The organism is Rhodococcus sp. NBC_00294, from assembly GCF_036163995.1.
Classification (GTDB): domain Bacteria; phylum Actinomycetota; class Actinomycetes; order Mycobacteriales; family Mycobacteriaceae; genus Rhodococcoides.
The window spans coordinates 1,096,571-1,210,272 of sequence record NZ_CP108043.1; the positions used below are offsets into that span (position 1 = coordinate 1,096,571).

Genomic DNA, 113,702 nt, shown 5'->3' on the forward strand with positions numbered 1-113,702 from the left:
GTTGACGATCAGATGCACGGGCACGGTGACGTAGCGACGCCGCGGAGAGGTGAAGCGCGGCAGAAGATTTGCTCGATAGATGCGCAGGCCGTTCCACGCGTCGTCGAGAAGTGTCGGTGACTCCTCCACCATCGCGGCGGGGACGTCGGAGAACTCGCCGATGAACTGGGTCCAGCCCTTGCGCTTCATGCGGTACATCCGCACCCGAGCCAACGGCGGGACGTGGAAGGTGACCGTGTACCAGGACGCTCGCGTCTGGGCGAACACCTGTGCCAGGTTGCGCGGTGTGGGCCTACGGAGCCGCGAGCGGGCCCACAGTGCGAGGTGGTCGAGGTTGGGTCCCGACACGGACGTGTAGGACGAGATGCGGAGCGGCGCATCGGCTTCGGCGACGAGCTCCCAGGCCTCCACCGCGCCCCAGTCGTGACCGAGCACGTGGACCGGGGCGTCGGGACTGACCGCGTCGATCACCGCTCGCAGATCGGAGGCCATCGCGTCGAGTCGGTACCCGCGGGTCCGTGCGGGGACCGTGGAGTCACCGGCGCCGCGTGAGTCGTAGGTGACGACGCGGTAGCGGTCGGCGAGCAGTCCGACGACGTGGTTCCAGAGGGCGTGATTGTCCGGCCACCCGTGCACCAGCACGAGAGTGGGGCCCTCGGACACGCCGGCGGTGTACACGGCGAGCTCGACGTCACCGTTCCGCACGGTGGAACGCTCGGACTCGAACGGGCGGGTGACGGTCATGGACGCTCCGGAATCGGTGGACGTGGAGTGTGCGGGGGACATCAGACGTCGAGCGTGAGGTGGTCGGAGTCTGCCCGAGACACGCACGGCAGCATGTGTTCCTGCTGCTCGGTGGGACTCAGTCGAGTCTCGCGGTGCTCGGGCGTCCCCGCGAGAACACGCACCTTGCAGGTGCCGCAGAAGCCTTGGCGACAGGAGTACGCGACTGTCGGGTCCTCGTCCACGATGACGGACAGTGCAGACCTGTCGGCGGGAACTGTCAGCGTGCGCCCGCTTCTCGCGAGAGTGACCGTGAACGGCCGACCGCCCACCACGGGTGGGGCCCCGAAACGTTCGAAGTGCAGAGCAGACGCGCCGCAGCCCGCGAACGACGTGCGCACGGTGTTCAGCATCGGCGTCGGTCCGCAGCAGTACACCGCGCCGCCACGGGCGGCCGGACTCAGAAGGTCCGTGGCAGTGGGCAGTCCGTCCTCGACGTCGGTGCGGACGGCGACACGCGGCGAATCCCAGCTCTCGATCTCGTCGAGAAAGGGCATGCTCTCGCGGGAGCGTCCGCAGTAGACGAAGGTCCAGTCCAGGCCGAGATCGCGAGCGGCGCGGACCATCGGCAGGATCGGGGTGATGCCGATGCCGCCGGCGACGAAGTGCACCGAGCGTTCCTGCGCGAACAGGAAGGCGTTGCGGGGACCGCGCACCGTCACCGTGTCGCCGGGGCGCAGGGCGTGCATCCGCTCCGAGACGGTGCCGATGCGTCGGACGGCGATGCGGTACCGCGTCGTGTCGGCGGGGTCGCCGCACAGCGAGTACTGCCGCCGGAGCGGTCCCGACGTCGCGTCGCCCTCCAGGTGCACGTCGATGTGGCAGCCCGGCTGCCAGCCCGGCAGTGACGATCCGCCCGCATCGACGAGATCGATCTGCGCGACATCGCCGTCGCTGGTCACCGGCGTGACACTCGCGACCGTCAGTGTGGCCGCGGTGTCCGGGGGACGCAGGGCCACCCGAGGGTCGTAGGGGACACGCGACATCGCACCGAGGTAGTTGCCGACGACCAGGCCGATCAGGCCGAGGGCCCGGTCGCCCCGAGGTCGTCCGCGGAGGTCGCGTGGTGCGTCGATCATCGCGACGCTGCCCGCGCCGCGGGCGAGGAGGCCAGATAGGCGACGGCCTGCGCCGTCGAGCCCTCCTGACTGGGGTGGTAGCTGCGACGGAAGTAGCGCGAGAGCCGCAGGCCGAGATCGACAGGCCCCGGCACGGTGCCCTTCTTCGCCGCGCGGCGCCAGGCGAGTGGCGTGGGACGGCGCCGGGACGCCGGTCCGTCGGCGAGAAGCGGATCGTTCTGCATGAGGAAGCGGGTTCCGCGGATCCACAGGTAGACCAGCAGCGGTGCCGCGAGTGCCTGGGTGCGAAGGCGTCGGACCTCGCGGCGATCGAAGTAGCGCATCGTCTCGTAGGCGACAGAGCGGTGCTCGACCTCCTCGGACCCGTGCCATCGCAGCAGGTCGAGCATGGTCGGGTGGATGTTGGCGCGGTCGAGCCCCTCGGCGTTCAGCACCCAGTCGCCGAGAAACGCGGTGATGTGCTCGATGGCCGCGATGATCGCCAGGCGCTCGACGAGGTAGTTCTTCTCGCGGCTGCTGGTGATGGGACGAGGGCCGATGACCTTGCCGAAGACCCAGTTCATCTGGTCGGTGAACGGCGTCGGATCGAGTCCGCTGCGCTGCAGGTGCTCGAGGACGCCGGAGTGCGCCGACGAGTGCATGGCCTCCTGGCCGATGAACCCGATGACGTCCTCGCGGAGCTTCTCGTCCTCGATGAACGGGAGCGCCTGGCGGAACGTCTCGACGAACCATTCCTCCCCGGCGGGGAGGAGCAGGTGCAGCACGTTGAGCGCGTGTGTGGAGAACGGCTCACCCGGGATCCAGTGCATCGGCAGGTCGTCCCAGTCGAAGTGCACGTCGCGCGCCTGCAGCACGAGATTGTCGGCATCGGCGGTCATGTCGGGTCCTTCCGGTGTGGCTTCGTTCACACAAATCTTAGTATGACAACTGGTAACAGTAAAGCACCTCGGGTAAGCGAGAACACATGTGACGTGACGCGAACGACCTTGCCGAGGTCACACGCTGCGCGGACGCTGGACAGAAGGTCGGACACGCAGGACACCCGCCGCCGTCACGGCGCACGGGGTCCGTGACGCAGGCAGGACACGAGACGATGGCGGACAATTCCAAGAGGGCGGAGCGCGGGACCGACGACACTCGGCGGCCCGTGGCGCGCACACCGCGCAACCCGCTCGTTCGAGGCGTCGACCGCGCGGAGGCTCGACTGCACCGTCTTCTCGTGACGCTGTTCCTGCTCGCCGTCCCGTTCGTCGCCGTGATGGGCGTCAGCCTCTACCACGATCAGCAGACCATGGCGGCCGACGCCGTGACGTCGTCCTCGTCGGTGCTCGCCACGACCACCGCGGACGCCGTGGCGCCGGTGGCGTCGGACGAATTCGCGGCGGTCACTCCCACCGTGTTGGCTCCCGCGACCTGGTCCTCCGACGGCGTGAAGCACGTCGGGTCGGTTCCTGTTGCGGCGCAGAGTCCGTCGGGTACCGAGGTGACCATCACCGTCGACGCGGACGGTCGTCGCATCGCACCCCCGCCCACCGGGGTCGACGTCGTGGTGGTCAGCATCTTCGGCGCGGCAGCACTTCTCGCGCTCGTGGCGATCGTGCTCGTGATCGTGCGCAGCGTCTTCGCCCGCGTCTACGACCGTCGTCGGGACCGGGAGTGGGACGACGCGATCGCGCGATTCCTGTCCTGACGGACGTGTGCAGACGGCTGTCGCTACCTCGTCAGAGCGTCGTGAATCGCGACGCCGAGTTCTGCTCTCGGTGAGTCCGGGAACGTGTGATGGGTGGCGCCGTCGAGGATTCGGGTACTGATCGACGGCCAGTTCTTCTGGATGCGATCTCGCACCGCAGCACTGTCGTGAATCCGGCTGGACCCGGCGAGAACGACCGTCGTGGTCGCCTGGAGCGAGTGCAGCGCCGAAGAACTCGGCCGCCTCGGAACGATGGGTCGACGACGAGGGTGATGGGCTGTTCCGAGTTCGGACAGTCGGGACAGGTCGGCGTCGAGAACTGCGTCGCCCGTCTCCCACGCCGTGAATCGTCTCTGTCGCTCTTCCGACGGTCGCAGCAGGAGCGGTAACGCATGAGCCAGGTAGGCGGCGCGCATGCCGGCGAAGCACGAATTCGGATCGAGCAGGACGAGGCGGTCGACGTCGGCCGGCCGACGGAGAGCGAACGCCAGAGCGATCATCGCGCCGTACGAGTGAGCGAGAATCGACGGTCGCCGCAGTGCCGACCCGGCGAACACATCGTCCAACCACAGCATGAGGTCGTCGACGTTCCTCGCGGGTTCACCCGCCGGAACCGATCGCCCCACGTCACCGAGAATGTCCACCGCGACCACTCGGTGGCGACGACTCAGTTCGGTCGCCTGGCCGGTCCAGGCCATCGAGGTCGCCCCGGATCCGGGGAGCAGTACGACAGGGCGACCGTCGGTGGGACCGGCCGAGGTGACATGGGTGTCGCCGAATCGTGTCGGCACCATCGTCGTGGTCGTTTCCGCCGGCCACGTCCCGAGTACGCGGTCGTAGGCCGCAGCGAACTCCCGCCCCTCGGGCGATCGATGGAACGTCTGCATCGCGTCTGTCATGCGGCACCCCGTTGTCTCGATGGTCGAGTAATACGATAGGTGACATACTGATGCCGTGGACGAAGTCGATGCAACCCCTTCGGTGGACACGGACGTCATGGACCTGGTGCACGGCCTGCGTGCGCTCGTCGTCGAGCTCGATCTGCTGGGTGCGGGATTCGCCGAGAAGCACCGCATGCACAGCACCGACGTGCGGGCATTGATCGTTCTTCTCGATGCTGCTCGTGCCGGTCGAACGGCTACTCCGTCCTGGCTGCGGACGCAGCTGGGAATCACCTCGGCGACCGCGACGGCACTCGTCGACAGGCTCGAACTCGCCGGCCACGTCGAACGGCAGTCGGTCGTCGGTGACCGCCGCAAGGTGGCCCTGAGGGTCACCGACAAGGCACAGCGACTGGGCACAGAGTTCTTCGGCCCGCTGATCCTCAGGGCGGCCACGCAACTCTCCGAGTTGTCGGACGACGACCGAGCAACCATCCGTCGGTATCAGTCCGCGATGCTGGCCGCCATCAGATCGACTGCGCCGGGCTCGTGAGAGCCGTGTGATCGCCGACTACTGGTTCTGCATCCGATTAGCCGCAGCGACAAGGGCTTTGGCGGTCGACTCTGTCGGATCCGAGCCCGTCCCCATGGCCCACGTAGTGCGGTGATCCTGCTGTCCGCGGATGTAGGTGACGTATCCCGTCTCGGTGATCTGCTGGTGGAACGACAAGATCTCGAGGTTGACGCCGGCGTCGTAGAGCATCGACGTCATGGCCTCGGCGGGCCCGTGGCAGACGATCGACGAACTGCGGATGGTGTCGCCGATGGCGAGGGTGGCCGTGAACTCGAACCTGCCCGCACCCTTCGGCGCACACTCTGCAGAACCGAGCCGGATGGGGCCCGAGGTGGGCGAGTAGGTGTGGACGAACTCCGCGAAGGACATGCCGTCAGCCTCCGCGCGCAACCCGTGCGGCAGAGCTGACGAGGCGTGAATGGCAGCGGAACTGTGCGAGAAGTGTTCGGTGAGGGAATGTGCGCTGGTGCTCATGTCGCTGGGGTCTTTCCGGTGAGAGGAAGGACCGACGGGCGCTCGTTCGACCCGCAGCGGGGGGTCGGTCCGAGATCAGACCCCGCTGCGGTGAACTACGAGAATGCGCGACATGGCCCCAGAGTAGCTGCGTCGCGGCGTCACAGGCAAGGGTCCGGTTCTCGATTGCTCTCTGTTCGGTTCTAGGACACGCGCTAGAGAAGGGCAGAGAACGCTACCGACGTTGCTACCGTCACGCCATGGACCCCGTTCGCAATCCGTACGCACCCGGCGCCGGCCAGCGGCCACCCGAGCTCGCCGGCAGGTCCAAGCAACTCGACGCGTTCGACGTGGTGCTCGAGCGCATCGCGCGCGGTCGGCCCGAACGCAGTGTCGTGCTCACCGGGTTGCGCGGCGTCGGCAAGACGGTGCTGCTGAACCACCTGCGATCAGCGGCGATCTCGCGGAAGTGGGGAACCGGGAAGATCGAGGCCCGCCCCGACCAGGACCTGCGGCGACCGCTGTCGTCGGCGCTGCACATGGCAGTGCGGGAGATCGCGGTGGCGCATCGCGATCCCGAACGCGTGGACCAGTTCCTCGGTGTGCTGAAGTCCTTCGCTCTTCGTGCGTCCGCAGACAAGGGCATGCGGGACAAGTGGCAGCCCGGCATCGACGCGCCCGCTCTCAAGGGGCGCGCGGACACCGGTGACATCGAGATCGACCTGGTCGAACTGCTGCTCGACGCCGCGTCGCTGGCTCGGGACGTCGGCGTCGGTATCGCCATCTTCATCGACGAGATGCAGGATCTCGCGGCGGAGGACATCTCCGCGATCTGCGGCGCGTGCCACGAACTGAGCCAGGACGCGGCGCCGCTGATCGTCGTCGGCGCCGGTCTTCCCCACCTGCCTGCGGTGCTGTCCGCGTCGAAGAGCTACTCCGAGCGACTGTTCAGCTACCACCGCATCGACCGCCTGGACCGCGCTTCGGCGGACCGCGCCCTCATCGCACCGGCCGAGCGGGAGGACGTCGAGTACACGAGCGAGGCACTCGACGCGCTGTACGAGGCCGCGGACGGGTACCCCTACTTCGTTCAGGCGTACGGCAAGGCGACGTGGGATCTGGCCGCGGACAGCCCGATCACGGTCCACGACGTGCGGGTCGCAGCACCGACGGCCGAGGACGAGCTGGCCGTCGGGTTCTTCGGATCCCGTTACGAGAGAGCAACTCCCGCCGAACGCGAGTACATGCGAGCGATGGCCGACCTGTCCGGCGACGACGGTCCCGTCTCCACGTCGAAGATCGCCGTGGAACTCGGCCGGAAACCGGCGTCGCTGTCCCCCGCACGCGACGGGTTGATCAAGAAGGGACTGATCTACTCCGCCGAGCGCGGGTCGATCGGCTTCACCGTCCCCCACTTCGGGCGCTACCTGCGGGCGCAGGCCGACTAGCGCGCCGACCTGCACGCTTTCGGTGTGTCGACACCCCTTGCAGCAGGCCGCTCGGGGTGTGGGTGGCTGGAAAGTGTGCGCCGCTCGAGCCGGAGCCCGCACACCCCTCCCCGCCGCGGCACGGGCCGCGCGCGGCGGGAGGGGGTGTGGAACCGGCTACTCGGCTGCGGGAACCCGCAGGATGAGGGCGTCGCCCTGTCCGCCGCCGCCGCACAGTGCTGCGGCGCCGACTCCGCCGCCGCGTCGCTGCAGCTCCAGTGCGAGGTGCAGGGCGATGCGGGCGCCGGACGCGCCGAGGGGGTGACCGATGGCGATGGCGCCGCCGTTGACGTTGACCTTCTCGGGGTCGATGCCCAGTTCGCGGGTGGAGACGATGCCGACGGCGGCGAACGCCTCGTTGATCTCGACGAGGTCGAGGTCGGTCGGGGCGATGCCCTCCTTGGCGCAGGCGGTGGTGATGGCGTTGGCGGGCTGGGACTGGAGCGAGGAGTCGGGTCCGGCGACGACGCCGTGGGCGCCGATCTCGGCGAGCCAGGTCAGTCCGAGTTCCTCGGCCTTGGCGCGGCTCATGACGACGACGGCGGCGGCGCCGTCGGAGATCTGCGAGGCGGAGCCGGCCGTGATGGTGCCGTTCCTGTCGAACGACGGGCGGAGCTTGGCGAGGCTCTCGCTGGTGGTGTCGGCGCGGATGCCCTCGTCGCTGGTGACGACGACGGGGTCACCCTTGCGCTGCGGGATGCTGACGGGAACGACCTCGTCGTCGAAGACGCCGTTCTTCCAGGCTGCGGCGGCGCGCTGGTGCGACGCGGCGGCGAAGGCGTCCTGCTCCTCGCGGGTGACGAAGCGGGTGTCGGCGTTGCGGTCCTCGGTGAGGGCGCCCATGGCCTGGTCGGTGAAGATGTCGTACAGGCCGTCGTAGGCCATGTGGTCCTTCATCGTGACGTCGCCGTACTTGAATCCGCTGCGGCTCTTCTCGAGCATGTGCGGGGCGAGGGACATCGATTCCTGGCCGCCGGCGACGACGATGTCGAACTCTCCGGCGCGGATGAGCTGGTCGGCGAGGGCGATGGCGTCGACACCGGACAGGCACACCTTGTTGATGGTCAGGGCAGGAACGCTGAGGGGGATGCCGCCGGCGTGGGCGGCCTGGCGTGCGGGAATCTGGCCTGCGCCGGCCGTGAGGACCTGGCCCATGATGACGTACTGGACCTGGTCACCGCTGATACCGGCCTTCTCGAGGGCGCCGGCGATGGCGACGCCGCCGAGGTCCGAGCCGGAGAGGGTCGACAGCGATCCGAGCAGACGGCCGATGGGAGTGCGGGCACCGGCCACGATGACGGACGTGGTGCCGGAAGGTGCGGTCATGCTGTTTCCTCACTGGTGGGGGCAGATGTGATGGTGGTTGCGGCGGGGTCGATCCCCAGAGCGGTCAGAGCCATGGTGGACAAACGGTGTCGGAGCAGCGACGCGGGCACGCGGCCCATCGACTGCGGAGTGGAGTTGAGCAGACCGAACGCCGCGTGAGCCTGGACGCGAGCGTCGTCCTCGGAGCAGTCCGAGTCCAGTTCCCGCAGGGTGCGGACCCAGATCTCGACGTAGCGGCGCTGCAGCGAGCGCACCGAACGCTGGGCGTCGGTCGGCAGGTTCGCGAGATCGCGGAACTGGATCTCGATGAGGCGCGGCGAGGTCATGGCGAAGTCGAGGTGGAACGCGACCAGTTCGTGCAGCGTCGGCAGCGGTGCCGACCGTCGCGCCAGGACCTCTTCCCCACCGGCGTGGAGGTACTCGGAGATTCCCACCAGCAGTTCGACGAGGACGGCTTCCTTGTTCGGAAAGTGGCGATACACGGCGGGACCGCTGATCCCCACCGCGGCGCCGAGGTCCTCGAGTCGTAGACCGTGGTACCCGCGCTCCGCGACGAGGACGGCGGCGGCGTCGACCAGTGCGCTGCGGCGCTCGGCCTTCATCCGTGAACGTTCGGTGGACGCGGAGCCCGCCGCGATACGGTTCACCACCCGGGCCTCCCACCTGTCGTCGGTCGCGAGCAGCCAGTTTACCGTATTCGGTTAGTGACCATTCACTTGGTGACCGCGCTCTCTTCGCGGGATTTCCGCGATGCGCGCCCGTCGGCGGCGGTACATTCATTCCGTCCATGTCGGTCGGGGTCACGAGAGAGGCAGCATGGTCTCGATGTCCTCGCCGACCCGTTTTCTCGTGGTAGGTGCGCTCGCGATCGCCGTGTACGCGACGCTTCCGCCCGGCGTGGTGTCCAGCGTGCTGTACTGCGTCATCGCCGTGGGTGCGGTGGCGTCCATTCCTGTCGGCATCCGCGCACACCGCAAGGTGAGCACCCATTCGTGGTGGATCGTCGCGTCGGCGCTGTCGTTCTGGGTCGTCGGCGACATCGCGATCGCGGTGATGGAGAACTCGGGCGGCGGCGTACCTCTCCCGTCGGTGGCGGACGCCGCCTACGTCCTGGGGTACCTCCTCATCGTCGTGGCCCTGCTGTCGGTCCGCAGTTCGGGGACCCCGATGCTGAGTCCGGCGGACGGACTCGAAGCCGCGATCATGACCGCGGGGGTGGGTCTCGCGTCCTGGGTCGTGGTGTCCGGTCCCCGAGGCGAGCGCGTGCCCGACGCCGGAACGTGGCTCGGCATCTTCTACACCGAGATCGACGTCTTCCTGCTGGTACTGCTCGTCTTCGTCGTGCTGAAGCGACGCGCGGGCTCCACCACCCACTGGCTGCTGGGTGCGGCCACGGCACTGATGGTGGTCGCCGACTACACCTCGTACGTGGTGGTCGCGGACGGTCCCGCCGAGAGCACGATCCTCAACGTCTGCTGGCTCGCGTCCTACGTGCTCTTCGGTGCGGCGGCGTTGCGACACGACGAGCGTCCGCGTGTCAGCACCATCAGTCGTGCGCAGACGGGGATGGCTCGACTGATCCTGCTGACCTCGGCCGTGGCGATGACGCCGGTCGTCATGAGCATCGAACTGATGCGCGGCACTCCGGTCACTCGCTGGGGGCCCGCGGTGGTGATCGCCGCCTCGATCATCGTCGTCCTCGGCGCCGTGCGGATGACCTCGTTCCTGACACTGCTGCAACGACAGTCGCGGGCACTGCGCCTTGCGGCCGACACCGATTCCGTCACGGGACTGGCGAACCGCGGCCGGCTCGGGCGCCGGCTGCACGAGATCCTCGGTCCGGAGGGCCGCGACGGAGTGGCCCTGGTGCTGGTGGATCTCAACCGGTTCTCCGACATCAACCAGACCTTCGGCTACGCGGTGGGAGATCAGGTGCTCACCGAGATCGGTCGCCGACTCGTCGACACGGTGGACTCGTCGGCGACGGTGGGACGTCTCGGGGGTGACGAGTTCGCCCTCGTCCTGCCGGGCCCCGTCGACAGGCACGACGCCGTGGCGGTCGCGATCGCGGCGCAACGCGCGGTCGGGGCCCCGCTCGAGGTGCGGGACATGAAGCTGACGCTGGAAAGCAGTGTGGCCGTGGCACTGTCGACCGACACGCCGCACCCACGATCCGAGGAGCTGGTGCAGCGGGCGTACGCCGCCGTGGTGGCCGCGAAGTCCCGGCAACCGCGACTGGCCGTCTACGACCACACGATGGACATCGACAGGATCGATCAGCTCCGGAGGATGGGCGAGTTGGAGGACGCCATCACGGGAGGTGAGCTCGAGGTGTTCTTCCAGCCCCGCCTCGACCTGCGCACCGGAGCCGTGTCGGGAATGGAAGCCCTTCTGCGGTGGCGACATCCGCGCGAGGGGTTGCTGCTGCCGGCCGCGTTCCTGCCGAGTGCGGAGCAGACCGGCATGCTCCCGGCCGTCACCTCGTTCGTCATCGACACGGCGATGGCCGCGTGCCGACGCTGGCGGCTGGCGGGACTGGACATCGACGTGGCCGTCAATCTCTCCGTCCGGGATCTCGTGGACTCCTCCCTGGCGTCCCGAGTGCGAACGGCTCTGGACGACCACGGCCTTCCCGGGCACGCCGTCGTCTTCGAGGTCACCGAGTCGTCCGCGATGACCGATCCCGAACGATCCATCGACACGCTCGAAGCGCTTCGCGCGCAGGGAGTCTCACTCTCCATCGACGACTTCGGCACGGGGTACAGCTCCTTGACGTACCTGGCGTCGCTTCCGGTGCAGCAGCTGAAGATGGACCGGTCCTTCGTCACCTCGCTCGCGTCGGACTCCGCCAACCTCGCGATCGTCCGATCCACCATCGCTCTCGCGCACAGCATGGGTCTGCACATCGTGGCCGAGGGCGTCGAGGACGAACACACCCTCGACGTGCTGCGCGGACTCGGATGCGACGCGGTGCAGGGCTTCCACATCGCGCGGCCGGTCCCCGCGGGCGACGTCGTGCGCACGGTGAAGGCCGTGAACTCTGCAGTGGGCGCCGCTCGTACTGCTGTGTGACCCAGCGCACCGGCGACGGCGGGTTCTTTGTAACCTGGGGCCCGAGTCGACTCGCACCACCCCTCGACCGTCGACCGGCGAAAGGACAGTCCGTGCGCGCAGTGCAGGTGACCACCCTCGAAGGCCCCGAAGCCCTCACCCTCACCGATCTCGACGAGCCCACCGGCGACGGCGTGGTGATCGACGTGCGTGCGGCCGGCGTGGCCTTCCCCGACGCACTGCTCAGTCGTGGTCTCTACCAGTACAAGCCGGACCTGCCGTTCGTGCCCGGAAGCGAGGTCGCCGGTGTCGTGCGGTCCGCGCCCGAGGGCTCGGGATTCGCGCCCGGTGACCGAGTGGCGGCGCTGACCGGATTCGGCGGCGGTATGGCCGAGGTGGCGGTGGCGACCCCCGACCTCGTCTTCGCGCTGCCCGACGCCGTCTCGTTCGAGGCCGGTGCGGGACTGCTCTTCAACGATCTGACGGTGCACTTCGCCCTCCGCGAGCGCGGACGTCTGGCCGAGGGCGAGACCGTCCTGGTCCACGGCGCCGGTGGCGGCATCGGGACATCGACGCTGCGACTCGCCCCGGTACTGGGAGCGTCACGCACCATCGCGGTGGTGAGCAGCGAGGCCAAGGCCGAGGTCGCTCGCGCCGCGGGCGCCACCGATGTGGTGATGCTGCAGGGCCCGAACGGCGAGGGCTGGAAGGACACGGTCAAGGAACTCACCGGTGGCCGCGGAGTCGACATCGTCATCGACCCCGTCGGCGGGGATCGCTTCACCGACAGCATCCGATCGCTGGCGCCTGCGGGTCGACTCGTGGTCATCGGCTTCACCGGTGGCGACATCCCGACGGTCAAGGTCAACCGACTGCTGCTGAGCAACGTCGAGGTCGTCGGCGCCGGATGGGGTGCGTGGTGGATGAGCCGGCCCGGTTACACGACGACGCAGTGGGCCGAGCTCGAGCCGCTGTTCGCCTCGGGCGCGCTGGTGGCGCCGGAGCCGGTGGTGTACCCGCTCGACAAGGCCGGCGAGGCCATCGCATCTCTCGAGAACCGGACCGCCACAGGCAAAGTCGTGGTGACGCTGCAGTGAGTGATGCCTATCGGGACGGTCTCGCGGTCCGCCGCGAGGTGATGGGCGATACCTACGTCGCGGCCGCCCTCGAGAACAGCACGGGCACCGACTCGGAAGCGTTGCAACGCCACGTCACCGAGCACGTGTGGGACGCCGTGTGGAACAGGCCGGGCCTCGACCGACGGAGTCGGAGCCTGCTGAACATCGGCATGCTGATCGCCCTCCGGGCCGAGCAGGAGCTCGGCGGGCACATCCGGGGCGCACTCACCAACGGTCTGACCCGCGAGGAGATCGTGGAGTCCGTGGTCCACGCCAGTGGCTACTGCGGCGCGCCGGCGGCGCTCGCAGCGATGCGGGTGGTGCAGCGAGTACTCGACGAGGAGCTGGGTCCGCTCGAGTAAGGTCGGGACATGCGTATCGGTGCACACGTCCGCAACTCGGAGAACCCGCTCGGCGAGGCCGAGGATCTCGACGTCGACCTGGTGCAACTGTTTCTCACGGACCCGCAGAAGTGGAACAAGCCCGTTGTCGGTTCGGGGTTGGAGGCGGTCCGGGACAGTGCGGTCGACATCGTCGTCCACTCGTCCTACGTCATCAACGTCGCGAGCCTGAACAACCGCATCCGCATCCCGTCCCGCAAGGCCGTCGCGCAGCAGGCCGACGTGGCCGCAGAGATCGGTGCCCTCGGGTTGGTGGTCCACGGTGGACACGTTCGCGACGGGGAGGATCCCGCCGAGGGAGTGGCCAACTGGCGCAAGCTGTTCGAACGGCAGGCCGAGTCCGGTGGATTCGCGGTTCCGATCTGGATCGAGAACACCGCCGGCGGCGACTTCGCGATGGCGCGGCGCTTCGACGCCATCGCTCGCCTCTGGGACGCCGTCGGGGAGTTCGGAGCAGGGTTCTGCCTCGACACGTGCCACGCCTGGGCCGGCGGCGAGGACCTCATGGACGCCGTGGAGCGCGTCAAGGCAATCACCGGACGCATCGACCTGGTGCACCTGAACAACTCTCGCGACGAGTTCGATTCGGCTCGCGACCGTCACGCCAATCTCGAGAGCGGCGAGATCGAGGCCGAGGTGCTGGCCGCCGTCGCCGCCGCGGCGGACGCTCCGGTGATGCTGGAGACGCCCGCCGACGGCATGAAGGACGACGTCGCGTACCTCCGCTCGCTCTGAGTCAGACCGCGTCGGCGGGTACCGGCTTCTCGGACCGGACGCTCGCGAGAGCGAGCAGCGCGATGGTCGCGCCACCGGTCATCGCGATGGCCATGGCCGGGCCGTCGTTGCCGAGGACGCCCACCAGGGGCGCGATGAGCGCACCGATGCCGAATTGCGCGGCACCCAGCAGAGCGGCGGCGGTGCCGGCGGCCTCACCGTGGCGTGACAGGGCGAGCGCCGGGGAGTTGGGCATGACGAAACCTGCCGACGCCAGCACGAACAGCACGGGCACCATGAATCCGACGATGCCGCCGAATCCGGTGGTCGTGGTGACGATGAGGGCGGCGCCGGACGCGGCCATCGCGACCAGTGCCACGGTGACGATCCGCTGTGGGGTGAAGCGCTGCAGCGCCAGGACGTTGAGTTGCGACGCGCTGATCAGTGCGACGGCGCCGATGCCGAACACCAGGGCGAACTGCTGCTCGCCGAGTCCGTAGCCGTCCTGCAGCACGAACGAGCTGCCGGAGATGTAGGCGAACAGCGCGGACATTCCGAGGCCGGCCACGAGAACGAGAACCACGAACCGTCGGTCGCCGAGCAACGATCCGTAGGTGCGCAGGACGGGCAGGAACTCGTTGGGTCGACGACGCTCCTCGGGGAGCGTCTCCTTCAGCAGGAACATCGCCACGAGCATGAGGGCGGCACCCACGACCGCGAGCCCGGCGAACACGCCGCGCCACGACCCGTGGATGAGGACGAGGCTGCCGAGGCTGGGTGCCACGATCGGCGCGACGCCCATCACCAGGACCAGACGCGACATCACGGTGGCGGCGGCCCTGCCGTCGAACAGGTCGCGGACGATGGCGATCGCGATGACCATGGCGGCGGCGGCACCGAAGCCCTGCAGGGCTCGGGTCACACCCAGGACGCCGACGGTCGGAGCGATCATGCACAGGAGCGACGCGACGATGTGGATCATCGTTCCGGCGATGAGGGGCCGTCGACGTCCCAGGGAGTCCGAGAGCGGCCCGATCACCAGCTGTCCCACGGCCAGTCCGATGAGGGTGCCGGTGAGGGTGAACTGCACCGCGGCATCCGTGGACCCGAGGTCCTCGGTGATCGCGGGCAGCGCCGGGAGGTAGACGTCGATCGTGAGCGGCCCCAGCGCGACGAGGGCGCCGAGAACCAGGATGGTGCGAAGCCTGGAGGGTGCGGCCGGCTGGTCGGAGGTACCGACGGCCGTGCCGGGAGTCGCCGAGGTGGTGCGGGAGTCTGTCGTCACCCGGGGTGCAGCACCGTGCGGCCGCGATGTGTTCCCGATCCGTGTGACGGTCAGGTGAACTGTCGGCGATGCGTGAGGTGCGGGACTGTCGGAACGGGGGACTCCCCGCGGTCCAGCGCAGCCACCAGAAGGTCGGCCCACCGCATCAGGCCCGCGATGTCGATGTCGTGGGGTGCGTCGGCGTACGTCCCGATGCGATCACGTCCCTGCGTCAACAGCGAGGTGGCTCCCACGCGATTCCCCCGCAGCAGGTGGGTGAGACCGACGGCGAGCTGGGCCAGGCCCTGCCACAGTGCACGTTCCCCTGGCGTACTGATCTTCCACGTGCCTTCGAGGATCTCGTGCGCGTGGAAGGGCATGCCGTTGTCGAGGAGTTGCTGGGCACGGACCAGGGACTCGACCGGCGGGAGCTGGACGTCGTCCGGAATGCGCTCGACGCCCTCGGCTCCGCGGGGCAGGGGACGTCCGAGCCCGTCGCGGGGCCGGCCGTTCTGCGGCCGGCCCTCGGGGTTGCGCTCTCGTCTCGGCGTGACCACCGAGACGACGCTACTCGCCGACCTTGTCCGACAATGCGGTCAGACGGTCGAGCTCGTCGGCGGTCAGCGACAACGTCGAGGCGTCCGTCAGGGACGCGAGCTGTTCGAGACGGCTCGCGCTGGCGATGGGTGCCACGATGCCGTTGCGGGAGAGCAGCCACGCCAGTGCCACGGTGGGGATCGCGGAGCCGTGAGCGTCCGCGATGTCGGCGAGCGCACCGACGACCTCGAGGCCGGCGTCACTGAAGTAGCCGGACGTCATCGCTGCACGGGGTGTGCCCTCGATGTCCTCGCGCGTGCGGTACTTGCCCGTCAGGAAGCCCGAGGCGAGCGCGAAGTACGGGAAGACGCCCAACAGATTCTTCTCGGCGACCTCCATCAGCTCCGGCTCGTAGCTGCGGCGATGCACCAGGTTGTAGTGCGGCTGCAGCGCCACGGGTGCGTCGAACCCCTCGCGCTGTGCGATGTCGATCCACTGCCGCGCGCGCTCCGCCGTGTAGTTGGAGATGCCGACATACCGCACCTTGCCGGCCTTCACGAGTGCGTCGAAGGCGGCCACCGTCTCCTCGAGCGGGGTGTCCGCGTCATCGAAGTGTGCGTAGTAGAGGTCGATGCGATCGGTCTGCAGGCGCTGCAACGACGCGTCGGCCGCGGCAGCGACCGTGCCCGCGGCCAGACCCTTGAACTGCGGGTGCTGGCTCACCTTGGTGGCCAGGACGACGTCGTCGCGCCGGCCCGTCGAGGTGAACCAGTTCCCGATCACCGTCTCCGACTCGCCGCCCGAGTTACCGGGGGCGAAGGCGGAGTACGAGTCCGCGGTGTCGATCAGCGAACCACCGGCTCCGAGGAAGGCCTCGATGATGCGGTGCGAGTCCGGCTCGTCGCTCGTCCATCCGAAGGTGTTGGCACCGAGTGCGAGCGGGAAGACGTCCAGGTCCGAGGTTCCGATACGAGTCATGTTCGGTGCAACACCTGTGAGCCGTCGCTATTTCCGCCCGGCACCGGGTGAGAGGCGTCCGTCAGGACAGCGCCGCCGTGCTGACGCCGATGCCGCCCGTGGTGTCGGCGCCGTAACGAGCGATCTCCGCGTCGAGGTCCAGCGGAGCGATGCTGGAACGACCGTGGAGGACGGCGTCGTCGATGCGGTCCGCGGGCACGAGCCAGGCGATCTCGAACTCGATGCCGTCGGGATCCTGGCCGTAGAGACTCTTGGACGTCGAGTGATCGGATGCGCCGACCAGTGCGCCCGCGGTGGCCAGCTTCTCCCGCAGGTCGACGAGATCGGACAGCGTCTGCACCTCCCAGGCCAGGTGGTAGAGCCCGACGGTGCTGCGGCCGGCCGGGGACGCGCCCGCTCCGTCGCCGACGGAGAACAGGCCGAGGTCGTGGTCGTTCGTGCTGTCCGGCGCCTGCACGAACACGGCGCGATCGCCCATGGACATGACGACGCGGAAACCGAGCACGTCCGAGTAGAAGCGTGCGCTGCGCTGGGCGTCGCGCACGTAGAGCACGGCGTGGTTCAGACGGGAGATGGCCATGAGAGGTCCCTTCGGATCGAGGCGTTGTCACTAGCTTGAAGCTTCAACTTAAACTGTACCCCGGTTGTTCCCGCAGCCGCGTGGACACAGCCTGCGTGAACCGAACACCCGCTCCTGCGTGCGGGAGATCGTGTGGGCTCACCAGTACCTGTGTGCACACACCTCGCAGCGTCCGTCAGGCCGGGAACTGTCCCTGCGAGCTGTGTGAACACAGCCTGCGTGAACCGAACACCCGCTTCTGCGTGCGGGAGATGGTGTGCGCTCACGGGTACCTGTGTGCACACACCTTGCAGCGCCCGTCAGTGGTGGCGGTGGTCGGTGACCACGGTGCGCGGACCGAACTTCGGGCGCACGGCGGTTCCGCTGACCTCGAGCAGACGTACCGCGCGATAGCGGTGCGGCCGGATCGGCGCCAGGTACTCGAGCATCTCGTCGTCCGTCATCGGTGCCCCCGTCAACGTCCATCCGATCACCGACGCCAGGTGGTAGTCGCCGACGGACAGAGCGTCCGCATCTCCCAGCGCCCGTTGCATCACCTCGGCCGCGGTCCACACGCCGATTCCGGGAACGTGGCGCAACCGGCGCTCGGCATCCTCCCTCGTCATGGACACGATCGGTTCGAGCTTGTCGGCCAGGGCGGCGCTCCGCACGATCGTCTTGGAGCGCTTCGGATCCACGTTCGCCCGGTGGAACTCCCAGGACGGCACCCGCCGCCAGACCTCGGCGGGCGGCGGTACCCGCATTCCCGCGGGCGCCGGTCCCGGTGCCGGCTCGCCGAACTTCGAGAGCAGGTAGCGCCATGCCGCGAAGGCGGCGACCCCGTGCACCTTCTGCTCCAGAACGGCCGGGACCAGCGCCTCCATGACCTGCCCGGTGCGGCCGATGCGCAGATGGGGAAATCGACGATGCGCCTCGGCGAGGATGCGGTGCTCGGGCGCGAATCCGTCGGCGTCGTCCTCCATGCCCACGAGCCCCGGAAGAGAGTCGAGGAACTCCGCGGAGCCGGCGCCCCAGGCCTCGCAGGTCACCTCGAACCGGTCCACCTGGCGCAGGCGATACGTCACCGGCCCCGTGTGAAACCGTGAGGTGCGCCAGATGGATCCGTCGGACTCCACCCGATGGGCGGGATCGCCCGCTCCGCGGCGGTGTGGCGACAACGAATACCGCAGGGCGAGTGGGCGATCCGAGGTGAGCGTGATCTCCACCGCGCCACCGCGGGAAGTGTGTCCGGGGTCGAGCACGGGAAACGAGCTAGCCGACACGGACGAGGGTGCGACCGATGGTGGCCCCGTCGCGCAGGGAGTCGAGCACTCCCGCCACCTCGTCGAGAGTCACCTCGGTGGTGACCTCGGCGAGCCGACTCGGGCGCAGGGAACCGGCCAGGTCGTTCCACAGGGTGCGTCGGGCCTCGATGGGCAACTGCACCGAGTCGATGCCCAGCAGGGCCACTCCCCGGAGAATGAAGGGCAACACCGTGGTCGAGAGCCCGGCTCCCCCGGTGAGCCCGCTGGCGGCGACCGCGCCGCCGTACCTCGTGGTGCTGAGTACGTGCGCGAGGGTCTTGCCGCCGACACAATCGACCGCGGCGGCCCACTGCGCCTTCCCGAGGGGACGCGGCGCCGCGTCGGGGTCCTCGGGGAGGCGGCCGATGATCGAGGACGCGCCGAGTGTGGTCAGCAGGTCGTGTGCCGACTCCTTGCCGGTGGAGGCGACCACCTCGAACCCGGCCTGCGACAACAGGTCCACGCTGACACTGCCGACCCCGCCGCTCGCTCCGGTGACCAGTACCGGACCGTCGGACGGGGTGAGGCCACGCGCCAGCAGGGCCTGCACGCTGAGTGCGGCGGTGAAGCCCGCGGTGCCGATGGTGGCGGCGTCGGCCGTCGACAGTCCGTCCGCGAGTGGCACGACCCACTCGGCCGGAACGCGCGCGTACTCGGCGTAGCCGCCGTGACGTCCGGTGCCGATCTCGTAGCCGTGTGCCACGACGCGGTCACCGACCGACACCCCGTCGGACGTCGAGGAGACCACCACACCGGCGAGGTCGATGCCGGGGACGATGGGGTACTCCCGCACCACTCCGCCCTTCGGGGTGACGGCCAGGGCGTCCTTGTAGTTGGCGCCCGAGTACTCGACGCGGACGACCACCTCGCCCTCCGGCAGGAACGACAGGTCGACCGTCTCGGACGTCAGATCCACACCGTCGTCGGTCTGCCGGGCGACCAGGGCGCGAAAGTTCTCCGGGATCTCGGTGGCGGATCGATCGTCGGTCGGCGAGGTCACGTGGCGTCTCCCTGTGTCGGTCCCAATCGAGGTCTGGGCTGATGGTTCACGTTCGAGAGTAGGCCGAGCCGTGGACAGGGTGTGCGCTCGGCGCGGGACCACGGAATTGTCGGTCCTCGGCCGTACTGTCTCGAGGGTGATCATCGTGAGTACCGACGGTTCGTGCCTGAAGAACCCCGGCGGGGCCGTCGGCTGGGCCTGGGTCGACCACACCGGCCCGTCCGCCTCCGGCGGAGAAGCGTCCGGCACGAATCAGATCGCCGAGCTCAGGGCGTTGTACGAGGCCGTGGCCGCGCATCCGGGTCCGGAGCCGATGCTCATCGAGTCGGACAGTCAGTACGCCATCAAGTGTGCGTCGGAGTGGCTCGCCGGATGGAAGCGCAAGGGCTGGCGCACGTCGACGGGTGGGCCCGTGCGCAATCTGGAACTGGTCCGCGCGATCGACCGTGCCATCACCGAGCGAGAGGGTCCGGTGCGGTTCCGCTGGGTCCGCGGACACGTGGGCAACCAGTTCAACGAGATGGCGGACGAGCTGGCAGGAATCGCTGCGCGAGCGATCCGAGACGGTTCGCTGACGCCGTGCGAGCCGGTCGGCGCACAGGAACCCGTCACGCTCTTCTAGAGCAGAGGCTCATTCCTGGCGAGCGGTCTGCTTGTCGTCCTTGTCGCCGGCGGTCACGTCGCGCGGACTCGGGGCGGGCAGATCCTTGCCCGCGTCCACGGCGGCCTCACTCCGATCGAGGGTCGGCGCCGGCTCGGCCTCGGCATGGTTGTCGAACTCGCGCACGGCCTCGTCGCGCTCGTCCGGACTCTGTGCAGTGTCCGCACCCGTGCCCTTGGACTCCTCGCGCGGGTCGATGGATGCGGTGTCGACGGGCTCGTTCACGGAATCACTCATGAGCACCGGTGTGCCCGATCCACCGCGCGGTCAACCCTTCCGCACCTGTCACGGCGTCGGAGCGGGCGTCAGGGTCACCGAGAACTGGTTCTCCAGATTGTCGGTGAACTGCTGCTGGCACTGCTCGACCCGTGTCGCGTCGCCACCGGCGTCGCTGAGGCAGGTCGCGAGGTCGCCGACTCCCACCTCGTTGAACACCCACACGGTCAGGGCGATGAACACCGCGCCACCGATGATGCCGAGGACTCCCAGCACCAGTCCCGTCGTGGCGACGCCGCCGTTCGTGGCTTCGCGGCGCTTGACTCGGCCGCGGCCGAGCACGCCGAGCACCACGGCGATGATGCCCAGGAAGATGCCGAATCCGAAGGTCCAGAAGGCCAGGATCGACAGGATGCCGAGAATCAGCGCCGCGATTCCCACGCCGTTCTTCGGGCTGACCGGGGGCTGGCCGTAGCCGCCGTCGTAGCCGCCGGGTGGTGGGTATTGCCCGCCCGAACCGGGCTGCTGACCGTACTGAGGCTGCTGACCGTACTGAGGCTGCTGGCCGTACGGCGGTTGCCCGCCGTACTCGGGCTGCTGGCCGTACTCGGGCGTGGGACCGCTCACTGGTCTCTCCTGACGGGCGACTCGGCTGGTGTCTCGCACTGTAGCGCCGGACGGCACCTTCGGCGTGGGTGCGTGATCGCACCGTTACCGCAGGTGTCCGGTGGGGTATCTCAGCAGGATGAGTACGTGGACCGTCAGCGACGGCACAGTCCTGCACTACACCGATCAGGGAACGGGGCGGCCGCTCGTGATGCTGCACGGGTGGGGATTCAGCGGCCGATTCTTCGACGGCAGTGTCGATCGACTCGCCGAGCACGCCCGAGTGATCACCGTCGACATGCGCGCACACGGTGATTCGGAGGACCCGGGCCACGGTTACCGGGTGTCGAGGTTGGCCAAGGACCTCCGCGATCTGCTCGTGGGCCTGGAGCTGACGGACGTCACCGTTCTGGGGTGGTCGCTGGGCTGTCCGGTGATCTGGAGTTACCAGGAACTGTTCGGCAACGACCTGTTGGCGCAGGCGATCTACGTCGCGCAGACTCCGCGGCAGTACCGGACGCCCGAGTGGACTCTGGCGCACACCAGCATCTTCGACGACGCGTCGCTGGCCGCGGTGCAGGGCCGTGTGACGTACGACCGCGAGAACTTCGACCGCGAACAGCTCGACGAGATCACCGCCACCGACCTCCCCGCCGAGCGTGTCGAGGTCCTCCTCGCGGAGATGACGAAGATGCCCTCGGACGCGCGCAACGCGGTGATGGCGGACCACACCCATCACGACTGGCGCGATCTGCTGCCGACACTCGATCTGCCGTCGCTGGTCATGGTGGGCAAGCACGACAAGGCGTTCCCGTGGGAAGCGGCACAGTACGTGGGTGACACGATTCCCGGCGCGCGCACCGTCGTGTTCGAGAACAGCAGTCACGCACTGTTTCTCGACGAGCCGCGCAAGTTCGAGGACGAGGTGCTCGGCTTTCTCGCCGAGCACTCGTGACCTCGGTGGTTTGCGGACAGCGGTTCGCGGACACCCGGCAGGCATGAGTCAAGACCTGTACACCGCCACTGTCACCGCCACCGACGGATCGATCTCCTCGAGCGACGACGTGCTCTCCCTCGATGTCCACGAGCCCTCCGACCTCGGGGGTCCGGGTGGGGCGACCAACCCCGAACAGTTGATGGCCGCTGCGCTGAGCTCGTGCCTGCTCGAGTCGCTGCGCATCGCAGTCGGTACCGCGGGTGGATCCCTCGAGGGTGCATCGGTGGAGGGACAGGTGACGCTGTCCTCCGCGGACGGCGCGGGCTACGACGCGGCCTACCGCCTCGGCGTGACACTGCCGGGCGTCGACAACCCGGGCGACGTGCTCGAGCAGGCACGGTCGATCTGCCCGTTCCTCAAGACCGTCACCGGCGTGGACGTGACGCTCAGCGAGTGAGCGCCGCCGGCTGACCGTTCCCGCGGGTGTTCCGCCTCGCCGTAGTGGTTGCAGCCGCTGCGGGAGCATGGAATGCCTGCGGGAACCACTCTCGGGCCCGCCATGTCCGCCTCCAGCGAACGCCCTCATCTGCGGGAACACCGGGGCCCACCGCCAAGTTGAGCTGATCACGCTGAACTTTGGAGGACCCCATGAGCGAATCGACTCGCTTGCCCGTTCTGTTCCTGACCGACCCCGTCGTCCTGCCCGGCATGGTCGTGCCGGTCGAACTGGACGACGCTGCCCGCGCTGCGGTCGACGCCGCGCGGACCAGCGCCGACGGCACTCTGCTGATCGCCCCACGACTGGACGACCGCTACCCCGCCTACGGTGTCGTGGCGACGATCGTGCAGGTCGGCCGTCTCGCGACCGGTGAGCCGGCTGCGGTGCTGAAGGCGGAGAAGCGTGCGCACATCGGGTCCGGCGTGAGCGGCCCCGGCGCCGCTCTGTGGGTGGAGGCCGAGCCGGTGGCCGAGCCGGAGCCGACGGACGCCGTACGGACTCTCGCCGCGGAGTACAAGAAGCTCGTTCTGGCCATGTTGCAGCGCCGCGAGGCATGGCAGGTCATCGACTCGGTGAACAAGCTCTCGGACCCGTCCGCGCTGGCCGACACCGCCGGCTACGCGTCGTGGCTCACCGATGTCCAGAAGCGGCAGTTGCTCGAGACCCCGGACGTGGCAGCACGATTGACGGTGCTGACCGAGTGGACCACCGACCACCTCGCCGAGGTAGAGGTGACGGACAAGATCGCCGGCGACGTCCGCGACGGCATGGAGAAGACGCAGAAGGAATTCCTGCTGCGCCAGCAACTCGCCGCCATCCGCAAGGAGCTGGGCGAGGGCGAACCCGACGGTGCCGACGACTACCGCGGACGCGTCGAATCCGCAGACCTGCCCGACTCGGTTCGTGAGGCGGCGCTGCGCGAGGTGGGCCGGCTGGAGCGCTCGAGCGATCAGAGTCCCGAGAGTGGTTGGATCCGAACGTGGTTGGACACGGTCCTGGAATTGCCGTGGACGGTGACGACCGACGACAGCACGGACATCGTGGCAGCGCGCGCCGTTCTCGATGCCGACCACCACGGACTCGACGACGTGAAGGACCGCATCACCGAGTACCTGGCCGTCCGGTCGAGGCGCGCTTCTCGCGGTCTGACGGTGGTGGGCGGACGCGGATCCGGTGCCGTCATGGTGCTGGCGGGTCCCCCCGGCGTGGGCAAGACCTCGCTGGGTGAGTCGGTGGCGAAGGCGTTGGGCCGCAAGTTCGTTCGCGTCGCCCTCGGTGGCGTGCGCGACGAGGCCGAGATCCGCGGACACCGGCGTACGTACGTCGGAGCCCTGCCGGGCCGGATCGTGCGTGCGATCGCCGAGGCAGGCTCGATGAATCCCGTCGTCCTGCTGGACGAGATCGACAAGATCGGCTCGGACTTCCGCGGTGACCCCGCGGCGGCGCTGCTCGAGGTCCTCGATCCAGCTCAGAATCACACGTTCCGGGACCATTACCTGGACCTCGATCTCGACCTGTCGGACGTGGTGTTCCTGGCGACCGCCAACGTGATCGACCAGATTCCGACAGCGCTGCTGGACCGTATGGAACTGGTGACCATCGACGGCTACACCGAGGACGACAAGGTCGTCATCGCACGGAACCACCTGCTCCCGCGGCAGGTCGACCGCGCTGCACTGACCGATGCCGAGGTGACCGTCACGGACGCTGCACTCCGCACGATCGCCGCCGACTACACCCGTGAGCCCGGTGTCCGTCAGTTCGAGCGACTGCTGGCGAAGGCGTTGCGCAAGGTTGCGACCGTGCTGGCGCAAGACGAGCGGCCCATCACCGTGGACGAGCCCGATCTGGTCACCTACCTCGGACGGCCCCGCTTCACCCCCGAGGCACACGAACGCACCGAGGTCCCCGGTGTCGCGACGGGCCTGGCCGTGACCGGTCTGGGCGGCGACGTCCTGTTCATCGAGGCGAGCTCGACGGGTGACACCGCCGGCCTCACCCTCACCGGTCAGCTCGGCGATGTCATGAAGGAGTCGGCGCAGATCGCGCTCTCCTACGTGCGGTCGCACGCGGCGGAACTCGGGGTGGACCCCACGGCGCTGGACAAGGCGATCCACATCCACGTGCCGGCAGGCGCCGTACCGAAGGACGGCCCGTCCGCGGGCGTCACGATGGTCACCGCGCTGGTGTCGATGGCGACGGGCCGTCCCGTGCGGTCCGACGTCGGCATGACGGGCGAGGTCTCCCTGAACGGTCGGGTACTCCCGATCGGTGGGGTGAAGCAGAAATTGCTCGCCGCTCAGCGCGCCGGACTCACCACCGTGTTCGTTCCCGCGCGGAACGAGCCCGATCTCGACGACGTGCCGGCCGAGGTACGGGCTGCCGTCGACGTCCGGCCCATGTCGGACGTCGCCGATATCGTCGCCCAAGCCCTCGAACCTGCGCGGGAGCAGGTCGCCGCGGCCTGACCACGGAATGAGCGGGGCAGCGCGGGGGTTGCCCTCAGTGCAGGCGAACGGGCCGCGCCGTGGGTGTGCAGAGATCGTGACGAGTAACAGGAGGTTCCACATGAGTATGGAAATGACCGCGTGGAACCAGATGTATCGATCGATGCACACCAACGGCGACGATCACCGACCGTTCTCCCGGGTGACCGTGCGGCGGATCATGGTGTTCGCGCGACCCCTGCGCTCCCTGCTCGTCGGGTTCCTGATCCTCAGCGTCGTCGCGGCGGTCCTGGCCGTCGCGACGCCCGTGCTGGCCGGCCGTGTCGTGGACGCGATCGTGCAGGGCAGCGCGTACGGGACGGTCCTCGTACTGGCCGTCATCATCGCGGTCGTGGCGTTGCTCGATGCCGGTACGGGGCTGGTGAACCGGTGGCTCTCGGCGCGAATCGGCGAGAACCTCATCCTCGACCTCCGTACTCGCGTGTTCGACCACGTGCAGAAGATGCCCATCGCCTTCTTCACACGCACGCGCACCGGTGCCCTGGTCTCGCGGCTGAACAACGACGTCATCGGGGCGCAGCGCGCCTTCAGCGGCACGCTGTCGGGTGTCGTCAGCAACCTCGTGACGTTGCTGCTCACCCTCGTCGTCATGCTCGGGATCTCCTGGCAGATCACCCTGCTGGCACTGTTGCTGTTGCCTATCTTCGTGCTCCCGGCCCGCAGGATGGGCACTCGGCTCGCCCGCCTGCAGCGTGAGGCCGCCGCGCACAACGCGGCCATGTCGACGCAGATGACGGAGCGTTTCTCCGCTCCCGGCGCGACACTGATCAAGCTGTTCGGACGCCCGGACCACGAGTCGGCCGAGTTCGCGCTGCGGGCGGGCCGCGTCCGCGACATCGGCGTGCGGTCGGCCATGGTCCAGACCGTCTTCGTGACGGCGCTGACCCTCGTGTCCGCGCTGGCACTCGCGCTCGTCTACGGCCTCGGTGGCTTCTACGCGCTGCGGGGGCAGCTCGACGCAGGGTCGGTCGTGACTCTCGCGCTGCTTCTGACCAGGCTGTACGCGCCGCTCACCGCACTGGCGAGCGCCCGCGTCGACATCATGAGCGCCGTGGTGAGCTTCGAGCGGGTCTTCGAGATCCTCGACCTCGATCCGCTCATCACCGACAAACCCGATGCCCGGGCGGTTCCGGAGGGCCCGGTCACCGTCGAGTTCGACGACGTCCGCTTCGCCTATCCGTCGGCCGACAAGGTGTCACTGGCGTCTCTGGAGGACGTGTCCGTCCTGGATGCTCGCGGCGGCGAGGAGGTGCTCCACGGGGTGTCCTTCCGCGCCGAGCCCGGACACATGGTGGCCCTGGTCGGCTCGTCCGGTGCAGGAAAGTCGACCATCGCGCAGCTCGTCTCGCGGCTGTACGACGTGGATTCCGGTGCCGTGCGCATCGGCGACGTCGACGTGCGGGATCTGACGGCCGAATCGATCCGGCGCACCGTCGGCATGGTGACGCAGGACGGCCACCTGTTCCACGAGACGTTGCGCTCCAATCTCACCCTGGCGCGCCCGGATGCGACGGAGGAGGAGATCTGGTCCGCGCTGCGGCGTGCGCGTCTCGAGGAGTTGGTGCTGTCGCTGCCGGACGGCCTGGACACCGTGGTCGGCGAGCGCGGCTATCGCTTCTCCGGTGGTGAGCGTCAACGCGTCACCATCGCCCGCCTGCTGCTGGCGCGTCCCACCGTCGTCGTGTTGGACGAGGCCACCGCGTCACTGGACTCCACTTCCGAGGCCGCGGTGCAGGAGGCACTCGCCGAGGCACTGGAGGGACGGACGTCCATCGTCATCGCGCACCGGCTCTCCACCATCCGGGCGGCCGATCTCATCCTGGTCATCGAGAACGGCCGCGTCGTCGAGCGCGGTACGCACACCGAACTGCTGGCGAACTCGGGTCGTTACTCCGAGCTCTACCGCACGCAGTTCGACGAACCGGTCCGCGCCTGACCCTCCGCGATCAGCAGGTGCTGGGTGCAGGCAGGCCGGCGAAGCGATCGTTCAGCCACTGCAGTGCGGACGGCAGCCCGAGCAACGCGCCACTGAGGTGGTCGGGTGTCGGGGTGAGCAGCGTCTGCACTCGCGCGCCGGCGCTGCAGTACCGGGCGGTGGTGCTGTCGATGGCGTCGACGGGGATGAGCCCGTCGGTCGGGCTGTGCCACTCGAAGATCGGTGCGCGCGGAACGCCGGGGTAGAGCTCGACACTGTTCTCTTCCACGACAGCACGGCCCTGCGGATCTGCGAACACCGACTTGTTCGCGGTGATCTCCGCGGCGCTGTGGTTGGCGCCCACGGCCAGGATGTCGTTGGTGCAGGAGTCGGCGATCTGATTCATCATCGACGTGCCCTGGGGAGTCAGGTTCTGCGACACGGGCATCCGGTCCGGGTACTCGCGACCGAGACCGATCGCCGCGGCCAGTGCCAGCCCGAACACGGGGTGCGGTGTGTTCTCGCCGAGCATGTAGGCCATCTTCAACAGGTTCATCGGAACGCCACCCTGGGCGCTGCCCACGATGTTCAACTCGGGTGCGTACGAGGGTGCCAACGCGGCTGCCCAGGCGGTGGCCATGCCGCCGCCGGAGTAGCCGCCCATGCCGACGGGGCTGTTGCGCAGCTGCAGCGGATCGAAGTTCTTGGCAGCGCGGATGCCGTCCAGCGTGATCTGACCGCCCAGCTTGGCGGCACCGTAGGCACTGTTGGGGCCGAGGTGGTCCGGCATCGAGACCGACCAGCCGCGGGTGAACACCGCGTTCAAGGCGGCGGCGTCGCGGATGACGACGTTCGGGTCGGTCGACCACAACGCCTGCGAGGGCGCGCACTTCAGGCCGAGAGCATTGACGATCTGCTGGTAGGAGAGCAGCGGGCCGTCGGGCGCCTTCCCCAACGGGACGAAGACGGTGGTGACACCGACGATGGGGTTGCCCTCGCTGCCGGTGCTGCGGAACGCCAGTTGCCACGTCGACACGCCGATGAAGTTGGGCGGGTTGGGCATCGGACGGCTGGCGAGGATCGTGCCCGGTGCGAGCCCGGAGATGTCGCCCGGCGCGGAGTAGAACGGGTCGGCATTGGGGGTCGGGTACTGGGCGTCTGCGGCGGCGGTCCCCGGAAGGGCGGCAGCGACGACGGCTGCGGTGACCGCGGCGAGCACGAGGCGACGAATGGATCTCACTGGAACACTCCTACGAACCGACTGTGCGGTTATCGAACGACAGCCACATTGAACACTGCCCGAGCGCACGGTTCCACTCGGGAAACGGCGCCCCGGCCCCGTGATCGAACCGTAAGCAAGCGACACGACGGCGACAACCGTATTCGAGGGTTCTTGTGTAAGGTCCAAACTTTGCCCACTCGAGTGGGAGCGCTCAGTCCTCGCGGTGAACGTCCTCGACGGTCTTGTCCTCACGCAGGCCCCGCCAGCTCGGATGGCGCAACGAGCCGCCGTCCGTCCACTCGAAGAACCGCACCTCGCCGACGACGGTGGGGGCCACCCACGTCGCATCGCGGCGGTCGGCGGTGGGGAGAGGTTCGTCGAACGGTGACTCGTCGACGACGCTGGGGCGCAGCAGTGTCAGCAGGTCCGCGCGCTGGCGCTCGGTGAACCCGGTGCCGACGCGCCCGACGTAGTGCAGTCCGTTCTCCGACGGGATGCCGAGCAGGAGCGACCCGATGCTCCCGGTGCGGGAACCCTTGCCGGCGCGCCATCCGCCGATGACCACCTCCTGCGTCCGCCAGTTCTTCACCTTGATCCACGAGGTGCTGCGTCGGCCCACCTCGTAGGTCGAGTCCCGCCGCTTCGCGACGATGCCCTCCCACCCGCGGCGTTCGCTCTCGGACAGTGCTCCCGCCGCTGTGCCGGGCAGGAGCGGCGAGACGGTCGCCGTCTCGAGGCCGGTCAGGAGCAGTTCGAGGATCTTGCGCCGGTCGGTGAACTTCTTGCCCGTCAGATCCGTGCCGTCGAGGTGGAGGATGTCGAAGCAGATGAACTGCACGTCGTCGGGATGCGCGTCCTGCAGTGCCTGGAAGCTGGTGACTCCGTCCGCGCGGTAGACCACGGCCTCACCGTCCAGTACGACCGCATGGTCGGACAGATCCGCGGCGAGCGCCGTGATCCCCGCGTAGCGGCGCGTGAGGTCCTGTCCGGTCCGACTCTCGAGCACGACGTCCCCGTGGTCGAGGGTCGCGACGATGCGGACGCCGTCCCACTTCCCCTCGAACGACCACTCGTCGGCTTCGAGTCCGGACAGCGTTCCGGCGGACGCCAGCATCGGCCGCAGGTGCTGGGGCAGTTCCGTGCGTGTCGGCTGGGGGCGCGATGTCATCCGGTGCACGAGCCACTGGTCCCGGTCGGTCCGGATCAGTGCGTACCGGCCCGCGACGCGCTCACCCGCGAGTTCGACGATGACCTCGTCGTCCCGCCACTTCTCGGTGATGAAGGTGCCGTGATCCCAGACGCTGACCTCGCCGCCGCCGTACTCGCCCTGCGGGATGGTCCCCTCGAAGGATGCGTAGTCCATCGGATGGTCCTCGGTGTGCACGGCGAAATGGTTCTTCTTCTCGTCCGTCGGCAGATTCTTCGGGACCGCCCACGAGACCAGCACGCCGTCGCGCTCGAGTCGGAAGTCGTAGTGGAGGCGACGTGCGTGGTGTTCCTGGATGACGAAGATCGGGTCCGCGGATTCCCGAGTCGTCGATGCCGTCGGGACGGGTTCCGGTGTGCGCGAGGCAGTCCGCTTGCCGCGGTACGGACCGAGGCTGTCGGTGGTCGTTGACGCCTCCGGCTCCGGATCGAGGCCGGCGAGCAGATCGCCGTCCCGGTGGAAGCGAGCGAGCACCTCCTCGAAGCTCAGTTGGGCGAGACCGCCGCCGGAGAGCTCGTCCCACGTCCGCGGAGCCGCGACGGTCGGGCGGTCGCGTCCGCGCAGCGAGTACGGCGCGATGGTGGTCTTCTTGCCGTTGTTCTGACTCCAGTCCAGGAAGATCTTCCCGGGCCGCAGAGCCTTCGACATCGATGCGGTGACCAGATCGGGCATCTTCTCCTCGAGAAGCGTCGCAACGCGTTTCGCGACGGTCGAGGCACCGGACGACGAGACCGGCTTCTCCAGCGGGACGTACAGGTGTATGCCTTTGCTACCACTGGTGAGGGGGTGGGCGGTGAGCCCGATGTCGGTGATCATCGCTCGTACCTCACAGGCCACGGTCGCGCAGGTGTCGAGGTCGACGCCCTCGCCCGGATCGAGATCGAAGACGATGCGGGTGGCTTTGCCCTGCTCGTCGCCGTCGAAAGTCCATTGCGGCACATGGGCTTCCAGCGCAGCCTGCTGTCCCAGCCACGCGAGATCGGCGGCGGTGTGGAAGACGGGGTAGACCACGACGCGGTCCGAGTGGTGCAGACGTCGTCGATCGAGCCAGTCCGGAGCCGACGCGGCGAGGTTCTTCTCGAAGAACGAGCCTGCCTGGACCCCGTTCGGCCATCGCTTCCGCGTGACCGGGCGTCCGAGAAGGTGGGGGAGCATCGCGGGCGCGATGTCGACGTAGTAGTCGATCACCTCGCCCTTGGTGGTGCCCGTCTCCGGCCACAGCACCTTGTCGACGTTGGTCAGGGCGATCTGTCGCCCCGCGACCTCCAGCGATGCCATGGGTTCAGGATAGATTGCGTGCTTCGCGAGCTGGGTATGTTCGAGAGCGGTGCCACGCTCGGTGGCAGGACCCGCGCGCGGGACCGACGAGGCAGGAAGCGAGGGCCGCGTGGCCGGAGTGAACGTGACGGTGGATTCGACGATGACACCGGACGAGGCGTGGGCCAGGGCGTCCGATCTGTCCAGCTTCCAGGAGTGGATGACCATCTTCGGTGGATGGCGCAGTCCCGTGCCGGACACGTTGAAGGAAGGCGTCACCATCGATTCGCTGATCAAGGTCAAGGGTTTCCGCAACGTGATCACCTGGACGATCACCGAGTACGACAAGCCCTACGAGATCGCGCTGCTCGGCAAAGGTAAGGGCGGCATCAAGATCGATCTGAAGATGTCCGTCGCGCCGAAGGGCGCCGGATCTGAGTTCACCCTCGACGCGAACTTCCGCGGCGGGTTGCTGTCCGGCCCGATCGGCGGGGTCGTCGCGAAGGTGCTGGAGTCGGACGTGCGCACGAGTGTGACCAACCTGGCGAAGCTGGGGTAGTTCGTGGAACCTGCTCCGGTGCTGTCACTTCTCGTCGGGGTGGTTCTCCTCGGGTCCCTGTCGCTCGTGATGCGGACGCCGGGCACGAACGTGGACGTGAATTCGGCCGTGGGATTGCGCACGAAGGCGACGACGGCGTCCCGCGATGCCTGGCGAGCCGGTCATCGAGCTGCCGCGGCGCACTTTCTCGCCGTCGGTGTCATCGCTGTCGTGGTCGTCGTTCTGACGAGCACGCTCTGGCTGATCGCGTCGATCACCGAGGCCGACATCGGGCCCGCGGTGGTTTCGGTTCCCGCCGCAGGTCTCGCGGTGCAAGCTGTGATCCTGGTGGCCGCCACCGTGCGTGCGGATCGGGTGGCCAGACGTCACGCGTGATTCCGTACCCACTGCGAGGAGGCTCGTTCGTGTGGCCGCAGCGTGGACGAATCAGCCCTTCCCCGCCCTACCGGTGTCCGTCCGGCGCAGCCACCACAGCGCCGCGATCGGCAGGATCACCGGGATGAACAGGTAGCCCGATCCGAAGTGCGACCATACCGTGGGCTCCGGGAACTCCTGCGGCACGGCGTAACTGGCGATCGAGACGGCGAGCACACCGACTATCTCGACGACGCAGGAGATGGTCGCGATGCGGCGCGACACCACGGAGGCTCGTGCGAGACACACGGTGCCGACGATGTAGACCAGGGCGGCGAACGCGGACAGCAGGTACGCGACAGGTGCGTCGTCGAACCGGGTCCCGATCTGCACCGCCGAGCGCGACGCGGCGGCGACGGAGAACAGGGCGTAGAGGGCGATGAGGACGCGCCCGATGCCGGACCGGGTGGCCGTCTGCAGGTCCGTGCGTGCGGTGTCAGGCATGGCCGGCCCAGATCTGGTTCAGACGCAGCACCATCACCGCGAGGGTGAGGGTGACGACGATCAGGACGGCGGTGCCGCCGCGACTGCGGTCCCCGAGAGACCACCACACACCGATGGGCAGCAGCAGTGCGAGACCGATGAGGTACGCGCCGAAGGTGACGGTGTGCACATCGCGGTCGGTGGTGGCCAGGGCGACGAAACCGACCACGGCCTGCGCGAGCACGAGCAGCTCGATGCCGACGAGGAACCGGAAGAACACGCGGTCTCCGCGGTTCGCGAGGAGCAGCGCCTGATTGCGGATCAGCTTCACCAGTGCCCAGACCGCGGCGACGAGTGGCAGCACGTAGAGGGCGACCGTGATGGGTGTGAGCATGGTGAGCCCAGTTTATCCCCGTCCGATTCGTCCCTCGGCAGGTGAGGTTGCGGCCCCCGGACGGTCGGACCAGTCGTGTCCGAAGCGCGCGACGCAGTGCCAGAGCTGTTTGACGTGCTGATCGTCGTGCTCACCGGTGTTCGCGGCCTGACCGACGATGTACGCGGTGAGACGCCCGTCTCTCGCCACGGACCGTGCGAGGTCGGCGATGTGTGGTCCGCGGTAGTCGGCGCAGTGATCGAACCGACTCGATGTCAGCTCGAACCCGTGGTGCCACCGCACCGGAACGGGTGCCCGGCGTGCGATCGCGTCCAGCTCGGTCCCGCGGAACGACGGGTCGAGAACGAGTGCCTCGACATCGGTGTCGAGTCGTAGCGGTCCGTGGACATGGGCCTCGATGTAGTCGTCGAGCACGTCGACGTCGTGGTGGGAGAGTGCCGTCTCGACGAGTGGCATGCGCTCACCAGTGCCGAAGGCTGTCGGCTCGTGGACGGAATCGGGGTAGCAGAAGGTCGTCCCGGGGAGCACGTCTCCGCGGAGCACCAGGTGGGAGGAGCCGAAGCGCACCGATCCGCCCGCGGGCTCCAGGCGGTGATTCAGCGAGCCGTAGATCGGGCGCTCCGATGCCGGGCCGTGGTCGTACGCCCCACCGAACATCCGGGACTCCCATGCGTGGCGACGACCGCCGGGCGCAGGATCGAACCCGCCGTTGCTCGTGCCGGTGACGAACTGCGATCGGTACAGGTTCTCCTCGATCAGCACCTCGAGCAATGGTCGGCCGGCCACGAGCCGATCGGGATGGAAGTGCACGGTCACTCTCGTCGCCGGCGGCACGGGTGGGCCTGCCTCGACTCGCGACGCGACGTGCGCGAGTGCGAGGAGGCGCCGGGCACCCGAGGCGTCGACCACACTCCGACGGTAACGCGGCGGTGTGTCGCCGGGGTTACGCGAGTGAGCAGGACGAAACAGGGCGTTGTTCCGCGGGTGACCATCCGGACATCGAGCGGGCCTGTACTGGTGTCAGCGGGACGGACGTCTCCGCACCCGAGTACTCGCTCACTCATCTTCCGGAGGTTCCCGTGGCCGCGTTCGATCAGACCATCCTCGACAACATGTCCGCCTCACTCGCCGAGATCCCGCACCCGTCACTCCCCAAGGGCAGCAACATCTACGGCGGAACCAAGATCTTCCCGGACTACAAGGCGGAGGACGGCGAGTCGTACTTCACCCTCGTGCACGGCATCGCCCACGAGTCGTCGGTGAGCTTCGTCGCCGTGCTGCAGGCGACGCGCGCTCTGCGCAAGGGCTACGAGTCGGCGATGTACTTCTACGGTCCCGGTGCCATCAACTGCCTGGCGACCCGCGGCTTCCCCACCACCGGAGACTCCGGTTTCCCCGGCGAGCAGAACATCAACGACGCTCTCGCGACGTTCATCTCGGAGGGCGGCACCGTGTTCTGTTGCCGATTCGGGCTCGCGCTGCACGGCGGCCGCGAGGAAGACCTCATCGAGGGCGTCGTGCCCGCGCACCCGCTGGACGTGCAGGACGCGTTGATCCACTACGCCCGCAAGGGCGCGATCATCAACTCCACGTACATGGTCTGAGGTGAGACGGCGATGTCCGACGTTCGACTGAAGACCAGGAACCACCGGGTCGATCTGGCCCTGCTCGGCATCCGTGGGACCCCACCGGTGCGCCGCACCGCGGGTGCGGGACCGAGCGACGACGGCCACGTGAGCATCGACGGACTCGGTGCAGCGCTGCCCCGCAATCCGTCGAGCCCCTACGTCCTGGACGGCGATCGGGTGCTGTTCGACGGGGACGACATCGGACTGGACATCGCCGCCATCGCCCGGCCGGCCTTCTACGACCTCACCACCGACGACGGTGTGCCCTACGAGAAGCTCGCCAAGCTCCACGGCAAGGGGGTGCTGGCCACGACCGTGGTCCAGACCTGCATTCGCTACGACGAGTCGCAACGGTGTCGGTTCTGCTCCATCGAGGAGTCGTTGCGCAGCGGCGCCACCGTGGCGGTGAAGAAGCCCGCCGATCTCGCCGCCGTGGCCGAGGCGGCGGTGCGACTCGACGGCATCACCCAGATGGTCATGACGACCGGGACCTCGGCGGGCCGAGATCGCGGGGCGTTGCACCTGGCACGCTGCGTCCGCGCGGTGCGCGCCGTGCTCCCCGACCTGCCGATCCAGGTGCAGTGCGAACCGCCCGGTGATCTCGCGACCCTCACCGAGTTGTACGACGCCGGCGCACGGTCCATCGGTATCCACGTCGAGTCCCTGGACGAGGACGTGCGGCGCCGCTGGATGCCGGGCAAGGCGTCGGTCTCGCTCGACGAGTACCGCGCGGCATGGGCGGAGGCGGTGCGTGTCTTCGGACGCAACCAGGTGTCGACGTATCTGCTGGTCGGGCTCGGCGAGGACCCGGACGAGGTGGTTCGCGGCGCCACCGAGCTGATCGCGATGGGGGTCTATCCCTTCGTCGTCCCGTTCCGGCCACACCCGGGGACCCTCGCGGTGGACGTCGACGGGGCCGGGGCGCCGTCCGCCGAGCTGTTGACGGACGTGAGCACTCGGGTGGCCGCGGCACTGGTGGACGCGGAGATGCTGGGGACCGACCAGAAGGCCGGGTGCGCAGCGTGTGGTGCGTGCAGCGTCCTGCAGACGATGGGTGGCTGACATGAGCACCGAACTGTCGATCCTCACCGGGGCACCCACCGTCGGCGCTGCCCCGTTCCTCGTCCGGCCGGCCGAGTCGGCGGCCGATCTCGCCGCCTATCACCGTCTTCGACGCGAGTCGTTCGTCGTCGAGCAGGGCTTGTTCTCGGGTACCGACCGGGACGGCGTCGACGACGATCCGCGCGCGGTCGTCCTTCTCGCGACCGCCCCCGACGGCACCGTCCTCGGCGGGGTCCGGGTGGCTCCCTGCACGGACGTCGACCTGGGATGGTGGTCGGGCAGCCGCCTCGTCGTCGCGCGGGAGAAGCGTAGTCGCGCAGTGGGACCCGCTCTGATCCGAGCCGCCTGCGCTCATGTGGAGACGGCCGGGGTGGTGCGGTTCGACGCCACCGTGCAGTCTCGCCACGTCCCGATGTTCACGGCGCTCGGGTGGACCGCCACCGGCCCCACCGTGCTGGCCGGCGCCCCGCACGAGACGATGCGCTGGACCATCGACACGGTGGCACGTCTCGTCCGGTCGACCAAGGCCGTGCTCGCAACTGTGCTGGCGCCCCTGGCCACTGCGCCAATGGGTTTGGGGGCGAGTGGTTTCCGAGGCGACGACGGAGTGCCGGTGCCCGGCTCCGACATCATCGCCGCGTGCGACGCCATCGTGCCGTCCATGGTCGAGCGCGACCCGGAGTGGGCCGGATGGTGTGCCGCCCTGGTGAATCTGAACGATCTGTCCGCCATGGGTGCGACCCCGGTGGGCATGCTGGACGCCGTCGGCGCTCCGACGACGTCGCTCCTCACCCGCGTGATCCGGGGCCTCGCCCGCGCCGGTGACGCGTGGGGGGTTCCCGTGCTCGGCGGCCACACCCAGGTGGGTGTGCCGGCGGCGCTGTCGGTCACGGCACTCGGACGGACGTCGTCGCCGGTGCGTGCGGGCGGCGGTGAGGTCGGTGACGAGCTGAGTCTCACCGCCGACCTCGGGGGCGGCTGGCGACCCGGTTACCACGGCCTGCAGTGGGATTCGACCTCCGCACGCTCCGGGTCGGACCTCCGCGAGATGGGCTCGTTCGTGGCCCGGGCAGCTCCTCGTGCGGCGAAGGACGTCAGCATGGCGGGGCTCGCGGGCACCGTCGGCATGCTGGCCGAGGCATCAGGTACGGGCGCCGAGATCGACGTCGCCCGCATACCCCGACCCGGCGGTGCCGACCTCGGCCGATGGATCACGTGCTTCCCCGGGTTCGCGATGATCACCGCGGACCGCCCCGGACGTCGGCTCCCGCCGGCCGGTCCGGCGACATCGGCCGCTTGCGGCCGCCTCACCTCGGAGCCGGGAGTCACCTTGCGGTGGCCCGACGGCGCCACCACCTCGGCGGTCTCCGCCGCAGTCACAGGATTGGGACCAGCATGAACGACGTAACTCTCTCGGTGGCGTCCGAGCGCTTCGGCCGCGACATGGACGAGTCGTACGCCACCATCGAGCGCACCATCGCGGAAGCACGGCGACGCGGCAGCGCGCTGCTGGTCCTGCCGGAGGCGTGCCTCGGGGGCTACCTCCCGAGTCTGGGAGGCGGAGACGAGTCGGAGGAGAAGCGCCGCACCCGGCTGCAGAACCTGCCGCCGGCCCTCGAGCTGGACGGTCCGGAGATCGCGCGAGTGTCGGCGATGGCCGGGGACATGGTGGTGACCTTCGGGTTCTGTGAGGCGGACGGTCTCACGCGGTACAACGCCGCGGTGACGGTGCACGGTGACGGGGTGCTGGGCTCGTACCGCAAGGTGCACCAGCCGCTGGGCGAGAACCTCTGCTACTCGGCGGGTTCCGAGTACCGCGCCTTCGACACCCCGGTCGGCCGGATGGGCATGCAGATCTGTTACGACAAGGCGTTCCCCGAGGCGGCGCGGGAGATCGCACTCGACGGCGCCGAGATCATCACCTCGCTGTCGGCATGGCCGACCTCGCGAACGGGTCGTGCTCCGAACATGGCCGACGATAGATGGAAGCTGCGCTTCGACATCTACGACCAGGCGCGAGCACTGGAGAACCAGGTCGTGTGGATCGCGTCCAATCAGGCGGGGTCCTTCGGGTCGCTGGACTTCGTGTGCAGCGCCAAGATCGTCGGTCCGGGAGGGGAGATCCTCGCCGGCACGGGCGTCGAACCCGGCCTGGCGACAGCGACTCTCGATGTGCAGAAGGCGATCGCGGCGGCTCGCGGAGGTGGCATGTACAACCTGCGGGACCGCCGTCCGTCCGTGTACGGGACCCTCGTCGACGGCGACAGCATGTCACGGGTGGACCGGGTGATGAGCCGTGCCTGAGATGACCTTCACCGTCCAGTGGCCCAACGGGTGCCGCCAACAGTGCTACTCACCGTCACTCGTCGTCCGTGACCATCTCACGGTCGGGACGCGCTACGAGATCGCCGACTTCGTGCAGCGCAGTCGACTCGCGCTCACCGAGGCCAGTGACCGGGTGCGGGCCAAGTACGGCTTCGCGTGTACCTCGGCAGCGGCGACTCTGCGCGAGATCGAGACCACCGCAGCGGCGTTCGACCGCGGCACCGTGCACGTGCTCGACCTGGGAGGAGCGCGATGACCGAGCATCACACCGTGATCGTGATCGGCGCGGGCCAGGCGGGGCTGTCCATGAGCTGGCACCTGACCCGACGCGGTGTCGACCATGTCGTCCTCGAACGGGACACCATCGCCCACGAGTGGCTGGACGGGCGGTGGGACAACTTCACCCTGGTGACACCGAACTGGCAGTGCGTCCTGCCCGGGTACGCCTACGACGGCGACGATCCCGACGGATTCATGACCCGAGACCTGGTGTACGACTTCGTGCGGCGCTACGCCGACTCGTTCGGCGCTCCGGTCCGCGAACACGTCGCGGTGCTGTCGGTGCAGCAGGCACCCGGCGGCGGCCACGTCGTGTCGACCTCCGCCGGGTCGATGACCGCGGATCAGGTCGTGGTGGCCGTCGGTGGCTACCACGTCCCGTCGATTCCACGCCTCGCCGAGCGAGTGCCGGAGACGATCACGCAGATCCACTCGTCGGGGTACCGCAGCGCGGCGGCGCTTCCTCCGGGTGGGGTCCTGGTGGTCGGTACCGGGCAGTCCGGCGCGCAGATCGCCGAGGATCTGCACCTCGAGGGCAGGCAGGTGCACCTCGTCGCGGGGTCCGCGCCTCGTGTCGCCCGCTTCTACCGCGGACGGGACTGCGTCGCGTGGCTGCAGGACATGGGGGTGTACGACGTGTCGATCTCCGAACACGCCGGCGGACTCTCCAAGCGGGAGAGCACGAACCACTACGTGACCGGGCGGGACGGCGGACGCGACATCGACCTGCGTGCCTTCGCGCTGGACGGGATGCGGCTGTACGGGCGGTTGACCGACGTCGGTTCGGACGGTGTCCTGCGTTTCGCGCCGACTCTCGAGCAGTCACTCGACGCGGCGGACGCGGTGTCGGAGGGCATCAAGAACGACATCGACGCCTACATCACCAGGGCGGGACTCGACGCTCCCGTCGAGGAGCGATACACACCGGTCTGGCGGCCCGAGTCGGAACCCACCGAGCTCGATCTCGAGGCGGCGGGCGTCACGTCCGTCGTGTGGGCCGTCGGCTTCCGCCGGGACTACCGCTGGCTGAAGGTCGGGGTGTTCGACGGTGAGGGCCACCCGGCTCACACCCGCGGTGTGACCGCGGCGGAGGGCCTGTACTTCCTGGGTCTGCCATGGCAGAACACCTGGGGCTCGGGCCGATTCGCGGCGGTGGCACGGGATGCGGAGTACCTCGCGGAGCAGATGTCCCCGGCGGTCGGCGCCCGCGTGCCCGCGGCGGTCTGACCGCGAGATGGCGCCGATCCGGGCGGCGGCGCTCGCGGGACACTTCGGCCGTGACGTCGAGCGGTCCGTCGAGAAGATCGTGGGCATCATCGAGCAGGGCCATCAGCGGGGCATCGACCTGTTGGTCCTGCCCGACGCCTGCCTCGGCGGTTACCTCGGTGATCTCGCGCGGCCCGATCTCGAGGAGCTGCCGCCGGCGCTCGACGAGGACGGACCCGAGCTCGCGGTGATCGCTGCTGCGGCCGGTGCGATGACCGTGTGCGTGGGCTACACCGAGAGGGCGGCCCTGGTCCGTTACAACGCCGCCGTGTGCCTCACGGGCGACGGTGTGTTGGGTCGTCATCGAAAGGTGCACCAACCGGCGGGGGAGTCGTTGGCCTATGCGGCGGGAGATCGGTTCTCGGCGTTCGACACGCCGGTGGGCAGGATGGGCATGCTGATCGATTACGACAAGACATTCCCCGAGGCGGCGCGCACCTTGGCTCTGGACGGTGCGCGCATCATCGCTGCGCTGTCGGCGTGGCCGGCCAGTGTGACGGACAGGGCGTCGAAGTTGGCCAACGACAGACAGTCTCGCCTGTTCGACCTCTACGACGCCGCCCGGGCAGCCGAGAATCAGGTGGTGCTGCTGTCGTCCAATCACACGGGGGTGACGGGATCTCTGCGCTTCCTCGGGCAGGCGAAGATCGTCGGTCCCGGCGGCGAGGTCCTGTGCCGGACGCGAGACAAGGGTGGCCTGGCGTGCTGCGACATCGACGTGGACGCGGAGGTGGACCGGGCCCGTCGGGTGCTGCGTCACCTCGACGAACGACGACCGGACACCTACCACTCACAGGCATCGAAGGAGACCACGTGCGTGTCGCCCTCCTGACCTACTCGACGAAACCGCGAGGGGGAGTGGTCCACACCGTCGAACTGGCGGAAGCACTGGCGCGCGCGGGAGCGGACGTGACGGTGTGGTCCCTGGCGCGCGGCGGCGACGAGGGCTTCTACCGTGCGATCGATCCCGCGGTGACGGTTCGTCTCGTTCCGTTCCCGGCGCGCGAGGACGAGTCGGTGGGGGATCGCATCCTGCGGTCGATAGCACTGATGCGCAGTGCATTCGACCCGGGTGACGCCGACGTCGTGCATGCCCAGGACTGCATCACCGCGAACGCCGTCGGACGCTGTGTCCGCACGATCCACCACCTCGAGGAGTTCACGACACCGGAACTCGCCGCCTGCCACGAGCGCGCGGTCGTCGAGCCCCTCGCCCGCATCTGTGTCTCGCGCGCCGTGGCCGACGAGGTGCGTGCGGGATGGGGGCTGTCGCCGACGGTCATCCCCAACGGGGTCGACCATGCTCGGTTCGCGGCGGCACGCGGCGACGAGTGGCGCACCCGTCTCGGCCGATACGTCCTCGCGGTCGGTGGCATCGAGCCGCGCAAGGGGAGCATCGACCTGCTCGAGGCCCACGCCGCGCTTCGAGAGCGGTGTCCGGACGTGGGTCTGGTGTTCGCCGGCGGTGAGACGTTGTTCGACTACCGGGGGTACCGGGCGGAGTTCGACACCCGACTCGCGGAACTGGCGGGCAGGCCGGAGGCCGGTCGGTCGACAGGCGACGAGGGGCCCGTACCGCGGGTGCTCGGCACCGTCGACCACGACGTGCTCCCGTCTCTCGTCGCGGGCGCGTCGGCATTCGCGTTCCTCTCCACCAAGGAAGGCTTCGGGCTGGCCGCGATGGAGGCTCTCGCCGCCTCGGTTCCCGTCGTGGTGCGGGATCTCCCCGTGTTCCGCGAGGTGTTCGGGGACGCGGTGCGCTACGGCGGCGACGCGGAGGGGACGGCTGCCGCACTCGAGGACGCTCTGACGTCGGACGACCGTGCCGCTGCCGGGCGCGCACTGGCTGCCCGCACGAGTTGGGACGACGCCGCGGCCGCTCATCTCGCGTTCTACGCAGGGCTCGCGCATCGCTGATCAGCGCAGGGGCGATGTGCCCGCGTCGTCGGGTCCGTCGTCGGGGAGGTGTCCCGGCGACGTGGTGTCGACCGTCGCGTCGAAGAACAACTGGACGAACGACAACGGAGCCGCGCGTTGCTCGCTGTCCCGCTCGGGCTCGTCGGACATGGTGGCACTCCCTTCTCGACGTGGATCGCCGGACCAATCATCTCAGATTCTGAATAGTTGAACAACTGAGAGATATACCGGTGTCGAGGGGAAAATGATGTGATCCACTTCTCAGGGCGTGGAAACTATGTTAAGACATACAGACATGGTTCGAACGTCGCTGGGCGGCTCGGACCCGCCACGCCGACGATGGGATGTCATGTCTTCGCAAGTCAGCACCACGGGAAGTGCACTACCGCCGGACGCACCCGGTCCCCACTCGCGTCGCCTCGGCGTCATCGCCGTGGTGGCGACCTTCGGTGGCCTGCTGTTCGGATACGACACGGGCGTCATCAACGGTGCGCTGGAGCCGCTGAAGGAGGACCTGTCGCTCACGGCCTTCACCGAGGGCTTCGTCGTCAGCATCCTCATCTTCGGGGCGGCCATCGGCGCACTGGTCGGGGGTCGACTGTCGGACAAGTACGGCCGTCGGCACAACATCCTGATGCTGGCCGGCATCTTCGTCCTCGGCACTCTGGGCTGCGTTCTCGCCCCGTCGTGGGAGGTGCTGGCGGTGTTCCGCTTCATCCTCGGCCTCGCGGTCGGCGGAGCGTCCGCGACCGTGCCGGTGTACCTCTCGGAGGTCTCACCGTTCGAGCGCCGCGGTTCCCTGGTGACGCGCAACGAGGTCATGATCGTCAGCGGCCAGTTCGCGGCCTTCGTGATCAACGCCCTCATCTTCAACATCTGGGGCGAGCACGACTCCGTCTGGCGCTACATGCTGCTGGTCGCCGTGTTGCCCGCGTTCGCACTGTTCTTCGGCATGCTGCGGATGCCCGAGAGTCCGCGCTGGCTCGTCTCGCAGGGCCGGGACGACGACGCCCTGGCGGTGCTGAAGCAGGTGCGGTCCCCCGAACGTGCGGAGGCCGAGATGGCCGAGGTGCACGCGCTGGCCGAGGAGGAGAAGCTCTCGCAGACCGGCGGCGCGGCCGACCTGTCGGTGCGGTGGATCCGACGGGTGATCTACATCGGTGTGGGACTCGGTGTGTTCCAACAGTTCACGGGCATCAACTCGGTGATGTACTACGGCACCCAGCTCCTCGGCGACGCCGGATTCTCGAGCAGCTCCGCCATCATCGCGAACACGCTCAACGGCCTCTTCAGCGTCCTCGGCATCACGGTCGGCCTGCTCATCATGAATCGGATCGATCGCCGAACGATGCTGATCGCGGGCTTCTCACTGACGACGCTCTTCCATCTCCTGGTCGGACTGTCCGCACTGCTGCTGCCGGACGGCACCGCCAAGGCATACTTCATCCTCGTCTTCGTCGTGCTCTTCGTCTTCTGCATGCAGGGCACGATCGGGCCGCTGGTCTGGCTGATGCTCGCAGAGATCTTCCCGCTCAAGATTCGCAGCTTCGCCATCGGTGTCTGCGTGTTCATGCTGTGGATCGCCAATGCTGCCGTCGCACTGGCCTTCCCGCCGGTGGTCGACGCGCTCGGCATCGCGCCGACGTTCTTCATCTTCGTCGGACTGGGCATACTGGCCCTGGTCTTCATCATCACGCAGGTGCCGGAGACCCGCGGTCAGAGCCTGGAGGAACTCGAGGCCCGGTTCCGCCGCGAGTACTCCTGACACGATCACCCCACTTCGAGAAGGACGGCGAGACATCATGGCAGTACTGGTGGCAGTGACCGACAGCGACGAGGGCCGACACGCACTGTCGGAGGCGGTGTCGGAGGCGCGCATGCTCGAGACCGACGTGATCGCGGTGAACCTGACCCTCGGCGCGCTCGACACGAGCGACGTGGGCGGTGACGTGGCGGTGCGAGTGATCGACCGGGCGGGGCGCGAGGACCGCGACCCGGTGATCGCGGTGATCGACGAGATCGAGGCGCACCCGGAGGTGACGCGACTCGTGATCGGGATCAAGAAGCGCAGTCGGGTGGGAAAGGCATTGCTGGGCAGCGTCAGTCAGCGTCTGCTGATGACGTCACCGGTGCCGGTGCTCACCGTTCGACCCAGCTGAGCCGAACGGTGAGCGGTGGCAGAGGTCAGACGGTGCAGAGCGGGCGGATCTCGTTGCTGCCCTGAGTGGTCGGCGACGTCAACAGCAGGCAGGCGTTGTAGCCGCGGCTCTCCACGACGCTCCGGATCTGCTTCCACTGATCGGCACTCACCTGCGGCGACCGCGACAGGACGAAGCCGGACGTGCGGAACGGGTCGCCCACCAGCGCCCACGAGTAGTCGTCGGCGATGTAGGTGACGATGTAGTTGGTGGGTCCCTCGGGATTGTCCTGGGTGGGCACACCGGGGAAGCTCACGTGCAGCTGCGCCTGCGTGAACGGATCGTTCACCCGGGCGTTGCCGATGATCTCGTTGGCTCCGCCGTCCCAGCGGGTGCAGTTGTTCTGCACGCGCACGTTGCTGGGGTCGAGCACCTGGTAGTTGGCCCGGGTGTCCCTGGCGCAGTTCAGGTTGAACGGCTGCGGGACGGCCGCGATCTGCCACCAGTCACCCGCGTAGCGCTGGACGTCCAGCTGAGCGATGGGCTGCAGCGGCTCGAACAGGGGCTGCGCGGACGCGGCGCTGCCGCCGGCGAGCAGAGCTCCGGTGACCAACGCTCCGGCGACTGCCGTGCGGATGATGCTGCGGATCATGAGATGACTCCTTCTTTCGTGGCGTTCGGACTGTCTTCGGAGTGCGGGTCGAGTTCGGTCGGCCACCAGATGCGGGGACCGATCAGGGTGAACAGGGCCGGAATCACGATCGTGCGGACCACGAAGGTGTCGAGCAGGATGCCGAGGCCCACGACGATCCCGAGCTGCGTGAGCAGAATGAGGGGCAGGACGCCCAGCACGGTGAACACCGCGGCGAGCACGATGCCCGCACTGGTGATGACCGCGCCCGTCGACGCGACGGCGCGCACGATGCCCGTCCGCGTCCCGTACGACGGTGTCTCCTCGCGTGCCCGGGTGACGAGGAAGATCGTGTAGTCCACACCCAGGGCCACGAGGAACAGGAACCCGAACAGCGGCACGTTGTCGCCGAGGGCGGGGAAGCCGAAGATGTTCTCGCTGGCCCAGCTGCCGATGCCCAGAGCCGCCAGCGTGCTGAGCACCGTCGTGGCCACGAGCACCAGGGGTGCGAGGGCCGACCGGAGCAGAACGAACAGCACCAGCAGAACCACCAGCAGGATCACCGGGATGATCACCAGGCGGTCGCGAGCTGCGGCATCGGACGTGTCCAGTGCCTGCGCATCGCTGCCGCCCACCAGAGCGTCGGCACCCGTGATCGGAGCGACAGATGCACGCAGGTTCTCGACCGCGGCGAACGCGCCGTCGGAGGACGGTTCCGCGTCGAGCACGACGGACCACTCGGTGAGACCGGTGTCGGAGGTGCCGGGCCGGGAGTCCGCAGTTCGGGACACCGACACCACGCCGTCGGTGTCCTGCAGCGCTGCCTCGACCTCCGAGGCCGCCGCGGTCCGGGCGACGACGACGGTCGGATCTGACTGCCCCGCCGGGAAGTGCTCGGCGAGCGTGTCGATGCCGGTGACGGATTCGGCGGTGACGCGGAACTGCTCGGTCTGCGACAGGCCCACGTTCGTTCCGACGAGGCCGAGAATGCAGACGGCCAGCGCGACCAGCGACACCGCCGCGGCGCGGCCGGGTCGACGACCGACGGCGTTGGCGACGCGGAAGAACACGCCCTTGTCCGTCGGCTCGGGATCGCCCACGCGAGGAACGAACGGCCAGAACAGCTTCCGGCCGAACAGTGAGAGCAGTGGCGGAAGAACGAAGAGCACGAAGACGGCGGCGACCACGAGACCGGCCGCGGCCAGACCGCCCAGGCTGCGCGTACTCGGCAGAGTGCCCAGCAGCAGCGTCAGGAGCGCGAGCACCACCGTCGCGTTGCTCGCCACGATGGCCGGGCCGGCGCGTCGCACGGCATGGTGGAGGGCGACCCGGTGGTCGCTCTCGCGGCGCAGTTCCTCGCGGTACCGGGAGATGAGCAGCAGCGCGTAGTTGGTCCCGGCGCCGAACACCAGGACGCTGGTGATGCCCGAGGTGCTGCCGTCGAACGAGAGCCCGGTGAGCCCGGACACGGCGGTGCCGACCGTCGAGGCGACCCGGTCACCGAAGCCCACGACGGCGAGCGGCACGAGCCAGAGAACCGGTGATCGGTACGTGGCGATCAGCAGCAGGGCCACCACCAGCGCGGTGACGCCGAGTAGCGTGACATTGGCCCCGGAGAAGGAGTCGGCGATGTCGGCGGCGAACGCGGGACCGCCCGTGACCTGCGCCGTCAACCCGTCGGGGAGGCCGTCGGTGGCAGCGGTGCGCAGCTCGGTGACCAGATCGGCCAGTCCCGTTCCGGACTCCGACGTCGACACCTGGACGGGGGCGATGGCCGCCTCGCCGTCGGGTGCGGGAACGACCGGGGAGTCGGGCGCACCCGCGTCCACCCCGCGCTCGACACCGTTCATCCGCATCCTCGCGGCAGCGACGTCGGCGAGGTCCTGTTCGGACAGGGCGCCGCCGTCGGCGCGCGTCACCACGAGGATCACCGGCGAGAGGTCGGAGTCGGGGAATTCCTCGAGCAGGGCGTCGACCCGTGCCGATTCCGCGTCCGAGGGGAGCGATGTCGGTGAACTCTCGGCGGCGGAGTTGCTCCCGACGCCGCCGATGAGCGCGCCGGCGGCAAGGACGACGAGCAGGGCGACGATCCAGGACCGAGGCCCTGAGACGAGGCCGGCCACGCGGTTCCACACAGAGTTGTCGCTCACCGGAAAAGTGTCTCAGTTAGTTGATCGTTAAGCAACTGAGACATCGCTCCGAGGTCCGGCGAGTACGCTGACACCCGAGTTTTCGAAGGAGAATCTGTGTCAGCACACGAACGGTCGGAGCGGTCCGACGCGACCGACGCCGACGGTGCCCGGCGCGATCTCGAATCCACGATCGCCGCCGACATGCGCGCCATGACAGCCGAGTCGGATCAGCTCGGCCGTGTGTTCGGTTCTCGACACCACCTCAGCGCGAATGACTTCCGAGCCCTGCTGCACATCATGGTCGCCGATGTCGGTGGACGTCCGGTGTCGCCGGGCGAGCTCGGCTCTCTCCTCGGACTCTCCTCCGCCGCCATGACGTATCTGGTGGAGCGGATGATCGCGTCAGGTCACATCCGCCGTGAACCCGACACGCGGGACCGACGGCGGGTCATCCTCCGCTACGACGAGCCGGGAATGGACGTCGCACGGCAGTTCTTCGGCCCGCTCGGACAGCACGTCCACGAGTCGCTGTCCGCGCTGCCGGACACGGATCTCGCTGCGGCGCACCGTGTGTTCGGAGCTCTCACCGACGCCATGCAGACCTACCACCAGGAGATCAAGAGCACCGGGTGATCAGGCCCCGAGCTTCTGAGCGAACATGACGATGATGCCGCTGGGTCCGCGCACGTAGGTCAGTGCATAGACACCCTCGTAGTTCGCGACACCGCGCAACGGGTGGCAGCCGTGCCGAGCGGCCACTGCCAGAGCCTGCTCGAGGTCGTCGACCTCGAAGGCGATGCGGTGCATGCCGATCTGATGCGGGAGCGTCGGTTCCGTCTCGATCATGGTGGGATGGCGGTTCTGGAACAGCTCGATGCGGCCCGCCCCGTCCGGCGTCTGCAGCATCGCGATGTCGGCGTGATTGCCGTCCAGACCCACCGCCGTGTCGGCCCACTCGCCCTGGACCGTGTCACGGCCGAGGAGTGTCAGACCCAGATCGGTGAAGAACGCGATGGCCTCGTCGAGGTCGCGTACCGCGATCCCGACGTTCTCGAGTCGTATCGACATCGCTCGACTCTAACGACCGGTGTGCTCCACGATGACGTCCTTCACGCGATCGACGTCCGCGGGGACGACGTCGAAGCGCTGCGGCAGGTCCTCGATGCCCTCGAACGCCGGCGGACGCTCGGGTTCGGTTCCCAGTGCCTCCCGCACGATGTCCGCGAACTTGGCCGGCAACGCGGTCTCGAGCACGATCATGGGCACGCCCTCGCGCAGGTTCCGGCGGGCGACACTCACGCCGTCGGCGGTGTGCGGGTCGATGGTCACGCCGTAGCGCTCGGCCACGTCGCGGATGGTCTCGACGCGGTTCGCGTGCGTGCTGCGGCCGGACACGAAGCCGAACTCCTGGATGCGATCGAACTCGGGAGTACCGGAGAAGTCGAAGCCGCCGTCGGTGTCGAGCGCGCGGAACAGCTCACCGAGCCGGACCGCGTCCTGATCGACGAGGTCGTAGAGGAAGCGCTCGAAGTTGGACGCCTTGGAGATGTCCATGCTGGGGCTCGAGGTGTGGTGGGTCTCGGCGGCCGCGCGGGGACGGTAGACACCCGTGCGGAAGAACTCGTCGAGGACGTCGTTCTCGTTGGTCGCGACGACGAGCTGGTCGATCGGCAGGCCCATGCACCGGGCGATGTGCCCGGCGCACACGTTGCCGAAGTTGCCGGACGGCACCGAGAACGACACGCGTTGGCCCGGCCCGTCCGTCGCGAGGAGCCACCCGTGCACGTAGTAGACGACCTGCGCGACGACTCGACCCCAGTTGATCGAGTTGACGGTGCCGATGGCGTGGTGCGCCTTGAACTCGGCGTCCTTGGAGACGGCCTTGACGATGTCCTGGCAGTCGTCGAAATTCCCCTCGACCGCGAGGTTCACGATGTTCTCGTCCTGCAGGCTGAACATCTGTGCCCGCTGGAAACTGCTCATCCGGCCGTGCGGGCTCAGCATGACGACGCGGATGTTCTTCTTGCCGCGCATCGCGTGCTCGGCGGCGCTGCCGGTGTCACCCGATGTGGCGCCCAGGATGTTGAGCTCCTCGCCGCTGCCCGCGAGGGAGTACTCGAACAGGTTGCCCAACAACTGCATCGCCATGTCCTTGAATGCCAGCGTCGGGCCGTTGGACAGGCTCAGGAGATGGAGCGAGGTGCCCTGCTCCTCGCCGAGTGGACGCAGCGGGGTGATGAGTGACGTGTCGTCGCCGGGCCGGCCGTTCGAGTAGACCTCGGCGGTGTACGTCCGGCGCGTGATGTCGCGGAGGTCCTCCGCGGGAATGTCGTCGGCGAACTTCGAGAGCACCTCGAAGGCGAGGTCGGCGTAGGACAGTGAGCGGAACGACTCGAGCTCGTCGGCGGTCAGCTGCGGGTACTCGGCCGGCAGGTAGAGACCACCGTCGGGGGCCAGGCCGCCGAGGAGGATGTCCGAGAAGTGCTGGGGCAGGTTGTGACCCCGCGTCGACTGATACTGCATCTTCGTCTCTCTCGTCCGGTGGCGCGCCCGGCTGACAACTGTGCCACATCCGCCGGTCCGGACCGGATCTGGTGCAGTGAACCGTGGAGAGCACGGGTAGCTGCACCGGATCATCCGGTGACGAAGCGTCGCACCTCGGCAGCCACCTCGTCGGGCCGTTCGACGAGGTCCCGCCACGTGTACCGCAACACCGTCCACTCCCTGCTGAGGACGTTCTGCCGGATCCGGTCGCGGTGGAACGCGGCGCTGTCCGAGTGGAAGGCCCACCCGTCGATCTCCACGCAGACCCTGGCGTGCGGGAACGCGAAGTCGAGGATGTAGCCCGCGTACGGCAGGTTCACCCGCAGCCCGGTGATGTGTGCGGATCTCATGATCCTGCGGAACAGCCGTTCGGCCTCGGACCGGGCACCGCCCTCGGCGGCGCGCAGGAGCTGCTCCGCTCGCACGTACCCGCGACGTCCGGGGTTGCGAGCGTGCGCTCGTCGGAGATGGTCGAGGGTCATCGTCTTCTGCAGGGCGCGATCCATGACCTCGGGGCCCAGCACCGTCGACGCCTCCAGAACGGTCAGCGGCGTCCTCGTCACGAGGACACGGCGCACGATCACGACGTCGATGCCCGGTAGGTCGCGCCGCCGCAACCGGACACCCGTGATTCCGCGACCGGAGCCTGTCCGGGGCACGGTCACCTCGATCGTCTCCGGGGCCCGCGGAAGCATGCGATACCAGTACGCGGCTGCAGGACCGGACAGCGCGCCCGTACTCGTGGACCACACCGCGCACCGGATCCGCGCGTCGTCGGTGAACGGTCGGTCGACGGCGAAGAACACTCCGCGACTCGTGCGCCGCCAGCGGCCGGTGTGGACGCGCCACTCGATGGCCTCGGGGGTGAGTCCGGCGGTGCGGGCCTGCGCGGTGGTCACCACCCCGTCCTGCTCGGCCAGCAGTCTCTCGATCATCTCGCACTGGACGCGCGCGCCTCCGCGGCAGTTCCGTGGATCGGATCCGGTGCAGTGAACCGGGTACAGCACGGTCGGCTGCACCGGATCACGGCCGCTCCGGCCCCGGCTGGCAGTGCGGGCACCACCAGGTCCGCCGTCGTTCCGGATCTCCCGGTACCTCGGCGACCACGCGGACGGTGGTGCCGCATCGCAGGCACGGCTTGCCCGCGCGACCCGCCACCCAGTGCTGCCGACCTGGCCGGGTGTCTCCGGTGGTCACCTGCATGGCCCGCGGGGTGGACACCGAGTGGCGCATCGCCTTGCGAGTGAGGGCGACCAGTCGAGTGGTATCCACGTCGCACGCCGGCACCCACGGCCCGAGACCACGAAGGAAACACAGTTCGTTGGCCCACAGGTTGCCCGGACCGGCCATGACGCGCTGATCGAGCAGTACCGCGACGATCGGGCGCGGGTCCCGCGCGATGTTCGCCGCCGCCTGCGCGGCGTCGAAGTCGTCGTGCAGCGGATCGGGGCCGAGATACGACAGCGCCGCGTCGACGTCGCGAGTGGTGGAGAACTCGACCACCGGGAGCAGCAGCCCGTACGCGGTGGGCCCGTCGCGCACGGCCAGCCGCACGCGCACGTCGGGATCGAGGCGACGGGGCAGTCGTCGGCCGGGGGCGGTGACGGTCCACGACCCCGTCATCCTCAGATGCGTGTGGAGCGTCAGGTCGCCGTCGAGATCGGTGAGCAGGTGTTTGCCGTGCGTCCGGTGCCGTTGGATCGTGCGTCCCGCGAGGTTCTCCGTCGCATGTGCGGGGACGTTCAGCCGGCCCTCGGCCAGTTCCCGGCCGTCCAGCGCCGCCCGCAGACGTGCCGCGAGCGCGTGGACCGTGTCCCCCTCCGGCACGTCAGGTCCAGTACAGGAGCTGCGCCGCGGGCAGGACGTCCCGTAGTTCCTCGGTGAACCAGCTCTTCATCTCCGCCATGGTGTCCTTCGGGTAGACGTACTTGACGCCCCCGAACTTCGACCGCTTGGCCGAGCGCGAGTCCTCGTCCATCTCGAGCTTCGTGGCCGGGTACCAGCTCAGCAGCACGTCCTTGCTCGACGGAGTGAACCGGTGCGTGATGATCTCTGCGGTGAGGTCGACGTCCGGGACGTCGGCCAGCGCCGCCGCGATGTCGGCGAGGAGCTCGCCGTACTGCTCGCGCCAGCCGGGCACGGGCATGATCGGAGCGATGGTCACGCCCATCGGGTACCCCGCCTGCGCCAGCGCACGCAGCGCCGCGATGCGCGCGGGCATCCGAGCCGTGCCGCCCTCGAAACGGTTCCCGATGTCGCGGGCGTTGACCGACAGTCGCACCCGGGTACGCCCGCCGTGGTCGAGGCCGACCAACTCGGTGACATCGTCGAACTTGGTCGTGAAGCGGAGGGAGGCGCCGGGTCCGAACTCGCCGGCGCCGACCCGCGAGATGGCGGCGGCCAGTGATCCGGTGACGTGCTCGATGCCGAGAGGGTCGGTGTAGCAGGACATCTCGAAGGTGGTGCCCTCGTGTCCACGCTCGGCGGTGCCGCTGGTGATGGTGCCGCGGCCGACATGCGTCGCGATCGGGGCCAGGACGTCGTCGAGATTGGCGTACACCCGAGTGACAGGTGGGCCCGACAGCGAGCCGGCGAGGTAGCAGTACTGGCAGTGCGCCGGGCAGCCCTTCGCCAGGTCGATGCGCCAGTCGGCGCTGGGTGGGATGGGTTGCGGCTTCAGCGCACTGGGCGGAGCGACCACGACCGCGAGCGTCGACTTCGCCCGCGCGTAGGTCTCCCGCTCGGACTCGCCGCGCAGCCCCGTGAGGCGATCCGCCGGGAGGACGTCGATGTCCGACACACCCGCCGCCTCGCACCGCCGCACGATCTCGGCGGTGTGTGGCAGTTCGGCGGCCGACTTGGTGATCATCACCCGCCGGGGTGTCCACAGGCGGGTCGGAGTGAGCAGTGCATCCGTCATCACCTCAGGTCAACGCTCGGTGTCGCGCGATCCTTCCCGCTGGTGATCGCGATTGCGACGCAGCGCGTAGGTCCGTAGCTTGCTGAAACCGCGCACCCGCAGGGGGCGTAGCGACTTGAGGTAGAACTCGTCCTCGCCCGACAGCGCGTCGGCCGTCTCGCTGTCCACCAGCACCGTGCCGGGGTGCGCGTTGCTGGTCAGGCGGGCGGCCATGTTGACCACGGACCCGTACAGGTCGCCGAAGCGGGCGAGCACCGGACCCACGGCGATGCCGACGCGCAGCGCGGGAACGTCGTCCCGGTCGGCGAAGGCGTCGTGCAGCTCCAGGGCGATCCGTGCCGCGTCCCGGGGGTCGGTGGTCTGGAACATCACCTCGTCGCCGACGTTCTTCACCACCGATCCGTGGCCACGGGCGATGATCGTCGTGGCCACCGACTCGAACTCCTCGAGCAGCGAGGTCAGCTCGGAGACATCGAGTCGACGGGTGAGCGAGGTGTAGCCGACCATGTCCGCGAAGCCGACCGCGAGCACCGTGTCGGTCTCCCCGCTCGACTCGACGGACAGTGCGCGCCCGGCCACCGCGGCGAGATGGCGCCGCCACACGTAGTTCTGCAGTTTCTCCATGGTGGGCACCGTGTCCGCGGCGGTGACCCGGGACTCCGATCGAATGGCGTCCGGATCGGCGGCGTCGGCAGCGATGCGCGACCGGATGTAGGAGTTGACGACGCCCACCTGCCACTCGGCCAGTCGTGACATCGACTGCCCCAGCGTCCGCGCGACCGCCACCTCCATCGACTTCTCGACGACGTTCTCGTCGACGAGTGTCGTGAGCAGGCGCAGCGCCTCGATGTCGGCATCGGTGAACATGACGGCGTCCGGATCCGGGCTGACCGGGAAGCCCATGGCGATCCACAGTTGTTGCGCGCGTTCGAGATCCACGTTCGCCAGCTCGGCGACCTGATCGCGGGTGTACGTGGGTTCCTCTCCCAGCAGAGTCTGTTCGACCTCGTTCTGCCGGAAGGTGGGCCGGCCGGCGTCCGGTGGGCCCTGGTCAGGCATGGTCGAGAGTCCGCTCGTAGACCGCCCGGACCTCCGCGATGTGCTCGTCCAGTGTCTCCGCCGTCCAGTCCGTCGTCGGGATCGGTTCTCCCACAGTGACGGTGACGGTGCCGGAGTGCGCAGTGAACGAGGACTTCCACATCACGTCGCCCGCTCCCTGGAGGATCAGGGGAACCACCGGGACCCCGGCCGCCATGGCCAGATGGAACCCGCCCTTCTTGAAGCGCCCCAACCGCTCCGTCGGCATGCGGGTGCCCTCCGGGGCCACGGCCACAGACACGCCGCTGTGGAGCTTGTCGATGGCCGGCTTCATCGCTTCGCGCGCCGCGGCGTTGTTCGATCGGTCGACGTAGGCCACGTCGAAGAGAGCCCCGAGGGGGGCGAACCGGGGGTCGCGGCTCAGTTCCTTCTTCGCGACGGCCGTGATGTCCCGACGCAGGACGCGGGCGACGACGATCATGTCCATCGTGGACTGATGGTTGAACAGGAACACCGCCGGTCGGTGGCTCCAGGCGTTCTCCTCGTTCACCACGTTCACCGTGATGCCGGTGAGGGCCAGTGCGACCTCCGGTGCGACGGCGTTGGTGACGTTGGCGCCCACTCGGCGGCTGCCGCTGAGCACGCCCAGGGTCGCACCCAGTCCGGCACTCGCCAGGACCGAGCCGAGGGCGGCGACGCTGCGCACGGTGGACGTCAGATCGGCTCCGCGAGTGGGCCTGCGCAGCTGGACACGGGACCAGCCGCGGTCACGCGCCGTGCGGTCGAGTTCGGGGTCCGGGTTGAGCGCGACGGGACGACCGACGGTCTCGAGCATCGGGACGTCCTCGATGCCGTTGGAGTAGCCGAAACACACGGAGGTGTCGACGCCCTCGGCCGTCGCCCAGTCCTCGATTCCCTCGGCCTTGCGCGGACCCCACAGCGACCGGCCGTCGAGGAGGCCGGTGAGGACGCCGTCCGGCCCGATCTCGGGGTGGGTGCAGATCAGGTCGTCGAAGCGGAGGTCGTCGACCACGGGCTGAGCCTGGTACGGGGTCGCGGACGTCGACATCACGACGCGGTGACCGGCCCGGCGATGCGCGGCGACGAGGGTGCGGACCTGCGGGAAGATCTGCGAAGCGATCTCGGAGCGGAAGAGCCGCTGCGCCTGCTCCATCAACTCGTCGTGCGTCTTGCCGGCCAACGCGTGCACGGCCTTGTCCATCAGGTTGTCGACGGTGGTCCCGCGCACCCGCATCTCCACGACGGCGCTGCTGATCTCCCACAGCTCGAACAGGTCGACGTCGAAGCGGCGAAGACGTTCCTTGAACACGGCGGTCGCGGAGTAACCGTCGATCACGGTGCCGTCGAAATCGAAGAACGCCACCACGTCCGGACCCTTCGGAGCCTGTGCGACCTCGTCGAGTAGATCCTGGAACGTGTGTGCTGGGTGAGTGCTGGTCACCGGTGTCCTCCGGAAGCGTTGTCTGGTCGATCGGGTGCGTCCGCACCGTCGACGGAGTCGAGGGCCACGTGCACCATCGTGCGGATACGTCTGCTCACACGTCCCCACGCCGCGATGTCCGCAGCGAATTCCTGACGGCGGGAGGCGATGTCGTCGTCCTCGGTGGACAAAAGACCACGATTGTCGGCCAACTGCAGGGCGGTGTCGAAGAGCTCGTTCGAGATGGCCTCGCTGTGCTCGAGCTGCTGTCGGAGCCGCCGCGACTGCGCGACGCCCAGGCAGTCGTCGAGGAACGACACCTTGTCGAACTTCGCACCCGGTGTGAGGGTGAGCAGCTGGTCGGCCACCACCTGATACGCCTCGAAGATCGGCTGCAGTACCCGGTGCGCCAGATGAAAAGGCTGCGACTGCAACGACTTCAGCGCGTATCCGGGTCGATCGAGACCGGTGCGCCAGTGCGGATCGATGAGATCGACCTCGGCTTCGAGGCGCTCCCCGAACTCACGCTTCTCGCCGAAGAAGAACTCGAACTTCAGCATGTCCCGCAGTTCCAGCGCGGACTTCCACAGATCGTCGGCGGCCACCTCGCCCGTGGGGCAGTCCTCGGTGCGTAACACCACCAACTCGCCGATCGCCCGCATCACGAAGAAGTGAATGGCGTTGTTGCGGAAGAACGACGCGACGAGATGCTTGTCCTGCGCGAGCAGGAACAACAGCTCCGGGCCGTCGTCGAAGCGCCGCACCACACCGGCCGCGACCTGCGCGCGAACAGCGGCCGTCATGACGTCGATGTCGGTCAGATCCACCCCACCCGCCGTCGGGAGACCACGCTGCTGGATGTACGACGCCAACGGCTCGATGATCGACCACATCTCACGCTTGTTCAGCGCGCGGTCCTCGATACCGAGCATCGCCATCGCCACCAGCGCCGCCGGCGTCACCGGAGTGGACTCGTTGATGGCGTGCGACACCGCCAGCGCCGCACGCTGCACCGCGACCCGCTTGTCGTCGTACTCGTCGAGGAACTGCCGTGCCGACATCGGAGTCCCGAACCGCAGGTAGACGGTTCCGCGTAACTGGCCCTGGGCGCGGACGTACCCGATGGCCATCCGGATTCCCTCGGCCTGCTTCGTCGCACCGTGCGACTCCTTCGCCATCTCGCCGACCTCGTGCAACCGGTCGTAGGTGATGGACGTCGGGACGAGGTACGCATCGGCCGCCGTGCTGTTCTCGAGCGCGTCGAAGAGGTAGGTGAGCAGGCCGAAGCGCGGAGGCCGGAGCTTGCCGGTGCGAGACCTGCCACCCTCGATGTACCACTCGAGGTTGAACTTCTTGCTCAACAGGAAGCTCATGTACTGGCGCAGGGTCCACTTGTAGACCGCGTCGGAGAACTTGCGCTGGATCAACACCACACCGCTGCGCTTCGCGAGCGGGCCGATGGGCCAGAACCCGACGTTGATGCCGCCCATGACGTGATTGAGCGGGAAGCCCTGCTCGAGCAGGGCGGGGCGCAGAACCAGCGGGTCGAGGTAGGAGCGGTGGTTCGGCAGGAAGACCAGGGGGAACGACTTGTCCAGATCGCGCAGCTCGGCGAGCTTCTCGGTGTCCACCTCGACGCGGTAGGCCCGCGAGAAGAAGGCACCGAGCTGGCCCCAGAGTTCGACGGCACCCTTGTTCTCGGTGGCCACCATCTCGTCGAGGATCTCGTGAACCCGAGCATTGACCGCCGACACCGGGGTGTCCACCGAGGCCGCCAACTCCGCCAGATCGGCGCGGAACTGCGAGCGCTCCGTCATCTCCTCGACGACGAACCGCGGCACCTTGTACTCGCTGCCGATGACCTCACGCTCGGCCTTGTCCAGCGTGAGGCTGGCCTGCCGCGCGATGTACGACGACAGGGAGCGGCCGGCCGTCGCCTCGAACCGCTCACGCAGCGCCGACAACGAGGCGGGCTCACCCTCGATGATGCGCGGCTCACCGCGGCGTGCCCGGCCCACCCGGAGACCGAATCCCTTACGCGGAGCCTTGGTCCAGCTCACCCGCAACGGAGTGATGAGTGGATCGGCGCCACCGGCCCGCTCGGTGAGTTCGTCGAGGGCCTTGCCCGTCATGACGACCGACTCCGGTCGGCCGTCACCGTGGTGACGATCGATCCAGTCGTCGGCCGCGTGGACGTCGACGTCGGAGACCGCGTCGATGAGGAAGACCTGATCGTCGGAGGACGAGGATCTCCCCGTCAGCGGATGCTCGGTCGAATCCAGTTGAGACATGTCCGCTCGCCTTCCCCCTCCGATGCGCCACCGGTGGTGGGCCGTGCACGTGATGGTCCGCAACGCTACGCCCGGGACAGGTACCCCGGTGCCACTTTCACGAGCCGCCCCGGCCGCGGAACCGAAGTGGTGCATCCGTCACGACATGTCGACCTTCTCGTTGTCACCCACGTCCGGCTTGTCGCCCGTGATGCGCGACTTGGCGTACGCGATGAGCGTCGAGACCTTGGACCCCGGCGCCGACCAGAACTCGGCTCCCTCCGACTCCACCCGGATGAGGACGACCTCGTCGGACTCGGGACCGTTCTCGAACCACGCGGCGACGCCCTGGCTCCAGAGATCCTTCTTCTTCGCGTCGTCCAGCACCACGCTCGCGCGCCCCGACAGCGAGACCCACGACGTGCCCGACTGGAACGACACGTTGACTGACGGATCGGAACGGATGTCGGCCACCTTCCGTGAGTCGTTCGCGGCGAAGAACCAGAGATCGCCGTCGAACTCGGTCTCCTGCAGGGCCATCGGCCTCGCCTTCAGGTGGCCGTCGGTGCCGTGGGTGGTGAACATGCAGAGCTTCGCGTCGGACAGCAGTTCTGCGACGCGGGCGGTGCCTTCGGTTCTCTCGTCAGTAGTCATGGGGCACGGCTACCCGCGATGGTGGTGGCGCAACCGGGCGTGCAGGACTCGGTGCGTCGAACGGTGTCGGTGGGTCGTGCAAAACTTTTGTCGCGTCCGTTCTGCCCCACGCCCGGACTCGCCGATCCCCAGCCACGACCCGCTCCACTCACGACGAGAGGCACCCGATCATGAGCGCTCCCGCCCGGCGCCGCGCCCCCCGACCCGGCGAGGCGCTGTCCGCCGAGGACCTCGCGACTCTCGAGGCGGGGCTCGCGGCCGGTCGCCGCGTCACCGTCTACCTGCGGGAGGCGATGCCGTCCCTCGGCCTCGAGGCGGGCGCCTCGGCGCGGGTGATCTCGGTCGACGGCACCACGGTGACGGTGAGCCCCAAGGGCATCGACGACCAGCTGCCGTACGAGGCGGACGAGTTGCGTCTGAGCAAGGACGCGCCGGCGCCGGCGCGCAAAGCCACGAAGGTCGCTCCGCGCACGACGGCGGCGCGTCCGACAACCCGCCCCGCCGTGGTCCCACCCCCCGTCGTCCCACATGCAGCGACGCCCCGATCGGAGACTTCCGTGCCTGTAAAAGCAGCACCCGAGAAGTCGGTGGCCACGCCGGCTCTCGCGCCGGAGACGTCGGTGAAGCCCGCGGCTCGGCCGGCTCGGCGCACGAAGGCGCAGCCCGCGCCGGTGTCGGTGACCGTGACGTCGGGGCCCGACGATCAGTGGACCGTCACCGTGTCGCACGGTGCGAAGAAGCTGGCCAAGCCGTCCGACGTGACGGCAGACCGGGTCCTCCGCGCGATCCGCGAACTGGGCGACGACGTGGCTTCCGCTGCCGTCGAGGACAAGATCGAGGCGGCTCGGGCTGCCGCGCTCGAGCGGGTCGAGGCCCTGAGTCGAGAGCTCGACGAGGCACGCCGCGCGCTCGATCGACTGAAGAACGAGTAGAAGCGTCGCGTTCCGGGTCCCGCGTATTGCTACGGTGTGCGTGACCTCGGAGGGGATACATGCTCAAGAAACTCGTGCTCGTTGCCACCACAGCGCTGGCGCTCGCCGGCGGGATCGGCGCCGGAACCGCGTCGGCTGCACCCGTCGCCGTGCTCGGTGGCGGATCCGGAGTGCTCGTCGCAGACAGCACCGGCAAGGGCAAGTTCGACTGCACACTGACCACCATCGGCAACGACGCCGCCGGTCGACTCGTCGGCATCACCGCAGGTCACTGCGGCGTTCCCGGTGATCTGATCGGCGCCGAGTACCTGCCCGACGCGGGCGCCGTCGGCCGCATCGTGAGCTCGGTCCCCGGCCTCGACTACGCCGTCATCGAGTTCGATCGGGGCCGCGTCGCACCGACCAACCGCGTCGGCAACGTGACCATCACGGGCGTGGGGGCGCCCGCGACGTTCCCCGGCATCATGTGCAAGGAGGGCCGCACCACCGGCAACACGTGCGGCATCACCTACGGGGAGCTCTTCCAGAACGACCGCACCTACACGCAGATCTGCGTGCAGCAGGGTGACTCGGGCGGCCCGGTCGTCGCCGGCACCACGTTGGTGGGCATGGTCAACGCGTACCTGGGCATCCCGTGCATCGGTCCCGAGGTGGGCACCAACATCCAGACGGTGCTCGACGACATCAACCGCGGCGGCGGCGTCGGTACCGGGTTCACCGTCACGGGCTGATCGCCGGACCCCAGCCACACGACGAAGGCCGTGACTCCCGAGAGGGGGTCACGGCCTTCGTCGTGTCGGCTGGGTGGAGCTGTGGATCAGTTGACGCGCAGGCACGCCTTCAGCGTGGTGAGGTCGCCGGCGAATCCGGGGCCGTCGCAGGTGACGCCGCCGAGGGAGTCGACCGTGACGGTCGAGCCCGGTGCCGCGATGGCGATGGACAGACCCGGGTTCAGGCCGAGTGCCTCGGCGACGGAACCCGGTCCGAACGCGATGGCGGCCGGTGCCGCGTAACCGACGGCCGAGCTGCTGGCGATGCCGCCGTTGAGGCCGAGCGCCAGGGCGAGGGCGTTGCGGCTGGCGTCGGCGGACGCGTCACCGTAGGCGGCAGCGGCGCTGGAGGCGTCACTGGTCGCCGAGCACAGGCCACCGGCGGGCACGGCGTCCGCACCGAACGGTGCCTGGCATGCCGTGACCGGTGCGGCCGAGGCGGTGGCGGGCAGGAATGCGACGACACCGAGTGCGACGGTGAACGCTCCGGCGATGGTTCTCTTGACGACTGACATGACGTGGGTTGCCCTCTCCCGAAAACGATCGACGGCAACGATCGTTGCCGCGTCTTGTCCTCGAAGGATGCCCCCGCCCGGTATCAGCCAACTCCGCCGATGGTCACGGTCAGGTCACGGTCTTGTCACCGCACGGTCTCAGCTGCAGACGGCGCCCTGCGACGCGGACCCCACGAGCTTGGAGTACTTGGCCAGCACGCCACGGGTGTAGCGAGGCGGAAGCGGTGCCCACTCCGCCTTGCGTGACTCGAGCTCGGCGTCCTCGACCAGCAGGTCGAGCGTGCCGTTCGCGACGTCCAGGCGGATGCGGTCGCCGTCGCGGACGAACGCGATCGGTCCGCCGTCGACGGCCTCGGGAGCGATGTGCCCGACACACAGGCCCGTCGTGCCACCCGAGAACCGACCGTCGGTCATCAGCAGGACGTCCTTGCCGAGGCCCGCGCCCTTGATGGCTCCGGTGATCGCCAGCATCTCGCGCATGCCCGGGCCGCCCTTGGGGCCCTCGTACCGGATGACGACGACGTCGCCGGACGTGATGGTGCCGTCCTCGAGAGCGTCCATCGCGGCGCGCTCACGCTCGAAGACGCGGGCGGTGCCCTCGAAGACGTCGGAGTCGAAGCCTGCCGACTTCACGACGGCGCCGCCGGGAGCCAGCGAGCCCTTCAGGATCGTGATGCCGCCGGTCGGGTGGATCGGCTCGCTCATCGCGCGCAGCACCAGACCGTCGGGATCCGGCGGGGCGATGTCGGCGAGGTTCTCCGCCACCGTCTTGCCGGTGACCGTGAGGCAGTCGCCGTGCAGCAGGCCGGCGTCGAGCAAGGCCTTCATGACGACGGGAACGCCGCCGATGCGGTCGACATCGGTCATGACGTGGCGGCCGAACGGCTTCACGTCGGCGAGGTGCGGCACCTTGGCGCCGACGCGGACGAAATCGTCGAGGGTGAGTTTGACACCTGCCTCGTACGCGATCGCGAGCAGATGCAGCACGGCGTTCGTGGAACCGCCGAAGGCCATGACGACGGCGATGGCGTTCTCGAACGCCTCCTTCGTCATGATGTCGCGCGTGGTGATGCCGCGACGCAGCAGTTCGACGACGGCCTCGCCGCTGGCACGAGCGAATCCGTCGCGACGCTTGTCGGGAGCGGGCGGGGCGGCGCTGCCGGGGAGCGACATGCCCATGGCCTCGGCCGCGCTGGCCATCGTGTTGGCGGTGTACATACCGCCACAGGCGCCCTCGCCGGGGCAGATCGCGCGTTCGATGGTGTCGACGTCCTCACGCGACATCAGGCCGCGCGAGCAGGCGCCGACGGCCTCGAACGCGTCGATGATGGTGACCTGGTGCTCGCTGCCGTCCGAGAGCGTCGCGAAACCGGGAAGAGTGGAGCCCGCGTAGAGGAAGACGCTCGCGAGGTCGAGGCGCGCGGCCGCCATGAGCATTCCGGGCAGCGACTTGTCGCAGCCGGCCAGCAGCACGGAGCCGTCGAGGCGCTCGGCGCTGATCACGGTCTCGACCGAGTCGGCGATGACCTCACGGGAGACCAGCGAGAAGTGCATGCCCTCGTGGCCCATGGAGATGCCGTCGGACACGGAGATGGTGCCGAACTCGAGGGGATAGCCGCCGCCCGTGTGCACACCCTCCTTGACCGCCTTCGCCAGGCGATCGAGCGAGAGGTTGCACGGGGTGATCTCGTTCCACGACGACGCGACGCCGATCTGGGACTTGCCCCAGTCCGCGTCGCCCATGCCGACCGCGCGCAGCATGCCGCGCGCTGCGGTCTTCTCGAGACCGTCGGTGACGTCGCGGCTGCGGGGCTTGACGTCGGCCGTGTCGGCGCTGGTGGAGGTGGTGGCGTCTGCGGGGGTGCTGCTCATGGCAAAAACCCTAGACCGCACCGGAATCACCGATCATGGGGCACCGGACTCGACCTCAGCCACCGTGACCGGTCCGTTATCAACCAGTGACCCGATCGCGACACTCGCGATGCGCTACCGCGTGGTAGCGCTGGCATCGTCATGCCTATCGAGAGCACGTCCCGCGTTCGACGGATCGAGGTGAAGACCGTGAATACACTTGTTGCACAGCCGCTTACGGATGATTCGGCGGTGTCTCCCGCGCCTCGGCCCGCGGCTCGCTCGACGGCGGAACTGTCGGCTCTGCTCCAGGCCGTCGGCCGTGGTGACCGTCAGGCGTTCGCCCGGTTCTACGACGCGACGTCCTCCCGCGTCTACGGAGCCGTGCTCCGAGTGCTCCGCGATCGTGGATTCTCCGAGGAGTGCGTCCAGGACGTCTATCTCGAGGTGTGGCAGAAGGCCCCCACGTTCTCGCCCGAACAGGGGTCGCCGGCGGCGTGGTTGGTGACCATGGCGCACCGGCGAGCCATCGACCGCGTGCGGTCCGAGCAGTCGCGGACCGATCGCGAGTCGAAGTATGCGATGCTCGACGCCGCCGTGGGGATCCACGACACGTCGGACCGCTTCCTCGACCGCCGTCCGGTGCTCGACGCGATGCAGGAACTGAGTGGCCGGCAGCGGGAATGCCTGTTCATGGCGTTCTTCGAAGGTCTCACGTATGCGGAGGCCGCCGATCGTATGGGCGTGCCGGTGTCGACGATGAAGTCGCGGATCCGCAGCGCACTCGCAAAGATGCGCGTCGATCCCCGCGTGGCCTGCCTGGCGGAGTGACCGTCAGCGGCCGTCCGTCACGGGCGGTCCGGACACGTCGCAGTGTATCGGTGTGCGACCCGTCGGGCGAGGTGTGCGGATCGAGACGGCGGCGAGTGCCCCGGCGAGAGCCAGCATGGCCGCACAGATGAGCATCGCGGCGCGGAATCCCGACGAGAACTGCGCGGGATCCAGCTGCCCGGAGATGCCGACGATGCCGGGAATCGCGGCGACCGAGAGCAGTTGGGCCGTGCGCGCGACCGCGTTGTTCACCGCGGACGCGGTACCCGCGTGCGATGCCGGTGCCGCACCGATGACGGCCGCGGTGAGTGGCGCCACGAGCAGGGAGAGCCCCACGCCGAACACGACGACGGCCGGCAGCACGGCACCGAGGTAGGTCGATCCCGGCTCGATGCGGATCATGAGTACCAGCCCGACCGCGGCCACCAGTGGTCCCACCGTCATGGGCAGACGAGGTCCGATGCGGCCGGCCAGCGCGCCGGCGCGCGCCGACAGCAGGAGGAGCGCCGCGGTGATCGGCAGTGTCGCCGTGCCGGCGGCGAGGGCCGAGTAGCCGAGCGCGACCTGCAGTTGCAGCAGCAGCAGGAAGAACACGCCGCCGAGCGCGGCGTAGGCCGCGAAGGTCACGATGTTCGCCGCGACGAAGACCCTGGACGAGAAGAGCGACGGCGGCACCAGAGGGTGGGCCGTCCGGCGCTCGACGACCACGAACACGGCCGTGCCGACCAGGCCGATCGCGATGATCGGCCACCGTCCGTCGATCGCCCCGTAGGTCAGTGCCGCGAGAGCGAGGGCGACGACGGCAGCTCCGGGGACGTCGAGTCGGCCGGAGGTCTCGGGGTCTCGCGTCTCGGGCACGTGGCGCAACGCGACGACGACGACCGCGACGGCGAGCGGCACGTTGAGCAGGAAGATGGACCGCCACCCGGCGATCTCCACGAGCCAGCCGCCCAGCAGCGGGCCCACCGCGGACCCGATGCCACCGAAGCCCGACCACAGGCCGATGGCCGCACCCCGATCCTTCGGGTCGATCGAGGCCGACAGGATCGCCAGCGAACCCGGCGTCACCAACGCCGCGCCGATGCCCTGCACGACACGAGCGAGCACGAGGAACTCGACGTTCGGCGCCAGACCGCACGCGACCGACGCGACCGCGAACCAGATCGTGCCCAGGACGAAGATGCGCCGCCGTCCGACACGGTCGCCGAGCGAGCCGCCCAGCAGCACGAACGCGGCAAGCGTCAGGGTGTAGCCGGTGACCGTCCACTGCAGCCCGCTGACGTCGGCGCCCAGTTCGGTCCCGATGTCGGGGAGGGCGATGGTGACCACGGTTCCGTCGAGCAGCGACAGGGTCGATCCCAGCACCGTGGCCAGCACGATCCACCGGCCGCGCGCCGACGACAGGGGGACGGTCGGCGGGGGCGAGGTCACTGGTCGTCGAGACAGACGACGAAGGCGCGCTCGTCGTAGACGTAACTGCGTGACGACGGGCATTCCGACGCGTCGGTCGTGCCCTGCAGGACGTCGACGACCCGGACACCGCCGATCATCGGGGCGTCGCAGTCCGAGCGCTCCGGGTCGGGCGTGCCCAGATCCATGCATCCCCCGACCACGAAGTCGATGTCGAGGCACAGCGCGCCCTGTTCGATGCCGGCGAGCGTCTCGTAGTACGTCTGGTCGACGTCACCGGGACAGAAGTCGGTGGAGACCTCGGCAGACACCACGCGGTAGTTCGATTCGGGAGACCCGCACGCGGCCTCCTCGATGGTGGCCTCGTCGACCGTGCCGCCGAGACGCACGCAGTCACCCGCCTGCGCGTCGATGGAGACGTCGCCGCCGGTGCCGGACGGAGTGGTGGGGACCGGCGGGAGGATCGAATCGTTCGGCAACTCGGGCACCTCGGACGCGGGTACGGAGCCCTGCTGAGCGACGGGGGTACCGGTGATCGTCGACGAGCATCCTGCCAGCAGAGCGACCGCCGTCAGCACGAGGAGAACGGCCGGAGCGCGCCGCGTTCCCGGTCGCCGAGAAATCGTCATGGACGACACTGTATGCCCGTTGCACCGTTTGTCCGACGTGTAAGTATTGAGCGGTGGACCTCCCCGTTTCACCCCCGTTGCAGCCCATGCTCGCCAAGGCCTCCAAGACGGTCCCCGACCAGCCCGACTCGGGGGATCCGGCGTGGTCCTACGAGCCGAAGTGGGACGGCTTCCGCACGATCGTCTTCCGTGACGGGGACGAGGTCGTGCTCGGGTCACGCGGTGGTAAGGACCTGGCCCGGTACTTCCCGGAGATGGTCGACGCCGTGCGCGAGGAACTGCCCGAACGATGTGTCGTCGACGGCGAGCTGGTGGTCGCTCTCGAGACCGACGGATCGTGGCGGCTCGACTGGGACTCGCTGTCCGAGCGGATCCACCCCGCCGACAGTCGCGTGCGGATGCTGGCCGAGAAGACCCCCGCGCAGTTCATCGGATTCGATCTCCTGGCTCTCGGTGACGAGGACCTGACCGGTCTTCCCTTCGCCGAGAGGCGTGCCCGCCTGGAGACGATCCTCGACACGGGTCGGACCGAGCCGCGGTGCCACGTGACGCGCGTGACCGCGGACGCCGCTCTGGCCACCGACTGGTTCGACCGGTTCGAGGGAGCGGGACTGGACGGGGTCGTGGCCAAGCGGCTCGACGGCGTGTACGTGCCGAACAAGCGCGAGATGATCAAGGTCAAGCACGCCCGCACGGCCGACTGCGTTCTCATCGGGTACCGCATTCACAAGAGCGGCAACGGTATCGGGTCGATGCTGCTGGGTCTCTACAACGGTGACCAGCTCCAGATGATCGGCGGCGCGTCCGCGTTCACGGACGCGAAGCGGTTGTCCTACCTCGAGGAACTGGAACCGTTGCGGCTCGGTGACGACATCGTCTCCGACGGCGAGCAGACCCGCTGGCGCTCCGGCATGGACCGTACATGGATCCCGGTGCGGCCCGAGCGGGTTCTCGAGGTGGCCTACGACCAGATGGAGAAGTCCAGGCTGCGCCACGCCGCGCGCTTCGTCCGCTGGCGCCCGGACCGGGATCCGCTGAGCTGCACGTACGACCAGCTCGACGTGCCCGCGGACTACGACGTCTCCGACATCCTCGAGAGGTCCTGACCGTGGCCGCGAAGTCGACGCCCGTGATGCTGCAGGTCGGCGAGCGTGAGGTGAAGGTCTCGAGTCCGGACCGCATCATCTACGAGGCCACGGACCGCACACCGGACATCACCAAACTGCAGGTGTGCGAGTACTTCTCGACGGTGGGCGAGCCGTTGATGCGCGCCCTGGGGGACCGTCCCACCGCGATGGAGCGCTGGCCCGACGGGTATCGCGACGGGATGCGCCTGGCCACCGGCCCGCAGGACAAGGATGGCGACGGCTTCTATCAGAAGCGATTGCCCAGAGGTGCACCCGATTTCGTCGAGACCGTCGAGATCACGTTCCCGAGCCGGAGGCGCGCAGAGGAGCTGTGTCCCACCGAGCCGGCGTCGCTGGTGTGGGCCGCCCAGATGGGCACCCTGACCTTCCACCCGTGGCCGGTCCGTCGGCCCGAGGTCGACCGTCCCGACGAGTTGCGCATCGACATCGACCCCCAGCCGGGAACCTCGTTCACCGACGCCCGCCGTGTCGCTCTGGTGACGCGAGAACTGTTGGAAGAACTGGGTCTTCGTGGCTACCCGAAGACCAGTGGTAACCGCGGCATCCACGTGTACGTGCGGATCCGGCCGGAGTGGACGTTCGAGGACGTGCGTCACGCCGCGATCGGCCTGGGCCGTGAACTCGAACGCCGCGACGACGGCGTGACCACGTCCTGGTGGAAGGAGGAGCGCGGTGCGCGCCTCTTCATCGACTACAACCAGAACAACAGGGACCGCACCATCGCGAGTGCGTGGAGTCTGCGGGCGCGTCCCGGCGCCCCGGTGTCGACGCCGCTGACCTGGGAGCGCCTCGCCGAGACCAGCGACCCCCGTGAGTACTCCCTGGTCACCGTCCCCGACTACCTGCAGGACGGCGATCCCTGGGCGTCGATGGACGACGAGGCGTACTCGTTGGCTCCGCTGCTCGATCTGTGGGAGACGCTACCCGGCGGCGAGCTCAACTTCCCCCCGGACTACCCCAAGATGCCCGGCGAGCCGCCCCGCGTCCAGCCGTCGAAGAAGGTGGCCGCCCATTGGGACGAGGACGGCAACCGGGCGCAGGAGTAGGCGACGTCAGTCGGCGACAGGCCGGCGGGCGGCTGCGCGCATCGCCTCGAGCTCGCGGATGATGGTCGCGGCGTCGTGGGGGCCGCTGTGGCGCTGCGGAACCCGGCCCTCGACGCCGAGATAGAACGTCGGTGTCCCCGGTAGCTCGCTGGTGAGCGCGTCGAGTTCGTCGTCCTCGACGCGGGTGACGAAGTCGCCGGTCCGGAGGTCGTCCTCGAAGCGATCCATGTCGAGCACGAGGTCCGCGGCGTAGCGGTCGATGTCGTCGCGCTCGAGGGCGTCGCTGTGCAGGAACAGCGTGTCGTGCATCTCCCAGAACTTGCCCTGTGCCGCAGCAGCTTCCGACGCCTCGGACGCGTACCGGGCATGCGGGTGGTAGTCGTCGAGCGGGTAGTGGCGGAAGATGTAGCGCACCTGGTCTCCGAAGTGTTCCCGCACCTCGCGCGTGCTTCCGGTCGCCTTGCTGCAGAACGGGCACTCGAAATCGCCGTACTCCACGATGGTGAGCGGCGCGTCCACCGGTCCGCGGATGTGGTCCCGCTTCGGGCTCACGCGGCGGAGGAGGTCCAGTGACGGTTCCGCGGGCGGCGGCGCGAATCGGTTGCCGAGCGAGAACACCAGCCAGCCGAGCAGCGCGGCGATCACGGAAGCACTGAGCACGCCGACGCGGGCCTGGTCCGCGAGAGCCGGGTCGTCCAGCGCGAGATCGACGATGAACAGCGAGATGGTGAATCCCACACCGGAGAGCGCGGCGCCGCCGGCGATCTGCGGGAAGGTGAGCCCCGGCGTCATGGATCCCGGCCGGAGCTTCGCGAACACCACGCTCGCCGTCGTGATGCCGACGAACTTGCCGAGCACCAGGCCGACGACGATGCCCCAGGTCAGCGACGACGTGGCGGCGGCACGCAGCGTCTCCGAGCTCAGGACCACACCCGCGTTCGCGAGGGCGAAGATCGGCACGATGATGAAGGCCGTGTACGGCTGGTAGAGCCGCATCAGCCGCTCGTTCACCGAGACGGCGCGCTCGAGTCCGAGCCGCGCGGCGCGGGCGTACTCCGGATTGGGGGACTGTCGGAACGCTCGGGTCAGCGCGGCGGCATGTTCCACCTCACGCCGCCGCGGCGGGTAGACGGGCAGGATCAGGGCGATCATGACGCCCGCGAGAGTGGGGTGGACGCCGGACTCGTACATGGCGACCCAGGTGACCACCGAGACGAGTCCGTAGCCCGCGCCGCGCCACACCCGCAGGCCGCGCAGCGACGCGATCAGAGCGAGGCCCGCCACGGACACGAGCAGGGGCCCGATCCGCAGTTCGTCGGTGTAGAACACCGCGATGATGGCGAGTGCGCCGACGTCGTCGGCGACGGCGAGGGTCAGCAGGAAGATGCGCAGACGCACGGCTCGGGCGGGTCCGACGACCGCGAGGAGCCCGACCACGAACGCGGTGTCGGTCGAGATCACCACACCCCACGCCGCGGCCTCGGGCCCGGTGGGATTGAGGAGAAGGAACAACGCCGCGGGCAGTGCGAGCCCGGCGATCGCCGCCACGATGGGAACGGCGGCGCGGGACCGGTCGCGGAGCTCGCCCATGGCGAACTCCCGCTTCACCTCGAGCCCGACGACGAAGAAGAACAGAGCCATCAGACCGTCGTTGACCCAATGCTGCAGGTCGAGCTCGATGCCCTGATCACCCAGCGTGATCGACAGCGGGGTGTGCCAGAACGACTGGTAGGTCTCACCCCACGGCGAGTTCGCCCAGATCAGGGCCACCACGGTGGCGACGAGGAGGAACGCGGCAGCGACGGTCTCGCTGCTGTCTCCCCGACGCGCGTCGGCGATCTTGTCGACCAGGCCTCTGAACCGCGTCCGATGCGCGGTGATCGACTCCGTCACCGCACGAAACTACAGCAGCGCCGCACCCCTCGCGGGGTGCGGCGCTGTGAGCTCGTGCGGTGGAGACGGAGTGTCAGCTCGCGTCGCGTGCCGCTTCCTTCTCGGAACCGGCGCCGGCCGTCGAGAGCTGGCCACCCGCGTTCTCGAGGTGCGCACGCACGAACCAGTGGAACAGCTCCAGCTGGCCGCTGTGTCCGATGAGCAGGTCCTCGGTGACGGGGTCGACCTTGCCGACCTCCTCGATCGCCGCGCGGTAGTCCGAGATCACGCCGGTGTAGACGAGGTCGAGCGCGCCGAGGTGCTCGATGGCCGGCGCGCGGCCGATGCTGTAGTCGTCCCACTTGCGCTGCGAGACGATGGTGCCGGGGGTGCCGAGTGCGGACGAGCCCAGCGTCGCGATGCGCTCCGCGACGTCGTCGGCGAAGCCGCGCACGGCCTCGACCTGGGGATCCAGCATCTCGTGGACGGAGATGAAGTTGGGTCCGACGACGTTCCAGTGCACGTGCTTGAGCGTCAGATGCAGGTCGTTCAGGGCGTTGAGGCGGTCCTGGAGGACCTCCGCCACATGGGCACCGTCGGCGACGTCCATGCCGGGAACGGTGTACGAGGCCGTCTTCTGCGTCGTGTCAGTCATGCACCGTGGATTCACCGCCGGCCCCCCGTTCAAACCCCCCGGCGTCGCAGGTCACACCGGCTCGGGGGCATGGTCTCGGTGTGGTCCGGAGCGACCCCGCATCTGCGTAGGCTGAGCGTCGTAGCGTTGTCGAGAAGGGTGTTCCACGAGTCATGCGAGTCTTCTTCTGCCGCAAGTGCGGTCAACAGCTGTCGTTCGAGAACTCCATCTGCCTGAGCTGTGACAGCAGGCTGGGATTCCACCTGCCGAGTCGCAGCATGCAGGTGCTCGACGACGATCTGTCCGTGGTCGTGGACGGCACCACCTGGCGACGCTGCGCCAACATCAAGTTGGCGCAGTGCAACTGGTTGGTCGACGCGACGGACGGGGACACGCTGTGCCTGTCCTGCGCCCTCACTCGCACGCGGCCCGCCGACTCCGACCAGGAGGCCATCGCCGAGTTCGCGTCCGCGGAGACGGCGAAGCGCCGGGTGGTGCTCGAGCTCGACGAGTTGCACCTGCCGATCATCGGGCGGGACGAGAACCCCGAGGGTGGTCTCGCGTTCGACCTTCTCTCGAGCGCCAACCGCAACGTCATCACCGGTCATGCCAACGGTCTGATCACGCTGGACCTTGCCGAGAGCGACGACGTGCACCGCGAGCAGCTGCGGGTGTCGATGGACGAGCCCTATCGCACGCTCGTCGGCCACTTCCGGCACGAGATCGGCCACTTCTATCAGATGGTGCTGATCGGCAGCGGTGAGCATCGCGCGCGGTTCGAGGAACTCTTCGGCAACCCGGACGACGATTACCAGGCGGCACTGGATCGGCACTACAGCGAGGGTGCACCGGACGGCTGGAAGAAGAACTACGTGTCGTCCTACGCGACGATGCATCCGGCCGAGGACTGGGCGGAGACGTTCGCCCACTACCTGCACATCCGGGACACCCTGGACACCGCTGCGGCCTACGCCTTCGCGCCCGCCGGATCCACCTTCGAGGCGCCACTGGCCGGCGACGTCGGTTTCAGCCGGATCATCGACTGGTGGCTACCGCTCACGTGGGCACTCAACCAGCTGAACAGGTCCATGGGACACCAGGACCTCTACCCCTTCGTCCTGCCGGCGAAGGTGCTGGAGAAGATGCGCTTCGTCCACTCCGTCATCGTCCCCGACGAGGTCTGAGCAGGCGCCTTCTACCAGGAACCGCTTCGTTCGGGAGGCAGCCGGGCGATGAGGGACCGCGCGCACTCGATGGTGAGCGTCGTGTCGTGGGACAGCACGTAGTCGTACCGACGTTCCATGTCGGGTCCGGTGTCGCCGAGGTCGCGGGCAGCGAGCACCGCGGAGAAGTGGGGCGTCAGCACGACGACGTCCCATTCCTCGCGCAACGCGTCCGACGCGGCGAGGTTGGCGCCGCGGATCTTCGGGGCAGGCTCGGTCCCGATGTTCTCCGCGAGCGCGCCGACGAGCGTCGCGTTCATGGCCATCAGCTCCCACCGTCGTCCGGTGATGGGCGTGAAGTGCTTGACGTGCTGGAACGCTCCGAGCATCAGCGCGGTCTGCTGGCTGTCGGTCGCCATCGCCTCGAGGTTCTTGCTGATCTCGATGAGCAGACGCTTGCTCGCGCGGCGTACGTCGCGACCGCCGGCAGCCAGGTTGTACGGCGTCGACATCGGGGTGAAGCCGCGATCGCGCGCGATCTCGAACTCGAGGGGTGATCCCACGGGACTGTCGACGGAGAGGTCGGTGGTCGATCCGTAGAGGGAGCCCTCGCCGACACGCGCTCCCATGGCCTGCGCCGTGAGCGCTGCTCGTGGGGTGTCGATGCCCTCGGCCATGACCACGGCGCCGGTGCGCTCCACCTGGGCCGCGACGGCGTTGACCACGCGGGCCGTGAAGCGATTGGGGCGTGTGGCCAGGAGGGTCCGGTCCAGCTTGATCACGTCCGGCTCGAGCAGCGGGAGCAGAGCGAGGGACTCGGGCCGTACTCCCACGTGGTCGACGGCGATGGCCCAGCCGAGTCGTCGGACCTCGGCGACCACCTGCATCAGGTGCGCCGGTCGTCGGATGAGCGCGGTCTCGTCGAACTGCAGCACCGCGCCGCCCATGTCGTGGTCCCGCAGGTCGGGTAGTTCCGTGAGGGAGTCGGGGTCGACCGCGATGAACAGGGGCAGTTCACGAGGAAGCTCGGCGCGCGCGGCCTCGCTGAGCGCTCCGTTCCATCGCGCGGCGTCGAGGTCGGGTGTCATGCCCATCGACTTCGCGGCCGACGCGAGTGACACGGGGTCGGCGAACGACGAGTCGGCGGGACCCAGGACGACCGCCTCGTACCCGACGATGGCATCGGTCTGCAGATCGATGATGCGCTGGAACGACGTGCGGAGGCTCTCGGGACCGAGCAGATCGCTGAGTCCGCCCCCGTCCCGGTCGCCGGAGAACAGCACGGGACGGGCCGGCCTGCTTCCGGCTGTGTTGGTTCGGTCGTCGATCACCACGGCGTGTGCCCTTCCGTCATGTCGGCGCGTTCGCGAGGAACGTGCTCGACCCTCGACCGCCGCCGTGGTTTGACAGGAGTCCTACGTCATCCCGACACGGCGCAGTCAGCGCCCTCCCGGGTGTCTCACCACATTACCCGATTGGCGATGGGGACCACCCGTATGTGTTAATTGCGGTGCGATCAGGTACAGCGACTTCGCTAGGGATGGTTCACAAGCATGGGTGCTCGACGTTCGGTTCGTTTCCTTGCTCGTTCGGCTGCAGGCGTCCTCGCCGCCGCCGCCGTCACCGTCGGGGTGGCCGTGCCCGCCTCCGCGGCGCCGCTGTGGCCCGGTGGCCCGGACATCTCGCTCCCGCCGATCCCCGGCATCACCGCCCCCGCGCCCGGTGTCCCGACACCGCCGGTCGCCCCGCCCGCACCCGTCGAGGCGCCGCGTGGTCGCGCGAACTTCTCCGCTCCCGCACTGAACCCGTCCGCGGGCGAGGTCGTCGGTGTCGCGCAGCCGATCATCGTCCGGTTCGCCGCCCCGATCGACGACCGCGCGGTCGCCGAGCGGGCGATCGACGTGACCACGTCCGCCGGTGACGTCGCCGGCCGCTTCTTCTGGTTCTCCGACAGCCAGGTCCGCTGGCGACCCGACGTCTTCTGGCCGGCGAACACGACCGTGACGGTGACCGCGGGAGACGCGTCGTCCACCTTCACCGTCGGCGACGCGATCGTCACGACGGCCGACGACGACACCAAGACCATCACGGTGACGCGCAACGGCGAGGTGGTGCGCACCATGCCCACCTCGATGGGCAAGGTCGGCCACGAGACGCCCAACGGCACCTACATCGTCGGCGAGCGTTTCCGCGACATGTACATGGACTCGTCCACCTACGGCGTGCCGGTCGATGCGCCCGAGGGCTACCGGACCTACGTGGAGTACGCCACCCGCATGTCGAACAGTGGCATCTTCGTCCACGCCGCGCCGTGGTCAGTGGACAGTCAGGGTGTCGAGAACGTCAGCCACGGCTGCCTCAACGTCAGCACCGAGGACGCGAAATGGTTCTTCGAGACGGCCCAGAAGGGTGATCCGGTGGTGGTGCAGAACACCGACGGCGGCATTCTGAACGGCCGCGACGGCCTCGGCGACTGGCAGCTCTGAACGATCACATCTCGGACCGATACTGATCGGTCCATGTTCACCATTCGTTCGCTTTACCTACGCTAATGTCCCACCGGTGAGAGCAAGCCCGCCGCGATCGCGGCCGGTGGTCCAGCGCACCTTGCCGGAACTGCCACCCGCACAACGATCTTTCCTCCGTCGACCGTGGCGCGACTACGCGCTGTTCCTGGTGTTGGTCGGGCCGAACCTGGTTTTGCTGGGCGTGTTCACCTACCGGCCTCTGCTGGACAACATCAGGCTCTCGTTCTTCGACTGGAACATCTCGTCGCCGACGTCGACCTTCATCGGTCTCTCGAACTACCGCGAATGGTGGGGGCGCAGCGACACGTGGCAGATCGTGTCGAACACCGTCATCTTCACCATCGCGGCGGTGGCGGGCAGCATGCTCCTCGGACTCGTCCTGGCGATGCTCCTCGATCGCAAGCTGCGCGGCCGTAACATCGTCCGCTCGGCCGTCTTCGCTCCGTTCGTCATCTCCGGCGCGGCCATCGGTGTGGCGTTCCAGTTCGTGTTCGATCCGAACTTCGGCCTGATCCAGGACGTCATGCGGCGGTTCGGCTTCGAGGGAGTGCCGGACTTCTACCAGAGCCCCGGGTGGGCGCTGTTCATGATCACCGTGACGTACCTGTGGAAGAACCTGGGCTACGCCTTCGTCATCTATCTCGCAGCGCTGCAGGGTCTTCGGCAGGATCTGACCGAAGCCGCGCAGATCGACGGCGCGAGTCGGTGGACGACGTTCCGCAAGGTGACGCTTCCTCAGCTGCGTCCCACCACGTTCTTCCTGTCCATCACGGTCATGCTCAACTCGTTGCAGGTCTTCGACATCATCAACGTGATGACGCGGGGCGGTCCGCTGGGTACCGGCACCACCACGATGGTCTATCAGGTGTACGAGGAGTCGTTCCGCAACTTCCGGGCCGGCTACGGCGCGACCGTCGCCACGATCATGTTCCTGGTGCTGCTGATCATCACCGTCCTGCAGGTGCGAGTCATGGATCGAGGTGATGCGCGATGAGCGTGATCGACAGGGCACCGGCCGCCGCCACTGCCGACGATGCCCGCCCGGCGCGGGACGCCGCCCGGCGTCGTCGACTCTCCACACTCTTCGGCTACGCAGCGATGGTCGTGGTCATCGTCATCATCGGGTTGCCGCTCTTCTGGATCGTCGTCACCTCGTTCAAGGAGCGCGGTGACATCTACGTGCAGCCGTCGGTCTGGTGGCCCGCGGTGTTCCGCCCGGAGAACTACGACGAGGCGACGACCACCGTTCCGTTCTGGACGTTCCTGAAGAACTCCCTGATCATCACCAGCATCCTGGCCGTCGTGAAGTTCGCGCTGGGCGTGCTGAGCGCCTACGGCCTCGTCTTCCTGCGCTTTCCGGGTAAGACGATCGTCTTCCTCGTGATCATCGCGGCACTGATGGTGCCGAACCAGATCACGGTGATCTCCAACTACGCGTTGGTGGCGCAGTTGGGGTGGCGCAACACCTTCCAGGGCATCATCGTGCCGCTGGCGGGCGTGGCATTCGGGACGTTCCTCATGCGCAACCACTTCCTGTCGATACCGCAGGAGATCATCGAGGCCGCCCGCATGGACGCCGCCGGCCCGGTCCGCCTGCTGTTCCGGGTGGTCCTGCCGTTGTCGGGCCCGACCATGGTCGCGTTCGCCACCATCACCGTGGTGAACGAGTGGAACGAGTACCTCTGGCCGTTCCTGATGTCGGACGACTCGTCCGTCGCGCCGCTGCCGGTGGGCCTGACCCAGTTGCAGAACAACGACGGCGTCACCAACTGGGGGCCCGTCATGGCCGGCACCGTCCTGACGATGCTCCCCATTCTGATCGTCTTCCTGGCTCTTCAGCGTCACATGATCAAGGGCCTCACTTCCGGCGCCGTCAAGGGCTGACCAACCTATGAACAAGGAGCACATGATGCAGCCATTCTCTCGCCGCGGATTCCTCGGACTGTCCGGTGCCGTCGCCGCGGGCGCCGCTCTCACCGCCTGTGCCGGAACGAGTTCGACGAGCAGCTCGTCGTCGTCCGGTGGTGGCGATGCCAGTACGATCACGTTCTGGTCGTCCCACCCGGGCAGCTCGAAGGACATCGAGAACGAGCTCATCTCGCGCTTCCAGACCGCCAATCCCGACCTGACGGTGCAGATGGTCGACGGCGGCAAGAACTACGAGGAGATCGCGCAGAAGTTCAACGCGGCGCTGTCGGGCGGGTCGCTGCCGGACGTCGTGCTGCTCTCGGACGTGTGGTGGTTCAACTTCGCGTTGCTCGGCGCGATCTCGCCGCTGGACGACCTGTTCTCGCAGGCGGGCGTGAACACGAGCGACTACGTCGACTCGCTCGTCGCCGACTACAACTGGAACGACAAGACGTGGGCGCTGCCCTACGCCCGCTCGACCCCGCTGTTCTACTACAACCGCGAGGTGTGGACTGCTGCCGGACTCCCGGATCGCGGGCCTGCCACGTGGCAGGAGTTCGACCAGTGGGGCCCGGAGATCCAGCGCGCCATCGGATCCGGCAAGCTCGCGCACGGCTGGGGCAACGCGGAGGACTACCTGGGGTGGACCTTCGAGGGCCCGATCTGGACGTTCGGCGGCAGCTACTCCGACGAGTTCGATCTGAAGTTCACCGACGAGCGCACCATCGAGGCCGGCAACTTCCTCAAGGACATGATCCACACGAAGAAGTACGCGGCCGTGTCCAACGACATCGCCAACGACTTCTCCGCGGGCCTGCTCGGCTCGACCATCGCGTCGACCGGCGACCTGTCGGGCATCACGAAGAACGCGAAGTTCGACTTCGGCACGGCGTTTCTCCCCGCCGAGGCGGGCACTCCCGGGTGCCCGACGGGTGGCGCCGGACTGGCCATCCCGGCGAACATCCCGGACGAGCGGAAGATCAACGCGCTCAAGTTCATCGAGTTCGTGACCAACACCGAGAACACGGCGTACTTCTCGCAGAACGTCGGCTACATGCCGGTGCGCAAGTCGTCCGCCACCGACGCCTCCGAGGTCGCGTTCCTCGAGCAGAACCCCCGCTCGCGGACCGCGGTGGACCAGCTCGCGCGGACCCGGTCGCAGGACTACGCCCGCGTGTTCGTGCCCGGCGGCGATCAGATCATCGGTGCGGGTCTCGAGCAGATCGCCCTGCAGAACGCCGACGTCGCGTCGACGTTCTCGGGTGTGCAGGATCAGTTGCAGCAGATCATCGATCGCCAGATCACTCCCAAGCTGCCCAAGTAGAAGCGGACCACCTCTGTCATGGCCTCGGTACATTTCGTGGAGACGACCCACCGCTACGCGGGAGCACCGACTCCCTCGGTGGACGCGCTCAGTCTGGACATCGCGGACGGCGAGTTCCTCGTGCTCGTCGGACCGTCGGGATGCGGCAAGTCGACGAGCCTGCGCATGCTCGCCGGGCTCGAGGCGATCGAGAGCGGGCGCATCGAGATCGGCGGCAAGGACGTCAGCGGGTTCGCACCCAAGGAACGTGACGTCGCGATGGTGTTCCAGAACTACGCGCTGTATCCGAACATGACGGTGGCGGAGAACATGGGATTCGCGCTGCGCAACGCGGGAATGTCGAAGGCGGACACGGCCGTCCGCGTCGAGGAGGCCGCTCGGATGCTCGAGCTCGAGCCCCTCCTCGGCCGGCGTCCGGGCAAGCTGTCCGGCGGCCAACGTCAGCGCGTGGCGATGGGGCGCGCGATCGTGCGTCGCCCCGAGGTGTTCTGCATGGACGAGCCGCTCTCCAACCTGGACGCGAAGCTCCGGGTGAGCACGAGGTCGCAGATCGCGTCGTTGCAGCGCCGGCTCGGCACGACGACGGTGTACGTGACGCACGATCAGGTCGAGGCCATGACGATGGGGGACCGGGTCGCGGTCCTGAAGAGCGGACTCCTGCAGCAGGTCGCGAGTCCCCGTGAGCTGTACGCGAATCCGGTCAACGACTTCGTCGCGTCGTTCATCGGCTCGCCCGCGATGAATCTGCTCGAGACGGACGTGGTGGACGGCCACGCCGTCCTGGGTGGCGCGCGCATCCCGGTGCCCGCCGCACACAAGGGGAGGATCGTCGTCGGGGTCCGCCCCGAGTCGTGGGAACTGGTGGGCGAGTCCGACACCGAGGCGGTCGAGCTGACCACCGAGCTGGTCGAGGAACTGGGGGCGGAGTCGTTCGCCTACTCGGTCGGACCGGCGGACGCCGGCTGGACGGCCCGCGGTGGCCGCGTGGTGGTGCGGGTGGATCGTCGTGTCGTGGTCGGTGCGGGCGAGCGCCTACGCGTCCGGCCGGACGCGGGTGAGGTGTACTTCTTCGATCCCGAGTCCGGCCTGCGCCTGCGCTAGATCACCAGATGCGGACGCGCTGCTGCGGATCGAGGTAGAGCGCGTCCTGCTCTGTCACCTCGAAGGCCTCGTGGAAGCTGTCGAGGTTGCGGACCACGCCGTTGCATCGGAACTCGGGCGGCGAGTGGGGATCGATGGACAGGCGGCGCAGCGCCTCCGCGTCCCGCGCCTTGGTGCGCCACACCTGCGCCCAACCGAAGAAGACACGTTGGAGCCCTGTCAGGCCGTCGATCTCCGGGGCCGCGGAGCCGTTCAGTGAGATCTTGTACGCCTCGACGGCGATCGACAGACCACCGAGGTCGCCGATGTTCTCGCCGATCGTGAACTTCCCGTTGACGTGGTGTCCGGGAAGGGCTTTCGGCTCGAACGAGTCGTACTGCTCGATCAGCGCGGTGGTGCGCTTGCCGAACTCGCTGCGATCACTGTCGGTCCACCAGTCGACGAGGTTGCCGTCACCGTCGTACTTGGCTCCCTGGTCGTCGAATCCGTGGCCGATCTCGTGTCCGATGACCGCACCGATTCCGCCGTAGTTCGCGGCGTCGTCGGCGTCCGGGTCGAAGAACGGGGGCTGCAGGATCGCGGCGGGGAACACGATCTCGTTCATGCCCGGGTTGTAGTAGGCGTTGACGGTCTGCGGGGTCATGAACCACTCGCCGCGGTCCACCGGACCACCGAGCTTGTCCAGATCGCGCTGGTACTCGGCCTCGTAGCCGCGGCGGTAGTTGCCCACCACGTCCGCCGGATCGATCAGCAGCGAGGAGTAGTCCCGCCAGGTGTCCGGGTAGCCGATCTTCGGGGTGAACTTGTCGAGCTTCGCCAGCGCGGCCGTCCGCGTCTCCGGGCTCATCCACTCGAGGTCGGAGATGTTGCGCCGGTACGCCTCGACGAGGTTGGCCACCAGTTCCTGCATGCGCGTCCGCGAATCGGCCGGGAAGTGCTTCTGTACGTACAGCTTTCCCACCGCCTCGCCCATCAGATCCTGTACGAGGGAGACGCCGCGCTTCCAGCGCTCGCGGTTGGTCTCGGTTCCCGTCAGCGTGCGGCCGTAGAAGGCGAAGTTCTCGTCGACGATCGCGGACGTCAGGTACGGCGCGCGGGAGTGGAGGATGCGCCAGGTGGCCCAGGCCTTCCAGTCGTCGAGGCTGCGCGTCGACCACAGCTCCGCGAACGTGGTGAGGAACTCGGGCTGGCGGACGACGATCTCGGCGAAGTGACGGTCCGCGTCGGCGCCGAGGCCCTCGATCCAGGCGCCCCACTCGAAGCCGTGCGCGTCCGCTAGCAGCGACGCGAGCGTCGTCAGATTGTAGGAGAGATCGGCGTCGCGGCGCTTCACCACGTCCCAGTGGCCCGCCGCCAGGGCGGTCTCGAGATCGAGGACGCTCGCTGCGGAACGGGTCACGCCCGCGAGGGCGAACATGGCGCCGATGTGCTCGGCGTACTGCTCGCGAACCTGTGCGTGCTCGTCCTCCCGGTAGTACGACTCGTCGGGGAGGCCGAGGCCGGACTGCGAGAAGTGGACGAGGTAGCGGTCCGATTTCTTCGAGTCGGTGTCGACGTAGTGCGCGACCGCGCCGCCGACACCGGTGCGCTGCAGAGTGCCGAGTACGCGGGCGAGCGCCTCGCTGTCGGTGGCGTCGGCCACCGCCGCGAGCTCGTCGGCGATCGGCGCGGTGCCGGCCGCCTCGATGGCGTCGGCGTCCAGGAAGCTGCTGTAGAGGTCACCGATCTTCGCGGCGTCCGAGCCGGGCGCCGGACTGGAGTCCGCCGCGACCTGGATGATGTCGCGGACGTGCTCCTCGGCCCGGTCGTACAGTGTCCGGAACGCGCCGTCGACGGCGCGGTCGGCCGGGATGTCGTACTCGGCCAGCCAGCGGCCGTTGACGTGCTCGAAGAGATCGTCCTGCGCTCTGGTGGCGGCGTCGACGAACTTCAGGTCCAGGCCCGAGGGCCGTGCGAGTGATGCGTCCGAGGTCATGCCTCCATCCTGACAGGCCGGACGAGATGCGCGGGGTCGACGGGGCATTACGCTGGTCCGCGCAGGGTCACGTTGTCGACGAGAGAATTCGGGGTAACCGAGGCTCATGTCCACGGAACAGCACAGCATCGACGAGCCCGTCGCGCCGCCACCCCTCGACGAGGGCGCCCTCCTCGGCGCACTCGCCGCCTGGCTGCCGGAACAGCGGTGGTTCTCCGCCAAGGGTCACACCGTCACCGGAGTGCATCTGCTCACGCGGGAGACGCTGGCCACCACGTCCGAGCTCGTGGTCGAGCACGTACTCGTGCGGGTGGACCTCGAGGGCACCGAGCCCCAGATCTTCCAGGTGCCCCTCGGTGTCCGAGCCTCGGTGGACGAGGACCTCGACCCGTGGGTCGTCACTCGGGACGGCGGCGCGGTGGTGTTCGACGCCCTGCGTGATCCCGATGCCATCTCGGTCTACTCCGACCTCCTGGCCACCGGCGGGACCGGCGAGGTGCGCTTCCTGGCGATGCCGGGCAGCGACCTGCAGACCGGCCTGCGCGGAAAGGTGCTGGGCGCCGAACAGTCGAACACGTCGGTCATCCTGGGCGACCACCATCTGCTGAAGATCTTCCGGCGCGTCACGATCGGCATCAATCCCGACGTGGAGCTGCACCGGGCGTTGGGCCAGGCGGGGTGCCGGAACGTCGCGCCGCTGCGCGGATGGATGGAAGCGGACATCGACCACACCGAGACGACCCTCGCCATGGCGCAGGACTTCGTGGCGGGATCCACCGAGGGGTGGACCACCGCGCAGGCCAGCGTGCGGGACGTCCTGGCCAGCGGTGACGTGACGACGTCCGACTTCACGAGCGAGGCCCGCGAGCTGGGCCGCGCCGTCGCCTCCGTGCACGCCGATCTCGCGTCGGTGCTGGGCACGTCCCTGGCGCCGGCGGCCGGTACGGCGGCCGACATCTCCGCTCGCGTGGAGACGGCACTGCCGGTGATCGCCGACCTGGAGCAGTACCTCCCGCGCATCCGGGCCCTGATCGACCAGGCAGCGGGCACGGGCGGCATCGACACCCAGCGCATCCACGGTGACCTGCATCTGGGGCAGGTGCTCCGCACGTCGGAGCGGTGGGTCCTCATCGACTTCGAGGGCGAACCGTCGAAGACGTTCGAGGAGCGGCGCACTCCGGACAGCACGCTGCGCGACGTGGCAGGGATGATCCGCTCTTTCGACTACGCCGCCATGAGCCACGTCGTCGAGATCGAGGATTCGCAGGAACGGGCGCGACTCGAGCCCGTGGCGCGGGAGTGGGTGGAGCGCAACGTGTCCGCATTCTGCGACGGCTACACCGAGGTGGCGGGACACGACCCGCGCATCTCGTGGGCGCTGCTGCGAGCGTACGAGCTGGACAAGGCCGTGTACGAGGCCGTCTACGAGGCGCGCAACCGCCCGACCTGGCTCTCGATCCCCCTGCACGCCATCGAGCGGCTCGTCGCGGAGTGACCTCGCGGACGGTCGCCGTGCTGAGGGCGGCCGGATGCGTGTTCGCCGAGGACGAGGCAGCTCTGCTGATCGGCGAGGCTCCGGACGAGAGCACGCTGGCCGACTGGATCGCGCGCCGTGTCGCCGGGGAGCCGCTCGAGTACATCGTGGGGTGGGCGCAGTTCCACGGGGGCCGCGTGCTCGTCGAGCCCGGCGTCTTCGTGCCGCGCCGACGGACCGAGGCCATGGTGGACGCGGCGCTCGGCCGACTCGGCGGCGGCGTGCTGCTCGATCTGTGCTGCGGCTCGGGTGCCGTGGCCGCCGCGGTGGTGCGCTCGGCGCCGGGGTCCACGGTGTACGCCTCCGACATCGACCCGGTGGCGGTGGCGTGCGCTCGTCGAAATCTGCCGGGCTGCACGGTCTTCGAGAGCGACACCTTCGCCGCGATACCGACGCACCTGCGCCACGGGATCGCCGTCGTCACCGCCAACACGCCGTACGTTCCCTCGTCGGCCATCGAGACCATGCCGCCCGAGGCGCGGGATCACGAACCCCGCGTCACCCTCGACGGTGGACCGGACGGACTGGACGTCCAGCGCCGCGTGGCCGCACAGGCACGCGACTGGCTGGCACCCGGCGGATCACTGATCGTGGAGGCGTCCGCGGCCCAGGCCGACACGGTGCGACAGATCTTCGCTGCCGCCGGTCTGGAGCCGACGGTGGTACACGACGAGGACCGGGACGCCACCATGGTGATCGGGCGAGGGACGCTCGATCAGGGCTGACCGAACCGCCCGGACTGGAAGTCCTCGAACGCCTGGAGCACCTCGGCCTTGGTGTTCATGACGAACGGCCCGGCCATCGCGACGGGCTCGCGGATCGGCTCGCCTCCGAGAACGAACATCTCCATCGACTCGGTGCCCTCGGCGGCGGCGAAGGTCAAGGTGTCGCCCGAGCCGTAGACCGTGGTCTGACCTGTGCGTACGGGCCGCCGCTCGGTGCCGACGGTGCCGGATCCGCCCAGCACGTAGGCGATGGCGTTGTAGCGCGCGTTCCAGGGCAGGGTCACCGAGGCACCCGGGGCGACGGTGACATGGGACAGCGTGATCGGCGTGTAGGTCGATCCCGGTCCCTCGTGGCCGTCCATCTCGCCGGCGATGACGCGCACCAGCGCGCCGCCGTCCTGGCTCGAGAGGAGAGCGACCTCGCGGCCGGTGATGTCCTGGTACCGCGGCGCCGCCATCTTGTTGTTGCGCGGGAGGTTGACCCACAGCTGCACGCCGTGGAACAGCCCGCCCGAGACGACGAGGTGCTCCGGCGGGGCCTCGATGTGCAGGATGCCGCTGCCCGCGGTCATCCACTGGGTGTCGCCGCCGGTGATGGAACCGCCACCGCCGTGCGAGTCCTGGTGGTCCATGATCCCGTCGATCATGTAGGTGACCGTCTCGAAGCCGCGGTGCGGGTGCCACGGTGTGCCCTTGGGCTCGCCCGGCGCGTAGTTCACCTCGCCCATCTGGTCCATGTGGATGAAGGGGTCGAGGTACTTCATGTCGACGCCCGCGAAGGCACGTCGGACCGGGAACCCCTCGCCCTCGTAGCCGGTGGGGGCGGTGGTGACGGCGCGGACCGGCCGGTTCACCGAGCCGGGCTGCGGCGTGGAGATGCGGGGGAGCGCGAGAACGTTGTCGACGGTCACTGCGGGCATGTCGGCCTCCTGGGATAAAGTTGACGAATCAACTACTTGCCCGGCTCAACCGCGAGGGGCCCGTCCTTGTTCCCCGGCCGGATCCACGTGCAGATCGAACCAGTCGAGGGTGCGCGACCACGCGTCGTACGCGGCCCGTTCGTTGTAGACGGCGGGTCGATCGTTGCAGTGGAAGCCGTGCTCGGCGTCGGGATAGCGGGCGATGCGAGTGTCCACCTGCGCGTCGGTGACGGCGGCGTTCAGCGAATCGACGTCGTCGACCGGGATCCCGGTGTCGAGGTCGCCGAAGAACCCGTGCCACGGCGTTCGCAGTGCCGTGGCGCCGTCGAGCAGCGGCGGGTAGCCGAAGCGACCCTCGCGGATGCCGCCGCCGTAGAACGTGGCCGCGGCACCGAGTGGGCGCCGCACCGCCGTCTCGAAGGCGACGGTGCCGCCCATGCAGAACCCGACGATCGCGCACCCGCTCGGTCCGTAGCCGTACCCGGCCAACTCGTCGAACGCGGCATCGACGTCCTGGTCGATCTCCTCGGCCTTCAGTGCGCCGATGAGGTCCATCGCGGTGCTCATGTCGTCGTACGACACCACCGGATCACCGGCCCGGTGGAAGAGATGCGGGGCCACGGCGATCCATCCTGCCGAGGCGAAGCGGCCGCAGACCTCCGCGATGTGGTCGGTCACGCCGAACGCCTCCTGGACGACGACGACACCGCCTCGTATCGGACCTTCCGGGACGCGTGTGGTGAAAGTGATGGCCATCCCACCATCAGATCACGAGAATCTCGGTGTTCCATGTGTGAACTGTGTGAAACGGGGAAACCGCGCCGAGGAACCAGCAGGAGGCTGCCATGACATCGACCCTGAACAACCCCGGAGCAGCGACGCCGCAGGAGCCGACCGGGCTGCCGCCGACGTTCGAGGTCGGTGCGCGGGTACGCACCCGGCACTCGATCGACCGCGACTCGGATCCGACGACGTGGCCTCTCGAGACGGGATCGATCGTCGAGGACTTCGCCGACTTCGTGGACTCGTCGTCCGTGGGTCGGGACTGGGCCGTGGCGCACCGGTGGGCGGTGGCCCTGGACAACGGGTGCCTGGTGTTCCGCGACACCGACGACCTCGAGGCCGCCGGCGACCCGACCTCGACCGCCGAGACGTCAGCGCGGAAGCAGTAGCACCAGCACGGTCACGCCGGCGATGACGATGGCCGCGCGGAACGGCGTCCGTCCGCTGCTCGTCGACGCGATCCATGCGGCGACGACCACGACGGCCAGAGCGGCTCCGCCCGCTACGGTCGACACCCCGGTGCGCCCGAGAGCCCCGCTGCCCACGACCCCCACGATCGATGCGGTGACGAGCACCCCCGCGGCGAGTGGAGCGACCACGCGAGCAGGGAGTCGGTGTGCCAGCCCGCGGACTCCCGTCGCCGTGTCGTCGGCGATGTCGGGCAGCACGTTGACCAGGTGGGCGCCGAAGCCGAGCAGCGCCCCTACCGTGATCATCCACCACGGCGGCATCGCGTCGGCCACGGTGAGCGAGACGACCACGGGCGCCGATCCGAACGCGACGGTGTACGGCAGCCACGACACGACGGTGGATTTCAGACCCACGTTGTAGGCGAGGGCCGACCCGACTCCCAGCACGAGGTGCACCGCACCCGGGACGACGCCGCACAGCATCGAGAACACCACGCAGACCACCGCCGCGACCGCGACGCTCACCCGCACGGTGGCGGGGTCGAGGCGGCCGACGGCGAGCGGTTTGTCCGTGCGGCCGACCGCGGTGTCCCGCGGGGCGTCGATCAGATCGTTGGTCCAACCGACGATCAGTTGCCCGCTCAGCACCGCCACGACCACGACGACGAGGAGCCCCGCCGAGGGTGGGCCGATGCTGACCGACAGCAGTGCCACGAACGTCGTGACCGCGGCGGCGGGGCCGGGGTGGGAGGCGACGAGGAGAGCGGAGAGTCGACTGCCCATGTACCGGAACAGTACTCAGCTGGCGCGAGCGTCCTCGCGTGCCGGGGCTCCCGCGTCCCGCTCCCGGCGGGCGTCCTCGAGCACGACGAGCCTGCCGAGTGCCGTGCGCGCGTGCATCTGCTGCTGAGTGACGGTCAGCTGGGTGCGCGCTCGGCCGAGGAACGTCCACGTCCAGTTGAAGACGGTGGTCAGTCGGCTCTTGAATCCGACGATGTAGACGAGGTGCACCGCGAGCCACATCAGCCATGCCAGGAAGCCGGTGATCTTGACGGGTCCCACCTGCGCCACGGCCGAGAATCGCGTCACGGTCGCCATGCTGCCCTTGTCCCGGTAGCGGAACGGGGTGCGCTCGGGGCGCGGTGTGTCGGTGGCAGCGGCGCGGACGTCGGCAGTGATGCACCGCGCGGCGTAGCGGCCGCCCTGGATCGCCACCTGGGCGACGCCGGGGAGCTTGTCGCGCGCCATCATGTCGCCGACCACGAAGACCTCGGGGTGGCCCGGCAGTGTCAGATCGGCCTCGACGAGCACGCGGCCCGCGCGGTCCACCTCGGCCCCGGACTTCGCCGCGAGCTGTGCCGCGAGCGGGCTCGCGGAGACACCGGCCGACCAGACCTTGCAGGAGGACTCGATGCGGCGCTCGGTGCCGTCGCTGTCGCGGACAGATAATCCGTCGGCGTCGACGTCGGTGACCGCGGCGCCCAGCTCGACCTCGACGCCGACCTTCTCGAGACGTCGTCGAGCATTCTCGCCCAGCGAGTCGGCGAAGGGCGGCAACACCTTCGGGGCCGCGTCGAGCAGAATCACGCGGGCGTCGCGGCTGTCGATCGTGCGGAACGTTCCGGCGAGGGTGCGGCGCGAGAGCTCGGCGATCTGGCCCGCCATCTCGACACCCGTGGGGCCGGCGCCGACGACGACGAACGTGAGCAGCCGTGCGCGCTCGACGGGGTCGGTGGTGAGTTCGGCGGCGTCGAACGCGTTCATGATGCGCCCGCGCAGCTCGAGGGCGTCGTCGAGCGTCTTCATGCCGGGGGCGAACTCGGCGAAGTGATCGTTGCCGAAGTAGGACTGGCCGGCGCCCGCGGCGACGACGAGGCTGTCGTACGGAGTGACCCTGACGCGGCCACGGCTGACCGAGACGACGGTGCGCGCCTCGAGGTCCACCTCCGTGACGTCGCCGAGCACGACGGCGGCATTCGCCTGGTTCTTGAGGATGAGACGGGTGGAGGGCGCGATCTCGCCCTCGGAGAGGATCCCGGTGGCCACCTGGTAGAGCAACGGCTGGAAGAGGTGGTGCGCGGTGCGCGCCACGATCGTCACGTCGACGTCGCTGCGGCGCAGGGCCTTGGTCGCGAACAGGCCGCCGAATCCGGAGCCGACGACGACGACGCGGTGCGGGGCTGTGGTGGTGGTCACGGTGCCCGTTCCTCTCACTTCACGTGGCCGACCTGCGGGTCCGCCTCCGACGGGGTTTCCGTCTGTGACCCAGACCATACACGGCGCGCTCGATTTGTCAGAACAAATAGGTGGAACAGGGCGAACGCCTACGATTCGAGCATGGATCGCCCCGTGGTCGCCCTCGAGAACGCCGACGCCGTGTACGAGTACTACCGGGAGCATCAGCAGAATCGACGCGTCACGCGGCTCGCCTACGGGGCTCTCGCCGGACGGTTCCGACCCCGCGTCCGGTACGGCGACGGTGCTCGCGAACGCCTCCGCTCCCTCATCTACGACGACACGCGGTTCATCCTGGCCGTGAACCACGTCAGCGAGACCGACCCGTACACGGTCGCCGCCGCCGCGTGGTCCAGCGCGCTGCGACCCGTCATCGGCCGCACCCGCGTCCTGGCCAAGGACGAGCTGTTCGTCGAGACCGAACCGAACCGCCCGCGGACCCGCCGCATCGCCGAGCGGACGTCGCAACGACGTCGCATCGAGATGATGGGCGGCATCCCGGTGTTCCGCAGCCGCGACCACGGTCTGCGCGCCGTGTCCCGAGCCGGCAATCTCATGATGGACGTGTGTGCCGAAAGGCTGTCTCGTGGTGACGATCTCGCGATGTTCCCGGAGGGCACGTGCAACGACGGTGATCCGACGGTGCTCCAGCACGTCGGGAGCGGGATCGGGCACATCGTCGCGCGCGCACGGACTCGCGGCGTCGAACCGAGGCTCGTGGTGATGGGGCTGCACTACGGACCGCCGCCCGGCAGGTACCGCTCGGCGAGCGTGCACGTCGACGTGCCGGACATCGTGCTCCCCGACAAGCCGGTCTCCATCGCGCGCACCGTCGCCGAGTACCTTCAGGTGGCCGTGGAGTTGTCGGTCCGCCAGTACTGACTGGTGGTTTTGTCCGGTCGGACCGAAATGTCATGTGCTGCATCGTTGTTCACGTTCGGTTCGGCTCCTGCTCGCCTGCCGTGCGCCTGACGTCGAGGTGACGGGAGCAGCGTCGTCTCCATGGTGGAGAACGCACTGAATCCGGCCGGGGAGATCGTCGACACAGGAGTCCCCGCCCACATCGCGGCGAACGCTTCCATCGCCGAGCAGCACGACTGGCACCTGAGCAATCTCCGTCGCCATCGGGTGTCCCGTCGCAACTTCCTCGTGGGTGCGGCCGCCGTCGCCGCTGCGGCCGGGGTGGGAAACCCCGGTTGGAATCGCGTCGCCTACGCGCAGGACGCGCCGCTGACCGTCGGAGGACGGCATCTCTCCTTCGGCTCCGACGCCGCTACGCAGCTCCGGTTCTCGGCGCAGCTCTCCCGCAATCCCGGACTCACCGGGGTGTTTCTCGACCACGGTCCGACCCCGGCACTGGGCGCCACGACGTCGGCCGAGGTGCGCAACCTGGTGAGCCAGGTACCGCGGTCCGACGGCGGCATCCTGGCGGCCGAGCAGTTCTACGTGCACGTTCCGGTGGACGGGCTCACTCCGCGTCTTCCGCACTACTACCGGTGGCGCACCGCCGACGGCTACGTCAGCGATGTCCGCAGTGCCGCACCGGCTCTGCCGGCGGGCCGGCTCGCACCGTTCCGGTTCACGATGATGGGAGATCAAGGCGTCGACGAGACGCCGACGCAGCCTCCCGGCCTGAAGCCCGGTGACTACGACGATCTGTACTACAAGCCCGACAACGAGCCGTCGGCCAAGCACGCGGCGAACATCGTGCGCCAGATCGCCGACTCGCGGCCCGACTTCCACATCCTCGCGGGCGACATCGCGTACGCGGACCCGTCGGGACAGGGCCGCACTCCTCGCTTCGTACCCAGTGGCGGCACCGTCGACAAGGCCTTCGACAAGTTCAACCCGTACGTCTGGGACGGCTACCTCGCGGCGATCGAGCCGAGCGCGGCGTCGACGCCCTGGCTCTTCGCGACCGGAAATCACGACATGGAGGCGCTGTACGGGCCGAACGGGTACGGCGGCCACGCAGCTCGATTGGACCAGCCGGACAACGGCCCCGCCGGGTGCCCGTCGGTCTACTCGTTCGTCCACGGCAACGTCGCCGTGCTCTCGCTCGACGCCAACGACGTCTCGAACGAGATCCGCGCGAACACGGGCTACAGCGGCGGACGTCAGACGGGATGGGTGGAGTCGACCCTGGCGCGCTACCGGGCCGATCCGGCCGTCGACTTCATCGTCTGCTTCTTCCACCACTGCGCGTACTCGACGACGAAGGACCACGCGAGCGACGGCGGCGTCCGCAGTGCGTGGGCGGGGCTCTTCGACCGGTACCACGTCGATGTGGTGCTGCAGGCGCACAACCACGTGTTCGAGCGGTCCGATCCGATCCGCGGCGGCTCGCCGACCCGCGTCGCCGGTGACCGGTCGGAGGTCACCTCCGTCTCGGACGGCACCGTCTACTACACGGTGGGCGGCGGCGGGCGCCCGCGTTACGGGTTCCAGGACGGCGAACCCGAGAGCTACCGCGGCAACGAGGTGGCCGACACGTCGGTGCCGAACAGCTACGTCGTCGCCGCGGACGGTTCGAAGGTGCCCGAGTCGCTCACCTGGTCACGGGTGCGATTCCGCAACTACTCGTTCGTCCGCGCGGACGTGACGCCCGGGATCCCCGGCATCACACCGAGTCGGATGCGCATCTCCGCGGTCGACGAGTACGGGCGGGAGTTCGACGAGGTCACCTTCCGTCGCGAGCTGCCGCTCGCGTTCGGCAGCTAGCTGCCGGCCGTGTGACCGTCGGCAGCTAGCTGCCGGCCGTGTGACCGTCGGCAGCTAGCTGCCGGCGATGTTCACCATCCAGCCGATCCCGAACCGGTCGGTGAGCATCCCGAAGGTGTCGCCCCACGGGGCCGTCTCGAGCGGGACGCCGAGGGTGCCGCCCGCGGCGAGCGCGTCCCAGTAGCCGCGCAGTTCTGGCTCGTCGTCGCCGCTCAGGGACACCGTGCCGTTGGTGCTCACCTCCATCGACGACGGAGTGTCGGCGCCCATCAGCGTGAAGCCGCTCGGGGTGTCGAGCTGACCGTGCATGACGTTGCCCGCCTCGGACTCCTCGACGGGCATGCCCGAGTCACCGAACGTCGACAGCGTGAGTTCTCCGCCGAACACGGTGCGATAGAACTCCATCGCCTCCCGCGCCGTGTCCCGGAACGACAGGTACGGATTGAGTCGGGTCGTCATGGTGAGCCTCTTTCTCAAGCAGGGGTGGTCCGCCGACTCCTGTGACTTGATAGAAAGAGTGGGAGCCGCGGGGTTTCGGGGCCGAGATGAGAAAGAGGGTAGTCGTGAGCGAGCAGGTCAGGACAGCAATCGTCACGGGAAGTGCGCGAGGAATCGGTGCCGCCGTCGCCCGACGTCTCGCCGCGGACGGCTTCGGTGTCGCCGTCGTCGATCTCGACGAGGCGGCGTGTGCCGGCACGGTCGACGCGATCACCGCAGCCGGTGGTCAGGCCATCGCCGTCGGCGCGAACGTCGCGGACGAGCAGTCGGTCGTCTCTGCGGTCGAGCGCATCGCCACCGACTTCGGGGCGCCCACGGTGCTGGTGAACAACGCCGGCATCCTGCGCGACAATCTTCTCTTCAAGATGTCGGTCGACGACTGGGACGCCGTGCTCGGCGTGCATCTGCGCGGATCGTTCCTCATGTCCCGCGAGGTGCAGAAGCATCAGGTCGAGGCCAAGTGGGGACGCATCGTCAACCTGTCGTCCACCTCGGCGCTGGGCAACCGCGGTCAGGCCAACTACGCGGCCGCCAAGGCAGGCATGCAGGGCTTCACCAAGACCCTCGCCATCGAGCTGGGCCGCTACAACGTCACCGTCAACGCGATCGCACCCGGCTTCATCGAGACGGAGATGACGGCGGCGACGGCCGAGCGCGTCGGCGTGCCGTTCGAGGACTTCAAGAAGGGTGCCGCGTCGCAGATCCCGGTCAACCGCATCGGTCAGCCCGAGGACATCGCCCACACGGCATCCTTCTTCTGCAGTGAGGGTGCAGGATTCGTGTCCGGCCAGGTCGTGTACGTCGCGGGCGGGCCGAAAGACTGACGTGAAGTTGCTGCTGCTCGCCGACACCCACGTCCCCACCCGCGCGCGGGATCTGCCCGCCGCGGTGTGGGACGCGGTGGACGCGGCCGACCTGGTGGTGCACGCGGGTGACTGGATGGCGCCGTCGTTGCTGGACGCGCTCGAGGAGCGGTCGACCGATCTGCTCGCCTGCTGGGGCAACAACGACGGTGACGATCTCCGTGCGCGGTTGCCGGAGGTCGCACGGCGGACGGTCGAGGGTGTGCGCATGGTCGTCACGCACGAGACAGGGGCGAAGGGGGGACGGGAGAAGCGGATGGACGCGCAGTTCCCGGACACCGACCTGCTCGTGTTCGGGCACAGCCACATTCCGTGGGACACGCTGTCCTCCAACGGGATGCGCCTGCTCAACCCGGGTTCGCCGACCGACCGTCGGCGGCAACCGCACTGCACCTACATGACGCTGACCCTGAGCGGCGGTGCGGTCTCGGACGTCGTGGTGCACGAGCTGTGACGCGCATTGACGCCTGGACGTGGTCGGTGCGGCTGTTCAAGACGCGCTCTGCCGCCGCGTCGGCGTGCCGCGGCGGACACGTGAAGATCAACGGCAGCGCCGCCAAACCGGCGCAGCACGTGGTGCCCGGTGACGAGGTACGCATCCGCGCAGGGGGATTCGAGAAGATCGTCGAGGTCACTCAGCTCGTGAACAAGCGAGTGGGAGCCCCGGCCGCGGTGGCGTGCTACATCGACCGGAGCCCACCCCCACCGCCACGGGAACTGTTCGCCGCGGTGCCCGTTCGCGATCGCGGAGCCGGGAGGCCGACGAAGCGGGACCGGCGCGAGATCGACCGGTTGCGGGCGGCACCGCCGAGCGAGTGACGCACGGCGGTCCCGCCACCGGCGTCAGCGCAGCAGTGCGCGCGACATGACGACGCGCTGAATCTGGTTGGTGCCTTCGTAGATCTGCGTGATCTTGGCGTCACGCATCATGCGCTCGACCGGGAAGTCGCGCGTGTAGCCGGCGCCACCGAAGAGCTGCACCGCATCGGTGGTCACCTTCATGGCGACGTCCGAGGCGAAGCACTTGGAGGCGGCGGAGATGAAGCCGAGGTTCTTCTCGCCGCGCTCGGCGCGAGCGGCTGCCGAGTACACCATGAGGCGGGCCGCCTCGATCTCCATCGCCATGTCGGCGAGCATGAACTCGACGCCCTGGAACGTGCTGATGGCCTTGCCGAACTGCTTGCGGTCCTTGGTGTACGCGATGGCCGCGTCGAGAGCGCCCTGCGCGATGCCGACGGCCTGCGCGCCGATGGTGGGACGGGTGTGGTCGAGCGTCGCGAGTGCCGTCTTGAAGCCGGTGCCGGGCTCACCGATGATGCGGTCTCCGGGGATGCGGCAGTTCTCGAAGTACAGCTCGCGGGTGGGGCTGCCCTTGATGCCGAGCTTGCGCTCCTTCTCGCCGACCGAGAAGCCCTCGTCGTCCTTGTGCACCATGAACGCCGAGATGCCGTTGGCCTTCTTCTCGGGATCGGTGACGGCCATGACGGTGTACCAGGTCGACTTGCCGGCGTTGGTGATCCACGCCTTCGAGCCGTTCAGGATCCAGTCGTCGCCGTCCGCCTTGGCGCGGGTCTTCATGCCGGCGGCGTCGGAGCCCGCCTCACGCTCGGACAGTCCGTAGGAGGCCATCTCGCCCTCGGCGATGGAGGGCAGCACCTTCTGCTTGAGCTCCTCGTTGCCGCTGAGGATGAGGCCCATGGTGCCGAGCTTGTTCACGGCGGGGATCAGGGAGGAGGAACCGCACACGCGGGCGACCTCCTCGATCACCATGCAGGCCGCGACGGAGTCGGCGCCCTGGCCGCCGTACTCCTCGGGAATGTGCACCGCGTTGAAGCCGGAGGCGTTGAGGGCCTTCAGGGCCTCCTCGGGGAAGCGCTCCTGCTCGTCGACCTCGGTGGCGTACGGCGCGATCTCCTTCTCGGAGAGTGCGCGGATGGCCTCGCGGAGCTCGTTGTGCTCGTCGGCGAGCTGGAAGAGGTCGAAGCTGGGGTTGCCGGCCATGGGATGTCCGTTCGTCGTGGTGAGAGGGTCGTGGCACTCGGTGTCACGGAATGAGGCCAGCGTACCGGACCGACCGGCCGGTGACCATGGCTGCGTGGCACTTGGTGTCACTGGTCACGTGTGGGTGCTCCGGACCCGTACCGTCCGTCCCTTATTCTGGTGGTCGTGCACCACCAGGCGACGACCCGTGCGCCGGGTGCCCGGGCAGTCGGCGCGCGCAGGCCGGGCCACCGCGTCGATCTGGACGGTCTCCGCGGGCTGGCGATCGCCCTCGTGGTCGTCTTCCACATCTGGTTCGGCAGGGTCTCGGGCGGTGTCGACGTCTTCCTCGTCCTGTCCGGCTTCTTCTTCACGTCGATGGTGCTGCGCCGCGTCGAGCGAGCCGACGGTCCGATCCTGCGGCCCCTCGTCGTCCGCACCGCCCGACGCCTGTACCCCGCGGCGGTGGTGGTGTTCGGCGCGGTGGCGCTCTGGACCGCGTGGGACCGACCCTTCACGATGTGGGACGCGACGACGCGGCAGCAGCTCGCGTCGCTGGCGTACGTCCAGAACTGGGAGCTCGCGCGGACCGCGTCCGACTACGCGGCGGCCGATCTGTCGGTCAGTCCGCTCCAGCACCTGTGGTCGATGTCCGTGCAGGTGCAGTTCTACGTCGGTGTCACGGCCGTGGTGTTCCTCGTCGCCGCGGCGTGCCGTCGGTGTGGTCGTCGGGACCTGACCACACCGGTGCTGGTGTCGGTGCTCGCGGTCGCCGCCGCGGTGTCGTTCACCTATGCGGCCGACATCGGCCGCACCCACCAGGGGTGGGCCTACTACGACACCGGGGCGCGGACGTGGGAACTCGCTGTCGGCGCGATCGCCGGGCTGGTGATCGGTCGAGTGGTGCTGCCGGCCGCGCTACGGGCCGCGGCCGCCGTCGTCGGACTTGCCGCACTGGTGGGCTGTGGGTTCCTCGTCGACGGTGCGGCGCAGTTCCCCGGTCCTGCCGCGCTGGTGCCGGTCGGGGCCGCGATGCTGCTGGTGCTTGCCGGTGCGGGTGCTCCCGAGTCACGAGCACCGGCCGTGACCCGTGCTCTCGAGTCCCGCCCACTGCAGTTCCTCGGCTCCATCGCCTACCCGCTGTACCTGTGGCACTGGCCGATCCTCATTGCGGTGCTCGGAACCGGGCACTCGGTGACCGTGGTGACGGGATCCGCCGTGGTGGTCGTCTCGATCGCCCTGGCCGTCGCCACACGCTCGTGGGTGGAGGAGCCGATGCACCGTCGGGGCGCGGGCCGCGGCGTCCTCACCGCCCTGGTGACCGTCGGAGCGATCGGCCTCGCCGCGGCGAGCGCGACCTGGCAGGGCTACCTCGATCGAGCGACGGCCCAGCCGACCGCCGACGTGAGCTCCGACGATCGCTACCCGGGGGCGCTCGCGCTCGTCGACGGTGTTCCCGTGCCGGACGCTCCGATGCGACCCACCGTGCTCGATGCGGACCTGGACCTGCCGCAGTCGACGCTGGACGGCTGCATCGCGGACATGACGCAGCGCGAGGTGATCTCGTGCGTGTACGGCGATCCCGACGCGACGCGCACCCTTGCCCTGGCCGGGGGATCGCATGCCGAGCACTGGCTCCCCGCACTCGACCGGATCGGCCGGGATCGCGGGTTCGCCGTGGTGACCTACCTCAAGATGGGGTGCCCGCTCGACATCGGCGAGCCGCTCCTGGTGGATCTGCCCTACCCGGACTGCCGGGACTGGTCCTCGGACGTGCTCGACATCCTCGCGTCGGACCGCCCCGACTGGGTGTTCACCACCTCGACGCGGCCGAGCCCCACGGAGTTCGGCGACGTCACACCCGACGCGTACCTCGACGTCTGGGCACGCTTCTCCGCGCTCGCTCTTCCCGTCGTGGCCGTGCGGGACACTCCGTGGCTCAGCCGGGAGGGCGTCCCGTATCGCGCCGCGGACTGCCTTGCCGACGGCGGCGACAGCGAGTCGTGCGGACTGCCGCGCAGCGAGGTCCTGTCCGAGATCGATCCGGCCCGCGCCGCGTCGCTGCCGTTCCCCTCGGTGGTTCCCGTCGACTTCTCCGATGCGGTCTGCGGTCCCGACGTGTGTCGCGTCGTCGAAGGAAACGTGCTGGTCTACCACGATTCCCACCACCTGTCGGCGACGTACGTCCGGTCGCTCGTGCCGGTGGTCGACAGCACGCTCGGCGAGGTCACGGGGTGGTGGTGAGACCGTCCCCGAAGTGCTGTGCGAGCAGGGTCGTGACGTCGGCGACCGACGTCCCCGGCGGCAACACGAGTGCGGTGGGCCGGTCTCCCGCGGTGTCGGTGACGAACCGCCGCTTCACCGCCCCGAGGGCGCGCCGGACGTCCTCGACCTCCACTCGGGCCCCGTCGCGAAGCCACGTACGCAGCAGGTAGTTGTGCGTCGCCGTGACCGCGGCGGCGAACTGCACCAGGGAGAGCGGCTCCTGCGTCGGGGCGCCGCGGCGCAGGGTGTCGACGAAGACGCGCTCGTACCGCAGCACCATCACCAGTTCGCGCTCGCGCAGGGCGGGCACCGTCTGCAGGACGCGGTAGCGGCGACGGGTGGTGTCCGGCGTGCCGGAGAACCGGGCGAACACGCGCGCGGCGGCCTCGCACACGGCGTCGTACGGGTCGAGGTCGGTCGTTCCCAGGAAGTCCTGCACATGGGCGAGGGTGGCGTCGTGGTCGAGGAAGACCACATCCTCCTTGGACCGGAACTGCCGGAAGAACGTGCGGCGCGACAGCCCCGCGCTCTCCGCGATCTGGTCGACCGTGGTGGCCTCGTACCCCTTGCTCTCGAAGAGCTCCAGCGCCGCACCCATGACCTCGAGGCGAAACCGGGCGTCCTCGGTTTCTCGCGGTTCGTCGTGGGCGGCCATGGCTTCACGGTAGCGTGAACTGCTCGGACCGGTGAGCTGCCGGAACGCACGTGACGGTGAAGGGACGAGGTCGTGGCGTTGGTGATGGGTGTCGATTCGTCCACCCAGTCGTGCAAAATCGTTGTTCGGGACGCGGATTCCGGTGAGCTGGTCCGCCACGGTCGGGCCGGCCATCCCGACGGCACCGAGATCGACCCGGCCCGGTGGCACGAGGCTCTCGAGACCGCTCTCGCGGACGCCGGTGGAATGGACGGCGTCGACGCGGTCTCCGTCGGAGCGCAGCAGCACGGCATGGTGTGTCTCGACGAGGCGGGCGAGACCGTCCGACCGGCGTTGCTGTGGAACGACACTCGCTCCGCCGAGTCGGCGCGCGACCTGGTGACCGAGCTGGGTGGAGGCCAGGAGTGGGCCGACGCCGTGGGCGTGGTGCCGGTCGCGTCCATCACCGCGGCAAAGCTGCGGTGGCTCGCGGATCACGAGCCGGAGAACGCCGATCGCACTGCGGCAGTCTGTCTTCCGCACGACTGGCTGTCCTGGCGCCTCGGCGGTGCTCGTGGACTCGACGCCCTGGCCACGGATCGGGGTGACGCCAGCGGCACGGGATACTTCTCGGCGGCCACGAACGAGTACCGCGTCGATCTGCTCGGTCTCGCGCTACGCGGGCGCACCCCGCACGTGCCCACCGTGGCGGCGCCCTCGACACGGATCGGCACGACTTCCGGAGGCGCGGCCATCGGGCCCGGAACCGGTGACAATGCCGCTGCGGCACTGGCTCTGGGTGCCGGCGAGGGTGACCTGGTGGTCTCCATCGGCACGTCCGGCGTCGTCTCGGCCGTGTCCACCGTGGCTCCTCGCGACCCGTCGGGACTGGTGGCCGGCTTCGCCGACGCCACCGGTCGTCAACTGCCTCTCGTCTGTACGCTGAACGCCGCGCGCGTGCTCGATGCGACCGCGCGCCTGCTCGGCGTCGACCACGACGAGCTGTCGCGGCTCGCGCTGTCCACGGAGAGCCAGGGCCTGGTCATGGTGCCGTACCTCGAGGGGGAGCGCACACCGAACCGGCCCGACGCGACCGGCGCGATTCATGGCCTGCGCCTGGGTAATTCGACCCCGGCGCACCTCGCGCGCGCCGCGATCGAGGGTCTGCTGTGCAGTCTCGCCGACGGGATCGACCACCTGGTGGCGCAGGGTGCGACCGTGTCGCGAGTGCTGCTCGTCGGCGGGGGCGCGAAATCCGAGGCGGTGCGCGTCCTCGCGCCGGGAGTCTTCGGCATGCCCGTCGACGTCCCGCCGCCCGGTGAGTACGTGGCCGACGGGGCCGCGCGCCAGGCGGCCTGGGTGCTGTCCGGCGGGGCCGAACCGCCCACCTGGGCCGCGGCGGACATTCCCCGGTACGAGGCGGACCCGACCCCGGCGGTGCGCGAACGCTACGCCGAGGTGCGGGACCTGACGGAGGGTGCCGGGTAGGTCAGCGCCCCGTAGCGTTCGACTCGTCGTCGGCGTGGGTCATGGCAGCGAGGTGCATCTCGTCGACGGTGGCCGAGTCGGGTGTGTAGTCGACTCTGTCCGACTTCGCCAGCACGCCCTCCATGTGCGCGATGTACGCCATCTGCATGATCTTCGTCGGCTCCTCCTCGAAAAGGCGGGCGTACGCATCCTGCCGGGCGTCACCCGTGAGCTGGCCGGCCGCGGCGATCTCCGCGTCGAACTCCGGTGTTCCGTAGGCACTCTGGAATCCGTCACTCGTGAAGTACTGGTCGACGGTGAAGGCCGAGTCACCCGCCTGGTTGCCGTGCTGGATGACCAGGAGGTACGGGCCGGCGTCGGCGGGGAAGGGGCGCTCCTGGTACTGCGACGTACCGGCCGAGTCCATCATCTCGATCGAGATGTTCATGCCCAGTTCGGACAGTGCGTTCTGGACGACCTCGAGGGTCTCGTTGACCTTCGGGAACTGACCGGTACGGCCGATCAGTCGGATCTTCGCATCGACCGGCACGCCGTCCGCTCGTGCCTCGTCGAGCAGTGCTCGCGCCTTCTCCGTGTCGTACGGCCACGCCTCGAGATCGTCGTCGTACCCGACGACTCCCGGCGAGACCAACTGGGCCGCCGGGCGTCCCAGATCGCGAAAGAGGGCGTGCACGATGCCGTTCCGGTTGATGGAATAGTTGATCGCCTGCCGCACCCGGATGTCGTCCAGGGGTGGCTCCCCCACCTGGATCCGAACCGCGGTGGTCTCGTTGTTCGGGTAGGCCACACCCAGGTCCCCGGCACCGTCCTCCGGTCCGATACCGGTCGCGATGTCGGCCTCGTCTCCCGAGACCATCGACGCGCGGATGCTGCCTTCGCTGCGCCACTGGTAGACGGCACGGGCGAACTCCGGCCGAGGCCCCCAGTACCGATCGTTGCGCACCAGGGTCAGCCGCTGGCCGTAGTCCCAGGTGTCGATAGCGAACGGTCCGGTGCCGACCGGTTCCCGCTCGCGTTCCGTGATGCTGGCGGTGCGTGGGACCATCTCCACGAACGAGATCCGCAGCGGGAGGATGGGATCCGGGTTCGGCGCTGCCACCGTCAGGGTCAGCGGATCGACGACGGCCACGGTCAGATCGGCGTCGCCGAACACGTATCCCTCGACGTTGCATCCGATGTCGGAGTTCACGGTGCGCTCGATGGAGTGCGCGGCGTCCGCGGCCTCGAACGGTCGACCGTCGCTGAAGGTGACTCCGGGGTGCAGACGGAACGTCCACTGGCGGTCGGAGTTCTGTTCCCAGGAGTCGGCAAGCTTGGGTTCGAGATCACCGGTGGTGGGGTTCCGCTCCATGAGAGGTTCGGTGATGTTCGACCGCGTGACGACGCCGATCGAGGTCTGCGAGACGTCGCACGCCTCGAGCGTCGGGGGTTCCTGACTCAGGACGATGCGCAGGGTGTCCGGATCGGTGACCGAGCTGCGGTCCGTGTTGGCCACGGAGCACGCCGAGGCGGTGAGCGCGAGGACGAGCACGCCTGCGAGCGTCCCGGATCGGTGTCGCGGTGCAGGGCTCATGTCGACCTCCGGGTATGACGTCCGAGTGGACGGGGGATTCGAGTGACACCGGACAGGTGGGCTGTGGTGATCGGATCCTGTGACGGTGGACACAACGTAGGAGCGGTTGTCGAGGTCGTCAACGGCGTCGAGCCGTCGTCGAGACCGTCCGCGTCACCATCGAGGCGACGACGCCGACGCCGCTCGAGTCACCCACCTGCGGCGATACGTGGTCAGAGATCGACCGGTCCGGATCGTGAACCGACACATGCGATTTCCGCATCGTTCGATGCCGATGTGGTGCGACCGGAGCGCCACTCGTCGGGACATGCAGTGATGCTCGGTCGGCATCGACCGATGCGACATCAGTGTTGGACGCGCATCAGTGCGGCTTCTAGCGTGTGAGCTGGACCACGTACCCGATGGAGGAGCCGACTGTGACCGACACGCGAGAGACCCCCGAGCGCAGCACCACCCGGCCGACCAGCGGGCTCACCGCGCCCGACGCGGCCGTTCGTGCGCTCGCGCCCGGGGCCGCCACGATCGATCGCATCGCGGACGTCACCCTGCGCTCCGTCGTTCTCCCTCTGGCCACACCCATCAGCGACGCGAAAGTGCTGACCGGACGGCAGAAGCCGATGACGGAGGTGGTGTTCCTCTTCGTCGAGATACGCACCGAGCAGGGGCACGAGGGCATCGGGTTCAGCTACTCCAAACGTGCCGGCGGCCCTGCGCAGTTCGCCCACGCGCGAGAGATCGCGCCTGTGCTGATCGGTCAGGATCCCAGTGACATCGGTAAGATCTGGAGCTCTCTCGTCTGGGCCGGTGCCTCCGTCGGTCGCAGCGGCGTCGCCACCCAGGCGATCGCGGCCGTCGACATCGCACTGTGGGACCTAAAGGCGAAGCGCGCCGGGCTCCCGCTCGCGAAACTCATCGGCTCCACCCGTGATGCGGTGCAGACGTACAACACGTCCGGCGGCTTCCTGCACACCCCGATCGAGGAGGTGCTGGAGAACGCGACCGCGTCTCTCGCGGCCGGCATCGGCGGTATCAAACTGAAGGTGGGACAGCCGGACTGGCGCCAGGACATCGCTCGGGTGACCGCAGTGCGCGAGCACCTGGGTGACGACGTGCCCCTGATGGTCGACGCGAACCAGCAGTGGGACCGACCGACGGCGACCCGGATGTGCCGCATTCTCGAACAGTTCGATCTGGTGTGGATCGAGGAACCACTCGACGCCTACGACGCCGAGGGCCACGCCATGCTCGCGCGGACCTTCGACACGTCCATCGCGACCGGTGAGATGCTGGCCAGTGTCGGCGAGCACGTGCGCCTGATCGAGGCCGGGTCCGTCGACATCATCCAGCCCGACGCGCCGCGCATCGGTGGGATCACGCAGTTCCTGAAGCTCGCAGGACTCGCCGAGCATCACGGCCTCCAGATGGCGCCGCACTTCGCGATGGAGATCCACCTGCATCTCGCGGCTGCCTATCCTCTGCAGACCTGGGTGGAGCACTTCGACTGGTTGGATCCGCTGTTCGAGGAGCACCTGGAGACGCGGGACGGGCGGATGCACCTGTCCGAACGTCCTGGCCTCGGCTTCACCCTGAGCGAGCAGGCGCACGCGTGGACCGTGGCGGAGGTGCACGTCGATCGCTGAAGAGTGACCGGCGTCACCTTGTCGGACAGCCTATTGCCCAGATCACACCTGGAGGAATATGTTGTGCTCCGCAACATACAACCGAAGGGACGATCGATGCAGAACACAAGGCTCGCCCTCACCGCGGCGGGTATCGGTCTGGTCATGGCACTCACCGCGTGTGGCAGCAACTCCAGCAGCGACAGCGGCAGCGGAGACTCCGGCGGATCCGGCAACGGCGGCACCAAGGTCGGCGTCATCCTGCCCGACACCAAGTCGTCCGCACGCTACGAGTCGCAGGACCGACCGCTCCTGCAGAAGGCGCTGAGCGACGCGGGTCTCGATCCGATCATCCAGAACGCGGAGGGCGACACCACCAAGTTCTCGTCCATCGCCGACTCGATGATCAGCCAGGGTGCGAAGGTCATCCTGATGAGCAATCTCTCGTCCGAGTCCGGTGCCGCCGTGCAGAAGAAGGCCACCGAAGCGGGCGTCGCCACCATCGACTACGACCGACTCACCCTCGGCGGCTCGGCCGACTACTACGTCTCCTTCGACAGCACCACCGTCGGCAACCTGCAGGGTCAGGGCCTGGTGGACTGCGTGGGCGCGAAGCCCGGCGCGCAGATCATCCAGATCAACGGCTCGCCGACCGACAACAACGCCACGCTGTTCAAGGCCGGCGCGCTCGAGGTGCTGCAGCCGAAGTACGACTCCGGCGACCTGCGCCTCGCGGGCGACCAGGCCATCCCCGAGTGGGACAACCAGGTCGGCGGCACCACCTTCGAGCAGCTGCTCACCGCCAACGGCGGCAAGGTCGACGGCGTTCTCGCCGCCAACGACGGACTCGCTGGCGCCGTCATCACGGTCCTGCAGAAGAACGGCCTGAACGGCACCGTGCCGGTCACCGGTCAGGACGCCACCGAGGACGGACTGAAGGCCGTGCTCCGCGGCGACCAGTGCATGACCGTCTACAAGGACGTCGCGAAGGAGGCGGCCGCTGCCGCCGAGCTCGCCATCGACCTCGCCAAGGGTGACACCGCCGCTGCCGACGCAAAGGCGACGGCGACGTCGGAGGACCCCGAGGGCAACCGTCAGGTGAAGTCGGTCCTCCTGGACCCGGTCACCATCACGCGCGACAACGTCAAGGTCGCCGTCGACGGCGGCGCCGTCTCGGCGGACGCGTTGTGCAGTGGCGACGTGGCTCAGGCCTGCGCGGACGCGGGGATCTCCTGACCACCATGACCGCCGCGGGAGAGCCCGTCCTGCAGTTGCAGGGCATCAACAAGAGTTTCGGTCCGGTGCACGTCCTGCACGACGTCGATCTGACGATCAGGGCAGGAGAGGTCACCGCACTGGTCGGTGACAACGGCGCGGGCAAGTCCACGCTGATCAAGTGCATCGCCGGAATTCACGGCACCGACTCCGGCGAGGTCCGCTTCGGCGGCGAGCCGGTGTCGGTGTCGAATCCGAAAGAGGCTGCGGCGCTGGGTATCGAGGTCGTGTACCAGGACCTCGCCCTGTGCGACAACCTCGACATCGTGCAGAACATGTTCCTCGGCCGTGAGCGTACGGCCAAGGGTCTGCTCGACGAGGCATCGATGGAACAGGCGGCGCGCGACACCCTCGCGTCGCTGTCGGTGCGCACCGTCAAGTCGGTGCGCACCCCGGTCGCGTCGCTGTCCGGTGGACAGCGGCAGACCGTCGCCATCGCCAAGTCGGTGCTCTGGGAGTCGAAGGTGGTGCTGCTCGACGAGCCCACGGCCGCACTGGGAGTCGCGCAGACGCGACAGGTCCTCGACCTCGTTCGCCGCCTCGCGGACTCGGGTGTGGGAGTGCTGCTCATCAGCCACAACATGAACGACGTCGTCGAGGTGTCCGACTCCGTCGCCGCCCTGTTCCTGGGGCGGATGGCGGCGCAGGTGCGCACGGCGGACGTGTCCGTCGGACGCATCGTCGAGCTCATCACGACCGGCCGCAGCGGTGACCTCGGTCTTCCGTCGGCCGAGGCGAAGGCGGTGACGATATGACCGCCGCGCCCGAACAGGACCGCGCCCGGTCCGACTTCTCGATGGACACCGATCGGCGATCGTTCGGCGACGCCGGACGCGACTACGTGGCACGACTGCGCGGCGGCGAGCTGGGGGCACTGCCCGCACTCGCCGGGCTGGTCGTCCTGCTCGTCGTGTTCTCGTCGCTGTCGGGGCAGTTCCTCACCCTCAACAACGTGGCCAATCTGCTCACCCAGGGAGCGGCCACCGCGTTGATCGGCATGGGGCTGGTGTTCGTGCTCCTCCTCGGTGAGATCGACCTCTCCGCCGGCACCGGCTCCGGTGTGGCGGCGGCGATTCTCGCCCTGCACTACACGGAGGGGGGAAACCTGCTCGGCGGCATGGGAACCGGTGTGTTCCTGACGTTCTGCGCCGTTCTGGTGGTGGCCGGAGTGCTCGCGGCGATCACGCGACTGTGGGCGGCCATCGTGCCGGCCGCGATCGCACTCGCCATCGCGCTGCTCGGGGTGCCCGCGAATCCGTGGATCGAGATCGTGCTGGCGATCTGCGTCGGTGCCTCGATCGGCTGCCTCACCGGGTTCCTCGTCTCCCGCGTCGGCATCCCGTCGTTCGTGGTCACGCTGGCACTGTTCCTCGCCTGGGGCGGTGTGGTGCTGCAGCTGATCGGTGAGGGCGGCACCCTCGGAATCTCCGACAACACCGTGCTCTTCGCGGTGGCCAACCGGTCGCTCCCGGTGTGGGCGAGTTGGGTGCTGTTCGCGGTGGTCGTCGGCGGATTCGCGGCGATCAACCTCTCGCGCCAGCGCACTCGGCTGAAGCAGGGACTGACGGCTCCCCCGACGTCGCTGTTGCTGGTCAAGATCGCGGCACTGACGGTGTTCGCCGCCCTCGCCACGTGGGCGATGACGGTGAACCGCAGCCCCAACCCGGCGGTGCTCTCCATCGCCGGTGTGCCGTACGTCGTTCCGATCGTGCTCTTCGTGTTGGTGCTCGCCACGTTCGTCCTCGACCGGACGTCCTACGGTCGGCACGTCTACGCGGTGGGTGGCAACGCGGAGGCGTCGCGGCGAGCGGGTATCGACGTCCGGCGCATCCGCATGAGTGTCTTCGTGGTCAGCTCGACCATCGCGGCACTCGGCGCCATCGTGGCAGCGTCCAAGGTCGGATCCGTGGATCCGCAGGCGGGTGGCGGCAACACGCTGCTGTTCGCCGTCGGCGCCGCCGTCATCGGTGGAACGTCGCTCTTCGGTGGACGTGGTCGCGTGCGGGACGCGGTGATCGGTGCTGCCGTCATCGCGGTGATCGACAACGGACTGCGCCTGCAGGGGCAGTCCGCGGCGGTGGTCTCCATCGTCACCGGTCTCGTGCTGTTGCTCGCGGCCAGTGTCGACGCACTGTCGCGTCGACGAGCTCCGACTGGTCGGTGACAGGCCGACCGGCTCGTTCCGCCCTCGTCCGTAGTGTCCACCTCGGTGGGGCTCGGACGAGGGCGGAACTCGCGGAGGACCTCTCGCTGAACCGGAGCACCGTCAAGACTCTCGTCGACGACCTCGTCGCCGACGGCCTGGTCTCCGAACATCCGTCGTCCGGTGGCGGGGCCGGCCGGCCGTCGCTGGTGGTCGACCCCATCCCGTCCGCCGCCTGGGTACTCGCGGTCGACGCGGCCGTCGACTGGCTGTCCGTCTCCGCGATCGGCTGGGGCGCAGCGGTTCTGGCGGATCTCGACTACGAGGCGGGAGCGGGCCCGGACCCGGCGGACCTGGTGCGCCGCATCGCCGATGCCGCGACCGAGCTCACCCATCGGGTGGGATCGGCCCCGCGTGCAGTGTGTGTCGCCGTACCCGGTCTCGTGCGGTCGGCCGACGGTCTCGTGCGCGTCGCACCCAACCTCGGCTGGACCAACGTTCCGCTCGGTCGTCTGATCGGTGAGGCGGTCGGGGTGCGGTGCATCGTCGCCAACGAGTCCGATCTGGGAGTGGTCGCGGAACACACCCGCGGATGCGCCCGCGGCGTGGACGACGTGGTCTACCTCTTCGCGGAGTTCGGTGTGGGTGCCGGAATACTCAGCGCCGGATCACTTCTCGGCGGTTCCGGTGGCTACGCCGGCGAGGTGGGACACATGCGGACCGCCGCAGGCGGGGGCCTCTGCAGCTGCGGAAGCAACGGGTGCTGGGAGCTGTCCGTCGGGCAGGACGCACTGCGCCGGGCACTCGCGATGCCGGAACCCGCGACGCCGTCCGCGATCGGGCGCGCACTGGCCGACGTCGCCGCCGCCGGGGGTGCCCTGCCGGAGAGCTACATCGAGGCACTGGAGACGGGCGTCTGCACCATCGTCACGATGGTGGACCCCCGCGTCGTCGTGTTCGGCGGCCTCTTCGCCGACGTTCTCCGGGTGCCCTCGGCGATGGCACGCATCACCGAGGGCGTGGGGGAGTGCCTGGTCGGACGCCAGCACGGGGTGGAACTGCACGTCTCGGGCCTGGGTCGGCGGATCTCGGTGATCGGTGCCGCCGAGCTGGCCTTCGCCGAGGTGCTGCAGCGGCTGTAGTGGGCCTTCGGCCCCCGTGAGCCTTGTGCGTGTCCAGGGATGCGCACAAGGCTCACGGGCGTCAGCGCACCGACGACTCCACGGTGGCGCGGGCTCCGCGAGTGTGCAGGGAGTCGAGAGCCGACGTGTAGGCGTCGACGAAGCGCGGATCGTCCACCAGATCCCCGAACAACTCCCGGTTCCGCACGAACGCGAGGGGGTCCTCGCGCTGCTGCCGAGCCAGCGGGGTGAGCGTGTCCTTCAGACGGTCGACGATCTCGATGGGCTCACCCTGCTCGTCGACACCCTCGGCGTAGCGCGCCCAGCTCGCGATCACCGTGGCGGACAGTGCGACCGGCCCTCCGGACCCGAGGTTCGTGCGTACCACCGGGACCAGCCACTTCGGGATCCGGTCCGACGACTCGGCGCAGAGCCGGGCCACGGTGTCCCGGATCTCCGGATTGGAGAAGCGCTCGATCAGCGTCTTCTTGTACTCGGCCAGGTCGATTCCGGGAACCGGCTGCAGCGTGGGAGTGGCTTCCTCGTCCATGTAGCGCAACAGGAACTCGGCGAACAGTGCGTCCTGCGTGACGTCGTGCACGAGCCGGTAGCCACTGAGGTATCCGACGTAGCAGAGGGCCTGATGGCTCGCGTTGAGCAGACGCAGCTTCATCAGCTCGTACGGTGTGACGTCGTCGACGACCTGCACGCCCACGTCCTCGAACGGCGGCCGGCCGAGGGTGAAGTGATCCTCCAGCGCCCACTGGGTGAACGGCTCCGCCGCCACGGGCCACCGGTCCTCGAGGTCGTACCGTGAGGCGAGCTGGTCGACGACGTCGGGTGTGGTGACGGGCGTGATGCGGTCGACCATGGAGTTGGGGAACTGCGCGGTATCCGTGATCCACTGTGCCAGTGCGGGATCCTTCAGGCGAGCGAACGCGGTGAAGGTCGATCGGGCGATGTGTCCGTTGCCCTCGATGTTGTCGCACGACATGATGGTGAACGGCGCGAGCCCGCGATCCTTCCGGCGGGACAACGCCTCGCACACCAGTCCGAAGGTCGTGCCCGGTACCGCATCGGGTGCCAGATCCGCTCGCACAGCCGGGTTCTCGGCGTCGAACTCGCCCGTGGTGGCCGAGAAGTTGTAGCCGCCCTCGGTGACGGTGAGAGAGACGATGCGGGTGTCGGCGTGGGCGAGCTTCTCGATCACCGCCTCGGGATCGTCCGGCGCGAAGAGGTACTCGGTGATGGATCCGATGACCGAGGTGTCCCACGAGCCGTCGGAGTGCCGCAGTGCCAGGGTGTAGAGACAGTCCTGGGCGTCCATGACGTCCTTCATACGGCGATCACCCGGCAGCACGCCCACGCCGCAGATGCCCCAGCTCGACGCGGACTCGAAGTCGTTGCGGAGCAGCCGGTCCACGTACATCGCCTGGTGCGCACGGTGGAAGCCGCCGACGCCGAAGTGGACGATCCCGGTGGTGATCGCCGAGCGGTCGTACCGTGGCACGTCCACGTCGTCGGGAAGCTGGGCGAGGGTGGCGGCGGACAGCTTCACGAGAGGGTCTCCTGACTGGGTGTCACGGTGACGACAGCCTTGATGCTGCCGTCGGTGCGGTCGTGATTCAGTGCGTCCTCGACATGATCCAGGTCGAACCGACCCGTCACCATGCTGTCGAGCTCGACTCGTCCGGTGCGGACGAGTTCCAGTGCAGTGGGCCAGGTGTCGGCATAGCGGAAGACGCCGGTGACCCACAGTTCCCGGTTCTGGATCACCGACACGGGTATCGGGTACGCGTCTCCGCCCATGCCCACGAGCACCACTCTGCCCGCAGGGCGCACGGCGCGCATCCCGTCCTGCACTGCGCGGGGTGCGCCCGACGCGTCGACGAACGCGTCGACGTCGAGGTCGTGCACCGACTCGTCCGCCGGGTCGATCACGCGGGTCGCCCCGTACCGGGTGGCGTTGGCGCGGCGGTCGGCCGAGATGTCCGACACGACGATCTCCGTGGCGCCGAAGGCGCGTGCGACCTGTGCCGTGAGCACTCCGACCGGCCCGGCGCCCGCGATCAACACTCGCGAGCCGCCGGTGATCCCGGCCTTGCGTGCGGTCGCGATGGCCACCGACAGGGGCTCGAAGAGGGCCGCGGCGTCGTCGGACACGGCGTCGGGGACGTCGTGCGCGAACGTGGATCCGATGGTCACGTACTCACAGAGGGCACCGTCCACGGGAGGGGTCGCATAGAACTCCATGTGGGGGCACAGGTTGTAGTGGCCCGATCGGGTCTCGCGACTGTCGGGATCGGGTCGTTGCGGCTCGATGGACACTCGCGACCCGACTCGCCGAGGGGAGACGCCGTCACCGACGGCGACGATCACACCCGACGCCTCGTGGCCCAGAACGAGCGGCGACTCGACGACGAAGTCGCCGATGCGACCCTCGCGGTAGTAGTGCGCATCCGAGCCGCAGACTCCGACGGATGCCACCCGGACGAGGACGTCACCTGCGTTCGGCGTCGGCACAGGTCGCGTCTGCGTCTCGATGTGTCCCGGTTCGGTGAGAACTGCGGCACGCATGGAATCGACTGTTGTGTGGATCACACCTGGATGTTAGCTTAAGTGAGCAGATGAACACCAGGTGAGCAGATGCTCACCTCGACGACCGGGAGCGACATCGTGACGACGCCGAGTTCGAGCGACGAGCTGAGGCTCGCGCTGCGTGCGGCGACGATGTACCACGTCGAGGGCGCGACCCAGGCGGAGATCGCCACCAAGCTCGGTGTCTCCCGTCCCACGGCAGGTCGACTCGTCGCTCGGGCTCGGGCGAACGGGCTCGTGCGCATCGAGATCCACGTGCCCGAGGAGATCAGCGGATCGGTGCACACCGATCTCGAACGTCGACTCGAGGAGCGGTACGGCCTGGACGAGGCGCTGGTGGTCACGTCGACCATCGACGACGCCGGCGGTCGGTACGACGCGGTGGGGCGCGCCGCGTCGGGCATCCTCACTCGGCGCGTGCAGCCTGCTCACACACTCGGTTTCACGTGGGGGCCGGAGACGGTCGCGGTGGCGCAGTCGCTCCAGGGACGCGGCAGCCGCTGCGCCCGCGTGGTGCAGCTGGACGGATCCATGAGCACCGCGGACTACCAGACCGGTGTCGACTTCGTCCTCACCCGCTGCGCCGAGCAACTGCAGGCGACGCCGATGCGGCTCAACGCCCCTCTCTACGCCGACCCGGCGACGGTCGTGGCGCTGCAACAGGACTCGCTGATGTCCAAGGCGCTCGACGCCGGACGCACCGCGGATCTCATGTTCTTCGGACTGGGCCCGGTGTCGACGTCGACGACGCTGTTCGAGGGAAGCTTCCTCGACGCCGACCTCCTGTCCGAACTCGATCGACTCGGTGCGGTCGGTGAGATCGGCGGTCGGTTCTTCGACTCCGACGGCGCCGACGTCGACAGCTCACTGACCGACCGCACGGTCTCGGTGCCGCTGGACGACATCCGGAACTGCGCCACCACGCTCCTCATCTCCGGCGGTGTGCGCAAGCACGCCGCGATCCGGGCCGCTCTGCGCGGCCGTCTCGCCACCGTCCTGGTGACCGATATCGCCTGTGCTCTGGACCTTCTCGACGAGCACGGCAGCAACCCCATGAAGGAATCGAGGTAGTACCGACGTGACATCACGATTCGTCCCACTCGCCGCCCTCGCCGCAGCCACCGTGCTGACGGCGAGCGGCTGCGCGGGCGCGGGATCGTTCGGAGGTGACGGTGGCGGCACGACCATCACCGTGGCCATCGTCTCCAACGCGCAGATGTCCGACGCGATCTCGCTCGCACCGGAGTTCGAGGCCGAGAACCCGGGTGTGAACCTGAAGTTCGTCTCGCTGTCCGAGAACGAGGCGCGCGCGAAGATCACGGCGTCGGTGGCCACGGGCGGTGGTGAGTTCGACGTGGTGATGATCAGCAACTACGAGACGCCGCAATGGGCCGAGAACGGGTGGCTCACCAATCTGTCCGAGTACGCGCAGGCCACACCGGGATACGACGAGGACGATTTCATCCCGTCGCTCAAGGAGTCGCTGTCCTACGAGGGAAGCATGTACTCGGTGCCGTTCTACGGTGAGTCGTCCTTCCTCATGTACCGCAAGGACCTGATGGAGGAAGCAGGCATCACGATGCCGGCCGAGCCCACCTGGGATCAGGTGGCCGAGGCCGCCGCGACACTCGACCGTCCGGGCATGTCCGGCATCTGCCTGCGTGGCAAGCCCGGCTGGGGCGAGGTGCTCGCGCCCCTCGACACCGTCATCAACGCCTTCGGCGGCCGGTGGTACGACGAGAACTGGAACGCGCAACTCGACAGTCCGCAGGTCGAGGAAGCCGTGCAGTTCTACGTCGACCTGGTCCGGTCGCACGGACAGGCCGGCGCGGCGACGAGCGGCTTCAGCGAGTGCGGAACGCAACTCGCACAGGGCAACACGGCCATGTGGTACGACGCCACCTCGGCGGTGTCGGTGCTCGAGGACCCCACGTCGAGCAACGTCGTCGGCAAGATCGGGTACGCCAAGGCCCCGTCGGCGGCAAAGGGCGACAACGGCTGGCTGTACTCCTGGTCGCTCGGCATCCCGACGACGTCGGAGAGCCCGGACGACGCCTGGAAGTTCGTGTCGTGGATGACGAACAAGGAGTACCTGAAGAAGGTCGGCACCGAGCTCGGCTGGGAGCGGGTGCCACCGGGAAGCCGGTTGTCCACCTACGAGATCCCGGAGTACAAGGAGGCGTCGGCCGCCTTCGGTCAGGTCACGCTCGACTCGATAAACAATGCCGATCCGCTGAACCCGACGGTCGATCCGGTGCCGTACACCGGCGTCCAGTTCCTCACCATCCCCGAGTTCCAGGATCTCGGCACTCGGGTCAGTCAGCAGATCAGCGCCGCCGTGGCAGGACAGATCAGCGTCCAGGACGCGCTCGCTCAAGCGCAGCAGTACGCCGAGGTGGTCGGCAAGACGTATCAGGAGGATCAGTGATGACCACGACCGAAGTCGGCTCGGCGAGATCCGAGACGCCGTTCGTTCCTCGCGAACGGGTGATCTCGAAGGCGGAGGGGTGGCGGCGCCGCGGTCCCCTGCTGCCGGCCATGGTCTTCGCGATCGTCGTCACGCAGATCCCGTTCCTGTTCACGCTGTACTACTCGACGCAGTCGTGGAACCTGGTGCGCCCCGGATCGCGGGAGTTCAACGGTCTGAACAACTACGTGGACGTGTTCCGGGACAGCCAGTTCCGCTCGGTCGCGTTCAACACGGTGATCATGATCGTGGGCACGGTGATCATCTCGGTGGCGCTGGGCCTGGTGCTCGCACTGCTGCTGGACCGTAAGTTCATCGGCCGCAGTCTGATCCGCACCCTGCTGATCACTCCGTTCCTCATCACCCCGGTCGCCGGTGCACTGATCTGGAAGACCACCATGTTCGACCCGGTGTTCGGCCTCATCAACTTCGTGCTCAGCCCGTTCGGGGTCGACCAGATCGACTGGGTCTCGCGGTTCCCGCTCGCCGCGGTCATGACCAACCTCGTCTGGCAGTGGACCCCCTTCATGATGCTGCTCATCCTGGCGGGACTGCAGTCGATGCCGAAGGACATCGCGGAGGCGGCGCGGGTGGACGGCGCCGGGCCCGTCGCACTGTTCCGCGAGTTGACGTTGCCGCATCTGCGACGCTTCATCGAGCTCGGAGCGGTCCTCGGCGCCATCTACCTCATCAACACCTTCGACGCCGTCTACATGATGACGTCCGGCGGCCCGGGTGTGGCGTCGTCGAACCTGCCGTTCTACATCTATCAACGAGCGTTCCTCGGCTTCGACATCGGCCAGGCCGCGGCCATGGGCGTCGTCACCGTGGTGGCCACCATCGTCGTCAGCACACTGGCGCTGCGACTGATCTTCACGAGCTTCAGCGGGAAAGAGGAGGCTGCCTGATGAGTACCACCACCGAGCGGAGCGCCGGCAGCGGAACTCCGAGCGTCACCGCGCCGATCACACGCAAGAAGCGATGGGGGCCCGGATCGATCTGGTCCTTCGTCGCCTGGGTCGCCGGCATCGCCTTCTTCTTCCCGGTCCTGTGGATGGTCATCACCGGGTTCAAGCAGGAAGCCGATGCGTACACCGCGACGCCGAAGATCTTCTTCACCCCGACCCTCGACCAGTACCGCGGCGTTCTCGAGAGCGGCATCGGCACCACGCTGCTCAACTCGGCCTTCGCGACCGTCGTGTCCACGATTCTCGTTCTGCTGCTGGGTGTCCCGGCTGCATTCGCCCTGTCGCTGCGTCCCGTGAAGAAGACGCAGGACGTGCTCTTCTTCTTCATCTCGACGAAGATGCTGCCGGTCGTGGCGGCCATCGTGCCGCTGTACGTCATCGTCGGCGACATCGGTCTGCTCGACAACATCTGGGCGCTCATCATCCTGTACACGGCGATGAATCTGCCGATCGCGGTGTGGATGATGCGGTCGTTCTTCCTCGAGGTCCCGAGCGAGTTGCTCGAGGCCGCGAGCATGGACGGTGCCTCGCTGTGGACATCGGTGCGGGAGGTCATCCTGCCGCTGGTCTCGCCCGGCATCGCGGCCACGTCGCTGATCTGTGTGATCTTCTCGTGGAACGAGTTCTTCTTCGCCGTCAACCTCACCGCCGTTCAGGCACAGACGATTCCGGTCTACCTCGTCGGCTTCATCACCGGGCAGGGCCTGTACTGGGCCCAGCTCTCCGCCGCTGCGACGTTCGCAGCCCTCCCCGTCGTCCTCGCCGGATGGTTCGCGCAGAACAAGCTCGTGCGCGGCCTGTCCTTCGGCGCCATCAAGTAGGAGAAAGAACCATGGCTGCAATCTCGTACAAGCAAGCGTCCTGCATCTACGACGGCGCCGACAAGCTGGCGGTGGACTCGCTCGACCTCGACATCCAGGACGGCGAGTTCGTCGTCCTGGTCGGCCCGTCGGGCTCCGGGAAATCCACCGCGCTGCGGATGCTCGCCGGTCTCGAGGAGATCGACGGCGGTGCCATCGAGATCGGCGGGAAGAACATGGTCGGTGTGCCGTCCAAGGACCGCGACATCGCGATGGTGTTCCAGAACTACGCGCTCTACCCCAACAAGACCGTCGGCGAGAACATGGGCTTCGCGCTCAAGATGCGCGGGGTCAGCCTCGAGAAGCGTCAGGCCCGCGTCGCCGAGGCGGCCCGACTCCTCGACCTCACCGAGTACCTGGATCGCAAGCCCGGCAAGCTCTCCGGCGGTCAGCGGCAGCGCGTCGCCATGGGCCGCGCGATCGTCCGTGAGCCCCAGGTGTTCTGCATGGACGAGCCGCTGTCGAACCTCGACGCCAAACTGCGGGTACAGACACGCACGCAGATCGCCGCGCTGCAGCGTCGGCTGGGGACGACCACCGTGTACGTCACCCACGACCAGGTCGAGGCCATGACGATGGGCGACCGCGTCGCGATCCTCAAGGACGGCAAGCTGCAGCAGTTCGCCGCGCCGACCGAGCTCTACGACCACCCGGTCAACGCCTTCGTGGCCGGATTCATCGGCTCGCCGGCGATGAACCTGTTCACGGTGCCCGTCGTGTCCGGCGGCCTGAAGGTCGGTGAGCGCACCGTCCCCCTCGAGCGCGACCAGCTCACCGCCATCGCCGCCGCGGGACTCGACGAGGTGACCCTCGGCCTGCGTCCAGAACAGCTCGCGATCGGCTCCGCGGACGACGACGGACTGCTGGTCACCGTCGACCTCGTGGAGGAACTGGGCAACGAGAGCTACCTCTACGCCAGCTTCGACGACACCCGGATCCGCGCCTCGGACGGCACACCGGCCACGATCGTGGCACGCTCTCCCAGGAGGGCACCCGCGCGGATCGGCGAGAAGGTCACGCTGACCAAGCAGGAGGGCACCGCGTACCTGTTCCACCCGACCTCGGGGGAACGGATCGGGGCCTGAGCCGCAGGGGGCAAGACTCGGGTGTGGGAACGTGCCGGGAAGACCGTTCCCACACCCGTCCACCGTCGCGGGACCTCGCATGTGAGCGTGCGGCCACAGGATCGCCGGTGATTCTGCGGATCGGCAGAGTGTTCGTCGATCGTGTGTACTCACACTCGCCTGCGGGCTGTCGGTCCCTGTGGGCGTGGTCGAGCAGCACGTCCGCCGCGTCTCGCGGGTGACTCCAGGGCCACCAGTGCTTCGCGTCGACCTCCGGGACGGTCAGGTCCGGCACCCGGCGGTCGACATCCTGGACCGGTCGACACGTTTCAGCGCACGGCACGAGGGTAGTTCGAGGCACTCGCTCTCGACACAGGAGATTCTCATGGCCCGTGCCACCCTTGCCCACCTGCTCCACGATGTCGGACTCGCGGCCTGGTTCGGCGGAACCCTCGCCAATGCCGTCGCACTGAACGAGGCGTCGTCGAACGCCGACACCGCCGCCTCCACCGGGGCTGTCACCAACGAGGGATGGGATCGGTGGACGCCGGTCAACGCCGCGGCCATCGGTGTCCATCTCGCCGGTGCGACAGCACTGCTGAAGAACGACTACGGACGTCTGAAGGCGCAGGACGGCGTCGCTTCGATGGCCGTCGCCAAGACCGCGCTCACGGTGGCCGCACTGGCGGTCACCGCGTACAGCCGCGTTCTGGGACAGACGGTCTCGAAGGAAGGTGCGGTACCCGCCTCTGACGGGACCACGCCCACCGCGTCCACGCCACCGCACGTGGCGGCCGCGCAGAAGAAACTCCAGGCACTGCAGTGGGTCGTCCCCGCGTTGGCCGGCGGAGTGGTCGCCATCTCCGCGTACGCGAGCGAGCAGTTCCGTCCCGAGGAGGTCACTCGCGGCGTAGTGTCGCGCATCGTCGGCTGATCGCCCGATCCGCGAGGTCTGTCCGGGTCGCAACCGCAGAGTGGTGATGACGTGGCAACGACACCGGACGACGACACCGACGCGGGAGCCGACCAGCGCACTCCGCTGGTGCGACCGCCGAAGTTGCGGACCGAGGCCGATCGCGGCGCGACCCGGTTGGAGCTGTTCTTCGACCTCGCCTACGTGCTGGTCGTGCACCAACTCGCACTCGCACTGAAGGACGACCTTCGCTGGCAGGGCATCGCCGAGTTCGCGGGAATCTTCGCCGTCACGTGGTGGTCATGGGTGACCACCACGTTGTACGCCAACAGGTTCGACACGAACGACGTCCTGTACCGATTGCTGAAACTCGCCGCCACCTTCGCCGTGGCGGTGATGGCCGCCAGTGCCGCGACGGCGGTGGGCGGCGACGGGACCGTCGCCTTCGGAGCCGGGTACATCGCGACGCGGGTGATTCTCGCCGGTCTGTATCTTCGCGCACGGCGGCACATCCCCGACGTCCGCGTCACGATCGATCTGTACCTCGCGGCCACCGGCGTCAGTATCGTGATCTGGACGGTCTCGCTGCTCACCCCGTCACCGATCACCTACCTGCTGTGGGCGGTGGGAATCATGGTGGAGGCCGCGGCGCCGTTCGCCGCGACCCACTGGGGACCGGATGTTCCGCTGCACCTCCAGCATCTGCCGGAGAGGTTCGGGCTCTTCGTCATTCTCGTTCTCGGTGAGTCGATCTCGGCTGTGGTGCTCGGGATGCACGACACCCACTGGATGTTCTCGTCCGTCGCCGTCGCGGCACTCGGATTCACGATCGCTGCAGCCGTGTGGTGGATGTACTTCGACATCGGCGGCGCGGAGGCCAAGACGGAGATCCAGGACGACGAGCGGGTGGTGGGCAGTGGCCGTGCCGACGGGTACGTCTACGGGCACCTCCCTCTCACCCTGGGTGTCGCTCTCCTCGGCGTCGGGATCCAGCAGTACGTCCTGCATCCCGTCGGCGAACTGACCGATGCCGGGCGCTGGGCCCTGTCCGGTGGGGTGGCGCTGTTCGTCGTCGGGATCTGCGCCGTTCTCGGCTGGAGTTCCGGCGACTGGAGAACGGTGTTCCCGTGGCCGGCGCTGGCCATTCCCGTCGTCGTCGTGCTGGGTCTCGTCGACACCAGGCTCCCGTTCACCTCGGCCATCGTCCTCGCTGTCGGCGCGATCACGGCCGTCGTCACCGGGGTGATCCGTCGGCGCCGCAGTCCGGTCGACACGACCGAGACCTGACGCCGGGGCTATCGGTCCCGGCCGGCGTGGTCGAGCAGCACGTCCGCCGCGTCTCCCGGGTGACTCCAGGGCCACCAGTGCTTCGCGTCGACCTCCAGGACGGTCAGGTCGGGGACCCAGCGGTCGACGTCCTGGACCAGATCGGGGGAGAGGAAGCGATCCTTCAGCGGAACCACGACGAGTGTGGGTACGTCGCACCGCGGTGGTGGCCCGGACAGCATGCGCCGAATGATGTTGGCGCGGTACAGCTCGACACCGCGCTGCATGTTCAGCGGATCCGCGGCGGGAGCGGGGTCCGCGGGACCGGCCTGGACGAACAGAGTCGGAACGTACTTTCCCAGGACCGGCACGTGGAAGCCCCAGATGTACCACGACCGGGCGAGCTGCCCGAGCACCGACGGCCACTGGGTGGGCCGCAGTCCGCGCCGACGCGACGTCTCGCGGAGGTGGTCGATGCTGGGACCGGAGACGGAGGTGAACGATCCGAACACCTCGGCGGCGCGGGGATCGCGCATCGGCTCCCACATCTGCACCGAACCCCAGTCGTGGGCGAAGGCGTGGACCGCTCCGCGGAGATCGGGGATCGACTCGACCACCGCATAGGTGTCGTCGGCCAGGCGTTCGATGGCGAACGACTCGGACCGTTCCGGGTGCTCGACGACGGTGCGGCCACCACCGCGCGTGTCGTAGGCGATGACGCGGGCGCGATCACCGATGGCGTCGATCATCGGGTGAAACATGGTGTGGTCGTCCGGATACCCGTGCACGAGCAGCACCGTCGTGTCCGACTCCGGATCGCCGTACTCGAACACGGCCAGTGCGGCACCCGTCGAGTGAGCGGTCCACCTGCTGTGCGGCTC

109 protein-coding genes (2 of these 109 running past the window's edge) are annotated in these 113,702 nt (G+C 68.5%); 58 read left to right on the top strand and 51 right to left on the bottom strand.

The window, feature by feature from the left end; all coding sequences use genetic code 11:
- The 3 genes in view from OHB23_RS05190 to OHB23_RS05200 are tightly spaced (at most 41 nt apart) and all read right to left on the bottom strand, a layout consistent with a single transcriptional unit that may run on beyond the window.
- A protein-coding gene (locus OHB23_RS05190; protein WP_328811023.1) for an alpha/beta fold hydrolase crosses the window boundary here: on the bottom strand, positions 1–744 show its 5' portion. 183 nt of this gene lie to the left of the window's left edge; the window shows 744 of its 927 coding nt (coding positions 1–744); it begins with the start codon at positions 742–744; the stop codon falls past the left edge of the window.
- A gap of 41 nt (positions 745–785) precedes the next feature.
- Positions 786–1,862 (bottom strand): PDR/VanB family oxidoreductase, encoded by a 1,077-nt coding sequence (locus OHB23_RS05195; protein ID WP_328811024.1) that lies wholly within the window; start codon positions 1,860–1,862, stop codon positions 786–788.
- Positions 1,859–2,740 (bottom strand): metal-dependent hydrolase, encoded by an 882-nt coding sequence (locus OHB23_RS05200; RefSeq protein ID WP_027506066.1) that lies wholly within the window; start codon positions 2,738–2,740, stop codon positions 1,859–1,861. The genes OHB23_RS05195 and OHB23_RS05200 overlap by 4 nt, the downstream gene beginning before the upstream one ends.
- Before the next feature lie 215 nt (positions 2,741–2,955).
- Here OHB23_RS05200 and OHB23_RS05205 point away from each other — a divergent pair, with 215 nt between their 5' ends.
- The gene (locus OHB23_RS05205) at positions 2,956–3,552 is read left to right on the top strand and encodes an Rv1733c family protein (protein ID WP_027506067.1); all 597 of its coding nucleotides are present in this window, start codon (positions 2,956–2,958) and stop codon (positions 3,550–3,552) included.
- Positions 3,553–3,575: 23 nt separating this feature from the next.
- On the opposite strand, the gene OHB23_RS05210 is transcribed toward OHB23_RS05205, so the two are convergent.
- Entirely contained in the window at positions 3,576–4,451 is an 876-nt protein-coding gene (locus OHB23_RS05210; RefSeq protein WP_027506068.1) for an alpha/beta fold hydrolase, read from the bottom strand.
- 55 nt (positions 4,452–4,506) lie between these two features.
- On the opposite strand from OHB23_RS05210, the gene OHB23_RS05215 reads away from it, so the two are divergent.
- The gene (locus OHB23_RS05215; protein ID WP_231476362.1) at positions 4,507–4,986 is read left to right on the top strand and encodes a MarR family winged helix-turn-helix transcriptional regulator; all 480 of its coding nucleotides are present in this window, start codon (positions 4,507–4,509) and stop codon (positions 4,984–4,986) included.
- An 18-nt stretch (positions 4,987–5,004) separates the two neighbouring features.
- On the opposite strand, the gene OHB23_RS05220 is transcribed toward OHB23_RS05215, so the two are convergent.
- Entirely contained in the window at positions 5,005–5,481 is a 477-nt protein-coding gene (locus OHB23_RS05220) for an alpha-isopropylmalate synthase regulatory domain-containing protein (RefSeq protein ID WP_222637901.1), read from the bottom strand.
- Positions 5,482–5,720: 239 nt separating this feature from the next.
- Here OHB23_RS05220 and OHB23_RS05225 point away from each other — a divergent pair, with 239 nt between their 5' ends.
- Complete coding sequence (locus tag OHB23_RS05225) at positions 5,721–6,908, top strand: AAA family ATPase (RefSeq protein WP_027506071.1); 1,188 nt, start codon at positions 5,721–5,723, stop codon at positions 6,906–6,908.
- Between the two features lie 156 nt (positions 6,909–7,064).
- Here the strand turns inward: OHB23_RS05225 and OHB23_RS05230 are convergent, their stop codons facing one another.
- On the bottom strand, positions 7,065–8,273 hold the full coding sequence (locus OHB23_RS05230) for an acetyl-CoA C-acetyltransferase (RefSeq protein WP_328811025.1): 1,209 nt from the start codon (positions 8,271–8,273) through the stop codon (positions 7,065–7,067).
- The gene (locus tag OHB23_RS05235) at positions 8,270–8,875 is read right to left on the bottom strand and encodes a TetR/AcrR family transcriptional regulator (protein ID WP_328811590.1); all 606 of its coding nucleotides are present in this window, start codon (positions 8,873–8,875) and stop codon (positions 8,270–8,272) included. The genes OHB23_RS05230 and OHB23_RS05235 overlap by 4 nt, the downstream gene beginning before the upstream one ends.
- Before the next feature lie 223 nt (positions 8,876–9,098).
- Here OHB23_RS05235 and OHB23_RS05240 point away from each other — a divergent pair, with 223 nt between their 5' ends.
- From OHB23_RS05240 to OHB23_RS05255, 4 genes are all read left to right on the top strand, one after another.
- Positions 9,099–11,345, top strand: coding sequence for a putative bifunctional diguanylate cyclase/phosphodiesterase (locus OHB23_RS05240; RefSeq protein ID WP_222637903.1), 2,247 nt, complete (start codon positions 9,099–9,101; stop codon positions 11,343–11,345).
- Positions 11,346–11,437: 92 nt separating this feature from the next.
- Positions 11,438–12,421, top strand: coding sequence for an NADPH:quinone oxidoreductase family protein (locus OHB23_RS05245; RefSeq protein WP_027506074.1), 984 nt, complete (start codon positions 11,438–11,440; stop codon positions 12,419–12,421).
- 41 nt (positions 12,422–12,462) lie between these two features.
- On the top strand, positions 12,463–12,804 hold the full coding sequence (locus OHB23_RS05250) for a carboxymuconolactone decarboxylase family protein (protein WP_328811591.1): 342 nt from the start codon (positions 12,463–12,465) through the stop codon (positions 12,802–12,804).
- A gap of 9 nt (positions 12,805–12,813) precedes the next feature.
- A complete protein-coding gene (locus OHB23_RS05255) occupies positions 12,814–13,578 on the top strand; it encodes a deoxyribonuclease IV (protein WP_328811026.1) in 765 nt (254 codons plus the stop codon).
- A gap of 1 nt (position 13,579) precedes the next feature.
- Here the strand turns inward: OHB23_RS05255 and OHB23_RS05260 are convergent, their stop codons facing one another.
- From OHB23_RS05260 to OHB23_RS05285, 6 genes are all read right to left on the bottom strand, one after another.
- On the bottom strand, positions 13,580–14,842 hold the full coding sequence (locus OHB23_RS05260; protein WP_307097045.1) for a multidrug effflux MFS transporter: 1,263 nt from the start codon (positions 14,840–14,842) through the stop codon (positions 13,580–13,582).
- Positions 14,843–14,892: 50 nt separating this feature from the next.
- Positions 14,893–15,378, bottom strand: coding sequence for a DUF309 domain-containing protein (locus tag OHB23_RS05265; protein WP_328811027.1), 486 nt, complete (start codon positions 15,376–15,378; stop codon positions 14,893–14,895).
- A 10-nt stretch (positions 15,379–15,388) separates the two neighbouring features.
- Positions 15,389–16,336, bottom strand: coding sequence for an aldo/keto reductase (locus OHB23_RS05270; RefSeq protein ID WP_056441036.1), 948 nt, complete (start codon positions 16,334–16,336; stop codon positions 15,389–15,391).
- A gap of 61 nt (positions 16,337–16,397) precedes the next feature.
- Positions 16,398–16,916, bottom strand: a complete 519-nt coding sequence (locus tag OHB23_RS05275) for a VOC family protein (RefSeq protein ID WP_027506079.1) — start codon at positions 16,914–16,916, stop codon at positions 16,398–16,400.
- 299 nt (positions 16,917–17,215) lie between these two features.
- Positions 17,216–18,178 (bottom strand): DNA-3-methyladenine glycosylase family protein, encoded by a 963-nt coding sequence (locus OHB23_RS05280; RefSeq protein ID WP_442973020.1) that lies wholly within the window; start codon positions 18,176–18,178, stop codon positions 17,216–17,218.
- Positions 18,168–19,199 (bottom strand): oxidoreductase, encoded by a 1,032-nt coding sequence (locus OHB23_RS05285; protein WP_285186610.1) that lies wholly within the window; start codon positions 19,197–19,199, stop codon positions 18,168–18,170. The genes OHB23_RS05280 and OHB23_RS05285 overlap by 11 nt, the downstream gene beginning before the upstream one ends.
- Positions 19,200–19,335: 136 nt before the next feature.
- Here OHB23_RS05285 and OHB23_RS05290 point away from each other — a divergent pair, with 136 nt between their 5' ends.
- Positions 19,336–19,821, top strand: coding sequence for a ribonuclease H family protein (locus OHB23_RS05290; RefSeq protein ID WP_328811028.1), 486 nt, complete (start codon positions 19,336–19,338; stop codon positions 19,819–19,821).
- Between the two features lie 9 nt (positions 19,822–19,830).
- Here OHB23_RS05290 and OHB23_RS05295 read toward each other — a convergent pair whose 3' ends face one another.
- Entirely contained in the window at positions 19,831–20,097 is a 267-nt protein-coding gene (locus OHB23_RS05295; protein ID WP_328811029.1) for an autophagy-related protein 2, read from the bottom strand.
- Between the two features lie 48 nt (positions 20,098–20,145).
- Complete coding sequence (locus OHB23_RS05300) at positions 20,146–20,703, bottom strand: DUF4190 domain-containing protein (RefSeq protein WP_235578862.1); 558 nt, start codon at positions 20,701–20,703, stop codon at positions 20,146–20,148.
- Positions 20,704–20,821: 118 nt separating this feature from the next.
- On the opposite strand from OHB23_RS05300, the gene OHB23_RS05305 reads away from it, so the two are divergent.
- From OHB23_RS05305 to OHB23_RS05320, 4 genes are all read left to right on the top strand, one after another.
- Complete coding sequence (locus OHB23_RS05305; protein ID WP_222637908.1) at positions 20,822–21,637, top strand: alpha/beta fold hydrolase; 816 nt, start codon at positions 20,822–20,824, stop codon at positions 21,635–21,637.
- A 43-nt stretch (positions 21,638–21,680) separates the two neighbouring features.
- Positions 21,681–22,076, top strand: a complete 396-nt coding sequence (locus tag OHB23_RS05310; RefSeq protein ID WP_222632294.1) for an OsmC family protein — start codon at positions 21,681–21,683, stop codon at positions 22,074–22,076.
- Between the two features lie 191 nt (positions 22,077–22,267).
- Complete coding sequence (gene lon / locus OHB23_RS05315; RefSeq protein ID WP_328811030.1) at positions 22,268–24,586, top strand: endopeptidase La; 2,319 nt, start codon at positions 22,268–22,270, stop codon at positions 24,584–24,586.
- A 100-nt stretch (positions 24,587–24,686) separates the two neighbouring features.
- Positions 24,687–26,561 carry an ABC transporter ATP-binding protein gene (locus OHB23_RS05320; protein WP_222646396.1) on the top strand — a complete coding sequence of 625 codons (1,875 nt, stop codon included), beginning with the start codon at positions 24,687–24,689 and terminating at the stop codon, positions 26,559–26,561.
- A 10-nt stretch (positions 26,562–26,571) separates the two neighbouring features.
- Here the strand turns inward: OHB23_RS05320 and OHB23_RS05325 are convergent, their stop codons facing one another.
- Positions 26,572–27,780: a lipase family protein gene (locus OHB23_RS05325; RefSeq protein ID WP_328811031.1), complete on the bottom strand. Its 1,209-nt coding sequence runs from the start codon at positions 27,778–27,780 to the stop codon at positions 26,572–26,574.
- Between the two features lie 193 nt (positions 27,781–27,973).
- Positions 27,974–30,247 (bottom strand): ATP-dependent DNA ligase, encoded by a 2,274-nt coding sequence (locus OHB23_RS05330; protein WP_328811032.1) that lies wholly within the window; start codon positions 30,245–30,247, stop codon positions 27,974–27,976.
- 109 nt (positions 30,248–30,356) lie between these two features.
- On the opposite strand from OHB23_RS05330, the gene OHB23_RS05335 reads away from it, so the two are divergent.
- Positions 30,357–30,785, top strand: coding sequence for a type II toxin-antitoxin system Rv0910 family toxin (locus OHB23_RS05335; protein ID WP_056442173.1), 429 nt, complete (start codon positions 30,357–30,359; stop codon positions 30,783–30,785).
- A gap of 3 nt (positions 30,786–30,788) precedes the next feature.
- The gene (locus OHB23_RS05340) at positions 30,789–31,160 is read left to right on the top strand and encodes an SdpI family protein (protein WP_155957045.1); all 372 of its coding nucleotides are present in this window, start codon (positions 30,789–30,791) and stop codon (positions 31,158–31,160) included.
- Positions 31,161–31,211: 51 nt separating this feature from the next.
- Here the strand turns inward: OHB23_RS05340 and OHB23_RS05345 are convergent, their stop codons facing one another.
- The 3 genes from OHB23_RS05345 to OHB23_RS05355 are packed head-to-tail and all read right to left on the bottom strand — an operon-like array spanning position 31,212 to position 32,925.
- Positions 31,212–31,643, bottom strand: a complete 432-nt coding sequence (locus tag OHB23_RS05345) for a hypothetical protein (RefSeq protein WP_027506090.1) — start codon at positions 31,641–31,643, stop codon at positions 31,212–31,214.
- Positions 31,636–32,016 (bottom strand): hypothetical protein, encoded by a 381-nt coding sequence (locus tag OHB23_RS05350; RefSeq protein ID WP_027506091.1) that lies wholly within the window; start codon positions 32,014–32,016, stop codon positions 31,636–31,638. Before OHB23_RS05350 ends, OHB23_RS05345 begins: the two co-directional genes overlap by 8 nt.
- Before the next feature lie 12 nt (positions 32,017–32,028).
- On the bottom strand, positions 32,029–32,925 hold the full coding sequence (locus OHB23_RS05355; RefSeq protein WP_328811033.1) for a DUF3626 domain-containing protein: 897 nt from the start codon (positions 32,923–32,925) through the stop codon (positions 32,029–32,031).
- 170 nt (positions 32,926–33,095) lie between these two features.
- Between OHB23_RS05355 and OHB23_RS05360 the strand changes: the two genes are divergently transcribed.
- The 8 genes from OHB23_RS05360 to OHB23_RS05395 are packed head-to-tail and all read left to right on the top strand — an operon-like array spanning position 33,096 to position 40,493.
- Complete coding sequence (locus tag OHB23_RS05360) at positions 33,096–33,620, top strand: MSMEG_0572/Sll0783 family nitrogen starvation response protein (protein WP_027506093.1); 525 nt, start codon at positions 33,096–33,098, stop codon at positions 33,618–33,620.
- A 12-nt stretch (positions 33,621–33,632) separates the two neighbouring features.
- The gene (locus tag OHB23_RS05365; RefSeq protein ID WP_056441066.1) at positions 33,633–34,706 is read left to right on the top strand and encodes an MSMEG_0568 family radical SAM protein; all 1,074 of its coding nucleotides are present in this window, start codon (positions 33,633–33,635) and stop codon (positions 34,704–34,706) included.
- 1 nt (position 34,707) lies between these two features.
- Positions 34,708–36,105, top strand: a complete 1,398-nt coding sequence (locus OHB23_RS05370) for an MSMEG_0567/sll0787 family protein (protein WP_328811034.1) — start codon at positions 34,708–34,710, stop codon at positions 36,103–36,105.
- Positions 36,102–37,010 (top strand): carbon-nitrogen hydrolase family protein, encoded by a 909-nt coding sequence (locus tag OHB23_RS05375; RefSeq protein ID WP_037185976.1) that lies wholly within the window; start codon positions 36,102–36,104, stop codon positions 37,008–37,010. Before OHB23_RS05370 ends, OHB23_RS05375 begins: the two co-directional genes overlap by 4 nt.
- The gene (locus OHB23_RS05380; RefSeq protein ID WP_056441075.1) at positions 37,003–37,287 is read left to right on the top strand and encodes an MSMEG_0570 family nitrogen starvation response protein; all 285 of its coding nucleotides are present in this window, start codon (positions 37,003–37,005) and stop codon (positions 37,285–37,287) included. The genes OHB23_RS05375 and OHB23_RS05380 overlap by 8 nt, the downstream gene beginning before the upstream one ends.
- Complete coding sequence (locus tag OHB23_RS05385) at positions 37,284–38,537, top strand: MSMEG_0569 family flavin-dependent oxidoreductase (RefSeq protein WP_037185980.1); 1,254 nt, start codon at positions 37,284–37,286, stop codon at positions 38,535–38,537. The genes OHB23_RS05380 and OHB23_RS05385 overlap by 4 nt, the downstream gene beginning before the upstream one ends.
- Before the next feature lie 7 nt (positions 38,538–38,544).
- Positions 38,545–39,408, top strand: a complete 864-nt coding sequence (locus OHB23_RS05390) for a carbon-nitrogen hydrolase family protein (RefSeq protein ID WP_056441078.1) — start codon at positions 38,545–38,547, stop codon at positions 39,406–39,408.
- Entirely contained in the window at positions 39,390–40,493 is a 1,104-nt protein-coding gene (locus OHB23_RS05395) for an MSMEG_0565 family glycosyltransferase (protein WP_027506097.1), read from the top strand. The genes OHB23_RS05390 and OHB23_RS05395 overlap by 19 nt, the downstream gene beginning before the upstream one ends.
- On the opposite strand, the gene OHB23_RS05400 is transcribed toward OHB23_RS05395, so the two are convergent.
- On the bottom strand, positions 40,494–40,643 hold the full coding sequence (locus OHB23_RS05400) for a hypothetical protein (RefSeq protein WP_155957046.1): 150 nt from the start codon (positions 40,641–40,643) through the stop codon (positions 40,494–40,496).
- A gap of 199 nt (positions 40,644–40,842) precedes the next feature.
- On the opposite strand from OHB23_RS05400, the gene OHB23_RS05405 reads away from it, so the two are divergent.
- Complete coding sequence (locus tag OHB23_RS05405; RefSeq protein ID WP_328811035.1) at positions 40,843–42,258, top strand: sugar porter family MFS transporter; 1,416 nt, start codon at positions 40,843–40,845, stop codon at positions 42,256–42,258.
- A gap of 37 nt (positions 42,259–42,295) precedes the next feature.
- Complete coding sequence (locus OHB23_RS05410) at positions 42,296–42,652, top strand: universal stress protein (RefSeq protein ID WP_027506099.1); 357 nt, start codon at positions 42,296–42,298, stop codon at positions 42,650–42,652.
- Positions 42,653–42,677: 25 nt separating this feature from the next.
- On the opposite strand, the gene OHB23_RS05415 is transcribed toward OHB23_RS05410, so the two are convergent.
- On the bottom strand, positions 42,678–43,283 hold the full coding sequence (locus OHB23_RS05415) for a lipocalin family protein (RefSeq protein WP_328811036.1): 606 nt from the start codon (positions 43,281–43,283) through the stop codon (positions 42,678–42,680).
- Entirely contained in the window at positions 43,280–45,412 is a 2,133-nt protein-coding gene (locus OHB23_RS05420) for an MMPL family transporter (RefSeq protein ID WP_328811037.1), read from the bottom strand. The genes OHB23_RS05415 and OHB23_RS05420 overlap by 4 nt, the downstream gene beginning before the upstream one ends.
- 183 nt (positions 45,413–45,595) lie before the next feature.
- Here OHB23_RS05420 and OHB23_RS05425 point away from each other — a divergent pair, with 183 nt between their 5' ends.
- A complete protein-coding gene (locus tag OHB23_RS05425; RefSeq protein ID WP_051613432.1) occupies positions 45,596–46,027 on the top strand; it encodes a MarR family winged helix-turn-helix transcriptional regulator in 432 nt (143 codons plus the stop codon).
- Here OHB23_RS05425 and OHB23_RS05430 read toward each other — a convergent pair whose 3' ends face one another.
- From OHB23_RS05430 to OHB23_RS05470, 9 genes are all read right to left on the bottom strand, one after another.
- Positions 46,028–46,462: a VOC family protein gene (locus OHB23_RS05430; protein WP_222646389.1), complete on the bottom strand. Its 435-nt coding sequence runs from the start codon at positions 46,460–46,462 to the stop codon at positions 46,028–46,030.
- A 9-nt stretch (positions 46,463–46,471) separates the two neighbouring features.
- The gene (thrC, locus tag OHB23_RS05435; protein ID WP_328811038.1) at positions 46,472–47,917 is read right to left on the bottom strand and encodes a threonine synthase; all 1,446 of its coding nucleotides are present in this window, start codon (positions 47,915–47,917) and stop codon (positions 46,472–46,474) included.
- A gap of 110 nt (positions 47,918–48,027) precedes the next feature.
- A complete protein-coding gene (locus tag OHB23_RS05440; RefSeq protein WP_222637920.1) occupies positions 48,028–48,873 on the bottom strand; it encodes a type IV toxin-antitoxin system AbiEi family antitoxin domain-containing protein in 846 nt (281 codons plus the stop codon).
- An 88-nt stretch (positions 48,874–48,961) separates the two neighbouring features.
- Positions 48,962–49,765 (bottom strand): DNA-formamidopyrimidine glycosylase family protein, encoded by an 804-nt coding sequence (locus OHB23_RS05445; RefSeq protein ID WP_328811039.1) that lies wholly within the window; start codon positions 49,763–49,765, stop codon positions 48,962–48,964.
- 1 nt (position 49,766) lies between these two features.
- Entirely contained in the window at positions 49,767–50,858 is a 1,092-nt protein-coding gene (locus tag OHB23_RS05450) for a spore photoproduct lyase family protein (RefSeq protein WP_328811040.1), read from the bottom strand.
- Positions 50,859–50,867: 9 nt separating this feature from the next.
- A complete protein-coding gene (locus OHB23_RS05455) occupies positions 50,868–51,917 on the bottom strand; it encodes an adenylate/guanylate cyclase domain-containing protein (protein ID WP_051613418.1) in 1,050 nt (349 codons plus the stop codon).
- The gene (locus tag OHB23_RS05460) at positions 51,910–53,358 is read right to left on the bottom strand and encodes an HAD-IB family hydrolase (protein ID WP_056441091.1); all 1,449 of its coding nucleotides are present in this window, start codon (positions 53,356–53,358) and stop codon (positions 51,910–51,912) included. The genes OHB23_RS05455 and OHB23_RS05460 overlap by 8 nt, the downstream gene beginning before the upstream one ends.
- Complete coding sequence (locus OHB23_RS05465) at positions 53,355–55,628, bottom strand: glycerol-3-phosphate 1-O-acyltransferase (protein ID WP_328811041.1); 2,274 nt, start codon at positions 55,626–55,628, stop codon at positions 53,355–53,357. The genes OHB23_RS05460 and OHB23_RS05465 overlap by 4 nt, the downstream gene beginning before the upstream one ends.
- 138 nt (positions 55,629–55,766) lie before the next feature.
- Entirely contained in the window at positions 55,767–56,261 is a 495-nt protein-coding gene (locus tag OHB23_RS05470; RefSeq protein WP_027506110.1) for a pyridoxamine 5'-phosphate oxidase family protein, read from the bottom strand.
- A gap of 170 nt (positions 56,262–56,431) precedes the next feature.
- Between OHB23_RS05470 and OHB23_RS05475 the strand changes: the two genes are divergently transcribed.
- Positions 56,432–57,193, top strand: coding sequence for a DUF6319 family protein (locus OHB23_RS05475; protein ID WP_328811042.1), 762 nt, complete (start codon positions 56,432–56,434; stop codon positions 57,191–57,193).
- 59 nt (positions 57,194–57,252) lie between these two features.
- A complete protein-coding gene (locus OHB23_RS05480) occupies positions 57,253–57,924 on the top strand; it encodes a S1 family peptidase (RefSeq protein WP_027506112.1) in 672 nt (223 codons plus the stop codon).
- An 86-nt stretch (positions 57,925–58,010) separates the two neighbouring features.
- Here the strand turns inward: OHB23_RS05480 and OHB23_RS05485 are convergent, their stop codons facing one another.
- Together OHB23_RS05485 and ilvD are read right to left on the bottom strand one after the other, a co-directional pair.
- Entirely contained in the window at positions 58,011–58,478 is a 468-nt protein-coding gene (locus OHB23_RS05485) for a DUF6764 family protein (protein ID WP_328811043.1), read from the bottom strand.
- A 138-nt stretch (positions 58,479–58,616) separates the two neighbouring features.
- Positions 58,617–60,350 (bottom strand): dihydroxy-acid dehydratase, encoded by a 1,734-nt coding sequence (gene ilvD / locus OHB23_RS05490; RefSeq protein WP_328811044.1) that lies wholly within the window; start codon positions 60,348–60,350, stop codon positions 58,617–58,619.
- A 231-nt stretch (positions 60,351–60,581) separates the two neighbouring features.
- On the opposite strand from ilvD, the gene OHB23_RS05495 reads away from it, so the two are divergent.
- A complete protein-coding gene (locus OHB23_RS05495) occupies positions 60,582–61,160 on the top strand; it encodes a sigma-70 family RNA polymerase sigma factor (RefSeq protein WP_027506115.1) in 579 nt (192 codons plus the stop codon).
- Positions 61,161–61,163: 3 nt separating this feature from the next.
- On the opposite strand, the gene OHB23_RS05500 is transcribed toward OHB23_RS05495, so the two are convergent.
- Together OHB23_RS05500 and lppU are read right to left on the bottom strand one after the other, a co-directional pair.
- Entirely contained in the window at positions 61,164–62,654 is a 1,491-nt protein-coding gene (locus tag OHB23_RS05500) for an MFS transporter (RefSeq protein ID WP_328811045.1), read from the bottom strand.
- The gene (lppU, locus tag OHB23_RS05505) at positions 62,588–63,199 is read right to left on the bottom strand and encodes an LppU family putative lipoprotein (protein ID WP_222629718.1); all 612 of its coding nucleotides are present in this window, start codon (positions 63,197–63,199) and stop codon (positions 62,588–62,590) included. Before lppU ends, OHB23_RS05500 begins: the two co-directional genes overlap by 67 nt.
- A 53-nt stretch (positions 63,200–63,252) precedes the next feature.
- Between lppU and OHB23_RS05510 the strand changes: the two genes are divergently transcribed.
- Together OHB23_RS05510 and OHB23_RS05515 are read left to right on the top strand one after the other, a co-directional pair.
- Positions 63,253–64,305 carry an ATP-dependent DNA ligase gene (locus OHB23_RS05510; RefSeq protein WP_222632253.1) on the top strand — a complete coding sequence of 351 codons (1,053 nt, stop codon included), beginning with the start codon at positions 63,253–63,255 and terminating at the stop codon, positions 64,303–64,305.
- Between the two features lie 2 nt (positions 64,306–64,307).
- On the top strand, positions 64,308–65,393 hold the full coding sequence (locus OHB23_RS05515) for a DNA polymerase domain-containing protein (RefSeq protein WP_328811046.1): 1,086 nt from the start codon (positions 64,308–64,310) through the stop codon (positions 65,391–65,393).
- Positions 65,394–65,399: 6 nt separating this feature from the next.
- On the opposite strand, the gene nhaA is transcribed toward OHB23_RS05515, so the two are convergent.
- Positions 65,400–67,274, bottom strand: a complete 1,875-nt coding sequence (nhaA, locus tag OHB23_RS05520; protein WP_442973032.1) for a Na+/H+ antiporter NhaA — start codon at positions 67,272–67,274, stop codon at positions 65,400–65,402.
- Positions 67,275–67,359: 85 nt separating this feature from the next.
- Positions 67,360–67,920, bottom strand: coding sequence for a Dps family protein (locus OHB23_RS05525; RefSeq protein ID WP_056441116.1), 561 nt, complete (start codon positions 67,918–67,920; stop codon positions 67,360–67,362).
- Positions 67,921–68,072: 152 nt separating this feature from the next.
- On the opposite strand from OHB23_RS05525, the gene OHB23_RS05530 reads away from it, so the two are divergent.
- Positions 68,073–69,083, top strand: coding sequence for a zinc-binding metallopeptidase family protein (locus OHB23_RS05530; protein ID WP_027506122.1), 1,011 nt, complete (start codon positions 68,073–68,075; stop codon positions 69,081–69,083).
- A gap of 11 nt (positions 69,084–69,094) precedes the next feature.
- On the opposite strand, the gene OHB23_RS05535 is transcribed toward OHB23_RS05530, so the two are convergent.
- Entirely contained in the window at positions 69,095–70,396 is a 1,302-nt protein-coding gene (locus tag OHB23_RS05535; RefSeq protein WP_235578864.1) for an EAL domain-containing protein, read from the bottom strand.
- Between the two features lie 219 nt (positions 70,397–70,615).
- On the opposite strand from OHB23_RS05535, the gene OHB23_RS05540 reads away from it, so the two are divergent.
- The 5 genes from OHB23_RS05540 to OHB23_RS05560 all read left to right on the top strand — a co-directional run bounded on the left by OHB23_RS05540 (position 70,616) and on the right by OHB23_RS05560 (position 75,923).
- A complete protein-coding gene (locus tag OHB23_RS05540; protein WP_328811047.1) occupies positions 70,616–71,548 on the top strand; it encodes a L,D-transpeptidase in 933 nt (310 codons plus the stop codon).
- Between the two features lie 76 nt (positions 71,549–71,624).
- The gene (locus tag OHB23_RS05545) at positions 71,625–72,584 is read left to right on the top strand and encodes a carbohydrate ABC transporter permease (RefSeq protein ID WP_051613419.1); all 960 of its coding nucleotides are present in this window, start codon (positions 71,625–71,627) and stop codon (positions 72,582–72,584) included.
- Complete coding sequence (locus OHB23_RS05550) at positions 72,581–73,474, top strand: carbohydrate ABC transporter permease (RefSeq protein ID WP_027506125.1); 894 nt, start codon at positions 72,581–72,583, stop codon at positions 73,472–73,474. Before OHB23_RS05545 ends, OHB23_RS05550 begins: the two co-directional genes overlap by 4 nt.
- A 25-nt stretch (positions 73,475–73,499) precedes the next feature.
- Positions 73,500–74,822 (top strand): ABC transporter substrate-binding protein, encoded by a 1,323-nt coding sequence (locus OHB23_RS05555; RefSeq protein WP_027506126.1) that lies wholly within the window; start codon positions 73,500–73,502, stop codon positions 74,820–74,822.
- An 18-nt stretch (positions 74,823–74,840) separates the two neighbouring features.
- Entirely contained in the window at positions 74,841–75,923 is a 1,083-nt protein-coding gene (locus tag OHB23_RS05560) for an ABC transporter ATP-binding protein (RefSeq protein ID WP_056441124.1), read from the top strand.
- Between the two features lies 1 nt (position 75,924).
- Here the strand turns inward: OHB23_RS05560 and OHB23_RS05565 are convergent, their stop codons facing one another.
- The gene (locus OHB23_RS05565) at positions 75,925–77,898 is read right to left on the bottom strand and encodes a M13 family metallopeptidase (RefSeq protein ID WP_328811048.1); all 1,974 of its coding nucleotides are present in this window, start codon (positions 77,896–77,898) and stop codon (positions 75,925–75,927) included.
- A 106-nt stretch (positions 77,899–78,004) separates the two neighbouring features.
- Between OHB23_RS05565 and OHB23_RS05570 the strand changes: the two genes are divergently transcribed.
- On the top strand, positions 78,005–79,393 hold the full coding sequence (locus tag OHB23_RS05570) for a maltokinase N-terminal cap-like domain-containing protein (protein ID WP_328811049.1): 1,389 nt from the start codon (positions 78,005–78,007) through the stop codon (positions 79,391–79,393).
- Positions 79,390–80,157 (top strand): putative protein N(5)-glutamine methyltransferase, encoded by a 768-nt coding sequence (locus tag OHB23_RS05575; RefSeq protein WP_222632243.1) that lies wholly within the window; start codon positions 79,390–79,392, stop codon positions 80,155–80,157. Before OHB23_RS05570 ends, OHB23_RS05575 begins: the two co-directional genes overlap by 4 nt.
- Here the strand turns inward: OHB23_RS05575 and OHB23_RS05580 are convergent.
- Positions 80,148–81,077 carry a pirin family protein gene (locus OHB23_RS05580; protein ID WP_056441134.1) on the bottom strand — a complete coding sequence of 310 codons (930 nt, stop codon included), beginning with the start codon at positions 81,075–81,077 and terminating at the stop codon, positions 80,148–80,150. The two genes, OHB23_RS05575 and OHB23_RS05580, sit on opposite strands and share 10 nt — an antisense overlap.
- 45 nt (positions 81,078–81,122) lie before the next feature.
- Positions 81,123–81,833 carry a dienelactone hydrolase family protein gene (locus OHB23_RS05585; RefSeq protein WP_056441137.1) on the bottom strand — a complete coding sequence of 237 codons (711 nt, stop codon included), beginning with the start codon at positions 81,831–81,833 and terminating at the stop codon, positions 81,123–81,125.
- Between the two features lie 89 nt (positions 81,834–81,922).
- Between OHB23_RS05585 and OHB23_RS05590 the strand changes: the two genes are divergently transcribed.
- The gene (locus OHB23_RS05590; RefSeq protein WP_328811050.1) at positions 81,923–82,249 is read left to right on the top strand and encodes a hypothetical protein; all 327 of its coding nucleotides are present in this window, start codon (positions 81,923–81,925) and stop codon (positions 82,247–82,249) included.
- Here OHB23_RS05590 and OHB23_RS05595 read toward each other — a convergent pair.
- Together OHB23_RS05595 and OHB23_RS05600 are read right to left on the bottom strand one after the other, a co-directional pair.
- Positions 82,232–83,053 carry a UbiA family prenyltransferase gene (locus tag OHB23_RS05595; protein WP_328811051.1) on the bottom strand — a complete coding sequence of 274 codons (822 nt, stop codon included), beginning with the start codon at positions 83,051–83,053 and terminating at the stop codon, positions 82,232–82,234. The two genes, OHB23_RS05590 and OHB23_RS05595, sit on opposite strands and share 18 nt — an antisense overlap.
- A 15-nt stretch (positions 83,054–83,068) precedes the next feature.
- Entirely contained in the window at positions 83,069–84,466 is a 1,398-nt protein-coding gene (locus OHB23_RS05600; protein ID WP_328811052.1) for an NAD(P)/FAD-dependent oxidoreductase, read from the bottom strand.
- A 141-nt stretch (positions 84,467–84,607) separates the two neighbouring features.
- Here OHB23_RS05600 and OHB23_RS05605 point away from each other — a divergent pair, with 141 nt between their 5' ends.
- Positions 84,608–85,387, top strand: a complete 780-nt coding sequence (locus OHB23_RS05605) for a lysophospholipid acyltransferase family protein (RefSeq protein WP_328811053.1) — start codon at positions 84,608–84,610, stop codon at positions 85,385–85,387.
- A gap of 120 nt (positions 85,388–85,507) precedes the next feature.
- Positions 85,508–87,226, top strand: coding sequence for a metallophosphoesterase (locus OHB23_RS05610; protein ID WP_222637936.1), 1,719 nt, complete (start codon positions 85,508–85,510; stop codon positions 87,224–87,226).
- 54 nt (positions 87,227–87,280) lie between these two features.
- On the opposite strand, the gene OHB23_RS05615 is transcribed toward OHB23_RS05610, so the two are convergent.
- Positions 87,281–87,685, bottom strand: a complete 405-nt coding sequence (locus OHB23_RS05615) for a VOC family protein (RefSeq protein WP_328811054.1) — start codon at positions 87,683–87,685, stop codon at positions 87,281–87,283.
- Between the two features lie 104 nt (positions 87,686–87,789).
- On the opposite strand from OHB23_RS05615, the gene OHB23_RS05620 reads away from it, so the two are divergent.
- From OHB23_RS05620 to OHB23_RS05630, 3 genes are read left to right on the top strand one after another with little or no spacing between them, the layout of a single operon-like run.
- Positions 87,790–88,548, top strand: a complete 759-nt coding sequence (locus OHB23_RS05620) for an SDR family oxidoreductase (RefSeq protein WP_027506139.1) — start codon at positions 87,790–87,792, stop codon at positions 88,546–88,548.
- Between the two features lies 1 nt (position 88,549).
- Positions 88,550–89,041, top strand: coding sequence for a metallophosphoesterase family protein (locus OHB23_RS05625; protein ID WP_027506140.1), 492 nt, complete (start codon positions 88,550–88,552; stop codon positions 89,039–89,041).
- On the top strand, positions 89,038–89,406 hold the full coding sequence (locus tag OHB23_RS05630) for an RNA-binding S4 domain-containing protein (protein WP_027506141.1): 369 nt from the start codon (positions 89,038–89,040) through the stop codon (positions 89,404–89,406). The genes OHB23_RS05625 and OHB23_RS05630 overlap by 4 nt, the downstream gene beginning before the upstream one ends.
- 24 nt (positions 89,407–89,430) lie before the next feature.
- On the opposite strand, the gene OHB23_RS05635 is transcribed toward OHB23_RS05630, so the two are convergent.
- A complete protein-coding gene (locus OHB23_RS05635) occupies positions 89,431–90,588 on the bottom strand; it encodes an acyl-CoA dehydrogenase (RefSeq protein ID WP_056441154.1) in 1,158 nt (385 codons plus the stop codon).
- 165 nt (positions 90,589–90,753) lie between these two features.
- Between OHB23_RS05635 and OHB23_RS05640 the strand changes: the two genes are divergently transcribed.
- Positions 90,754–92,811 (top strand): acyltransferase family protein, encoded by a 2,058-nt coding sequence (locus OHB23_RS05640; protein ID WP_328811055.1) that lies wholly within the window; start codon positions 90,754–90,756, stop codon positions 92,809–92,811.
- Here OHB23_RS05640 and OHB23_RS05645 read toward each other — a convergent pair.
- The gene (locus OHB23_RS05645; protein WP_027506144.1) at positions 92,795–93,487 is read right to left on the bottom strand and encodes a TetR family transcriptional regulator; all 693 of its coding nucleotides are present in this window, start codon (positions 93,485–93,487) and stop codon (positions 92,795–92,797) included. The two genes, OHB23_RS05640 and OHB23_RS05645, sit on opposite strands and share 17 nt — an antisense overlap.
- Before the next feature lie 72 nt (positions 93,488–93,559).
- On the opposite strand from OHB23_RS05645, the gene OHB23_RS05650 reads away from it, so the two are divergent.
- Entirely contained in the window at positions 93,560–94,954 is a 1,395-nt protein-coding gene (locus tag OHB23_RS05650) for a xylulokinase (protein ID WP_307108116.1), read from the top strand.
- Position 94,955: 1 nt separating this feature from the next.
- Here OHB23_RS05650 and OHB23_RS05655 read toward each other — a convergent pair whose 3' ends face one another.
- Complete coding sequence (locus tag OHB23_RS05655) at positions 94,956–96,527, bottom strand: ABC transporter substrate-binding protein (RefSeq protein WP_328811056.1); 1,572 nt, start codon at positions 96,525–96,527, stop codon at positions 94,956–94,958.
- 416 nt (positions 96,528–96,943) lie between these two features.
- On the opposite strand from OHB23_RS05655, the gene OHB23_RS05660 reads away from it, so the two are divergent.
- The 5 genes from OHB23_RS05660 (at position 96,944) to OHB23_RS05680 (ending at position 102,706) form a co-directional block, all read left to right on the top strand.
- Positions 96,944–98,167, top strand: a complete 1,224-nt coding sequence (locus OHB23_RS05660) for an L-talarate/galactarate dehydratase (RefSeq protein WP_307108118.1) — start codon at positions 96,944–96,946, stop codon at positions 98,165–98,167.
- A gap of 96 nt (positions 98,168–98,263) precedes the next feature.
- Entirely contained in the window at positions 98,264–99,382 is a 1,119-nt protein-coding gene (locus tag OHB23_RS05665; RefSeq protein WP_222632227.1) for a sugar ABC transporter substrate-binding protein, read from the top strand.
- A 5-nt stretch (positions 99,383–99,387) separates the two neighbouring features.
- Complete coding sequence (locus OHB23_RS05670; protein ID WP_037186144.1) at positions 99,388–100,176, top strand: ATP-binding cassette domain-containing protein; 789 nt, start codon at positions 99,388–99,390, stop codon at positions 100,174–100,176.
- Positions 100,173–101,585, top strand: a complete 1,413-nt coding sequence (locus OHB23_RS05675; protein ID WP_027506150.1) for a sugar ABC transporter permease — start codon at positions 100,173–100,175, stop codon at positions 101,583–101,585. The genes OHB23_RS05670 and OHB23_RS05675 overlap by 4 nt, the downstream gene beginning before the upstream one ends.
- Positions 101,582–102,706, top strand: a complete 1,125-nt coding sequence (locus OHB23_RS05680) for an ROK family protein (protein ID WP_328811057.1) — start codon at positions 101,582–101,584, stop codon at positions 102,704–102,706. The genes OHB23_RS05675 and OHB23_RS05680 overlap by 4 nt, the downstream gene beginning before the upstream one ends.
- Before the next feature lie 61 nt (positions 102,707–102,767).
- Here the strand turns inward: OHB23_RS05680 and OHB23_RS05685 are convergent, their stop codons facing one another.
- Both OHB23_RS05685 and OHB23_RS05690 read right to left on the bottom strand, forming a co-directional pair.
- Positions 102,768–104,243 (bottom strand): mannitol dehydrogenase family protein, encoded by a 1,476-nt coding sequence (locus OHB23_RS05685; protein ID WP_328811058.1) that lies wholly within the window; start codon positions 104,241–104,243, stop codon positions 102,768–102,770.
- On the bottom strand, positions 104,240–105,262 hold the full coding sequence (locus tag OHB23_RS05690) for an NAD(P)-dependent alcohol dehydrogenase (protein WP_328811059.1): 1,023 nt from the start codon (positions 105,260–105,262) through the stop codon (positions 104,240–104,242). Before OHB23_RS05690 ends, OHB23_RS05685 begins: the two co-directional genes overlap by 4 nt.
- A gap of 69 nt (positions 105,263–105,331) precedes the next feature.
- Between OHB23_RS05690 and OHB23_RS05695 the strand changes: the two genes are divergently transcribed.
- The 7 genes from OHB23_RS05695 to OHB23_RS05725 all read left to right on the top strand — a co-directional run bounded on the left by OHB23_RS05695 (position 105,332) and on the right by OHB23_RS05725 (position 112,842).
- Positions 105,332–106,354: a sugar-binding transcriptional regulator gene (locus OHB23_RS05695; protein WP_328811060.1), complete on the top strand. Its 1,023-nt coding sequence runs from the start codon at positions 105,332–105,334 to the stop codon at positions 106,352–106,354.
- A gap of 7 nt (positions 106,355–106,361) precedes the next feature.
- Positions 106,362–107,711, top strand: coding sequence for an ABC transporter substrate-binding protein (locus tag OHB23_RS05700; RefSeq protein WP_328811061.1), 1,350 nt, complete (start codon positions 106,362–106,364; stop codon positions 107,709–107,711).
- Positions 107,711–108,658, top strand: coding sequence for a carbohydrate ABC transporter permease (locus OHB23_RS05705; RefSeq protein ID WP_027506156.1), 948 nt, complete (start codon positions 107,711–107,713; stop codon positions 108,656–108,658). Before OHB23_RS05700 ends, OHB23_RS05705 begins: the two co-directional genes overlap by 1 nt.
- Complete coding sequence (locus OHB23_RS05710; RefSeq protein WP_027506157.1) at positions 108,658–109,539, top strand: carbohydrate ABC transporter permease; 882 nt, start codon at positions 108,658–108,660, stop codon at positions 109,537–109,539. Before OHB23_RS05705 ends, OHB23_RS05710 begins: the two co-directional genes overlap by 1 nt.
- Positions 109,540–109,550: 11 nt before the next feature.
- Entirely contained in the window at positions 109,551–110,663 is a 1,113-nt protein-coding gene (locus OHB23_RS05715) for an ABC transporter ATP-binding protein (RefSeq protein WP_027506158.1), read from the top strand.
- 364 nt (positions 110,664–111,027) lie between these two features.
- Positions 111,028–111,576, top strand: a complete 549-nt coding sequence (locus OHB23_RS05720) for a hypothetical protein (RefSeq protein ID WP_328811062.1) — start codon at positions 111,028–111,030, stop codon at positions 111,574–111,576.
- A gap of 51 nt (positions 111,577–111,627) precedes the next feature.
- Positions 111,628–112,842 carry a low temperature requirement protein A gene (locus tag OHB23_RS05725; protein WP_328811063.1) on the top strand — a complete coding sequence of 405 codons (1,215 nt, stop codon included), beginning with the start codon at positions 111,628–111,630 and terminating at the stop codon, positions 112,840–112,842.
- An 8-nt stretch (positions 112,843–112,850) separates the two neighbouring features.
- On the opposite strand, the gene OHB23_RS05730 is transcribed toward OHB23_RS05725, so the two are convergent.
- Positions 112,851–113,702, bottom strand: the 3' portion of a protein-coding gene (locus OHB23_RS05730; RefSeq protein WP_222632210.1) for an alpha/beta fold hydrolase. The gene runs 6 nt beyond the window's last position; the window shows 852 of its 858 coding nt (coding positions 7–858); the start codon falls outside the window, past its right edge; its stop codon occupies positions 112,851–112,853.

Excerpts from the sequence above, each read along its gene's own strand:
- OHB23_RS05390 (WP_056441078.1), top strand. The coding sequence starts at position 38,545 with ATGGCGCCGATCCGGGCGGCGGCGCTCGCGGGACACTTCGGCCGTGAC.
- thrC (WP_328811038.1), bottom strand. The coding sequence starts at position 47,917 with ATGCAGTATCAGTCGACGCGGGGTCACAACCTGCCCCAGCACTTCTCG.
- OHB23_RS05580 (WP_056441134.1), bottom strand. The coding sequence starts at position 81,077 with ATGCCCGCAGTGACCGTCGACAACGTTCTCGCGCTCCCCCGCATCTCC.
- OHB23_RS05230 (WP_328811025.1), bottom strand. The coding sequence starts at position 8,273 with ATGACCGCACCTTCCGGCACCACGTCCGTCATCGTGGCCGGTGCCCGC.
- OHB23_RS05450 (WP_328811040.1), bottom strand. The coding sequence starts at position 50,858 with ATGACGGATGCACTGCTCACTCCGACCCGCCTGTGGACACCCCGGCGG.
- OHB23_RS05690 (WP_328811059.1), bottom strand. The coding sequence starts at position 105,262 with ATGCGTGCCGCAGTTCTCACCGAACCGGGACACATCGAGACGCAGACG.
- OHB23_RS05500 (WP_328811045.1), bottom strand. The coding sequence starts at position 62,654 with ATGCCCGTCGTCACGCAGTTACGTCTACGACGAGCGCGCCTTCGTCGT.
- OHB23_RS05295 (WP_328811029.1), bottom strand. The coding sequence starts at position 20,097 with ATGAGTGATTCCGTGAACGAGCCCGTCGACACCGCATCCATCGACCCG.
- OHB23_RS05470 (WP_027506110.1), bottom strand. The coding sequence starts at position 56,261 with ATGACTACTGACGAGAGAACCGAAGGCACCGCCCGCGTCGCAGAACTG.
- OHB23_RS05705 (WP_027506156.1), top strand. The coding sequence starts at position 107,711 with ATGACCACGACCGAAGTCGGCTCGGCGAGATCCGAGACGCCGTTCGTT.
- OHB23_RS05480 (WP_027506112.1), top strand. The coding sequence starts at position 57,253 with ATGCTCAAGAAACTCGTGCTCGTTGCCACCACAGCGCTGGCGCTCGCC.
- OHB23_RS05555 (WP_027506126.1), top strand. The coding sequence starts at position 73,500 with ATGCAGCCATTCTCTCGCCGCGGATTCCTCGGACTGTCCGGTGCCGTC.
- OHB23_RS05565 (WP_328811048.1), bottom strand. The coding sequence starts at position 77,898 with ATGACCTCGGACGCATCACTCGCACGGCCCTCGGGCCTGGACCTGAAG.
- OHB23_RS05220 (WP_222637901.1), bottom strand. The coding sequence starts at position 5,481 with ATGAGCACCAGCGCACATTCCCTCACCGAACACTTCTCGCACAGTTCC.
- OHB23_RS05720 (WP_328811062.1), top strand. The coding sequence starts at position 111,028 with ATGGCCCGTGCCACCCTTGCCCACCTGCTCCACGATGTCGGACTCGCG.
- OHB23_RS05255 (WP_328811026.1), top strand. The coding sequence starts at position 12,814 with ATGCGTATCGGTGCACACGTCCGCAACTCGGAGAACCCGCTCGGCGAG.
- lon (WP_328811030.1), top strand. The coding sequence starts at position 22,268 with ATGAGCGAATCGACTCGCTTGCCCGTTCTGTTCCTGACCGACCCCGTC.
- OHB23_RS05665 (WP_222632227.1), top strand. The coding sequence starts at position 98,264 with ATGCAGAACACAAGGCTCGCCCTCACCGCGGCGGGTATCGGTCTGGTC.
- OHB23_RS05615 (WP_328811054.1), bottom strand. The coding sequence starts at position 87,685 with ATGACGACCCGACTCAATCCGTACCTGTCGTTCCGGGACACGGCGCGG.
- OHB23_RS05330 (WP_328811032.1), bottom strand. The coding sequence starts at position 30,247 with ATGGCATCGCTGGAGGTCGCGGGGCGACAGATCGCCCTGACCAACGTC.
- OHB23_RS05275 (WP_027506079.1), bottom strand. The coding sequence starts at position 16,916 with ATGGCCATCTCCCGTCTGAACCACGCCGTGCTCTACGTGCGCGACGCC.
- OHB23_RS05205 (WP_027506067.1), top strand. The coding sequence starts at position 2,956 with ATGGCGGACAATTCCAAGAGGGCGGAGCGCGGGACCGACGACACTCGG.
- OHB23_RS05540 (WP_328811047.1), top strand. The coding sequence starts at position 70,616 with ATGGGTGCTCGACGTTCGGTTCGTTTCCTTGCTCGTTCGGCTGCAGGC.
- OHB23_RS05525 (WP_056441116.1), bottom strand. The coding sequence starts at position 67,920 with ATGACTGACACGACGCAGAAGACGGCCTCGTACACCGTTCCCGGCATG.
- OHB23_RS05320 (WP_222646396.1), top strand. The coding sequence starts at position 24,687 with ATGAGTATGGAAATGACCGCGTGGAACCAGATGTATCGATCGATGCAC.
- OHB23_RS05550 (WP_027506125.1), top strand. The coding sequence starts at position 72,581 with ATGAGCGTGATCGACAGGGCACCGGCCGCCGCCACTGCCGACGATGCC.
- OHB23_RS05350 (WP_027506091.1), bottom strand. The coding sequence starts at position 32,016 with ATGCTCACACCCATCACGGTCGCCCTCTACGTGCTGCCACTCGTCGCC.
- OHB23_RS05425 (WP_051613432.1), top strand. The coding sequence starts at position 45,596 with ATGCGCGCCATGACAGCCGAGTCGGATCAGCTCGGCCGTGTGTTCGGT.
- OHB23_RS05365 (WP_056441066.1), top strand. The coding sequence starts at position 33,633 with ATGTCCGACGTTCGACTGAAGACCAGGAACCACCGGGTCGATCTGGCC.
- OHB23_RS05415 (WP_328811036.1), bottom strand. The coding sequence starts at position 43,283 with ATGATCCGCAGCATCATCCGCACGGCAGTCGCCGGAGCGTTGGTCACC.
- OHB23_RS05645 (WP_027506144.1), bottom strand. The coding sequence starts at position 93,487 with ATGGCCGCCCACGACGAACCGCGAGAAACCGAGGACGCCCGGTTTCGC.
- OHB23_RS05440 (WP_222637920.1), bottom strand. The coding sequence starts at position 48,873 with ATGATCGAGAGACTGCTGGCCGAGCAGGACGGGGTGGTGACCACCGCG.
- OHB23_RS05585 (WP_056441137.1), bottom strand. The coding sequence starts at position 81,833 with ATGGCCATCACTTTCACCACACGCGTCCCGGAAGGTCCGATACGAGGC.
- OHB23_RS05410 (WP_027506099.1), top strand. The coding sequence starts at position 42,296 with ATGGCAGTACTGGTGGCAGTGACCGACAGCGACGAGGGCCGACACGCA.
- OHB23_RS05595 (WP_328811051.1), bottom strand. The coding sequence starts at position 83,053 with ATGGGCAGTCGACTCTCCGCTCTCCTCGTCGCCTCCCACCCCGGCCCC.
- OHB23_RS05375 (WP_037185976.1), top strand. The coding sequence starts at position 36,102 with ATGAACGACGTAACTCTCTCGGTGGCGTCCGAGCGCTTCGGCCGCGAC.
- OHB23_RS05560 (WP_056441124.1), top strand. The coding sequence starts at position 74,841 with ATGGCCTCGGTACATTTCGTGGAGACGACCCACCGCTACGCGGGAGCA.
- OHB23_RS05475 (WP_328811042.1), top strand. The coding sequence starts at position 56,432 with ATGAGCGCTCCCGCCCGGCGCCGCGCCCCCCGACCCGGCGAGGCGCTG.
- OHB23_RS05430 (WP_222646389.1), bottom strand. The coding sequence starts at position 46,462 with ATGTCGATACGACTCGAGAACGTCGGGATCGCGGTACGCGACCTCGAC.
- OHB23_RS05590 (WP_328811050.1), top strand. The coding sequence starts at position 81,923 with ATGACATCGACCCTGAACAACCCCGGAGCAGCGACGCCGCAGGAGCCG.
- OHB23_RS05605 (WP_328811053.1), top strand. The coding sequence starts at position 84,608 with ATGGATCGCCCCGTGGTCGCCCTCGAGAACGCCGACGCCGTGTACGAG.
- OHB23_RS05675 (WP_027506150.1), top strand. The coding sequence starts at position 100,173 with ATGACCGCCGCGCCCGAACAGGACCGCGCCCGGTCCGACTTCTCGATG.
- OHB23_RS05235 (WP_328811590.1), bottom strand. The coding sequence starts at position 8,875 with ATGAAGGCCGAGCGCCGCAGCGCACTGGTCGACGCCGCCGCCGTCCTC.
- OHB23_RS05210 (WP_027506068.1), bottom strand. The coding sequence starts at position 4,451 with ATGACAGACGCGATGCAGACGTTCCATCGATCGCCCGAGGGGCGGGAG.
- OHB23_RS05715 (WP_027506158.1), top strand. The coding sequence starts at position 109,551 with ATGGCTGCAATCTCGTACAAGCAAGCGTCCTGCATCTACGACGGCGCC.
- OHB23_RS05240 (WP_222637903.1), top strand. The coding sequence starts at position 9,099 with ATGTCCTCGCCGACCCGTTTTCTCGTGGTAGGTGCGCTCGCGATCGCC.
- OHB23_RS05250 (WP_328811591.1), top strand. The coding sequence starts at position 12,463 with ATGGGCGATACCTACGTCGCGGCCGCCCTCGAGAACAGCACGGGCACC.
- OHB23_RS05530 (WP_027506122.1), top strand. The coding sequence starts at position 68,073 with ATGCGAGTCTTCTTCTGCCGCAAGTGCGGTCAACAGCTGTCGTTCGAG.
- OHB23_RS05370 (WP_328811034.1), top strand. The coding sequence starts at position 34,708 with ATGAGCACCGAACTGTCGATCCTCACCGGGGCACCCACCGTCGGCGCT.
- OHB23_RS05270 (WP_056441036.1), bottom strand. The coding sequence starts at position 16,336 with ATGACTCGTATCGGAACCTCGGACCTGGACGTCTTCCCGCTCGCACTC.
- OHB23_RS05200 (WP_027506066.1), bottom strand. The coding sequence starts at position 2,740 with ATGACCGCCGATGCCGACAATCTCGTGCTGCAGGCGCGCGACGTGCAC.
- OHB23_RS05195 (WP_328811024.1), bottom strand. The coding sequence starts at position 1,862 with ATGATCGACGCACCACGCGACCTCCGCGGACGACCTCGGGGCGACCGG.
- OHB23_RS05610 (WP_222637936.1), top strand. The coding sequence starts at position 85,508 with ATGGTGGAGAACGCACTGAATCCGGCCGGGGAGATCGTCGACACAGGA.
- OHB23_RS05570 (WP_328811049.1), top strand. The coding sequence starts at position 78,005 with ATGTCCACGGAACAGCACAGCATCGACGAGCCCGTCGCGCCGCCACCC.
- OHB23_RS05655 (WP_328811056.1), bottom strand. The coding sequence starts at position 96,527 with ATGAGCCCTGCACCGCGACACCGATCCGGGACGCTCGCAGGCGTGCTC.
- OHB23_RS05695 (WP_328811060.1), top strand. The coding sequence starts at position 105,332 with ATGCTCACCTCGACGACCGGGAGCGACATCGTGACGACGCCGAGTTCG.
- OHB23_RS05225 (WP_027506071.1), top strand. The coding sequence starts at position 5,721 with ATGGACCCCGTTCGCAATCCGTACGCACCCGGCGCCGGCCAGCGGCCA.
- OHB23_RS05710 (WP_027506157.1), top strand. The coding sequence starts at position 108,658 with ATGAGTACCACCACCGAGCGGAGCGCCGGCAGCGGAACTCCGAGCGTC.
- OHB23_RS05405 (WP_328811035.1), top strand. The coding sequence starts at position 40,843 with ATGTCTTCGCAAGTCAGCACCACGGGAAGTGCACTACCGCCGGACGCA.
- OHB23_RS05485 (WP_328811043.1), bottom strand. The coding sequence starts at position 58,478 with ATGTCAGTCGTCAAGAGAACCATCGCCGGAGCGTTCACCGTCGCACTC.
- OHB23_RS05455 (WP_051613418.1), bottom strand. The coding sequence starts at position 51,917 with ATGCCTGACCAGGGCCCACCGGACGCCGGCCGGCCCACCTTCCGGCAG.
- OHB23_RS05635 (WP_056441154.1), bottom strand. The coding sequence starts at position 90,588 with ATGGCCGGCAACCCCAGCTTCGACCTCTTCCAGCTCGCCGACGAGCAC.
- OHB23_RS05465 (WP_328811041.1), bottom strand. The coding sequence starts at position 55,628 with ATGTCTCAACTGGATTCGACCGAGCATCCGCTGACGGGGAGATCCTCG.
- lppU (WP_222629718.1), bottom strand. The coding sequence starts at position 63,199 with ATGACGATTTCTCGGCGACCGGGAACGCGGCGCGCTCCGGCCGTTCTC.
- ilvD (WP_328811044.1), bottom strand. The coding sequence starts at position 60,350 with ATGAGCAGCACCCCCGCAGACGCCACCACCTCCACCAGCGCCGACACG.
- OHB23_RS05670 (WP_037186144.1), top strand. The coding sequence starts at position 99,388 with ATGACCGCCGCGGGAGAGCCCGTCCTGCAGTTGCAGGGCATCAACAAG.
- OHB23_RS05385 (WP_037185980.1), top strand. The coding sequence starts at position 37,284 with ATGACCGAGCATCACACCGTGATCGTGATCGGCGCGGGCCAGGCGGGG.
- OHB23_RS05305 (WP_222637908.1), top strand. The coding sequence starts at position 20,822 with ATGAGTACGTGGACCGTCAGCGACGGCACAGTCCTGCACTACACCGAT.
- OHB23_RS05400 (WP_155957046.1), bottom strand. The coding sequence starts at position 40,643 with ATGTCCGACGAGCCCGAGCGGGACAGCGAGCAACGCGCGGCTCCGTTG.
- OHB23_RS05345 (WP_027506090.1), bottom strand. The coding sequence starts at position 31,643 with ATGCCTGACACCGCACGCACGGACCTGCAGACGGCCACCCGGTCCGGC.
- OHB23_RS05310 (WP_222632294.1), top strand. The coding sequence starts at position 21,681 with ATGAGTCAAGACCTGTACACCGCCACTGTCACCGCCACCGACGGATCG.